100 protein-coding genes, 1 tRNA gene and 7 pseudogenes (2 of these 108 cut by a window edge) are annotated in these 113,134 nt (G+C 70.6%); 51 read left to right on the top strand and 57 right to left on the bottom strand.

All coding sequences use genetic code 11. The features are described 5' to 3' along the window. Both PH203_RS13095 and PH203_RS13090 read right to left on the bottom strand, forming a co-directional pair. A protein-coding gene (locus PH203_RS13095) for a YfjP family GTPase (RefSeq protein WP_289920055.1) crosses the window boundary here: on the bottom strand, positions 1–107 show its start. The gene continues 1,861 nt to the left of window position 1, outside the view; 107 of the gene's 1,968 nt are visible here — the first part of the coding sequence; the start codon lies at positions 105–107; its stop codon lies off the left edge, out of view. A gap of 3 nt (positions 108–110) precedes the next feature. Next, positions 111–1,715, bottom strand: coding sequence for a dynamin family protein (locus PH203_RS13090; RefSeq protein ID WP_289920054.1), 1,605 nt, complete (start codon positions 1,713–1,715; stop codon positions 111–113). A gap of 320 nt (positions 1,716–2,035) precedes the next feature. Here PH203_RS13090 and PH203_RS13085 point away from each other — a divergent pair. After that, positions 2,036–2,108, top strand: a tRNA-Arg gene (locus PH203_RS13085). Positions 2,109–2,156: 48 nt separating this feature from the next. Here the strand turns inward: PH203_RS13085 and PH203_RS13080 are convergent. Continuing rightward, a complete protein-coding gene (locus PH203_RS13080) occupies positions 2,157–2,600 on the bottom strand; it encodes a VOC family protein (protein ID WP_289920053.1) in 444 nt (147 codons plus the stop codon). Positions 2,601–2,884: 284 nt separating this feature from the next. Between PH203_RS13080 and PH203_RS13075 the strand changes: the two genes are divergently transcribed. Beyond that, entirely contained in the window at positions 2,885–3,844 is a 960-nt protein-coding gene (locus tag PH203_RS13075; RefSeq protein ID WP_289920052.1) for a D-2-hydroxyacid dehydrogenase family protein, read from the top strand. Positions 3,845–4,428: 584 nt separating this feature from the next. Here PH203_RS13075 and PH203_RS13070 read toward each other — a convergent pair. After that, entirely contained in the window at positions 4,429–5,280 is an 852-nt protein-coding gene (locus PH203_RS13070; RefSeq protein WP_289920050.1) for a family 16 glycosylhydrolase, read from the bottom strand. A 383-nt stretch (positions 5,281–5,663) separates the two neighbouring features. Here PH203_RS13070 and PH203_RS13065 point away from each other — a divergent pair, with 383 nt between their 5' ends. Continuing rightward, positions 5,664–6,185, top strand: a complete 522-nt coding sequence (locus PH203_RS13065; protein WP_289920049.1) for a hypothetical protein — start codon at positions 5,664–5,666, stop codon at positions 6,183–6,185. Between the two features lie 284 nt (positions 6,186–6,469). On the opposite strand, the pseudogene PH203_RS13060 reads toward PH203_RS13065, so the two are convergent. The 5 genes and pseudogenes from PH203_RS13060 to PH203_RS13040 form a co-directional block, all read right to left on the bottom strand. Then, a pseudogene (locus tag PH203_RS13060) lies at positions 6,470–6,865 on the bottom strand (transposase); the annotation flags it as partial. A gap of 527 nt (positions 6,866–7,392) precedes the next feature. Further along, a pseudogene (locus tag PH203_RS13055) lies at positions 7,393–7,530 on the bottom strand (IS5/IS1182 family transposase); the annotation flags it as partial. A gap of 15 nt (positions 7,531–7,545) precedes the next feature. Next, positions 7,546–7,758 (bottom strand): annotated as a pseudogene (locus tag PH203_RS13050) (IS5/IS1182 family transposase); the annotation flags it as partial. Positions 7,759–7,888: 130 nt separating this feature from the next. After that, positions 7,889–8,170 carry a hypothetical protein gene (locus tag PH203_RS13045; RefSeq protein WP_289920047.1) on the bottom strand — a complete coding sequence of 94 codons (282 nt, stop codon included), beginning with the start codon at positions 8,168–8,170 and terminating at the stop codon, positions 7,889–7,891. Between the two features lie 69 nt (positions 8,171–8,239). After that, entirely contained in the window at positions 8,240–9,328 is a 1,089-nt protein-coding gene (locus PH203_RS13040) for a cobalamin-independent methionine synthase II family protein (protein WP_354671243.1), read from the bottom strand. A 349-nt stretch (positions 9,329–9,677) separates the two neighbouring features. Here PH203_RS13040 and PH203_RS13035 point away from each other — a divergent pair, with 349 nt between their 5' ends. Beyond that, the gene (locus PH203_RS13035) at positions 9,678–9,857 is read left to right on the top strand and encodes a hypothetical protein (protein ID WP_289920042.1); all 180 of its coding nucleotides are present in this window, start codon (positions 9,678–9,680) and stop codon (positions 9,855–9,857) included. Positions 9,858–9,894: 37 nt separating this feature from the next. Here the strand turns inward: PH203_RS13035 and PH203_RS13030 are convergent, their stop codons facing one another. From PH203_RS13030 to PH203_RS13015, 4 genes are all read right to left on the bottom strand, one after another. Next, positions 9,895–10,359 (bottom strand): DUF4334 domain-containing protein, encoded by a 465-nt coding sequence (locus tag PH203_RS13030; RefSeq protein ID WP_289920039.1) that lies wholly within the window; start codon positions 10,357–10,359, stop codon positions 9,895–9,897. 451 nt (positions 10,360–10,810) lie between these two features. Further along, positions 10,811–11,692 carry a hypothetical protein gene (locus PH203_RS13025; protein WP_289920036.1) on the bottom strand — a complete coding sequence of 294 codons (882 nt, stop codon included), beginning with the start codon at positions 11,690–11,692 and terminating at the stop codon, positions 10,811–10,813. 38 nt (positions 11,693–11,730) lie between these two features. Beyond that, positions 11,731–12,921 carry a hypothetical protein gene (locus PH203_RS13020; RefSeq protein ID WP_289920034.1) on the bottom strand — a complete coding sequence of 397 codons (1,191 nt, stop codon included), beginning with the start codon at positions 12,919–12,921 and terminating at the stop codon, positions 11,731–11,733. Positions 12,922–13,100: 179 nt separating this feature from the next. Then, positions 13,101–13,832, bottom strand: coding sequence for a L,D-transpeptidase (locus PH203_RS13015; RefSeq protein ID WP_289920218.1), 732 nt, complete (start codon positions 13,830–13,832; stop codon positions 13,101–13,103). 293 nt (positions 13,833–14,125) lie between these two features. On the opposite strand from PH203_RS13015, the gene PH203_RS13010 reads away from it, so the two are divergent. From PH203_RS13010 to PH203_RS12995, 4 genes are all read left to right on the top strand, one after another. Next, positions 14,126–14,605, top strand: coding sequence for a response regulator (locus PH203_RS13010; protein WP_289920032.1), 480 nt, complete (start codon positions 14,126–14,128; stop codon positions 14,603–14,605). 144 nt (positions 14,606–14,749) lie between these two features. Beyond that, positions 14,750–15,859 (top strand): LCP family protein, encoded by a 1,110-nt coding sequence (locus PH203_RS13005; protein WP_289920031.1) that lies wholly within the window; start codon positions 14,750–14,752, stop codon positions 15,857–15,859. A gap of 359 nt (positions 15,860–16,218) precedes the next feature. Further along, positions 16,219–16,590, top strand: a complete 372-nt coding sequence (locus tag PH203_RS13000) for a hypothetical protein (RefSeq protein WP_289920029.1) — start codon at positions 16,219–16,221, stop codon at positions 16,588–16,590. Positions 16,591–16,835: 245 nt separating this feature from the next. Beyond that, the gene (locus tag PH203_RS12995) at positions 16,836–17,543 is read left to right on the top strand and encodes a L,D-transpeptidase family protein (RefSeq protein ID WP_289920028.1); all 708 of its coding nucleotides are present in this window, start codon (positions 16,836–16,838) and stop codon (positions 17,541–17,543) included. An 84-nt stretch (positions 17,544–17,627) separates the two neighbouring features. Here the strand turns inward: PH203_RS12995 and PH203_RS12990 are convergent, their stop codons facing one another. Next, positions 17,628–18,884: an SdrD B-like domain-containing protein gene (locus tag PH203_RS12990; protein ID WP_289920026.1), complete on the bottom strand. Its 1,257-nt coding sequence runs from the start codon at positions 18,882–18,884 to the stop codon at positions 17,628–17,630. Between the two features lie 243 nt (positions 18,885–19,127). On the opposite strand from PH203_RS12990, the gene PH203_RS12985 reads away from it, so the two are divergent. Then, positions 19,128–21,542 (top strand): S8 family serine peptidase, encoded by a 2,415-nt coding sequence (locus tag PH203_RS12985; RefSeq protein ID WP_289920024.1) that lies wholly within the window; start codon positions 19,128–19,130, stop codon positions 21,540–21,542. Positions 21,543–22,294: 752 nt separating this feature from the next. Beyond that, a complete protein-coding gene (locus PH203_RS12980) occupies positions 22,295–22,534 on the top strand; it encodes a chaplin (protein WP_289920022.1) in 240 nt (79 codons plus the stop codon). A 72-nt stretch (positions 22,535–22,606) separates the two neighbouring features. Here the strand turns inward: PH203_RS12980 and PH203_RS12975 are convergent, their stop codons facing one another. From PH203_RS12975 to PH203_RS12965, 3 genes are all read right to left on the bottom strand, one after another. After that, positions 22,607–22,933, bottom strand: a complete 327-nt coding sequence (locus PH203_RS12975) for a hypothetical protein (protein WP_289920020.1) — start codon at positions 22,931–22,933, stop codon at positions 22,607–22,609. 143 nt (positions 22,934–23,076) lie between these two features. After that, on the bottom strand, positions 23,077–23,433 hold the full coding sequence (locus PH203_RS12970; RefSeq protein ID WP_289920018.1) for a hypothetical protein: 357 nt from the start codon (positions 23,431–23,433) through the stop codon (positions 23,077–23,079). A gap of 362 nt (positions 23,434–23,795) precedes the next feature. Continuing rightward, positions 23,796–24,074, bottom strand: a complete 279-nt coding sequence (locus PH203_RS12965) for a hypothetical protein (protein WP_289920015.1) — start codon at positions 24,072–24,074, stop codon at positions 23,796–23,798. Positions 24,075–24,632: 558 nt separating this feature from the next. Here PH203_RS12965 and PH203_RS12960 point away from each other — a divergent pair. The 8 genes from PH203_RS12960 (at position 24,633) to PH203_RS12925 (ending at position 34,015) form a co-directional block, all read left to right on the top strand. Then, a complete protein-coding gene (locus PH203_RS12960; protein ID WP_289920013.1) occupies positions 24,633–25,787 on the top strand; it encodes a glycosyltransferase in 1,155 nt (384 codons plus the stop codon). After that, positions 25,784–27,244, top strand: coding sequence for an exopolysaccharide biosynthesis polyprenyl glycosylphosphotransferase (locus tag PH203_RS12955; RefSeq protein ID WP_289920011.1), 1,461 nt, complete (start codon positions 25,784–25,786; stop codon positions 27,242–27,244). Before PH203_RS12960 ends, PH203_RS12955 begins: the two co-directional genes overlap by 4 nt. 12 nt (positions 27,245–27,256) lie before the next feature. Next, entirely contained in the window at positions 27,257–28,579 is a 1,323-nt protein-coding gene (locus PH203_RS12950; RefSeq protein ID WP_289920217.1) for an O-antigen ligase family protein, read from the top strand. Next, the gene (locus tag PH203_RS12945) at positions 28,576–30,300 is read left to right on the top strand and encodes a lipid II flippase MurJ (protein ID WP_289920008.1); all 1,725 of its coding nucleotides are present in this window, start codon (positions 28,576–28,578) and stop codon (positions 30,298–30,300) included. Before PH203_RS12950 ends, PH203_RS12945 begins: the two co-directional genes overlap by 4 nt. Before the next feature lie 88 nt (positions 30,301–30,388). After that, on the top strand, positions 30,389–31,081 hold the full coding sequence (locus PH203_RS12940; protein WP_289920006.1) for a polysaccharide deacetylase family protein: 693 nt from the start codon (positions 30,389–30,391) through the stop codon (positions 31,079–31,081). After that, the gene (locus tag PH203_RS12935; RefSeq protein ID WP_289920004.1) at positions 31,078–32,220 is read left to right on the top strand and encodes a glycosyltransferase; all 1,143 of its coding nucleotides are present in this window, start codon (positions 31,078–31,080) and stop codon (positions 32,218–32,220) included. The genes PH203_RS12940 and PH203_RS12935 overlap by 4 nt, the downstream gene beginning before the upstream one ends. Further along, the gene (locus tag PH203_RS12930) at positions 32,217–32,873 is read left to right on the top strand and encodes a lipopolysaccharide biosynthesis protein (RefSeq protein ID WP_289920002.1); all 657 of its coding nucleotides are present in this window, start codon (positions 32,217–32,219) and stop codon (positions 32,871–32,873) included. The genes PH203_RS12935 and PH203_RS12930 overlap by 4 nt, the downstream gene beginning before the upstream one ends. After that, positions 32,873–34,015, top strand: coding sequence for a GNAT family N-acetyltransferase (locus PH203_RS12925; protein WP_289920000.1), 1,143 nt, complete (start codon positions 32,873–32,875; stop codon positions 34,013–34,015). The genes PH203_RS12930 and PH203_RS12925 overlap by 1 nt, the downstream gene beginning before the upstream one ends. Before the next feature lie 28 nt (positions 34,016–34,043). Here PH203_RS12925 and PH203_RS12920 read toward each other — a convergent pair whose 3' ends face one another. After that, entirely contained in the window at positions 34,044–35,246 is a 1,203-nt protein-coding gene (locus PH203_RS12920) for a glycosyl hydrolase (RefSeq protein WP_289919997.1), read from the bottom strand. A gap of 405 nt (positions 35,247–35,651) precedes the next feature. Between PH203_RS12920 and PH203_RS12915 the strand changes: the two genes are divergently transcribed. Both PH203_RS12915 and PH203_RS12910 read left to right on the top strand, forming a co-directional pair. Then, a complete protein-coding gene (locus tag PH203_RS12915) occupies positions 35,652–36,368 on the top strand; it encodes a family 16 glycosylhydrolase (RefSeq protein ID WP_289919995.1) in 717 nt (238 codons plus the stop codon). A gap of 274 nt (positions 36,369–36,642) precedes the next feature. Further along, on the top strand, positions 36,643–37,383 hold the full coding sequence (locus PH203_RS12910) for a hypothetical protein (RefSeq protein WP_289919993.1): 741 nt from the start codon (positions 36,643–36,645) through the stop codon (positions 37,381–37,383). A gap of 182 nt (positions 37,384–37,565) precedes the next feature. Here the strand turns inward: PH203_RS12910 and PH203_RS12905 are convergent, their stop codons facing one another. The 4 genes from PH203_RS12905 to PH203_RS12890 form a co-directional block, all read right to left on the bottom strand. Then, the gene (locus PH203_RS12905) at positions 37,566–38,078 is read right to left on the bottom strand and encodes a hypothetical protein (protein WP_289919991.1); all 513 of its coding nucleotides are present in this window, start codon (positions 38,076–38,078) and stop codon (positions 37,566–37,568) included. Positions 38,079–38,131: 53 nt separating this feature from the next. Next, positions 38,132–39,223, bottom strand: coding sequence for a family 16 glycosylhydrolase (locus PH203_RS12900; RefSeq protein WP_289919988.1), 1,092 nt, complete (start codon positions 39,221–39,223; stop codon positions 38,132–38,134). A gap of 569 nt (positions 39,224–39,792) precedes the next feature. Next, positions 39,793–40,797 (bottom strand): carboxymuconolactone decarboxylase family protein, encoded by a 1,005-nt coding sequence (locus PH203_RS12895; protein ID WP_289919985.1) that lies wholly within the window; start codon positions 40,795–40,797, stop codon positions 39,793–39,795. 131 nt (positions 40,798–40,928) lie between these two features. Beyond that, on the bottom strand, positions 40,929–41,558 hold the full coding sequence (locus tag PH203_RS12890; protein ID WP_289919983.1) for a hypothetical protein: 630 nt from the start codon (positions 41,556–41,558) through the stop codon (positions 40,929–40,931). Between the two features lie 386 nt (positions 41,559–41,944). On the opposite strand from PH203_RS12890, the gene PH203_RS12885 reads away from it, so the two are divergent. Further along, a complete protein-coding gene (locus tag PH203_RS12885) occupies positions 41,945–42,661 on the top strand; it encodes a twin-arginine translocation signal domain-containing protein (RefSeq protein WP_289919981.1) in 717 nt (238 codons plus the stop codon). Between the two features lie 140 nt (positions 42,662–42,801). Beyond that, a complete protein-coding gene (locus PH203_RS12880) occupies positions 42,802–44,406 on the top strand; it encodes an NAD(P)-binding domain-containing protein (protein ID WP_289919980.1) in 1,605 nt (534 codons plus the stop codon). Here the strand turns inward: PH203_RS12880 and PH203_RS12875 are convergent. The 10 genes from PH203_RS12875 to PH203_RS12830 all read right to left on the bottom strand — a co-directional run bounded on the left by PH203_RS12875 (position 44,372) and on the right by PH203_RS12830 (position 59,303). Further along, entirely contained in the window at positions 44,372–45,745 is a 1,374-nt protein-coding gene (locus PH203_RS12875) for an AarF/UbiB family protein (protein WP_289919977.1), read from the bottom strand. The two genes, PH203_RS12880 and PH203_RS12875, sit on opposite strands and share 35 nt — an antisense overlap. Positions 45,746–45,747: 2 nt before the next feature. Further along, positions 45,748–46,581, bottom strand: a complete 834-nt coding sequence (tatC, locus tag PH203_RS12870) for a twin-arginine translocase subunit TatC (RefSeq protein WP_289919974.1) — start codon at positions 46,579–46,581, stop codon at positions 45,748–45,750. 150 nt (positions 46,582–46,731) lie between these two features. Then, positions 46,732–47,292, bottom strand: coding sequence for a twin-arginine translocase TatA/TatE family subunit (locus tag PH203_RS12865; protein WP_289919972.1), 561 nt, complete (start codon positions 47,290–47,292; stop codon positions 46,732–46,734). Positions 47,293–47,473: 181 nt separating this feature from the next. Beyond that, positions 47,474–48,364 (bottom strand): alpha/beta hydrolase, encoded by an 891-nt coding sequence (locus PH203_RS12860; protein WP_289919970.1) that lies wholly within the window; start codon positions 48,362–48,364, stop codon positions 47,474–47,476. Positions 48,365–48,455: 91 nt separating this feature from the next. Beyond that, a complete protein-coding gene (locus PH203_RS12855; RefSeq protein WP_289919969.1) occupies positions 48,456–49,154 on the bottom strand; it encodes an NAD(P)-binding domain-containing protein in 699 nt (232 codons plus the stop codon). Continuing rightward, on the bottom strand, positions 49,147–49,611 hold the full coding sequence (locus tag PH203_RS12850) for an acyl-CoA thioesterase (protein WP_289919967.1): 465 nt from the start codon (positions 49,609–49,611) through the stop codon (positions 49,147–49,149). The genes PH203_RS12855 and PH203_RS12850 overlap by 8 nt, the downstream gene beginning before the upstream one ends. Then, positions 49,526–55,363, bottom strand: a complete 5,838-nt coding sequence (locus PH203_RS12845) for a type I polyketide synthase (protein WP_289920216.1) — start codon at positions 55,361–55,363, stop codon at positions 49,526–49,528. Before PH203_RS12845 ends, PH203_RS12850 begins: the two co-directional genes overlap by 86 nt. A gap of 18 nt (positions 55,364–55,381) precedes the next feature. After that, a complete protein-coding gene (locus PH203_RS12840) occupies positions 55,382–56,374 on the bottom strand; it encodes an enediyne biosynthesis protein (RefSeq protein ID WP_289919964.1) in 993 nt (330 codons plus the stop codon). After that, positions 56,371–58,305 (bottom strand): CRTAC1 family protein, encoded by a 1,935-nt coding sequence (locus PH203_RS12835; RefSeq protein WP_289919963.1) that lies wholly within the window; start codon positions 58,303–58,305, stop codon positions 56,371–56,373. The genes PH203_RS12840 and PH203_RS12835 overlap by 4 nt, the downstream gene beginning before the upstream one ends. Further along, positions 58,302–59,303, bottom strand: a complete 1,002-nt coding sequence (locus PH203_RS12830; protein ID WP_289920215.1) for a DUF1702 family protein — start codon at positions 59,301–59,303, stop codon at positions 58,302–58,304. Before PH203_RS12830 ends, PH203_RS12835 begins: the two co-directional genes overlap by 4 nt. Before the next feature lie 310 nt (positions 59,304–59,613). Here PH203_RS12830 and tatA point away from each other — a divergent pair, with 310 nt between their 5' ends. The 4 genes from tatA to PH203_RS12810 all read left to right on the top strand — a co-directional run bounded on the left by tatA (position 59,614) and on the right by PH203_RS12810 (position 61,240). Then, positions 59,614–59,895 (top strand): Sec-independent protein translocase subunit TatA, encoded by a 282-nt coding sequence (gene tatA, locus PH203_RS12825; protein ID WP_289920214.1) that lies wholly within the window; start codon positions 59,614–59,616, stop codon positions 59,893–59,895. A gap of 253 nt (positions 59,896–60,148) precedes the next feature. After that, entirely contained in the window at positions 60,149–60,502 is a 354-nt protein-coding gene (locus PH203_RS12820; protein ID WP_289919961.1) for a hypothetical protein, read from the top strand. 121 nt (positions 60,503–60,623) lie between these two features. Beyond that, positions 60,624–60,818 carry a hypothetical protein gene (locus PH203_RS12815; RefSeq protein ID WP_289919960.1) on the top strand — a complete coding sequence of 65 codons (195 nt, stop codon included), beginning with the start codon at positions 60,624–60,626 and terminating at the stop codon, positions 60,816–60,818. Further along, positions 60,818–61,240, top strand: a complete 423-nt coding sequence (locus PH203_RS12810) for a hypothetical protein (RefSeq protein WP_289919957.1) — start codon at positions 60,818–60,820, stop codon at positions 61,238–61,240. Before PH203_RS12815 ends, PH203_RS12810 begins: the two co-directional genes overlap by 1 nt. Before the next feature lie 100 nt (positions 61,241–61,340). Here PH203_RS12810 and PH203_RS12805 read toward each other — a convergent pair whose 3' ends face one another. Next, a complete protein-coding gene (locus tag PH203_RS12805) occupies positions 61,341–62,042 on the bottom strand; it encodes a hypothetical protein (RefSeq protein ID WP_289919954.1) in 702 nt (233 codons plus the stop codon). Between the two features lie 138 nt (positions 62,043–62,180). Further along, entirely contained in the window at positions 62,181–62,408 is a 228-nt protein-coding gene (locus PH203_RS12800; RefSeq protein ID WP_289919952.1) for a hypothetical protein, read from the bottom strand. Between PH203_RS12800 and PH203_RS12795 the strand changes: the two genes are divergently transcribed. The 3 genes from PH203_RS12795 (at position 62,407) to PH203_RS12785 (ending at position 64,845) form a co-directional block, all read left to right on the top strand. Continuing rightward, entirely contained in the window at positions 62,407–63,471 is a 1,065-nt protein-coding gene (locus PH203_RS12795; RefSeq protein WP_289919948.1) for a cobalamin-independent methionine synthase II family protein, read from the top strand. The genes PH203_RS12800 and PH203_RS12795 overlap by 2 nt on opposite strands. A 21-nt stretch (positions 63,472–63,492) precedes the next feature. Continuing rightward, on the top strand, positions 63,493–64,053 hold the full coding sequence (locus PH203_RS12790) for a peroxidase-related enzyme (protein ID WP_289919945.1): 561 nt from the start codon (positions 63,493–63,495) through the stop codon (positions 64,051–64,053). A gap of 111 nt (positions 64,054–64,164) precedes the next feature. Further along, on the top strand, positions 64,165–64,845 hold the full coding sequence (locus PH203_RS12785) for a nitroreductase family protein (protein ID WP_289919944.1): 681 nt from the start codon (positions 64,165–64,167) through the stop codon (positions 64,843–64,845). 30 nt (positions 64,846–64,875) lie between these two features. On the opposite strand, the gene PH203_RS12780 is transcribed toward PH203_RS12785, so the two are convergent. Beyond that, the gene (locus tag PH203_RS12780) at positions 64,876–66,057 is read right to left on the bottom strand and encodes a glutamate--cysteine ligase (RefSeq protein WP_289919943.1); all 1,182 of its coding nucleotides are present in this window, start codon (positions 66,055–66,057) and stop codon (positions 64,876–64,878) included. 32 nt (positions 66,058–66,089) lie between these two features. Continuing rightward, the gene (locus PH203_RS12775) at positions 66,090–67,751 is read right to left on the bottom strand and encodes an MFS transporter (protein WP_289919940.1); all 1,662 of its coding nucleotides are present in this window, start codon (positions 67,749–67,751) and stop codon (positions 66,090–66,092) included. A 378-nt stretch (positions 67,752–68,129) separates the two neighbouring features. On the opposite strand from PH203_RS12775, the gene PH203_RS12770 reads away from it, so the two are divergent. The 3 genes from PH203_RS12770 (at position 68,130) to PH203_RS12760 (ending at position 69,331) form a co-directional block, all read left to right on the top strand. After that, a complete protein-coding gene (locus tag PH203_RS12770) occupies positions 68,130–68,540 on the top strand; it encodes a DUF6230 family protein (protein WP_289919937.1) in 411 nt (136 codons plus the stop codon). 101 nt (positions 68,541–68,641) lie between these two features. After that, entirely contained in the window at positions 68,642–68,845 is a 204-nt protein-coding gene (locus PH203_RS12765; protein WP_289919936.1) for a hypothetical protein, read from the top strand. Positions 68,846–68,983: 138 nt separating this feature from the next. Next, positions 68,984–69,331, top strand: a complete 348-nt coding sequence (locus PH203_RS12760; RefSeq protein WP_289919934.1) for a hypothetical protein — start codon at positions 68,984–68,986, stop codon at positions 69,329–69,331. 77 nt (positions 69,332–69,408) lie between these two features. Here the strand turns inward: PH203_RS12760 and PH203_RS12755 are convergent, their stop codons facing one another. The 6 genes and pseudogenes from PH203_RS12755 to PH203_RS12730 all read right to left on the bottom strand — a co-directional run bounded on the left by PH203_RS12755 (position 69,409) and on the right by PH203_RS12730 (position 75,455). Beyond that, the gene (locus PH203_RS12755; RefSeq protein WP_289919930.1) at positions 69,409–70,860 is read right to left on the bottom strand and encodes a M1 family metallopeptidase; all 1,452 of its coding nucleotides are present in this window, start codon (positions 70,858–70,860) and stop codon (positions 69,409–69,411) included. A gap of 294 nt (positions 70,861–71,154) precedes the next feature. Then, positions 71,155–71,817, bottom strand: a pseudogene (locus tag PH203_RS12750) (chaplin); the annotation flags it as partial. Positions 71,818–71,922: 105 nt separating this feature from the next. After that, a pseudogene (locus PH203_RS12745) lies at positions 71,923–72,003 on the bottom strand (chaplin family protein); the annotation flags it as partial. A gap of 9 nt (positions 72,004–72,012) precedes the next feature. Further along, positions 72,013–72,288 (bottom strand): annotated as a pseudogene (locus tag PH203_RS12740) (chaplin family protein); the annotation flags it as partial. 383 nt (positions 72,289–72,671) lie between these two features. Next, on the bottom strand, positions 72,672–74,591 hold the full coding sequence (locus tag PH203_RS12735) for an AMP-dependent synthetase/ligase (RefSeq protein WP_289919928.1): 1,920 nt from the start codon (positions 74,589–74,591) through the stop codon (positions 72,672–72,674). A 99-nt stretch (positions 74,592–74,690) separates the two neighbouring features. Beyond that, positions 74,691–75,455, bottom strand: coding sequence for a serine protease (locus PH203_RS12730; protein WP_289919926.1), 765 nt, complete (start codon positions 75,453–75,455; stop codon positions 74,691–74,693). A gap of 307 nt (positions 75,456–75,762) precedes the next feature. Between PH203_RS12730 and PH203_RS12725 the strand changes: the two genes are divergently transcribed. The 3 genes and pseudogenes from PH203_RS12725 to PH203_RS12715 all read left to right on the top strand — a co-directional run bounded on the left by PH203_RS12725 (position 75,763) and on the right by PH203_RS12715 (position 78,167). Continuing rightward, positions 75,763–76,008, top strand: a complete 246-nt coding sequence (locus tag PH203_RS12725; protein ID WP_289919924.1) for a hypothetical protein — start codon at positions 75,763–75,765, stop codon at positions 76,006–76,008. 342 nt (positions 76,009–76,350) lie between these two features. After that, positions 76,351–76,525 (top strand): annotated as a pseudogene (locus tag PH203_RS12720) (IS5/IS1182 family transposase); the annotation flags it as partial. A 256-nt stretch (positions 76,526–76,781) separates the two neighbouring features. Further along, positions 76,782–78,167: a condensation domain-containing protein gene (locus tag PH203_RS12715; RefSeq protein ID WP_289919922.1), complete on the top strand. Its 1,386-nt coding sequence runs from the start codon at positions 76,782–76,784 to the stop codon at positions 78,165–78,167. Positions 78,168–78,195: 28 nt separating this feature from the next. Here the strand turns inward: PH203_RS12715 and PH203_RS12710 are convergent, their stop codons facing one another. From PH203_RS12710 to PH203_RS12695, 4 genes are all read right to left on the bottom strand, one after another. Then, positions 78,196–79,755, bottom strand: coding sequence for a VWA domain-containing protein (locus PH203_RS12710; protein ID WP_289919919.1), 1,560 nt, complete (start codon positions 79,753–79,755; stop codon positions 78,196–78,198). A 147-nt stretch (positions 79,756–79,902) separates the two neighbouring features. Next, positions 79,903–80,796 carry an ABC transporter permease gene (locus PH203_RS12705; protein WP_289919917.1) on the bottom strand — a complete coding sequence of 298 codons (894 nt, stop codon included), beginning with the start codon at positions 80,794–80,796 and terminating at the stop codon, positions 79,903–79,905. Beyond that, complete coding sequence (locus tag PH203_RS12700; RefSeq protein WP_289919915.1) at positions 80,793–83,462, bottom strand: alpha/beta fold hydrolase; 2,670 nt, start codon at positions 83,460–83,462, stop codon at positions 80,793–80,795. The genes PH203_RS12705 and PH203_RS12700 overlap by 4 nt, the downstream gene beginning before the upstream one ends. A gap of 33 nt (positions 83,463–83,495) precedes the next feature. Continuing rightward, the gene (locus tag PH203_RS12695) at positions 83,496–83,954 is read right to left on the bottom strand and encodes a hypothetical protein (protein WP_289919913.1); all 459 of its coding nucleotides are present in this window, start codon (positions 83,952–83,954) and stop codon (positions 83,496–83,498) included. Between PH203_RS12695 and PH203_RS49665 the strand changes: the two genes are divergently transcribed. Next, complete coding sequence (locus tag PH203_RS49665) at positions 83,838–84,284, top strand: AAC(3) family N-acetyltransferase (protein ID WP_354671240.1); 447 nt, start codon at positions 83,838–83,840, stop codon at positions 84,282–84,284. The two genes, PH203_RS12695 and PH203_RS49665, sit on opposite strands and share 117 nt — an antisense overlap. Continuing rightward, positions 84,233–85,063 carry a hypothetical protein gene (locus PH203_RS12690; RefSeq protein WP_289919911.1) on the top strand — a complete coding sequence of 277 codons (831 nt, stop codon included), beginning with the start codon at positions 84,233–84,235 and terminating at the stop codon, positions 85,061–85,063. The genes PH203_RS49665 and PH203_RS12690 overlap by 52 nt, the downstream gene beginning before the upstream one ends. A 61-nt stretch (positions 85,064–85,124) precedes the next feature. On the opposite strand, the gene mmsA is transcribed toward PH203_RS12690, so the two are convergent. The 5 genes from mmsA to iolC are packed head-to-tail and all read right to left on the bottom strand — an operon-like array spanning position 85,125 to position 91,215. Then, positions 85,125–86,627 carry a CoA-acylating methylmalonate-semialdehyde dehydrogenase gene (gene mmsA / locus PH203_RS12685; protein ID WP_289919909.1) on the bottom strand — a complete coding sequence of 501 codons (1,503 nt, stop codon included), beginning with the start codon at positions 86,625–86,627 and terminating at the stop codon, positions 85,125–85,127. Between the two features lie 14 nt (positions 86,628–86,641). Further along, on the bottom strand, positions 86,642–88,534 hold the full coding sequence (gene iolD / locus PH203_RS12680; RefSeq protein WP_289919906.1) for a 3D-(3,5/4)-trihydroxycyclohexane-1,2-dione acylhydrolase (decyclizing): 1,893 nt from the start codon (positions 88,532–88,534) through the stop codon (positions 86,642–86,644). Next, positions 88,531–89,349, bottom strand: coding sequence for a 5-deoxy-glucuronate isomerase (gene iolB, locus PH203_RS12675; protein WP_289919904.1), 819 nt, complete (start codon positions 89,347–89,349; stop codon positions 88,531–88,533). The genes iolD and iolB overlap by 4 nt, the downstream gene beginning before the upstream one ends. Positions 89,350–89,359: 10 nt before the next feature. Continuing rightward, a complete protein-coding gene (locus tag PH203_RS12670; RefSeq protein ID WP_289919902.1) occupies positions 89,360–90,250 on the bottom strand; it encodes a deoxyribose-phosphate aldolase in 891 nt (296 codons plus the stop codon). After that, a complete protein-coding gene (iolC, locus tag PH203_RS12665; protein WP_289919901.1) occupies positions 90,247–91,215 on the bottom strand; it encodes a 5-dehydro-2-deoxygluconokinase in 969 nt (322 codons plus the stop codon). Before iolC ends, PH203_RS12670 begins: the two co-directional genes overlap by 4 nt. Positions 91,216–91,341: 126 nt before the next feature. Here iolC and PH203_RS12660 point away from each other — a divergent pair, with 126 nt between their 5' ends. The 3 genes from PH203_RS12660 to PH203_RS12650 all read left to right on the top strand — a co-directional run bounded on the left by PH203_RS12660 (position 91,342) and on the right by PH203_RS12650 (position 94,058). Further along, entirely contained in the window at positions 91,342–92,259 is a 918-nt protein-coding gene (locus PH203_RS12660; protein WP_289919898.1) for a sugar phosphate isomerase/epimerase, read from the top strand. A 198-nt stretch (positions 92,260–92,457) separates the two neighbouring features. Next, entirely contained in the window at positions 92,458–93,297 is an 840-nt protein-coding gene (locus PH203_RS12655) for a helix-turn-helix domain-containing protein (RefSeq protein WP_289919897.1), read from the top strand. A gap of 560 nt (positions 93,298–93,857) precedes the next feature. Next, entirely contained in the window at positions 93,858–94,058 is a 201-nt protein-coding gene (locus tag PH203_RS12650; RefSeq protein ID WP_289919895.1) for a MerR family transcriptional regulator, read from the top strand. 189 nt (positions 94,059–94,247) lie between these two features. On the opposite strand, the gene PH203_RS12645 is transcribed toward PH203_RS12650, so the two are convergent. Further along, positions 94,248–95,291 carry a zinc-dependent alcohol dehydrogenase family protein gene (locus PH203_RS12645; RefSeq protein WP_289919894.1) on the bottom strand — a complete coding sequence of 348 codons (1,044 nt, stop codon included), beginning with the start codon at positions 95,289–95,291 and terminating at the stop codon, positions 94,248–94,250. Between the two features lie 113 nt (positions 95,292–95,404). Next, the gene (locus tag PH203_RS12640; RefSeq protein ID WP_289919892.1) at positions 95,405–96,604 is read right to left on the bottom strand and encodes a cation:proton antiporter; all 1,200 of its coding nucleotides are present in this window, start codon (positions 96,602–96,604) and stop codon (positions 95,405–95,407) included. Between the two features lie 64 nt (positions 96,605–96,668). On the opposite strand from PH203_RS12640, the gene PH203_RS12635 reads away from it, so the two are divergent. The 3 genes from PH203_RS12635 to PH203_RS12625 are packed head-to-tail and all read left to right on the top strand — an operon-like array spanning position 96,669 to position 100,258. Further along, positions 96,669–97,619: a PrsW family intramembrane metalloprotease gene (locus tag PH203_RS12635; RefSeq protein ID WP_289919891.1), complete on the top strand. Its 951-nt coding sequence runs from the start codon at positions 96,669–96,671 to the stop codon at positions 97,617–97,619. Positions 97,620–97,670: 51 nt separating this feature from the next. Beyond that, the gene (locus PH203_RS12630; RefSeq protein WP_289919889.1) at positions 97,671–97,910 is read left to right on the top strand and encodes a heavy-metal-associated domain-containing protein; all 240 of its coding nucleotides are present in this window, start codon (positions 97,671–97,673) and stop codon (positions 97,908–97,910) included. A 41-nt stretch (positions 97,911–97,951) separates the two neighbouring features. Further along, a complete protein-coding gene (locus PH203_RS12625; protein WP_289919888.1) occupies positions 97,952–100,258 on the top strand; it encodes a heavy metal translocating P-type ATPase in 2,307 nt (768 codons plus the stop codon). A 637-nt stretch (positions 100,259–100,895) separates the two neighbouring features. Here the strand turns inward: PH203_RS12625 and PH203_RS12620 are convergent. The 3 genes from PH203_RS12620 to PH203_RS12610 all read right to left on the bottom strand — a co-directional run bounded on the left by PH203_RS12620 (position 100,896) and on the right by PH203_RS12610 (position 104,897). Continuing rightward, positions 100,896–102,185 (bottom strand): citrate synthase, encoded by a 1,290-nt coding sequence (locus tag PH203_RS12620; protein WP_289919887.1) that lies wholly within the window; start codon positions 102,183–102,185, stop codon positions 100,896–100,898. Positions 102,186–102,364: 179 nt separating this feature from the next. Further along, complete coding sequence (locus tag PH203_RS12615; protein WP_289919885.1) at positions 102,365–104,665, bottom strand: ATP-dependent RecD-like DNA helicase; 2,301 nt, start codon at positions 104,663–104,665, stop codon at positions 102,365–102,367. An 82-nt stretch (positions 104,666–104,747) separates the two neighbouring features. Continuing rightward, positions 104,748–104,897 (bottom strand): hypothetical protein, encoded by a 150-nt coding sequence (locus tag PH203_RS12610; RefSeq protein WP_289919882.1) that lies wholly within the window; start codon positions 104,895–104,897, stop codon positions 104,748–104,750. A gap of 117 nt (positions 104,898–105,014) precedes the next feature. Between PH203_RS12610 and PH203_RS12605 the strand changes: the two genes are divergently transcribed. After that, the gene (locus PH203_RS12605) at positions 105,015–105,515 is read left to right on the top strand and encodes a hypothetical protein (protein ID WP_289919879.1); all 501 of its coding nucleotides are present in this window, start codon (positions 105,015–105,017) and stop codon (positions 105,513–105,515) included. A 79-nt stretch (positions 105,516–105,594) separates the two neighbouring features. On the opposite strand, the gene PH203_RS12600 is transcribed toward PH203_RS12605, so the two are convergent. Beyond that, positions 105,595–105,960 carry a hypothetical protein gene (locus PH203_RS12600; RefSeq protein WP_289919877.1) on the bottom strand — a complete coding sequence of 122 codons (366 nt, stop codon included), beginning with the start codon at positions 105,958–105,960 and terminating at the stop codon, positions 105,595–105,597. A gap of 186 nt (positions 105,961–106,146) precedes the next feature. Between PH203_RS12600 and PH203_RS12595 the strand changes: the two genes are divergently transcribed. The 7 genes from PH203_RS12595 to PH203_RS12565 all read left to right on the top strand — a co-directional run. Then, the gene (locus tag PH203_RS12595) at positions 106,147–107,184 is read left to right on the top strand and encodes a LacI family DNA-binding transcriptional regulator (protein WP_289919875.1); all 1,038 of its coding nucleotides are present in this window, start codon (positions 106,147–106,149) and stop codon (positions 107,182–107,184) included. Further along, positions 107,181–108,701, top strand: a complete 1,521-nt coding sequence (locus PH203_RS12590) for a sugar ABC transporter ATP-binding protein (protein ID WP_289919874.1) — start codon at positions 107,181–107,183, stop codon at positions 108,699–108,701. Before PH203_RS12595 ends, PH203_RS12590 begins: the two co-directional genes overlap by 4 nt. Further along, on the top strand, positions 108,691–110,640 hold the full coding sequence (locus PH203_RS12585; protein WP_289919871.1) for a substrate-binding domain-containing protein: 1,950 nt from the start codon (positions 108,691–108,693) through the stop codon (positions 110,638–110,640). The genes PH203_RS12590 and PH203_RS12585 overlap by 11 nt, the downstream gene beginning before the upstream one ends. An 85-nt stretch (positions 110,641–110,725) precedes the next feature. Then, complete coding sequence (locus PH203_RS12580; RefSeq protein WP_289919868.1) at positions 110,726–111,628, top strand: ribokinase; 903 nt, start codon at positions 110,726–110,728, stop codon at positions 111,626–111,628. Continuing rightward, complete coding sequence (gene rbsD / locus PH203_RS12575; RefSeq protein ID WP_289919866.1) at positions 111,625–112,020, top strand: D-ribose pyranase; 396 nt, start codon at positions 111,625–111,627, stop codon at positions 112,018–112,020. The genes PH203_RS12580 and rbsD overlap by 4 nt, the downstream gene beginning before the upstream one ends. A gap of 281 nt (positions 112,021–112,301) precedes the next feature. Beyond that, positions 112,302–112,505: a hypothetical protein gene (locus PH203_RS12570; RefSeq protein WP_289919863.1), complete on the top strand. Its 204-nt coding sequence runs from the start codon at positions 112,302–112,304 to the stop codon at positions 112,503–112,505. Further along, a protein-coding gene (locus tag PH203_RS12565) for a sigma-70 family RNA polymerase sigma factor (RefSeq protein ID WP_289919862.1) crosses the window boundary here: on the top strand, positions 112,502–113,134 show its 5' portion. The gene runs 30 nt beyond the window's last position; 633 of the gene's 663 nt are visible here — the first part of the coding sequence; the start codon lies at positions 112,502–112,504; the stop codon falls past the right edge of the window. The genes PH203_RS12570 and PH203_RS12565 overlap by 4 nt, the downstream gene beginning before the upstream one ends.

Genomic DNA, 113,134 nt, shown 5'->3' with positions numbered 1-113,134 from the left:
TCGCCTTCGCCCTCGTCTTCCACCGGCGTACCGTCCGCGTCCTCCGGGGCGTTGTCCTGGGTGTTATCCGTGTGATCCGTGTGGTCCTGGTCAGTGACGGCGGTCACCGGTCACCTCTCCTTCTGCAGTACGGACAGCGCGGCGATGAGTTCGGCCTGGGGCTCCGGGTGCACGTCGAGGGCGTCGAGCGGGGCGAGCCGGCGCTCGCGCTCGCCGTGCACGACCCGGTCCAGGTGCTCGGTGAGCAGCCGTCCGCCCCGGTCGCGCAGCCGCAGCGCCCCGTGCGCCCCGAGCCGCTCGGCGAGCCCCTCGCCGGCGGACCGCGCCCGGCGGCCGCCGAGGAGCGCGGTGGCGACGAGCGCGGCGATCACCTCGGGGTCGGGCGCGACGCTGCGGTCGAGGTCGCGCACCTCCTCCTCGGCGAACTCCTCCAGCTCGCGCCGCCACCGCCGTACGGCCATCCCGATCCGGTGCTCCGCGCTCTCCAGCGTCGGGTCGGGGCCGGCCAGTTGGGGGGCGCCCGCAGCCGGTTCGCGCCGCCAGGCCTCGTCGACGCGCTCGTCGGCGGCGCTGACGGCGCACAGCAGGAGTGCGGCGAGGCTCTCCACGAGCGCGTCGAGCAGTTCCCCGGCGGTGCAGTCGAGCGGGAAGGCCCGCCACCGCTTGAGCGCGTCCCCGGCGAGCACGGCACCGGCCTGCAACCGTCCCCGCACGCGCGCGTGCTCGCTGTCGTACGCCCCGTCGACCGCGGCGGTGAGCCGGAGCGCGGCCGCGTACTGGGCGGCGGCGGCGCTGGCCAGCTCGGGCATCCGGGACTTGAGCGAGTCCAGGACGCCGTGCGCGGTACGGCCCACGGCGTGCTGCCTGGCGCCCGGGTCCTGGGTCTGGTGCACGAGCCACGTCCTGAGCGGCGCCACGGCGGTGGCGGGCAGCAGTCCGCCGCCCCACGCCGACTCGGGCAGTTCGGGCACGGTGAACCGCGGTACGTCGCCGAGCCCGGCCTTGGTGAGCAGCGCCCCGTACTGCCGGGAGACCTCGGAGACCACCTGGTGCGGCACCCGGTCGAGGACGGTCACCAAAGTGACGTCGTACTCCTTGGCGGTGCGCAGGAGATGCCACGGCACGGCGTCGGCGTACCGTGCGGCCGTGGTGACCATGACCCAGATGTCGGCCGCGCAGATGAGTTCGGCGGCCAGCGTGCGGTTGTCGGCGACGAGGGAGTCGACGTCGGGGGCGTCGAGGAGGGCGAGCCCGCGCGGGAGGGTGTCCGCGGTCTCGACGCGCAGCACACGCCCGGGATCCTCGCCGGGCAGCAGAAGGTCGTCGCCCTCCTGCTGGGGTACCCACACACGCGTGAGGTCGGGCAGTACGCGCATCCCGCTGAACCAGTGATGGTCCTCCGGATGGCACACCAGAACGGGGGTCCGCGTGGTCGGCCGCAGCACACCGGCCTCGCTGACCCGCCGTCCCACAAGGGAGTTGACGAGGGTCGACTTCCCGGCGCCGGTGGAACCGCCCACAACGGCCAGCAGGGGCGCTTCGGGTTCCCTCAACCGGGGCACCAAGTAGTCGTCGAGCTGGGCGAGCAGTTCGTCGCGGTTGGCACGCGCGCGTGGAGCACCCGCAAGGGGCAGCGGGAAGCGTGCGGCGGCGACACGGTCGCGCAGGGCGGAGAGTGCGTCGAGCAGCTGAGGCCGTACGTCCAAGGTCACCACATGTGAAGAATGCCCAATTTTAGGGGAATTCTGAAGCATATGAGCACGTCTGCGCGCCGACGGAACACAAGGGATGGAAGGGATGACTGGGACAACGGCATAGTCCAGGCATAACGAGTGCACAACACCCGGGGCGCGAGACGCCAAAAGCGATGCACGATTCGTACCTGCCTGCGATTATCAGGACCGCTTCACCGAACCTCCACATTGAGCCACGGAGGCGAAGCAACAGGGACAAGGATCCGGGAGCCCTATCCTTGTCCCCGGCAACGTCACGGATCAGCCCACACCCGGGCACCAGACACGAGGCCACCACACCGGCCCCCGTAGCTCAGTGGATAGAGCAGGCGCCTTCTAAGCGCTTGGCCGCAGGTTCGAGTCCTGCCGGGGGCGCCTCTTTCCCAGCTCTCCTCCGGGAGGGCTTTTTTGCTGGCCGGAGCCTTACCGGCGCAGCTCCTCCGCCAGCCCCACGATGATGCCCTCCGGCCCGCGGACGTAGCAGAGCAGATAGCTGTCCTCGAAGCGGGCGATCTCGCCGAGGAGTTCGGATCCGTGCGGGCGCAGACGGGCGACGGTGTCCTCGATGTCGTCGACGGCGAACATGACGCGGTGGGTGCCCAGGATGTTGTGGGGCGGGTTGCGCGGTCCGACGCCGGTGGCAGCGGGGCTGCGGTACTTCGCCAGCTCCAGCCGGCCGTGCCCGTCCGGGGTCCGGAGCATCGCGATGGCGCAGCGGACGCCGTCGAGGCCGGTGCACTGGTCGGCGAAGAGGCCCTCGACCTCCGTCCTGCCCTCCAGCTCCATACCGAGCTCCGCGAAGAAGGCGATGGCCGCGTCCAGGTCCTCGACGACGATGCCGACGTTGTCCATCCGCTGAATCGCCATGATGTCTTCTCCCTCGTCCTTGTGCGCTCGTACGCTTCCCTGCGCACTTCCTCGTGCGGCCGGTGCCGGCCGCCGACACCCCTGGGACGGAGCCGACCGCACGTTCTCGACATCCGCGGACCACGAACCGTCTCCGAAGGTCGCCCTCCCCTACCGGTCCGCCCACCCGCCCGTTCGCCCGTCCGTCAGAAATCTGACCGAATCCCGCCGCCGCACTCGGCGTACAGTCGATCTTCCCGGACATCAGGGACAGTTGGACATCAGGCACACGGAGAGGAACCGACGTGCGACTGCGCTGTGCTGTGCTCGACGACTTCCAGCGGGTGGCGACCGAGCTCGCCGACTGGTCACCGATCGCGGACGAGGTCGAAGTCGTCTCCTTCGACACACACTTCGACGACGAGAACGCACTCGCCGAGGCACTGGCCGGGTTCGACATCGTGGTCACCCTGCGGGAGCGCGTGGCTTTCCCCGCGTCCCTCATCTCCCAGCTGCCGCGGCTGAGGCTGCTCATCGCCTCCGGGATGCGCAACAGCGTCATCGACTACGCCGCCGCCGAGGCGCAGGGCGTCACCGTGTGCGGTACGGCCAGCTCCTCCACGCCGCCCGTCGAGCTCACCTGGGCGCTGCTGCTCGGCCTCGCCCGCGGGGTCGTCGAGGAGAGCAACGCCCTGCGCGCGAACGGCCCCTGGCAGTCCACCGTCGGCGCCGATCTGCACGGCCGCCGGCTCGGGCTCCTCGGGCTCGGCAAGATCGGCAGCCGGGTGGCGCGGATCGGGTTGGCCTTCGGCATGGAGGTCACCGCCTGGAGCCAGAACCTCACCAAGGAACGCGCGGACGAGGTAGGCGCCGAGCTCGCGGCGACCAAGGAGGAGCTCCTCGCCGGCAGCGACTACCTCTCCGTCCACCTCGCCCTGAGCGACCGCACCCGAGGCCTGCTCGGCCCGGCCGAACTCGCCCTCCTCAAGCCGACCGCCTACCTGATCAACACCTCACGCGCGGCGATCGTCGACCAGGACGCGCTCCTCGCCGCCCTCCACGAAGGCCGTATCGCGGGCGCGGGTCTCGATGTCTTCGACACCGAGCCCCTCCCAGCCGGCCACCCGGCGCGCACGGCCCCCCGCCTGCTCGCCACCCCGCACCTCGGCTATGTCTCGCGGGCGAACTACTCGACGTACTACGGCCAGGCGGTCGAGAACATCCAGGCGTACCTGGCGGGTTCACCCGTACGCCGTCTCCCCTGAGGCCTGACTGAGGCCTGTCTGAGCTCTGTCTGAGGCCTGGCCCGCAGCGCACCGCCGGCAGACCGGTTCCGTCCGGCGCTCAGTGCAGGATCGTGGCTGATCCGCCAAAGCTGTGCGACGCACGTCGGCGACCCGTGCGTCGGGTGCGGCTGTCCCGGCCGTGACTGCGAAGTCACAGCGGCGGAATCGTCGGGTGTCCTCATCGCACTGACTGGCTTCGGAACTTCCGGCACCTCGAGGACCAGTCGGCGTTCGACGCGAACGCGCCGCAGCTCCGAGCACCGCGGCCGGGCTGGTGCTCGACCGGTCCGCCACCACGTCTGGACCGATGACGACCGAAGTCCACTGCCCTGCGGACGAGTTGGCCGATCCGGACGGCTCAGTCGCCCCCAGCGGGTGCACGCCGGGTACGAGCGGCGGATTGTCGGGGCCGTCGGCCGGCGCCGGGCGGTGCACCGACAGCACAGGCGGTCCGGGGCGGGAGTGGAGCGCGCCGGACAGAACCGTGCCGCGGGCCCGGAGCACCGGCGAGCCCGCGACCCTTGAGCGGGTCGCGGGCTCATCCCTGGCGTGCGGGTGCGGACCTAGCGGTAGACGCGGATGTAGTCGGCCCAGAAGTCGATCGGCTCGGTGGGAGCCGGGTGGTACGTGCCGTCGCTCACGGACATGTTCATCACCACGTGCGACTCCCATTCGGGTCCCGTGACACCCAGGCCGTCGGAGAAGACCTTCTCCCCGTTGACGTACCAGTCGACCGAGTCCACACCGTAGTAGGTGCCGATGGTGATCCACTCGCAGGGCTTGACCACGTCGGAGTTGGTGTAGTTGTCCACGTCGGGCTTGACGTGGTTGGTCAGCTCCAGGTTGTAGGGGCCGTCCGGGTGGTACTCGAAGGTGTCGATCTCGTCGTTGCCGGCGTCCTCGGGGTGGTCGACCGACCACGTCCACAGGGACGGCCACGCGCCGACCCCGTCGGGCAGCTGGACGCGCGTCTCGATGTAGTCACCGGCCCGCACCTGGAAGCCCCGGTCGGTGTACTCGGTGGTGATCAGGCCGGTGTCCCAGGCCTGCTTGCCGTTCTCCAGCGTGTGGGCGGACGGGGTGGCGGTGAACCTGGCCAGACCGCCGTGGACGGTCACCGCGTCCTTGGTGAGCCAGTCGAGGTTGTAGAACTCCGGGTCGTGGTCCACGTGCGAGAAGGCGCTGGTCCTGTCGCCGGTCCACTTGGTGCCCCACTCGATCGGGCCGTCGAACTCCTCTCCGAAGACGAGCGTCTTGCCCTCGACCGGAGGGGCGAGACGGCCCGCGGCCGCGTGTCTGCTCTTGTGAACGCTCTCGGAGGCGTCGGCGGCCTCGGCGCCACCGGCCAGCGGAAGGCTGAGCAGGACGGCGGAGCCGGCGAGCACGCGGAGACGGGTTGCGAGGGATGAGGGCATGACGATTCCTCTCTCTGTGACCTGCAGGTGAGCGGTCGGCCGCGAGTTCCGCGCCGACTCCGCCACGGGAGGGGAGACGACCGGTGAAGGGGCTGTGAGGCCCCGCCCGCGTGTCCGCCCGCGCGGGCGGACACGCTCGCAGCAGATGAAATGCTGCATTCACATTGCCCAAAATTTGCGGATATCTTGCTCAATTAGCCCATATGCATCTTTTGGGGCATCCATCGATATCGCTATCTCCGGGCCCGACGGAGGGCCGGGGTGCGGCCATTCGGCTCCGGTCCGGACGACAGCCACCCGTTTGCCGTGCTCGGCTGGCGGGTTCACCCTCCTCGGCGTGCTACTGAGAGTAAGCAATCAGTAACCGAGACCGGGAGATCGTCATGTCCCTCAGGATGAAGTTGCAGGTCCTGACCGCCGCTGCGGCGGCCGTGTGCGCCACGGTCGGCGCGGCGGCGCCGTCGGGCGCGGCTGCGGAGCCGACCGCCGACTTCACGGCGAACGTGAACGGCAAGGTGGTCGACGGCAAGGTGGTGACCGGGACGCTGTCCGGGAAGCCGCTCGAGGAGTTCACCATGGCCGTGGGCTACTACGCCAACGGCCGCTGGTCGCAGACGGGGCCGTTCAGCGTGACGATCGCCGTGCCGTGGGGCTTCACGCTGAAGCAGCCCACCTTCTCCAACCCGGCGCAGCAGTGCAACGTCGCACCCGGCGGTCGCCAGGTGACCTGCTACTACGCGGGATTCTCGCGGCTGGGCGAGGGCGCGGGCTCCATTTTCGTCCCGGTGGAGGTCTCCTCCGACGCGCTGCCCGGCGTCACGGTCGAGGGGCAGGTGGCGGTGGTGTACGCGGCCGACAACAACCCCACGAACAACACGCAGAACTTCAAGATCAACGTAGTCTGAGCCGGCCGGTCATCGACCGGTGCGGATCTGATCCGCGACGACGGATGACCGGATCCGCCTGCAGAGGGACAGCGCCGCCAAAGAGCAGGACCCACCCGTGTCGGCCATCGCGTATGCCAAGCACTGGTCACTGTGAAGGCGCTGTCCCCTCGATCTGCCTGCAGGGCCCTCAGCGGAGGCCGCAGTCGCCCCGGCGGACGACGTGTGTGCGAGAAGCCGTATTCCTGTCGATCATGAGGGCCGGTTCTGGTCGAACAGGGCGCCTGGGCGAGTGATCTTGGTCGGAGTGAGGCGAAGGCCCCGAGGTAGCCGGCGTGATTGAGCCGGTCGTTCTTCACCCACCTTGGGGTGACCGCCGACTTCCTGCCGGAGGCCCTGGTGATGGGCGAGGAGCCGGCGTATGTCTTGAGGCCGCGGGCGTCGCCGAAGCGGGTGGGGTCGTCCCCGATCTCAGCGAGGATCCGGGCGGCGAGCTGGATGCCGAGCCCGGGTAAGTTCAGCAGGATCTTGGCGTCCGGGTGCTGAGGGAACGCCTCTTCCACCGCCTTCGCCAGCTGGTCGGCGGCGGTGCAGGCGGCTTCCGGCTGGATGAGGAGGGCGAGCATCTGCTTGCCCAGTGCCTCTTCGACCAGCGGCGGCTGATGGGCCCACTCGGCGCGGAAGACGTCGCGGACGCGGTCGGGGCCTCCCCCAAGGCCGGGTAGTTGGCGTTGTCTCAGGTTACGCAAGTGGGGCTGGGGACCAGGGTGTTGCGGCATAGAGGCCGGGGCCCGAGCTTGTGGATGAGGCCGCTGGCGGCCCGCCCACCGATTCAGTTGTCTGTACATGGTTTCCAGGGTGACGTCGCCGAAGCGGCCGGCGATTTCACGGGGTTGCCGGAGGCGCGTGGGGTCTTCCTGGCGGAGTGCCAGGATGCGGTGTCGGCACCGGGCGGCGGGGGCGGTGTGCCGGTCGTCCCGGGAGGCCGGGGCGGCGCGGGTTGATCCACGGGTTCGAGGACGGTGACGCCGAGGCCGGTTACGGTGCGGCTGGTGCCGGGCCGGCCGTCGGGGTGGCGCTCGCTGTAGCGGGACATCGGTGACTTGACCTTGCGGGTGCTGACCCGCTGCCGTCGGGGCGGAAGCAGGCCGGTCAGGATCCGGCGGCCGACAGTCCCGAGGAGAGTGAGCTCTTTCAGCGTTGCCGTTCCAGGGTGAGGACGGCCGCCGCGTTGCCGTTCCAGGGTGAGGACGGCCGCCGCGTCTGGCGTCTTTCGATTCGGGCTGCACCGCGCCTTGCGGAAGATCCGTCATCTCTTGAGCCGGGCTGGGGCACGCTCGACGGCTGCCCGGGCCCGGGACAGCGCCGGCAGGTCCGCGGCGAACTGGGGCACCGACACCAGCGCGAGTCCTCCCGGAGACCAGGCAGGCCGGCCCCGCGCGGGAAACAGGAGGTCCGCGAACTCTTCATCGGTGAACAGCACGCCCAACTGGTCCCGGATCCGGATCGCCAGCCTGCCCTTGGGGAACGAGGCCCTCGCCACTCGTGCCGTCTCTGCCGGCACGTCACCCGTACTCGCTGACCGAAACGACATCGCTGACCTCCCTCCGCCACGACGTCGGCCCCCGAGAACCAGACTCGGGGGCCGACATAATCACGCGCAGAAGACTTCGCCAACAGGGTCACCGACTTGACGGGCCGTCGGTGAAAGGAGGGCGAAGGCTCTAGTCGGTGGGGATCGCGCTGGCCAGGAGGGGGAGTACGGCGGGGACTCCGGCGGCGGTCTGCTTGATCGCGGCGCCGGCCGTCTCGCCCTGCATGTCGACGATGCCGCCGGCCAGGCCGCCGCCTAGCGCGACGGCGCCGAGCGGGCTCGCCAGGGGCGTCTTGGAGTCAGCGGTGCCGGTGAGGAACGAACCGTTGTCGGCCGACGCGGTCGGAACGACGGCGAGAGTCAGCCCGGCCACGATCACGCCGGTGGTGACGATCTTGTGCAGCATGCTCATCAGAACTACCAGTTCTCTTTCCGGTTCTCGGTCTCTGTGGATTCCCGGTCGCCCGGGGTCGCCGGGCGGCTACGCGCTGAGGCGTTCCTCGGCCAGGCGGGTTCCCTCGACGCGCGCCCGGATCTTGGCGAACGCGGTCTCCCGCGGCGTCGACGTGTCGTCGGCGAAGGGGGCGAAGCCGCAGTCGTCGCCGGTGCCGAGCTGGCTCAGCGGGATGAACTCCGCGGCCTCCAGCACCCGTTCGCACACCTCTTGCGGCGTCTCGACCCGGGGGTTGATGGGGTCGGTCACCCCGATGAAGACCCGCTGGTCGGGCTTGATGTGCTCCCGCACCAGGGCCAGCATGCGGCGCCGGTCGGGCTCGCTGGCCATCTGGAGGTAGAAGTTGCCCGCGTGCAGGTCGAAGAACCGCGGCAGGAACTTCGCGTAGTCGATGTCCGCGCTGTGGGTGGAGTCCTGGTCGCCGCCGGGGCAGGTATGAACGCCGATGCGCTGACGCTCTTCGGGGGAGAAACGGTCCAGCACCTCGTTGTTCAGGGCGACGAACCGCCGCAGCATCCCCCCGTCCGGGTCGAGCTTGTAGGAGACCCGGCCCTCGGTGAAGTCCATCTGGACCTTGTGGGCGCCGCCTTCGAGGCAGCCGCGCAGCTCGGCCTCCGCCTCGTTGACGAGGTCGTCGTGGAACTGCTCCCTGGAGTAGCCGCTGATGCCCAGAGGGGGGTAGAACATGCTCAGCATGGACGGTGCGATCACCGCCTGCTTCACCTTCACCGGGAGGTCGGTCACCGACCGGGTCGTCCGCACCATCTCGCGGGTCTTCCTGAGGTAGTCGCCGCCGTGCGCCTGGTACCGGAAGTTCCCCTCCGTCAGCAGCGGCAGCTGGCGGATGTGGCCGTCGGCGAACGGCACGACCTGTCCGCCCGGATTCAGCTTCAGGCCCGCGACCGGATAGGTGGCGAAACTCGGCTTGCTCTGCTCGCCGTCAGTGATGACCTCAGAGCCGGTCGCGATGAACTTCTCAATCGTGTCGCGCAGTGCGCGCTCACGGTACTCGTCGAGTTCCCGCTGACCGATCCGGCCCGCGGCGAAGTCCCGGTTCGCCTGAATCAGGTACGCCGGACGCGGAATGCTGCCGATGGGCTCGGTCGGCAGGGAAATCCTCGCCCCACCCCTTCCCGTTGGCATACGGCGGGAAGCGGCCGCTGCCTCCGCATCGAGCCCGAGCCCGAGCCCGCCGCTGACCGCCATAACTCCTGTTGCCACAGCGGCATATCCGGCGGACTTGAGGAAATCGCGCCGATCGCTTCCGTGATCGGCGGAAGAACCGTGCTCCCCGTTCAACGTACTCACTGGTTGCTCCTTAGCCGGGATACTTAGCAGTCCCGACCCCTGGGGAGGGACCACAGTGGCGGCAACGTACGGGAGCAAGTGCCGGAAACGGCAACCAAGTTATGTTTCACTCGATGGTGTACAGAGGCCTTTATCCTGTCCGGCAATCATATTCATCATGAGTATGGCGATTATGGAGGGGTTCCGCGATTACCTGACCGCGCCGCCCGCGGCGCGGGAGAGGATGCCTGTGGTGCAGCGCCTCATCGCGGTCGACGACTCCGGACCGGCCGGCCATCTGCGTTCCTGGCTCGGTCAGCACCGGACAAGCCCCGGTCTCCACCGCCGGATTCAATGAACTACCGGTGCCACCGAGCGCGCTGCAGCTGTGACGGTCACGACCGGGATTCCGTCCGGTGCACACGCGTGAGATGGAAGAAAAAGTCGGCCGGGCGACCCTTGCAATCCATCAGTCCGAGTACGGTGCCCTCGTCCGCTTTTCGGAAGTGATCGATGATCGGGACCGAGTCGTAGACCATCGCCACCGATGTCTTACCGCGGAAAGCCACTTCCCGCAGTCGCGCCTGTCCGAGTTCCCAGTTCGGAGCGATAGAGCCGTCAGAGCGCTGACACAACAGCGGCTCGGCGTCCTCGGTGTCGTCGAACCGCTTGCCGTACCAGCTCATGGAAACCAGCTTCATCGTGGATTCGCAGGCGGTGTCGAATACCCCACCCCGCCACGTTCCCGTGAGGAATCCGCGCTCGACCGGCTCCAGTGCATCGAAGACCTCGTACAGCAGAGTTCCGCCGCACGCCTCTCCTGTCCGGACAACTTGGAGAAAGTGTTCCTTCAGATGCATTGATTTCCTCTTCCTCAAGCTTTCGGGGCGGATGTGTATGTGGTAAATCAACACCCTCAGGGACAACGTAACGGCGCCGCAGGACGCCTGCACCCGTTGCTGCTCCCTGTCCTGCCCGCTGCGAAGAACGCGAACGTCGGCCACTGCCCCCTTCACTGATCCGTGGACTCGCCCTCTGCCAGATGAGGTCTCAGGACTTCCTTGCCCATGTGCAGTCATGAACCTTGCGCTGCCCGCACGGCCCCGGCCGGCAAAGGCGGAGCAGGCAACGGGGAAGTCGCCAACCGTGCTGATCCGGCCCATATTCACGCCGGGGACTACCGGTTGGACGCCGGACAGCGCAGCAGATCGGAACTCGCCTCGGCGAGGTGATCTTCCGGCCCGGCTCACAAGCCGGAGCACCGTTTCCTCTCCGCATGCCGGCGCCGTCGAACAGCCTCCCGCCACCGGTTCAGACAACACCGACGGAGAAGTGCGTGCCGGAGAACGGGACAGGGTCGTAACGGTTGGTGACGGCGACGAGGCCACAGTCCAGGGTGGTGCCGGGCTTCGCGTCCGCGGCGACCGCCAGCTTCGGGTACAGGAAGGCCGGGCGCCAGACCAGCGGGGCGCCGACACCCTCGCCACCGCACGTCAGCACGGTGCGCTCGGCATCGGCCGTACACGGACGTCCGTAGTGAGGGTAGGGCTCGGCCCAGGTCGTGTGCGCGGGAGCTGTCAGGGTGAACGCCGTAGGCCCCGTGTACTCGTTGGACGGCCCCGCGTTGCGCACTGTCACCGGCACCTCGACCGTCTCCCCCGGCCGTGCCGAGACGTCCGGCACCTCGGCACTCAGATCGACCTCCGGGTCTCCGGTGACCACGTCGTACGCCGCCGTGGCCCGGTCCCCGCCACGAAAGGCGCTGACATCGCAGTGCGAGACGGTGTTCGGGGCGATGTGCGCAAGCAACATGATCGGCACCTGGCGACTGTCACTCGCACCAGGATCGAGCCCAGCCGGCACCTCGTAGGACGCCCCGGTACCGAAGTACTGGAATCCCGGCAGCTCGCCGCCCTCGATGCGGTTGGGCCCCGCGGTGTGCACCACCACCCGTACCGCCTCTTCCGTCGGCCGGTCCCCGGTGTTGGTCACGCGCACGCCCAGAAGCCGCCGAGTGCCCGGAGTGATCGTTTCGTCCGGCCAGTCCAGCGACACGGCGACCGTCTGTCCGTTCCCCGTCCACACGGGCGGGACGCAGGAGTCGACCGTCGCGGCCTGTGCCCTGCCGTTCTGCGGCAGCAACGCCAGAAGCAGCGCCGGGGCGACTCCCATGATGATGCGTTTTCTGATCATGCGTGAAGGATGTGGCTCTGTCTGACGGTCAGCAACCGCTATCGCTGCGCCCGGTAGACGTGCACGTAGTCCACGGCAAAGCTGAACGGATGCTCGGTGGGCGGGGGCGGGTGGTAGACGCCCGACGAGACGGACAGACTCAGCGTCAGGCAGGCGGACCAGCCCCGTCCCACACCGCGACCGTCCTGGTACACGAGAACGTCGTCGACATACCAGTCGACGGAGGAGGCCCCCATGGCCACCCCGATACGCAGCCACACGCCACCACCGCGCGCGGCCTTCCCCGACTCGGCCCCCTTCTTCCCGGGGACCGTCTTCGGAACGACGATCGGGTGATAGTTCGCCGCGTACCGGGTGTGGTTGACCATCTCGAGCAGCTCCGGGGTGTCCGGGTGGTACTCGAACACGTCGACCTCACCCCCGCCGTCCGTCCACGTCCACATGGCCGCCCACGCACCGGGGGCGGTGGGGAGCTGAACGCGCGTCTCGACATAGTCCCCGGTCCTGAGCCGGAAGCGCTCACGGGAGCCCTCGGTCGTGATCAGCCCCGTGTCCCAGGCGCGTCGGCCGTTCTCCAAGGTGTGCTTCGAGGGCCGGGCGGTGAAGACGGCACGGCCGTCGGTCACCTTCACGGCCCGGCGGTCCACCCAGTCCAGCTTGTCGTCGTCCGGGGAGTGCGTGCCGTAGCGGTACGCGGAAGTGCCGGTGTTGATCCAGCGTTTGCCCCAGGCGGGTGCCTTGTCGAACTCCTCCGCCCAGACACGTTTCCTCCCGGTCGCCTGCCGGTTGGATCGATCTCCTGAGACAACGGTGAGTCTCGCCCTGCCGAGCTCGTGCTCGCCGGCCGCGTCCTCGTGGTACCCGGACAGGGTGTAGGTGCCGGCGCGAAAGGCGTGCGGCTCGGCGGTCAGGGTGAGCCCTTCGGGGCAGACCCGCGCTTCCTCGATGACTCCACCGGGAAGTTCCAGCCGTCGTCCCAGTCCGTCCCGCACCATCACCCCGACCCGCCGCACGGCGGTGCACTGCGGCGCCCGCACAGTGAGCCGGACGGTCACCGGCTCCCCGGGCCGTGCCCCGGAGGGCGAGAGAGCGACCTGGACGATCCCGGCGCTCTCCGAACCTCCGGCCTCCAGCACCGGATCGCCCCCCTCCACGCCGGCCACGGCCGGGCCGGCCAGGGCCATCAGCCCGGAAAGGGCCAGCACGACGATGCGCACCCTGCGCTTCATGCGCCCGACCTCCTCGCTGCGCGGCCGATCCGCCGACAGCGGGCCTGTCACGTCATGACCGGCGATCAGAGGTCAGTAGAGCATGAGATATGACGAATCATCATCATTCCCGACATGCACGTGGTGTCGGCCCGAAGTTCAGATATCGAGCGCGATACCGGAGCCGGACTCACTCCGGCTCACGAACCGTCGACGGGTGGCGGAGTGTGCACGGCCGGGGGCGGGGGCGGGTCGCCGGCGAGGGACTCGTCGGGAACCTCGGCGACCGGACGGGGATCCGCGGTACGCCAGGTACCGGGCTTCACGCCCCACACGTACACCGCGTCGTCCAGCCGCAGCGCCTTCCACAGCCGCTTGGCGTCGTCGTACCGCAGGTTCACACAGCCGTGCGAACCCCCCTTGAACAGGTCGCCGTACACCCCGTGGAAGGCCTGTCCCCCGCTGAAGAACTGGGAATACGGCATGGGCGCGTTGTCGTAGAGCGTCGAATGGTGGTCGATGGAGCGCCAGTACACCCGGAACCACCCGGTCCGGGTCTCGTAGCCGTCCCGGCCACTGCGTACGGGCACCGGCTCGTAGAGCACCTTGCTTCCCTGCTGCACCCACACCAACTGCCGGGACAGGTCCACGCAGGCGACCTTGTACGAGCGCACCGGGCACTTCTTCGCCGCGTTGGGGTTCTTACGGGCCTGGGCGACCAGCATCATCCGGTACGTGGCCAGACCCGCATACCCGTCGGCCGGGCGCACCCCGGCGCTCCGCTGAAAGGCAAGGATCGCTACGCAATCGGCGACCGACTGGCGCCCGTCGACCGGTTGCTCCACATACTTCTCCATCTCCCGCTGATACGGCCCCGTACCCGCGGCGCATCCGGGCACCGCCCCGGCCCCGGCAGAGCCGGGCCACACCACCGCCGTCAGCGCCACCGCGCCCACCACGGCCCAGCGCCTCACCTGCGTCCGCCCCAGCCTCGCTGCCGCGTCCCTCACCACAGTCGGCCTCCCGTAACCGTCTCGCATCCCACGCTTGCCTCCAGCAGTACGGCACCGGAGTCCTGACGGAGAGGTTCTGCTGAGCCGATCGTGTCGATCACGCGTCCCAGTCCCAGGTTCCCCCACACGTGGGTACTCGCCCACGATCAATCACTTTCTAGGACAGGCCCGAATAACGGGACATAACCTTTCCGGATCGAGAGGAGAGCCCCGTGCACGAGCCCTCGCCGGTCCTGGTGGTCGACGGCCACAACGACACCCTGTTCGCTCTGGAAAGCACGCTCGAACAGCTCCGCTACCCTCTGCTCCGCGCCTGCGGCACCTCCGAGGCCCTGAAGGTGCTGCTGCACGCCCACCCCGCGGTCATCCTGCTGAACGTAGGCACGGACAGCACCGGTGAGCTCGACCTCGTCCACCGCATGAGACGTCTCGATCCGGTCCGGGACGTCCCCGTCGTACTGCTGTCCAGCACCGGAAGCGAGCGCGACCTGTCGGCCCTCGGCTACCGACTGGCCGTCGCCGATCTGGTCCTCATGCCCGTCGACCCGTGGGTGCTGCGGATCAAGGTCCGCCATCTGTACGAGACACAGGTGGCGCTGCGAGCGTTACGACGCGCTGCAGCCCCCGTCGCCGTTCCCTCCCCCACCGCCGACAGCGACAGCGGCGTGCCCTCCGGCGTCCACAACCCATGAGGCCACTCGGGGCACTCCACTGGCGAGCCGCCGCACGCCCACGGCGGAAAAACATATGTTCACACCGTGACGCGCCCGAAGAAGCCCCCCGCCCCTCATCTTCCCCGGCGACGCCTGCACCGCCTGGCAGTGCAGGCAGCCCTGATGCTCGCCGCAACGGCCACGCTCAGCGGCACCACGGTCACCACCCCGCCCGGTCAGGACACCGGCACGAACATCCTGCTGATGGGCATCGACGACCGTGACACCATCACTCAGCAGGAGAAGCAGCAGTTTCACGCGGGCGGCACCGCCTGCCACTGCACGGACGTCATGATGCTCGTCCATGTCTCCGCCGCCCGCGACCGGGTGAGTGTCGTCAGCCTGCCGCGCGACTCCTACGCCCTCGTCCCCGCCCACCGCGACGACGTCACTGGCGCCCTGCGCCCCGCGCATTCGGCCAAGCTCAACCATGCCTACGCCGAAGGCGGCCCCGCGCTCGCCGTCCGCACGGTCGAGAACATGACCGGCGTGGACATCAAGCACTACCTCCAGGTGGACTTCCGGCGCTTCATGGACGCCGTCGACGAGATCGGCGGCGTCGACGTCTGCACCGCCCGGCCTCTTCAGGACTTCGCCACCCGACTCGACCTCACCCCGGGCACCCACCGGCTCGGGGGCGGCCAGGCTCTCCAGTACGTCCGTTCCCGGCACCTGGACGCCAGCGCCGACATCGGGCGAGTGCAGCGCCAGCAGCGGTTCCTGGTCGCGACGCTGCGCCGACTGTCCACGCAGGGCGTGCTGGCCGACCCGGTAACGATGGTGCGTCTGGCCCGTACGCTGCGTGGCTCCGTCCGGGTCGACCAGGGTATGAGCGTCGGCCGCCTGCTGGACCTGGCCGCCGTGCTGAGCCGGATCCCCCTGTCGGCGACCGAGTTCACGACCGTGCCGGTCGGCGGCTTCCATCCGATCCTGCCGGGTGTCGGATCGACACTGCGCTGGGACACGGCGGCCGAGCGGCGGCTGTTCTCCCGGCTGCGGCAGGACCGCCCGCTCGTCCCAGCGGGCTCCACCCCTGCCGCAGCCGATCCGCCGCCGCTGCTCGGCCGTACACCCCCCGTGCGGGGCACGGCGCTGGCGTGTTCCGGGTTGCCGTCCCAAAACATCGCCGAGGCCGCTGGAAAAGGAGACTCCACCGCCGAACCGAGTCATGCCCGCGCCGGGGCAGGACACCGGCATGACTTCTTCGGATGGGAATTCGGCGAAGGCCGGTAAAAAGCACGCCAGCCACGCGGAAAGAAAAGCCGACAAGGAGGAGAGCAGCCCTCTCGTCCACGACCGTCCGCCCATGGGGAGTAGGTCCCGTTCCAGTCGAAGCAACTGGAGAAAGGTGCCTGCCGTCACTGCACATGACGCGTCCGGCCTAATTGTGGGCCCGTCAGGAAAGACCATCACCCCGCTCCGATCTGCGGGAATGCGAACCGCGCGCTTTTCGGGGACACGGGTGGCGCAACCTGGGCGGGCAGCCCGTCGGATCTTCACATAACGTCGACCGCAGGCGGCTGATTACGCATCGTGCGCGGTTGACCGCAACCCGCGATGGCCGCTCCATCACCCAGTCACAGGAGTCACACATGAACAGCATCCGTCGCGCCATAGCCGGCACCGTCGCGGGCGCCCTTCTCACCATCGGCGCCATCACCGCGGCCGCTCCGGCACAGGCCGCCAACGCGATCTCGAACCCGGAGCGCAACCGGGTCTCCCAGAGCACGTCCGTGCAGCGCGGCGACCTCACCGGAGGCCTTACCGGGGGCGCCGGGGGCGGCCTTCTCGCCGGCCTCGGCCTGGGCGGCATCGCCGACACCGTCTGCGACCTCCTGACGGGCCTTCTCGGCTCCAACAAGATGAGCGGCACCAGTGGTGGCGGCCTGACCGACGGCCTGACCGGTGGCCTGACCGGCGGCCTGACCGACACCACCGGCGGGATCCCGCTACCTGTCGGGTAACCCAGACCGCTGACGCGGACCGGCAGAACATGAGCGGCCGCCCCGGCCAGGGGCGGCCGCTCACGCGTGTTCCGCCGAACGGGGGTTGACGCTCACCCACCCGACCCAACCGGCCGCCGATCGTGTGACCGCCCCGCACCCGCCCGGTACAACTCGGTACGAACACCTGATCCGAATACGGACACACGACAGAGAACGTCCGGTGCCGGGCTTCGGACGCGAGGAAGACGGGGAGACGAGCGACGTTGAGAACGAGAACGCGGAAGGCCCGTCCGATCCGCGCGGCGGTCATCATCGTTCCCGCCCTGGTCATGACGCTGGTGTCAGGCGCCTGCGCGCCCGCGGCGTTCGCCGCGTCGTCCGCGCCGCCGTGCACCGCAGGCACCGGCCCCTACCAGCGGCGGCTGGAGCAACACCTCGGCCTGCGGGCCGACGGACGCCAGTCCCCCTCCGACTGTGCGGCGATCCGCGCCTTCCAGCAGCGCAACGGTGTCCGCCCGGCCGCGGGCTACGCCGGACCGATCACCCACCACGCCGTGCTGGTCGTGGAAGCACGGGCCAACCCCGACCCCGGTCGGAAGTGCCCGGCCCACTCGACACGGATCGCATGCGTGGACCTCGACCGTCGGCTGATGTGGGTGCGAGAAGGGCTGCGCGTCGTCTATCCGGCGGTTCCGGTGCGCACGGGCCGTGACGGCTCAGAGACCCGGACCGGGTGGCACCGGGTCTACCGGCGCAGCATCGACCACCGCTCGACCCTGTACGGCAACGCACCGATGCCGCACGCCCAGTTCTTCAGCCGGGGACAGGCCTTCCACGGCTACTCCGGCGACATCTTCCGGGGCGGCTCGCACGGATGCGTGAACCTTCGGTCCGCCGACGCACGGCGACTGTGGGACACCCTGCGCAAGGGCGACCAGGTGTATGTGTGGGGACGCGCGCCGGGCACATGAACCGACGGGCACAAGTGCGCGGCCCGCACACCCCCGACAGGATGTGCGGGCCGTACGCATCTCAGGCCACTCCGACCGGCCCGATCAGCACTTGCCGCCCTTGCACGGTTCACCGCGCTTGTTGCTGATCTTCACGACCAGGCCGTCACCCTTGCTGCCGTTCGCGAAGGTGAGCTTGTACGGCCCGGTGACCGGGTTCTTCGGCAGGACGTAGCCCTCGGGCACGTCCTTCTCGACCAGGTAGTACGTGCCGACCCGCAGGCTGCCGAAGGAGCAGCGGCCCTTCTTCGTGGTCACGCAGTCCCCGACCAAGGTGTCCTTGTTCGCACCGGTCCGCTGCAGACCGGGCACACCATTGGTGTTCTGCCAGAGCTGGAACACCGCGCCACGCAACGGCTTGTGATGCTTGCTCTCAGTCTTGACGAGGGTCAGCCGCAGCGCCTTGACGAGACCCGCGTCGAGGGTCAGGTCCTCACGGTTGCCGGGGCCGAGCGTGACGACCGGGGTGCAGCCGGTGTTCACATCGACGACCGAGTCATCGCCGACTCCGCCCGCGTTCTGCTTGGTCCACAGATAGCCCTTGGGGGCGATGAAGCAGACCCGGTACTTGCCGTCCTCCAGGTCCGGGAACAGGTAGTTGCCGTTGGCGTCGGTATACGTGGTGCGCAGGACCTCGCCGGTCTCCGGGTCCTTCAGCAGGACCTTGATGGCGGGCGCACCGGGCTCGCCCGGGGCCTTCGCGCGGGACGCACGCTCGTCCGGGTCCTGGATACCGTTGCCGTTGGTGTCGAACCACACGCGGTCGCCCAGCCGGTTGAGCGGTACCAGCCCGGCGTCGATCGTCAGGTCGTCGCAGTTCTCCACCTGCACCGGGTAGCTGCACCCGGTGTCCGGGAACACGGCCGAGTCGTTGTCCGAGCCGCTGGCGTTGTGCTTCGTCCACTTGTAGCCGCTCGGCTTGGTGAAGCAGACCTTGTACCAGCCGTTGGCGAAGTTCTCGAAGGAGTACTTGCCGGCCGCGTCGGTGGTCGTGGTCTGGACGATTCCACCGTTCATGTCGACGAGCTTGGCCTGGACGCCGGGCGCGGGCTTTTCGTCCGCGTCCTGCACGCCGTTGCCGTTCTCGTCGTACCAGACGTAGTCGCCCAGCTTGTTGGCGACCTCCGCCGCCCGTGTGTCCGACGCCGTGGAGTGGTTGGGGCCGTGGTCTCCCGGCAGCGCCGCCGCCGTGCCGGCGAGCGATCCCGTCGCTGCCAGCGCGAGGCTCAGCCCACCGAGCCATACCGGCATCCGCGTGCGCCGCGGCGGGCCCGGCGGGGCATGCCGATGTGTAACGCTCATGTTCGCTTCTCCTCTGTTGAGCACTTGTCCTCGTCTCCCTCGAGAGCCCCCCTTCGATGGCATGTATCGACACACCGGAGATCCACCCAATCGACCCATTAGTAGGAATAACGGGAACTCAAATATCGTGCTCGTTGGCCCAGATGGGGCTCGGTCACCCGGCCGCACGCTCCCTCGCGCGACCGGCCGCCGCGTCCCTGACGATCTGACGAAAGGGTGATGAACGACCGTCAGGGAGCACCGATGTACCCGAGAAGCCGTCAGAACAGGTGCAGAGCCCTGGCCTTGGCCCTCTCCGGTGCACTCGCCGGATACCTCGTCCTGGGCCCCGCCGCCATGCCGGCACCGGCCGCCGGCGTCGGACCGGACGGGCTGAGCGGGGTCTACGTGGTCCAGTTGGCGGACGAACCGGTCGTCACGCACCGGGACCTCCGGCGCACCGCCGGCCGACGGCCGGACCCGGACTCCGATGCCGTACGTGCTTACGTGGCGCGGCTGGACCTGCGGCGGGACGCCCTGCTGGCAGCCGTGTCCGGGCGGGGGCGGGCCGTGGCACCACGACCCGAGGTGCTGCACACCTACGACCATGCGCTCAGCGGGTTTGCCGCACGGCTCACCTCCGGCCAGGCCGCACGGCTCACCGCCGCACCGGGCGTCCGCTCGGTCACCCGCAACGAGACCCTGTACCTCACGGGGTCCAGGACGGAGGCGGCCGCCTCCGCACTCCCCCTCGCCGACACCGCCCGCTTCCTCGGACTGTCCAGCCGGCAGGGACTGTGGTCCCGGTTCGATGGCGGGCCCGGGCGCGCCGGCGAGGGCATGATCATCGGCGTCGTCGACACCGGGATCGACCCGGCCAACCCGATGCTGAGGCCGTCACCGGCACCCCGCCCGGACGCCGAGGCCATCGCCCGCAAGTGGCGAGGCGGCTGCGACGCCGGCACCGGCCCCGGGCAACGGTTCACCTGCACGGGCAAGGTGATCGGCGCCGCCTACTTCGGCAAGAGTGTTCCGGGAGCAACACCGGCCTCACCTCTGGACACGGAAGGACACGGCACTCACACCGCCACCATCGCCGCCGGCAACCACAGGGTCGCCGTGTCCCTGCCCCCGTCCGTCCTGGAGGGCGAGCTGTCGGGTGTCGCGCCGGCCGCTCGGGTGGCCGCCTACAAGGCGTGCTGGGGCGCGGCGGGATGTCCCCTGGCCGATGTCGTCGCCGCCATGGACAGGGCTGTGGCCGACGGCGTCGACGTGATCAACCTGTCGGTCGGCGGCGCTCTGCCCAGCATGGACAACCCCCTGTACGCCGCGCAGCTCAACGCCGCCGCGGCCGGTGTGTTCGTCGCCACCGCGGCCGGGAACAACGGGCCGGGCACCGTGGCGAACACCGCCCCGTGGGTCACCACAGTGGCCGCCGCCCACGGTGACACCGGCTACCGCACGGCCCTGGCACTCGGCGACGGAACCGTCTTCACCGGGGCGGGCGCCGATCGGGCCGTCGCGTCGGCCCCGCTGGTCGACGCCGCCCGGGCGGGGGCACCGGACACCGACCCGGCGCGGCTCTCCCGGTGTTCTCCGGGCACGCTCGACGCGGCAAAGGCACGGGGTGCGGTCGTGATCTGCGAACGGGGATGGATCGACCGCGCCGCGAAGAGCGACGAGGTCCGGCGGGCCGGTGGTATCGGCATGGTGCTGGTCAACACCGACGACGACCAGGACCTCCTCACAGAGGTGGTCTCCGTGCCGACCGTGCACCTGAGCGCGGTGGACGGCGCCGCAGTCCGGGCGTACGCCGCCACCTCGGACGCCGCCGTGCGGCTCGGCACGTCCCGGAGCGTACCCCGGCCGACCCCCGGCATCGCGGGATTCTCGTCCGGCGGCCCGGACACCCTCGCGCACGGCGACGTACTCAAGCCGGACCTGGCCGCACCAGGCGTGGACATCGCGGCGGGGGTGGCGCCGGTCGGCACGACCCCCCGCTTCGGCGTGCTGTCCGGCACGTCGATGGCTGCCCCCCACGTGGCGGGACTGGCCCTGCTCCTGAAGGGCCTGCACCCCGGCTGGTCCCCCATGGCAGTCAAGTCGGCCCTGATGACCACCGCGTCCACCACCGACGGCACGGGCCGGCCGGTTCGCCGCTCCGGAGCGAAGGCCACCCCGTTCGACCTCGGCTCCGGTCATGTCACCCCGGCCGCCGCGGCGGACCCCGGCCTGGTCTACGACTCGGCCTTCGCCGACTGGACCGACTTCCTGTGCGCGGTAAGCCGGCCGGACGTCCCTGGGAACAACCCCCGGTGCGGCGCGGCGCGGCGCATCGACGCCGTCGATCTCAACGGCCCGTCGATCGCCGTCGGACACCTGACCGGGCGGCGGACGGTGACCCGCACGGTCACCAACGTGGGCTCCGTCCGAGCCGTCTACCGGGCGACGGTGAAACCGCCCGCCGGTTTCGAGGCCCGCGTCACGCCCGAAGTGCTGGACCTGGCACCGCGCGCCTCGGCCCGGTTCACCGTCCGCCTCACCCGGCGCGACGCTGTCTACGGCCGGTGGGCCTTCGGCACCCTGACCTGGACCGACGAGCACCGACAGCACCAAGTGCGCAGCCCGGTCGCGCTCCTGGCACACCGACTCGACGCCCCCGGCACCGCAGCGGGCTAGGGCACCGCCGGCTCGGTGACACGGACACCCGGGTGGGCCGGCGGGGTGAGCTGCACACCCGACTGCGCGGCCTGTACTCCGACACCCCCCGCTCCGGAACGCTCACCGGAACCGCACCGCGCTTCGACCCGGACCGTCCGGCCGAGAGCCGGGCGACGGCCAGAATGCGCGTCCCTGTGCCCGACGGCGCCGAACTCGCCAGGGTGGCCGCCCTGGCCGACGACACCGGCACACGGCGGGATCTCGATCTGTATGTCTGCAAGGACGGCGACACCCTGCCCCAGACACCGCTGTCGTTCGTTCTCAGAACCTGGCTGGTAAACCCCGACAGCCGCTGTGGGAGCTTCACCACTCGACGTCCATCGACGCCACTTCGGGATCGTGGAGTACCGCGAGAACACCGTCGGCGACGCGGGCCTGACCTACCTGACCGTGACGCCCTGACACCCACAGCTTGGATGGGGCTCCCCACAATCGGCCAGGGGGAGCCCCGGCCGTGTCCTCGACGCAGGTTTCAAGAACACGGCAGTCATATTCCGGACGGGCCGCCCGTCACGTTAGCGGCGCCTTCCGGCTTGCAACACACGACGCGCCCGACGGCGCCGGCAGAGCGACGCAATCCGTCGTGCCACGTCCGGGGTGATCTCGTACGAGGTCGTAACCCCTCACCAGCTGCGGCGTTGAACGGAACGCAGGGTCGCCCCCAGGCGGCCACGCGAGCCCCAACGCCGACCGTACAAAAGGAGTAAGTGATGTCCCGCATTGCAAAGGTCATGGGTGTCGGAGTCGGTATCGGCACCATGATGCTCGGCGGAGCCGGCCTGGCCGCGGCGGACGCCTGCGCCAACGGCGAGGCCTCCAACTCACCCGGTGTCGCCTCGGGCAACCTGGTCCAGGTCCCGGTGCACATCCCGGTCAATGTCTGCGGCAACACCGTCACCGTGATCGGCGCTCTCAACACCGCCGAGAACAACACCTGCGAGAACAACTGACCGGTTCACAGCGACAGCGCACCGCCTCCCGCGCGCACTGCAGGAGGCGGTGCGCTGTCGTCCGCCTCCGTGTCAGGGGTTGTCGAGGGGGTTGATGCCCTTGATGCCCAGCGTGGAGGCCAGCCAGGCCACCTCGGGCGGAACTCCCATGTTCACCTGGTCCAGCTTGGGCACGATGCCCGCCGACGGCAGTCCGGTTCCCGGAAGTCCCTCAAGGGACTTCGTCACTTCGGGGACCAGCGGCACATCCTCGAGCAGTCCTCCGTCGACCGGCACGGCAGCGCGGTCTTGCAGCTCCGCGTCCGCCGCAGCCGCGCCGGAGCCCGTCACGACGAGGAAAGCGCCAAAGGTGGCGACACCGAATGCCCTGACAGCGCGCTGCTTCATCGTCTTCGTCATGCGTACGTCCTTGTCCGTGGTGTTCTCACCAGAGGAGGCCGGGCTGCGTGGGTCCGGGCGGTGGTGCCGCCCGGACCCCGGTGCACCTCACTCGACTCGGCGGCCGGCCGACGGGCGGTCCCCGGCGGTCCGGCAGCGCGAGGTCACTTCAGGGGCAGCTTCGGCACTCCGCCGCCCGGCAGGTCGACCGTGGCCGTGTCCCGTTCCACACTCGCCACATCCGACCCGACCATGGCCCCATCGGTCTTCGGAACCGGAATCTGGGCCTTGCCGGCAATCTTCTGGACGGCTCCGTCCACTCCGGCCGGCGTCATCGAGCCGAGCACGCTGCGAGTCTCCGGCAGGGAGTTGCCGTGGACAGGAACGACAGCGGTGACCTCCTTCGTGTCCAGAAGCACCGCATGCCCACCCTGGTGCAGCGGAACGCCCACCTTCGCGTCGTGGTCGGCTGCAACAGCAGGCGTCGCAGCCATGGCACCTGCGGCGGCCACGACGGTCACGACGGCGGAGAGGGTTCCCCTGGTGGTCGACTTCATCTCAGTTACGATCCCTTTCATGATGTGCGGCTTCGGCCGCACTCTGACTAACGAGCCCACACGGCCGAACAGTGCAGGGTTGCGGCCACTTTCGCCCGATGACAGCAATTCGCAGGTAATGCGGTTACAGGTAATGCGGTTATTCGAGTGGGCCAGATGCGTGACAGCACAGCGCCGGGGCCGGTTTCCCACAGAGCGAGGAACCGGCCCCGGCGCGCGCGACGGCCAGGGCGGAGGGTGAGTTGACCGACGCCCAAGCCGGGCCCGGCGCGAGGGATGGATCGTCAGGACTGCACTACGACGACGCGTGACGGTGGCGAACGGGGTCAGCCCGCCAGACCGCCCCCGATGCCGCTGAGGATCCCGGTGGCGTTGCCCAGACCGCCGCCACCCGCGACACCGGCGACGCTTCCCAGGTCCGACAGGCCGGACTTACCGGTCAGGCCGCCGCCACTCGCCAGCGACAGCACGGAGAGCGTGTCCCCCACGTTGCCCAGGGCGCTCAGGCCCCCCACTCCGTCCGCGGGCGCCGCCTGCGCGGACGGCGCGGCGCCGGCAACGACAAGGGCACCGGCGAGGACGCCCACAACCTTCAGACGCTTCATAAGAGTTCCTTTCCTCGGTAACACGCGGTCAGCAGTCACCTGAGAGATTCACGGTCCGGACGACATGAGCCCGGTACCTGACTTCGGCATGCGTAACGACGGCCGGAAACGCTGGAAACTCCTGAGCCGAAAAGTTCTCGGAACTCATACGAAAAGATCGCGCTCATCGCGCAATCCCCCGTTCGACTGGCCCGCATAACAGCTGAACACCAGCGCCGCCCATTCGGACTACGACGGGTGACTCCACAGGTCCGACACAGTTGACGGGTTCGCTGATAAATACGGATACGCGACTAGAGTTGCTCACCTCCTGAATCCAGCAAAGACCGGTCGGGTCGCGGCTCTCGACCCAACAGGCGCGGAGACTCCATATCGAAGAAGAAACCCCCACGACGTGCCGCTGGTTCAGATTCTTCTCCCCGGAAGGGCAACGCCGGTCATGTGCAATTCCCTGACCACCGTTCCGCGCCTCGCGACCCCGAAAGCGAGCAACGACCTCCCCCATTCAGCGGTTCACGCTCCGGGCCTCTCGGCCCTCCTCCCCGTCGGAGGCGCGTGATGACAGTGCCGTCCTCAGCGGACCCACATCACGTCCTCCACGTCTCCCAGCCCGTGGAGGGAGGCGTGAGTCGCGTCGTGATCGACCTTGCGACGGCCCAGCTCGAGGCGGGATGGCGGGTCACCGTGGCCTGCCCCGAGGGGGGCATGCTCGCGGACGCGCTGCGCGCCCTGGGCTGCCCCGTGTCCGCCTGGCAAGCCTCCCGATCGCCGGACCACCGACTTCTCGGGGAGACACGCCGACTGGCGGGGCTCATCGCCGACGTACGGCCCGATCTGGTGCACGCGCACAGCGCCAAGGCCGGTCTCGCGGCCCGGCTCGCGGTGCGTGGCCGGATCCCAACCGTCTTTCAGCCGCATGCCTGGTCGTTCGAGGCCGTGGACGGTGCCATGGCCCGTGTCGCGCTGCACTGGGAGCGGTTCGGGGCGCGGTGGGCACAACGCGTGCTCTGTGTCAGTGAGGCGGAGCGGCGCACCGGGGAACTGTCCGGGATCACCGCCGCCTGGCGCGTGACCCCCAATGGGGTCGACACACATCACTATCGGCCGCAGCACGGCCGCGCCCGGTCCGAGACCGACACGCTCGTGGTGTGCGTGGGGCGGTTGTGCCGGCAGAAGGGCCAGGACGTCCTGCTGGACGCCTGGCCCGCGGTCGTGGAGCAGGTGCCCGGGGCCCGTCTTGTCCTGGTCGGTGACGGGCCGGACGCCGAGGCGCTGCGGGAACGCGCCCCCTCCTGTGTCGAATTCGCCGGAGCGACTGCCGACGCCGCCCCCTGGTACCGGGCCGCCGACGTCGTCGTCCTGCCGTCCCGCTGGGAGGGCATGGCTCTCGCCCCGCTGGAGGCAATGGCGTGCGGCCGTGCGGTCGTCGTCACCGATGTGGACGGGGCACGCGAGAGCCTGCCACCGGGCTGCGCGCCGCACTGTCTGGTGCCCCCGGAGAGCCCTCAGGCCCTGGCCCGGGCCCTGACCACGCTGCTGCGTGCCCCTTCGCTGCGCCAGTCGCTCGGCGCCACGGGGCGCGCCCATGTCCTCGCGGCACATGACGTGCGGCACGCCGCTGAGGCGGTGGCCTGCGTGTATCGCGAGCTGCTCGGCGCCGACGCCGAGCCACGCGTCGTACCCACGAAGCACAGGGAGTCCACCGCCACATGACTACGGACAGCACCTTTCCCTCCCCGGCCGGCAGACCCCGGATGGCCGAGCACGGTGTCTCCGTGCTCCCACCGCACACCTCGGTCAACGGTCTGCTGTTGCCCACCGGGCGGGGGCACCGGCTTCGGCACGCCTCCCGAACGCCCCTGCTGGTGGCGGACGTCACGGCCGCCTTGTGTGCCATGTCCCTCGTGCCCGCAGACCAACGGCATCCGCTGCTGGCCCTGGTGCTGCTGTCGTTCGCACTGTGGCCCCACCGGTACGGCACCCAGAGCCACGCTGTCGCCGAACCTGGCGTGCTCGACGACCTGCCCGCACTGTGCGGGCGGATCGCTGTCGGCTGGGCGGTCTACGCGGCCATCGCACCGCTGGAACGGCTCGCTCCACCTGTCCTCGTCCTCTCGGCCACGATCCACTGCGCGATGGCCGTCCTGGCCCTGACTACGGTGCGCGGGCTCCGGCGCAGCGCCCTGCGGAGTCGGCCCCGGCCGACTCTGGTGATCGGATCGGGCCGGCCGACGCGGCGCGTGTGCGCCGCGTTGCTGCGCGATCCGGGCTGCGGCCTGCGACCGGTCGGTATCGTCGCCGACACTCCGGAGGTGCTCCCCGGTCTGGGCGACGGTCCCGCTCTCCCGGTGTTGACGACCGGTGAGGAAGTACAGCGGGCCGTCATCCAGAACGGCGTGGAGGTGGTACTCGCCGTGGGCCCCGCCGCCCGCGCGAGCCACGGCTTGCTGCTGCGCAAGCTCGGCCGGTACGGCTGTGCGGTGAGCGAACTCGACCCCGGCTCGCCCTCGTACGCTCTGGGCAGGCCCGGGACGCCGTACCTGGCGGGTTTCGCCTGCCGACCGCTGGCCGGGTCCGCTCGGCCTTCTCTGCCCGCCGGTGTCGCCAAACGCCTGCTGGACGTCGTCGTGTCGGGAGTTCTGCTGCTCCTGACCAGCCCTGTGCTGGCGTGCTGCGCGATCGTGCTGCGGCTGACCGAGGGGCCGGGGGTGGTTTTCCGGCAGGAGCGAGTCGGCAAGGACGGGCGGCCGTTCACCATGATGAAGTTCCGCACCTACCGGCCGAGCACCGCGAACGAAGCCGCCACCCGCTGGAGCGTGGCCGACGCACGAGGCATGAGCCCCTTCTGCCAGTTCTTGCGGCGGACCTCGCTGGACGAGCTGCTGCAGCTGTGGAACGTCTTCCGTGGCGACATGAGCCTCGTCGGCCCGCGTCCCGAACGCCCCTTCTTCGTCGCCCAGTTCTCGAAGGAGTACCCCGGCTACGCAGAGCGGCACCGAATGCGTGGAGGCATCACCGGCCTCGCCCAGGTCAACGGGCTGCGCGGCGACACATCGATCGAGGACCGGGCGCGTTACGACAACACCTACATCGACAGCTGGTCGTTGTGGCAGGACATGTGCATCCTGCTGCGCACAGCCATGCTGCTCATCCGGCCGACGGGGAGCTGAGCACCCGTGAGCATCCCTTCGGCGGTCGCCGCTTCGGCAGTCTCTCGGCTGCCCGGTCCGCAATGGGCGGTACCCGTGCTGCCCATCGTCGCGGTGGTCGCCCTGCTGGCCGTGCCGACCCCCTCCGCGGGCGGCATGACCCTCGCCGACGCGGCCTGCGGGCTGGTGGTCGTCTGCGCCGCCGTCCAGACCGTGCGCCGCCTGCGGCGTCCACTGACACGGACCGCGGTGGCGGTGCTCGCCCTGCCCGTACTGGGCATCGCGGTTGCCGCCGCGGGGGCGGCCACGCCCGGCGACGCAGTCATGGGGCTGGTCCGCTATCTCCAGGTGTTCGTGCTCGTCCCGGTCGCGGTGGTGCTGCTGCTGCGCGACCGGCGCGACGCCCGGCTGGTGCTGTGGTCCGTGGTGGGCCTGGCGCTGTATCAGGGGGCCGTCGGAATGCACCAGTTCGTCACCGCTACGGGCGCGTCGTACCAGGGCGCCACCATCCGGGCGGTGGGGACGTTCGGCGCCTCCGACGTGATGGGGATGGCCACGGTCGTCTCCTACGGAGTGGTGTGCGCGGTGGGACTCGCGCTCGGCGCGGGCGCGTCGGCGCAGCGGACTGCGGCCGCGCTGTGCGCGCTGGCCCTGCTGGCACCGCTCGCGGTGTCGTTCAGCCGCGGCGCGTGGATCGCCACGGCCGTGGCCTGCGGAGCACAGATGGCGCTCGCCGGGGGGCGACGGGGTCTGAAGGTGGTGGCGACGGTCGTCGCCACCGGCGTGGTACTGGTCGGCGGGTTCGGTGTGGGTGCGGCGGTGGTCCAGGAGCGACTGGACAGCATCACACGGGTCACGGACACGCCGGACCAGTCGGTGGTCGACCGCTACACACTGTGGGCGGCGGCGGTGGACATGTGGCGCGAGCATCCGGTGACGGGCGTCGGACTGAAGGCCTTTCCCGCGTACCGGGACAGCCACGCCTCGGTCGCGCTGTCGTCGGCCAGCGACACGATGGACGCAGGACACAGCTTCAAGAGGCAGGCACTGCTCTCCCCGCACAACATGTACCTGCTCATCCTGAGCGAGCAGGGCCTGATCGGCCTGATCGGCCTGGCGGGCAGCTGGCTCGCCCTACTGGTCCTGGGGCTGCGCCGACTACGGCGCGCCGGACGGACGCGGGACTGCGCGCTCGCGGTGTGCGGCCTGCTGTTGTGGCAACTCGTGGACTTCGGGTACGCCGACATCGGCGGCCCGTCGACCGCCCTCATCCCCGTGGGCCTCGGCGTGGCCGCCTGGTGGGCCCTGGCGCGCGGCGCGACGTCGGTCCCCGCCACGCGTGAGGCCGTGCGATGAGGCCCGCATCGGTCACCCGCCATGTACCGGGCGACGTGGGCGACACCGCCGTCGCACCGCCACCCGAAGCGGAGTCCACTCCGCCGCCCGGTACCGACTTCCCCTCGGGCCGCTTCCTCGCGAGGGCCACCCTGTTGTCAGCGGCGCTGTCCGTCGCCGGATCGGTGCTGGGTCTCGCCCGGGACCAGACACTCGCCCACTTCTTCGGGGCGGGCGCGGAGACGGACGCCTTCCTGATCGCCTGGACGCTGCCCGAGATGGCAGCGACCCTGCTGATCGAGGACGGGATGGCGTTCGTACTCGTACCCGCGTTCAGCGCGGCGCTGGCCCGGCGGGCCCGTGGCACCAACTCCCCCGATCCTGTACGTGCGTTGGTCGCGGCCTCACTGCCCCGGCTGTGCCTGGCCATGGCGGCCACGGCTGTCGTTCTGGTCGCGGGGGCGCCTCTGTTGGTGCGCGTCCTGGCCCCCGGTCTGCCCGACCCTTCCCTCGCCGTGGACTGCACCCGCCTGACCGCAACCTGTGCTCTGAGCTTCGGCCTGGCCGGTTACTGCAGCGCGGCGCTGCGGGCGCACCGGGCCTTCTTCGCGCCCGGGGCGATCTATATCGCCTACAACACCGCGATCATCACCGCCATGTTCACCTTCGGCGGCCGCTGGGGGGTCCGCTCGGCCGCCCTGGGCGTCGCGCTGGGCGGGGTGCTCATGATCGCCGTACAGGCACCCGTCCTGTGGCGCAGGATCACCCGCCATCCCCGCACAGAGGAGGCGGGGTATGACGCAATGCCGCGCCAGTCCGAGGCGCGGACGCCCGTGCCGGACGGCAAGGACGGCGGGCTGCCGCTCGCGCCGGCGCTGGTCGGCACGGTGCTGCTGTTCGCCCTGTGCCGCCAGGCCCAGGTCCTCGTCGAGCGATACCTCGCCTCCGGGCTGCCCGCCGGGGCCATCTCGCACCTGAACTACGCCCAGAAGGTGGCGCAGCTGCCGATGATGATGGCGCTGATGCTGTCCATCGTGACCTTCCCGGTGGTGGCGCGGGCACTCGCCGAAGGCGACATGCGGCAAGCCCGGAACCGCGTCGAGCGGGACCTCGTACTCATGGCCTGCGTCGTCCTGCTGGGCGCCTCCGTGGTCGTGGCCGCGGCACCTCAGATCGTTCAACTGCTCTTTCAGCGAGGTGCGTTCACAGCCGGAGACACAGCCGCGACCTCCGCCGTCATGCGGGTCTACGCGGTGGGCCTGCTCGGGCACACGCTGGTCGGCGCGCTGGTGCGGTCGTACTTCTCGCCGGGGCGCGCGACCTGGTACCCGCTGGGCGCCATGGCCGCCGGTCTGGCCACCACCGTCGGCCTCGGTGCACCGGCTGTGGGCTTCTGGGGCGCGCGCGGTATCGCCGCCGCCAATGCGGTCGGCATCACTCTGACGGCGCTGCTGCTGTTGCGCGGACTGGGCCCGCACAGCGTGCCGGTGCGAGTCCGCCGGATCGCCCTGCACCTCGTCAGGCCCGTGGCCGCCGCGCTGTGCGCCACAGCGGCGGGGTTCGCCGCCACCAGGCCGTTCGCCTCGCCCATGGCCGCCCTTCTGGCCGGCTCCGCCACCGTGACCGGCGTGTTCCTGTTCCTGGCCTGGCTTCTCGATGCGGCGGGCTCCCGGTCCCTCCTGCGCTCCGCCGTGCACCTCGTCCGCCGTCCCGCCACACGAAAGCTCCGCCATGGTCGTTGACGCATCTGCCACCCCTCGTACGACCAGACCGGATCGCGGGCCGGTTGTGCGAGCACGTCCGCATCGTGGCCCCGCGGCCTGGGTCGCCATGTACCACTCCGTCTCGGATTGCCCGGACGACCCGTACAACGTGACCGTGTCCCCCGCCCGCCTCGACCGCCAGCTCGCCTGGCTGCACAGCCGCGGTCTCCGCGGCGTGAGCATGCGGGAGCTGCTGGCAGCCCGTGCCCGAAGAGAGGAGCGCGGCCTGGTCGGGCTCACCTTCGACGACGGATACGCCGACTTCGTCACGGCCGCGCTGCCCGTGCTGCACCGCTGGGGCTGCGGGGCCACGGTGTTCCTGTTGCCGGGACGGCTGGGCGGCGAGAACGTGTGGGAGCCGCTCGGGCCCCGCAAACGGCTGCTGAACGCCGACGAGATCCGTCGCGTCGCGGCCGCCGGTGTCGAGATCGCCTCCCACGGGCTCACCCACATCGACCTCACCGGCGTCCCGGACCCCGTGCTGCGAGCCGAGGCGGCCCAGAGCCGCTCGCTGCTGGCCGGCATCACCGGCGCCGAGATCGACGGCTTCTGCTACCCCTACGGCATGGTCGACGCGCGCGTCCAGGCAGCGGTGCGCCAGGCCGGTTACCGCTACGCCTGCGCCATCGCCCCCGGCCCCGACTTCGCCGGGGACCTGGCCCTGCCGCGTGTCCATGTCGGCCAGGCCGACACCTCGGCGCGCCTGGAGCTGAAGAGGCGCATGGCCCGCGTCTACGGCCGGACCGTGGAGGCGGCATGAGAGTCCTGCATGTGATCACCGGCCTCGGTATGGGCGGAGCCGAGCAGCAGCTGCGCCTGCTGCTGCGTCATCTACCCGCCCGCTGCGACGTGGTGACCCTGACCAATCCGGGCTCGGTCGCCGAAGGGTTGGTCGCGGACGGCATCCGCGTCACCCACCTCGGCATGCGCGGCAACCGCGATCTGGGCGCCCTGCCCCGACTCACCCGGCTGATCCGCGCCGGTGATTACGACGTCGTGCACACCCACTTGTACCGAGCATGCCTGTACGGCCGGCTCGCGGCGCGGCTCGCGGGGGTGCGAGCGGTGGTGGCCACCGAGCACTCGCTGGGCGAGACCCAGCTGGAGGGCCGGCCGCTCACCGCGGGCGTGCGGGCGCTGTACCTGGCCGGTGAGCGCCTGGGCCGGGCCACGGTCGCCGTCTCCGCGACGGCCGCCGAGCGGCTGCGCCAGTGGGGGGTGCCGGCATCCCGCATGCGCGTCATCCCCAACGGCATCGACGCGGAGCTGTACCGCTACGACGAGGTGCGCCGCAAGGAGGCCCGGATGCACTACGGGCTGCCGGAGGACGCCTACGTCGTCGGGGGCGTCGGCCGGCTCGTGCCTGCCAAGCGCTTCGACGTCCTCGTGCACGCCCTGGAACGGATGCCGACCTCGGTACGGCTGCTGCTGGTCGGCGGTGGGCCGGAGAAGGAACCGCTACGCCGCCTCGCGGCGCGGCTGGGGGTGGCCGACCGGGTGGTGCTGACCGGTGAACGGCCCACGCTGCCGAAGCCGGGCGACAAGGCGCCGGGACTGCCCGACCTGCTGTCCGCGATGGACGTGCTCGCCTCTCCGTCCCCGGAGGAGACCTTCGGGCTGGCCGTGCTGGAGGCGCTCGCGGCCGGCCTGCCCGCGCTGTACACGACCTGCCCGGCGGTGCAGGACCTGCCGCCGGAGGCGGCGCCCGCCGCCCAGCAGGTCGTGGGGGACGCTGAGGCGTACTCCCGTCAACTGCTGCGGCTGTACGCGACGGGGCCTCAGGAGCGAACCGTCCCGGACGCCGCGCGGCACTACAGCATCCGGCATGGCGCCCGTCAGTTGATGGATGTGTACCTGGCCGCTCTGTCCGGCTCGACCTTGGAAGTGAGTTCTCGATGACCGACACTCCCGCCCAGTCCGCGCGCCCAGTCCGCGCGACCCTCCACCGTGTCCGCCGGCTGCCCGCCTGGTGGCTGCTGCCGGCCGGCGCCGTGGTCGGCGCCGTGACCGGCGGTGCCTACGGTCTGCTGAAGGCACCCGAGTACACCGCCACCAGCTATGTCGTCGCCGTCCCCACCCAGAAGTCCGATCCCTCCGCCGCGCTCGGCTACGCACAGGCCTACGGCCGGGTGGCCACGCAGTTGGCAGTGCTCGGTGACGCGCAGATCTGGTCCGACGTCTCGCTCGACACCCTGCGCCAGAGCGTGCGCGCCGAGGCCTCGCCCGACGCACCGATGGTCGCGATCTCGGCGACCGCCACGAGCCCCAAGCAGGCGCGGGACATGTCCAACGCCGTGTCCCAGGCCCTGGTGGCCCAGGCCCGCCATTCCCAGGACGACACCCATGTGCGGCTGGTGCGCCTGTCGCGTGCGACGAAACCCGGTGAGCCGTCGTCGGCGTCCCCGTCACTGACCCTGTTGGTCGGCGCGAGCGCGGGCGGCCTGCTGGCCGGGCTCGCCCTGCTGGCCCGGCCTCGCCGGGAACCGGAGTACGACGAGACGAGGCGGGCACCGGTGCCCGCTCCGGCGCTGGCCACCGAAGGGCAGCGCTGATGGGCACTGGCGGCCCGGCCCTGTCGGTCGAGGTGTGCTCCGACGAGCAGGGTTTCGCGGAGCTGGCCGAGGACTGGGGGCGCCTGTACCGGGCCTGTCCGTCGGTGACCCCGTTCCAGAGCCATGCCTGGCTGCACTCGTGGTGGCTGTCGTACGGCGTGCCGGGCAGACTGCGGCTGGTCCTGGTACGGCGACGCGGTGAACTGGTGGCTGTGGCACCACTGATGCGGGTGCACGGCCCGCTGCCGGCCCTGGTGCCGGTCGGCGGTGCCATCTCCGACTTCTGCGATGTACTGATGGACGCGGAGTCGGCCGCTCAGAGCACCCTGGCGCTCGCCGACACACTGGCCGGCCTGGCCCGCACCGCGCTGCTCGACTTCCGTGAGGTCCGCCCGGGCGGCGCGATGGAACGCGTGTTCCGCTGCTGGCGCGGCCCGCGGCTGCGGATGCCGGACTCCGCGTGTCTGGAGCTGCCCGCCGCTCCCATGAGCGATCTCGTGCGGCGACTGCCGTCGACCCGCGCCCAGCGGGTCCGCAACAAGCTCAACAAGCTCGCCCGACTCGGCGTCGAGTCGCGCGTCGTGGAGCACGACAAGACAGAGGCCTCACTGCACCGTCTGATCGAACTGCACCGCCTGCAGTGGGAGGACCGAAAGGTCTCCCCGGAGCATCTGCGGCCGCGGTTCCTCGACCACCTCGTGCGCTCGGCGGTCCCGATGGCCCGCTCCGGCCAGGCTCTGGTGCGGGAGTACCGGCTGGACGGCGAGGTGGTGGCGGCCGATCTGACGCTGCTGTCCCGGCAGCTCGCCGGCGTCTATCTGTATGGCGTCCATCCGACGCTGCGTAAGCACCGGGCCGACGTGGCGACGATGGTGCTGCAGGCGTCCGCCGAGGACCTCGCGCCCGGTCGGCACCAGGTGCTGAGCCTGCTGCGCGGCACCGAGCCCTACAAGTACCGTTGGCGGCCCGAGACAGTCGTGAACCAGCGCTTTCTGCTGGCCCGCCGCCGCACCGCGCCGCTGCTGGCGGCGGCGGCGGGCGAGGCCGCCGCCCGCCGCCGGGCGCGCGAGTTCCGCGACACCCGAGCAGCCTCCCGCGACACGGACGGCACGGAGGACAACCGCCGCGCAGACGCAATGTGACCGGTGAGTGCTCACCGCCGTCAGCGGCTCACGGGCGATGCGGACAGGCCCCTCGCCGCCCGCGGCGCCGGGCCGGGGTGGGTGACGGACCCACGGGCCCTGCGGCGGGCGAGGGTGCCGGAGTCGGTGACCGGTCTGTAGAGGCACCCTGCTGATCGGCCATCACCAGTCGGTACAGCGCTGCCGCTCTGGGATTGGCCGAGCACGCCCATACGCCGTGCGGGCAGTAATCCGTGATCGTCTGGTAGAGAGGCTTGTGCTCGTCGATCCACGCGAGCATGCGCAGCATGTACTTGACGTTGTCGCCGTTGCGGAACAGCCCCCACTCGGGATACGAGATCTCCTTGCCGTGCCGGGCCGCGAAGTCCACCTGGTGCCGCAGACCGTAGGGCTCGGACACCTCCTCGTCGAAGGACTGTCCCTGCGGATTGTCGTAGGAATCCATGCCGATGATGTCCACGACATCGTCACCGGGATAGCACTCCGGCCACGGGATGGCGTCCATGCCGCGGCTGGGCGCGAAGTCGAACTTGAACTGCTGGCCGGGCACCGAGCGCATGGCTGTGACGATCCGTCGCCAGTACACCTTCCACCGTTCCGGGTCCGCGTTGCAGCGGTGGGTGTAGGTGATGCCGTTCATCTCCCAGCCGAGCACGATGATCGTGTCCGGTACTCCGAGGTCGACCAGCCGCTTGGCCAGGGTGTGGAAGTGGCGGTCGAACTCACCGGATGCGGCGCGCGCCATCAGCCGGCGGACCATGGCGTTGGACAGACGCGCGTTGTACTGGTCCATCATCGGCACGTTGAGTACGAAAAGCCGGTCCTTCTTGTCACGGCGCCACTTGGCCCAGGTGTCGAGAAAGCCTGGCGGACCCTCGATGTTGCTCCACAGGTCTCCCGGCAGATAGGTGTGCCCGACGCGCAGTTCAGCTCCTCCCAGCCAGCTGCTCAGATCCTTCATCCGGGCCACGCCGTCCGCCCCGTAGTTGAGGTACGCACCGAACGCCGTGGACGCCGATCCCGACCGGGATGGGGGTCCGGCGACGCCGCCGGGGGCGGAGGCCGAGGGCTCCGGTGCCGCCTCCGCCGCGGCCAGGGGACGGGGCGGAGGAGGCAGCCGTACGGCATCGCTCGCGGCACCCGGACCCGACATCACGGCACCCAGAGCCAGGACTCCGGCAGTGACGACAGCGAGCCTCCGCCTGGCGGGCCGGGAGTACTTCAGCACCATGCTCCACTCCTCGTTCCCTGCTCAACATCTAATACATCATCATATATATGCCTATTACCTTGAATGTGAGCAGTTGGGCATGCTCTGTTCACCCGCATGGCTGTCACCCGCGACCTCGCCGAGATACCGGTGAAGGCGGGTCACTTCTCGCGGCGGCGCAGTCTCCCGAATCGGAGAGCCGGCCCATGGGACAACCGCGCCGGCCGTAGCGCACACGACCACCACTGCGACCGGTCCCGCGCATCCCGTTCCCGTGCATCGCGGGCCGCAGACAGGACCGCCTCACGCAGTCGGAGGCGCCGTCCCACCGCTCACGGCCGCAAAAGCTCCGGCCAACAGTCCGGCAACACCCGGAACGCGGGCGATTCCACGGACACGGCCGACGGCACGACCACCATGTCCGTCATGACCACCGACACCACCACGACCACCGGCGCCGCCTCGGACCGGACGCTGGTCTGGTCGGACGAGTTCGACGCGCCGATCTCCTGGGGCACCAGATGGACCGGCGACAGGTCCAGTGCCTACCGCTACGCCGATCACAACCCGGACGACAGCAAGCTCGATCGGCTCACCACCGACGCGGTGAGCATCCACGACGGGGTCGTCACGTTCACCGCCACACCGTCCGAGCACATCCTGGAGAACGGCGAACGGGCCTGGGACACCGGGCTGCTCACCACCGAGTACTCCAGCGAGGGATTCCAGGTGCAGACGGGCGACTTCGTCGAGGTCCGGGTCAGGATGCCCGCGGCCGAAGGCGCATGGCCGGCCCTGTGGACCTGGAAGGACGGCGGCAACGAGATCGACTCGTTCGAGTACCACCCCGACAACGCAGACGTGCTGGAGCTGTCCAATCATCTCCACCATGTCTGCTCGTACTACAGCGACGACGCGATCGGCACGGGCCGATGGGTGACCATCGGCACCTGGTACCAGGCCTACACGGTCAAGTGGTACGTGAACGGCGGGGAGGTGTTCTCCGACGGCAAGGGCGTCGGAGACGACTGGTCGGCGTATCTGATCCTGAACCTGTCGGTGAGCTCCGGCACGTATCATCCGGCGCCCTCCGGCCCGGGCCCGGTCAGCTTCGATGCCGACTACATCCGCGTCTACCGCTGATCGCCCGGCCCACCACCCGGATGCAACGAACAGGTGAGGTTTCGGCATGTCACCCCCCGGAGGAGCGAATCGCGGCCGCACGGGGAGGAGCATGCGTGCGAGGCAGATGCCCGCGCCCGCCGCCCGGTGTCTCCACGGCGGCGGGCTGCACACAGGTGCCGTGAACGGAAGCGGTCATCAGAGCCACCACGAAGAGCCACAGGAAGAGGGAAGGGCCTCGATGATGACGGAAGTGACCAGGCTCCGGCGGACCGGTATGTGGAGCGCTGCGGCCGTGGCAGCGGGAACCGCGCTGGCCTTGAGTGCCGCCCCCGCCCTGGCCTCGGCCCCGACGGAAACGGGCGCGCCGCCGGCGTACTGGGGTCAGCCCGTCGCCGTGAGCGAGGAGCAGATGCCCTACATCGAGCGGGAGTCGTCGGGCGCGGTGAGATTCGGGCTCGCGGGCACCCAGGACTCCCCCACTCAGGTCAACAGGCTGGAAATGGCGGTCTTCGCACCGGAGCACACCCGGTTCGTGACCGCGACGCTGAACCCCGTGGCAGGCACGCCGGGCGGATGGCAGTGCAAGATGGCGCTCGGAGAGACCCCGATGGAGACCGGCGGCGACCGCATGGTGTGTGCCACCGAGTACCAGGGGGCACTGCCCGCCTCCGGGCAGACCTGGCAGTGGGACACGACGGTCACGGTGCCCAAGGAGTTCCTCTGCGAGTGGGCCAAGAGCACCAACGGCTGGTTCGCCGTACGGGCCCATGCCGCCGACGGCTCGGGGGCGGCATGGTCGAAGTCCGGGACCTTCGGGCTCCGCACCAGCGCCCGCCCTGTCCAGGCAGGGGTGGTCCCCACCCGTGACAACCCCTTCCCCGCCGCACCGTGCGCGCTCTCCGAGTCCGCGGAACCCGTCATCCCCGCGCCGGTTCCGGCCGCCCCCGAGGGACCCCGCGGGCCTGTGGGTCTCGGCGGCATCGGCGGCCTGCTCGGCGGCGGCCTGCTGGGAGGTCTGTCACTGCCGCTGTGATCTCACACCCACACCGTCTCGCGAATCCGCCGTCGCCCCAGGCCCCTTGACGAGACCGGCACACACAAGTGGAGGGGGAGCACCGATTGCGCCCGGTGCTCCCCTTCGTCGTGCCCGGCACAGGTGTCACTCGCTGATCCGGGGCATTCGGCCAACGCCGCCGCGCGTATCGTGCCCCTCGGTCAGCAGTCGACCGCGATCTCGAAGGGGTAACCCGGCCCCGCGCAGTCCACGGTCACCCGGCCTCCGGCGAGCACCACTCCGGGCGGGGCCGCCTCCGACACCTGTACGGGAAGCAGCACGATCGCGCTGTCCAGCGAGGGCAGTCCCGCGGGGAACGAGCAGGCGACATCCTGGGCGGTCTCGCCCGCGGTGCAGTTCGGCGGAAAGACCAGCCGTGTCGTACTGTCCGCGTTCCCGGGCACGAAGACCGAGCTGTCCGGCAGATGGACGTCGATCCGGAACGGCTCGGCGGTGGTGTCAGGGCCCGTGTTGACGATCTGGACACGCAACTGCGTGGTGCTGCCCGCGGGCACCGGATCCGGCAGGGTCGACACGCCCACCACAGTCGGGCTGGCATCGGCCATCCGGCCCTCCCGGGCGTGGGCCGTGGCCGGTACGGCGGCCAGCGCGACTGCGGTCAGAAGTACCGTGAACGCGCACCGGCGGCGGGAACGGCGTGGGTACAGGGGCATGACGTCACCTTCTTTGGTTGCCTGACATGGTTGGTTTCTGGACCGGTTCGCTCTCACCGGTAGACGCGGACATAGTCGGCTGTGAAGGTGATCGGGTCCGCAGATTGCGGGGCGGGGTGGTAGGCGCCCGAGGAGATCGACAGGCTCAGGAGCAGATAGGCGGACCAGTTCTGGCCCACTCCGCGCCTGTCCTGATAGGCGAGGACACCGTCGACGTACCAGTCGACCGAGTCGGTCCCGAGGACCACTCCGATGCGGGTCCAGTCGTCTGTGTACGGCGGGTCGAGCACGTGGTAGTTCGCCGAGTACCGGACGTGGTTGACCATTTCCAGCAGGTCCGGCGTCTCCGGGTGGTACTCGAACTTGTCGATCTCGTTGTCGCCGTCCCGCCACGTCCACATCGACGGCCAGGCCCCCGGGGAGGTGGGCAGCGCCATGAGGGTCTCGACGTAGTCCCCGGTACGGACCTGGAACCCCTGCTGGGATCCCTCTGTAGTGATCAGCCCGGTGTCCCAGGCCCTGAGGCCGTTCTCCAGAACGTGCTCACTGGGGCGGGCAGTGAAGGTCACGGCCCCGTCTGCCACGCTGACGTTGTTGGGGTCGACCCAGTCAAGCTTTCCGCCCTTGGGGTTGTGCGTACCGTACTCGAAGGCCGTACTGCCCGTGTTGGTCCAGCGGGCTCCCCACCGGATCGGGGCATCGAACTCCTCCGCCCAGCCGAGCGACCTCCCGAGGGACGGATCCGTGAACGTGCCCTCGGAGGTGACCGTGAACGTGGTCCGCCGTAGGGCATGGGAGCCGGACTCGTCGTCGTAGTAACCGAACGCGGTGTAGGTGCCGGCCGGGAAGGCGACGGGCTCGGTGACGAAGGTGAAGCCCTCGGGGCAGATCTGCGCGTTCGTGACCGAGCCGGGAAAGTCCAGGTTGTTGCCGAGCACGTCCCGTACAGCCACGCCCAGCCGCTGCACGGTCGTGCACGCGGACGCGTGCACCTTCAGTGTGGCGGTCACCGGAGCGCCGGGCTGCGCGGCCGACGGCACCAACTCGTCCTGCACGATTCCGTCGGCCGCGGCGGCACGGGCCGGGCAGGCCAACAGCACCAGTCCGGCCACACCCAGCGTGGCGATACAACTTCTGACACTCATGCGCAGGCTCCCTGTCTCCGCACGGAGACGGCACGGCGTTTTCCAGGCGGCTGCCCAGAAACGCAGTCTCACCCGCCACGGCAGACACGTCATGCGGAGCTACTGCATTCGGTGAGTCCGGGCCGCGCAGCAGAGATGGCACGAACTTCACGGCACGAGCGGACGAGCGGGCCGACGACAACCTCAGAGCGCCAGGGGCGGTCCACCGCTTCCGGGCTCCCGTGTGTGTCGGGCGACGCCCCCGTCGCCTCCTGGACGAGGCCTCAGCGGTCGGCCCCCTGAAGGTCGGCGCGTCCCAGCAAGGCGGCCCGCGCCGAAGCGGCTGTTACGAGCGCCCGAGGGGAACAAGCGTGAAAGCCACCTTGAGCCGTGTGCTGGAGGACCGCCCCGCTCCGGCTCGTTCCGTTCCCCCGACCGAACGGAACGCAGCTCGGTTTCGCCCGGCCAGACGGCGACCGGGCCACGGCGAGACCAGTCCGGACTTTGCACAGCGCGTCGGATTTCCCCACCAACTCACGGCGATCGACCGCACCCGCACACGACGCCGCGGACAGACTGACCGCCGCTCTCTACTCGGCCGCCATCCAGGCCCCCGCCTCCCGCGCCGCCGCCATACTCGCCCAGGCCACCAGGTCGATCAGACGGGAGTCGGCCGCATCGGCCGCACGGACATCCGCGACCATCTGCCCGTCCACCTGGTAGGGAGCCAGGGCCACCAGCAGGGCCAGCCGGGTGTGTGCCCGGCACTCCGAAGGGACCTCGCGCAGGAGCGGCTCGACCCAGGCCCGGCTGATCCCGGGAGGTCTGCCGTCCCACTCACGCAGCGTGGCGCGGACGAGCGCTCGCACCGGGGCCGGCACGGAACGCTCCCCCGCGGTGTCGATCACCGCCGCCGCCCGCCCGAACGCCTCGGCCAGATGGCTCGGACCGCCTGCCGTCCAGGCCAGGTCCGAGGGGACCCGGGCCGCCGGAAGGAGCCCGACCGACCGACCCGGCGGCGAGGCCGCGGGGCCTGCCGAACGGCGGAGCCAGGACAGCACCGGCATCACCACCCGCAGGCTCTGGTGCGGGATACCTCTCGGCAGCGGGACCGGACCGAGGAAGATCTGGGCCATGCGGTTGAGGTAGTGGAGCAGGACGGCCACTGCGACCAGCTCCGGACGGTGGTCCGGGCCAGGGCCGTCCGTGCGCCCGGACACGCCAGGGCGCGCCGTGTTGGCCCGCGCCCAGTCACGGGCCGCCTGGTGGTCGGCAATCGCCGGGGCAGGATCCGAAGCACCGTGAACCGTCAGCGAGTTGAGCATCGCCGAGTGCACAGTGATACAGAACGGACAGGAGTTGTGCTCGGACACCGCCACCGCCACGGCCTCTTTGGCCGCCAGACCCACCGACCCCGGCGCGATCATCGCCTCGCGCAGCATGACCCAGCTCGCCGCAAGGACGTCCGGGCTCGGCGCATGCAGCGCGATGGGCGGTGCGAGGAGGCCGAACTCGCTCTCCAGTGCCCGGTAGACGCGGGACACCGCGGGCGGAGCCGTCCGGTAGGCGACCGGCGAGACATGCCTGATCTGCACGAGGGACAGCGGACGCATGACGGTCCGCACAACACGAGTTGCCGACACTGGACTTCCCTTGTTCACGCTTCCCCCGTCCGCGGTGCTTCCGTGACCGCACGGCATGGTCGGGGCCGAGCCGCCCGCCTGACTCAGGAGGACCGGGACGAACTGATCTTCAGATCGGTGATCCCCCAGCCGGACCGCTCGTTGCGGGTGTAGATGAGGACGGCCCCGTAGCCGCCCTCACCGGCGTTGGGCAGCACCCTGTCGGCCGGCGCGTCGCCGTACACCTTCATGTTCACCCGCCACCGTGCGATCCCTCCCGCGGGGGCGACCACGCCCTTCTCGGACGACAGGCAGCGCAGGATGGTGCTCTCGTACGGGCGGCCTTCGACGACGCCGTCACCGCTGCAGGTCCACCCGCCCAGTGCCCCGTCGACCGGTGTGAGGGAGACGTCGGTGAACCGCGTCGCCCACGGCGCCCACAGCTCCATGTACAGGCGTCCGTCGTTCACGGCGTTCACCAGGCTGGGGTTCTTGAAGGCCACCGTCACCGGGCCCGAAGTTCCCGGCGCCATGACGGGAATCGACTGCTCGGTCTCACTGGGAGCGGTCAGCATCGGAATCGACGGCCCCGCGGCCGGCGCCGGGCCCGCGCCCAACACCACCGCCGAGCAGGCCAGCAGGACCGCCGCACACCGTCTTCCGGCTCGCCGTACCCGCCTCGCCCGCTGCGCATCCGCTACCGAAGTCCCCACAGCCACCCGCACATCGGTCATGATCCGCGGCTCCTTCCTGTCCGTTTCGTCGCGACCGGCACGCCCGGCGACCCACCGGCAGCGCTCACCGTATACCGCCCTATTTCGGCATGAGTCATCCCACGCCCACCCCGGGAAAAAGTCGTACGGCACAAGGGAGTTCCGACGGCACCCGTCACACGAACGGCACATCCGTGATTCCCGGCCATCCGGCATTCCGCCAGGGGCGGCATTAGAACAAATGGGTCTGACTAATGTCGATTGAAGGGAAAAAGTGAAGGAACGCACCTTTCACTGCGGTATACGTGTTTCCGACGCCGCCGAACGGTCGGGCGTGAACGAGCCGGGCAACGGCTTCGCTGGGCGAGTGCTGCCCAACTCACCGTGGAGAAAGGAAGAACAGTCGCATGACTGAGTCTGAGATGACCGGCAGCGGGAGCGACCGCCGCGGATTCATGAAGGGGGCGGCCGCCACCGCCGCCGCTGTTGGTGCCGGCGCCCTGGCAGCGAGCCCGGCGCAGGCGGCCGACGGTCCCCTGGACCTGGGCACGCTGCTCGGTGACGTCCTCGCCGGCGGCGCGCTGCTGCCGCCGATCGGTGTGGACATCCCGTGCAGCTGCTACGGCGCCAACGTGCCGCTGAAGCTGAACATCCTGGGCGCGCTCACGCTGGACTTCAAGGGCGGCATCAACGTCTGCGTCCGCACGAGCAAGGCCGACGGCCTGGTCCTGGAGATCCAGGGCCACCGCGTGGAGGCGGACACCAGCCCGAGCACCCCCAACTCGGGCACGCTCATCGCCATCACCATGTCCAACGCCACCATCACGCCCCTCAGCGTGCTGCAGGCCGCGGCGGGCAGTGGCGGTCTGGAGATGCTGGTCTACCTGTCCCTCACCATCGAGGTGATCGACAAGGCCACGGGCGAGAGCATCCTGATCCTCTCGACCGACCCGACGAAGTACGCCACCCTCAAGGCGACCGACGTCAAGTCGTTCCCGCCGGTCAACCAGAAGTACACGCTGCAGGAGCCGATGCAGCTCTTCGACAAGGACGGCGTGCTGCAGGGCGAGCTCCAGGGCTTCGACGTCCTGGTCAACCACAGCTCGGTGCCGGCCGCTGCCTGACGGTCACACGGCAACACCAGTGCGGCGCGCCCGCCACCTCCCCGGTGGCGGGCGCGCCGCCGTGTGCGGGGCGGGAGTGACCCGCAAAGCGGATGGGCAGAACTTCTCCGGCATGCCGGACATCCGAGGAGGGGCCGTCGATGGCAGCACGGAACGGGACGGACGGGGAAGAGGAGCACCATCGTCATCTGGTGCTGGGGGCTGGCCCGGCGGGACTCCAACTGGGCTGCTTCCTCCAGGCGGCGGGCGCCGACCACCTCGTACTGGAAAGGGATTCCGCACCCGGTGGATTCTTCCGGCGTTATCCCCGGCACCGGCGTCTGATCTCCCTCAACAAGGTGCACACCGTCGAGGAGGATCCGGAGATCCGGCTGCGCTGGGACTGGAATTCCCTGCTGTCGCCCACCGGGCAGCCGCTGTTCGCCGACTACAGCACGGACTGGTTCCCGCACGCCGACGCGATGGTCGCGTATCTGAGCGACTACCAGCGGGCCCATGTGCCCGCCGTGCGGTTCGGCACGGACATCCGGCGGATCGACCGCGACGGTGCCGGCTTCCGGCTGCGCGCCGCCGACGGGCGCGTGTTCACCTGTGACTGCCTGGTGATGGCGACCGGTTGGAGCGGACCGTACATCCCGCCGATCCCGGGGATCGAGCACGCCCTCGGCTATGAGACCGCCCCGGTGGATCCCGAGGCCTACCGCGGCCGGCGGGTGCTGGTGATCGGCAAGGGCAACTCCGCCTTCGAGACGGCGACTCCCCTGCTCGACCAGGCCGCCCTGGTGCATCTCGCCTCACCGCATCCTGTCCGGCTGGCCTGGCACAGCAAGCATCCCGGGGATGTACGGGGGCAGTACGGCGCGCTGTTGGACGGCTACTGGTTCAAGACCCTGCACGGGGTGCTGGAGTGCACCATCGACGGGATCGAACGGGCGGGCGACGCCTACCGGGTGTCGATCACCTACACGCTGGCGGAGGGCGAACGCGAGGAACTGGAGTACGACACCGTCATCCGGTGCACCGGATTCCGTATGGACGACTCGGTGTTCGCCGAGGAGTGCCGTCCCCGGATGGCACCGCACGGGCGCTTCCCCGCGAGCGGACCCGACTGGCAGTCGGTGGACGTCGACGGACTGTACTTCGCCGGGACGCTGGCCCAGGCCCGGGACAGCAAGCACGCCTCGTCACCGTTCATCGACGGATTCCGCTACAACCTGCGGACCCTGGCCCGGCTGCTGGCCGAGCGCTACGACGGCAAACCGCTGGAGCACCGCACGGTGGACGCGGGGCCGGACGCGCTGGCCGAGGTGATGCTGGAGCGCGTCAACTGGTCGTCGGCACTGTGGAGTCAGTTCGAGTACCTGGTCGACGTGTTCGTGGTGGACCCCGCGGACGGGGTGGTGCGGCATTACGAGGACATGCCCGAGGACTACGCCGTCGAGCGGTTCGGCGACCGGGAGCAGGTGTACACCCTCGGTCTGCGCTGGGGCCGCGAGGAGTACCGGGACGTGTTCGCCATCCGGCGCCACCCGGTACCCGAGCGGGCCCACGAGTCGGCCTTCCTGCATCCGGTGATCCGCCGCTACCGCGCCGGCGAACTCGTAGCGGAGCGGCACCTGTTGGAGGATCTGCTCGCGCAGTGGCGACGGCCCGACCGGCATGTGGAGCCGCTGCGGGTGTTCCTGCGCGAGCAGCACGACGCCGACGCCGCTACGGGGTCCGCTCCTCCTCGGGCAGCGGGGTGAACGCGTCGCCGAACAGGCCCTTCATCAGATAGGGCCCGGCCTCCTTCTGAAAGTCCACCTGCGGGGCGTAAGCGCGCACGGTGCCCTCCAGCACCAGCAGGGACAGCAGCGGGAAGATGAACTCGGGGGCCGCGTACAGGCCGTGACGGCGCTGGATGGCGAACAGCGACGCGGCGAAGGACACCAGGTCGAAGTCGGCCGCGGCGGCCCCCGTGTTCGCCTGCACCAGCTCGGAGAGTTCACGGACGAACCCGTCCGCGTCGGTGCGCGGGCCGGGCGTCGCCGTCGAGAGCACGGTACGGGCGCACGCCGTGCCGTTGCCCCGCGTCATGTGCAGGAAGAAGGTGGCGAACTTCCACCGGGTGTCCTGGTCCAGGCGCACGGTGAAGCCGACGTCGACCAGCACCACCTCCCCGGAGGGCAGGAAGTAGAGGTTGCCGGGGTGCAGATCGCAGTGGACCAGACCGTCGACGAAGAGCATCCGGTAGATCGCCCGCAGAGTCGAGCGCACCGCCCGCTCCCGTACGTCGGCGGGCAGTTCCGCGGCCGTGCCGCGCCGCAGGCCCTCCATGAACTCCATCACCAGGACGCCGTCGCCGCCGAGTTCGGGGTGGACGGCCGGGACACGCAGGCCCGTCTCGCCGGTCAGGTTGTCCCGGATCTCCTGAAGATGGCCGGCCTCCCGGGCGAGGTCGAGCTGACTGTGGATCGCCCACGTCAGCTGGTCGACGACGGCGACGGCCGGAAGGTCGCGCAGCACGGGCAGCCGGGCGGCCAGCCGGGTCGCCCTGCGCATGAGCTCCAGGTCGACCTCCAACTGTCGTACGACACCGGGGCGCAGGACCTTCACAGCGACCCGGCGGCCGTCGGGGGCCATCGCGCGGTGCACGCAGGCGATGCTGCCGGCCGCTACCGGCCGGGCCACGCCGTCCGGTCCCCGGTCCAGGATGAGGCCGGTGGCCGTCGGCTCGTCCGTCGCCGCCAGCGGCACGGGGCGTACCGCGTCGTGGAGGCGGCCGAGCGCGGCGCACACTCGCGGCGGCAGTACGTCCACGCGCGTGGCCAGGAGCTGGGCGGCCTTGACGAAGGCGGGGCCCAGCCGGGTCACGAGGTCCGCGAGCCGGTCCACGGCACGCTCGCGCGCGTCACGACGGAGTAGGCCCACGAGCAGCCGGCCGGCGAGGGAGAACAGCCCGCCGGTGAACAGCAGCAGGAGAGTCGCGGCGCGTGCCAGCAGCACCCGGGCCGGGAAGTCCGCCCGGTCCGGGCACGGCCGGGCGACGCCGACGGCCGACGGGTCGCCCTCGCCCGACGGCTGCCGGGGTACGTCGACCTGCATGGTCACTCCTTCACAGGCTGGGGCACGTCGATCTGCGACGGTGTCAGATCCAGGGACACGGCCTCGTCGGGCGAGGGCTCCTCGGCACGGCGCCGCCGCGCCAGCAGCCGCTCGCGCCACGTGATCACGCCCAGCGCGAGCCCGAACAGCAGGCTCAACGGGAATGCCAGGATCACCATGGTGAGCGGATCACCGGTCGGAGTGGCCAAGGCGGAGAAGACGAAGATCACCATGATGATGGTCCGCCAGCGCTTCGTCAGCGTCTCCGCGGCGAGCACCCCCGTGAAGTTGAGCAGCACCAGGAAGACCGGCACGACGAACGACACCCCGAACACCAGGATCATCCGGATCAGGAAGTCGAGGAACTGGTCGCCCTGGATGGAGCTGCTGAAGGAGTCCGGAGTGAAGCCGAGCAGGATCTCCAGGGCCTGGGGAAACACCCAGTAGGCCAGTCCGGCCCCGGTCAGGAACAGCGGGACGGACGCGACCACGAAACCGATCGCGTACCGCTTCTCGCTGCGGTGCAGGCCCGGTGCGGCGAAGGCCCACAGCTGGTACGACCACACCGGGCTGGACAGCACCAGCCCGGCGGCGAAGGCCACCTTGAAGGTGAAGATGAGCGGGGTCATCACCCCCTGCATCACCATCAGCCCGTTCGGGCACTCCGCGGTGGCCTGCGCGACCGCCGTGATCCCGGAGATACGGCAGCTGGGCCCGGTCAGCCGCTCGATCAGCCAGGGATGCAGGACCCAGCCGACGATCGTGCCCAGGAACGCGCCGAGCATCGCCTTCGCCAGACGGCTGCGCAACTCCCGCAGGTGCTCGCGGAAAGGCATCCGGCCCTTCGGGGAGGGCGTTGTCCGGCCGCCTGCCGGCGGTGTCCGGACCGGGGGTTCTTTCAGTTGGGTGTCCACGGGTGGGGAACTCCTGAAGCGCGAACGACGAGGGCGGCGGGGTCGCCGGCCCTGGGGGCCCGGAGCACCGGGTCAGGCCTGCGAGCGGGCCGTCTCACGCGGCTCGCCGCTCTCCTCCCGCTGCTCCGGGGAGGTCTGTCCGCCCCGGTCCGCGGGCGTACCCCGGCCGACGTGGGGCGTCCGTTCGTCGGAGACGGGGGCGGACGGGTCCGCCGAGGTGCCGGGCGCCGGCGGCGCCGGCGGCTTGTCCAACAACGGGATGGGCGTGGTGATGGGGTCCGCCTCCTCCGGCATGCCCATCTCGACGGCCGACGGATACGGCACGTTGGACGGCCAGCCCTCACGCCGCGGGCCCGGGGGGTAGACCGGCTCCGGACGCTCCCACGTGCGTTCCTCCTCCAGCAGGTGCTTGCGGATGAACGCACGTGGATTGAGATCGCTCAAGTGCAGGTCCTGGTAATCGGGGCCCAGTTCCTTGCGGACTCCCTCCGTCGCGCCGCGCAGCGTCGTGCGCAGTCTGCGCAGTCCGCGGGCCGCGTCGCCGACCGCCTTGGGCAGCTTGTCGGGCCCGTAGAGGAAGAGCGCGATCATGAGGAGAGCGACCAGGGTGAACGGGCTCAGATTGAACACCATCACTCCAAAGGAGACAGCGGAACCGCCGGATTCCGGCGAAATTTCATCATTGCGGCAATCCGCCCGACGTCCGGCCGTCACGGGCCTCTCGGCCGGGTGATTCACCCATTGGGCGGCTCGGACGCGACAGCGGGCGGACACCTGTGCGACATTGCCCCGGCCCCCCTGACCGGGCGGAGCGTCAGACCGCCTCCCAGCGCGCTCGCGGCACCCGTTCGTCGCACTCCTCCCAGAAACCGAGCAGGATCTCCGCCAGGGCACCGGGGTTGTCCTGGTGCGGCAGATGTCCGGCGTCCTCGACAACCCGGTGCCGGGCCCCGAGCTGCCGGGCGACGTCCTCGGTGAGAGCGCGGGACACCACCGTGTCCTCGGCCCCCTGCACCACCAGCATCGGCAGGCCGGCAGCCCTCAGCCGGGCCACCAGGTCCTGCGGCGCGGCCGCCGACGTCAGGCCCCGCAGGCTCTGCGGGTGGCTGCGTGCCAGCCGCTGCCGGATCTCCTCGCCGCGCTCCGGGCTCACCTCCCCGCCGCGGTGCTGGGCGGCCGCACACCGCTCCCAGTCCTCGGACCCCACGCCGTCCACCGCTGCCATGCCCTCCCAGCAGGGGGAGACGAGCGTGAGCGTGGGATATTTCGACGGCGAGGCCACCGTCCGGCCGACGACCTCCGCCACGGCAGTGGCCGCCACCAGCGCTCCGGCGCCGTGGCCGACGAGGTGCACCGGCTTGCGGGCGCAGGACGCCGTGATCGCGACGGCCAGGTCCTCGGCCAGGGAGCGCAGCGTGTACGCGGCGGGGTCGTCGACTCCCGGCGTCTCGTGCTGGCCGCACTGGTCCACCGCGAAGAGCCGGTGGTCCGCCTCCACCAGCCGCCGCATCAGCGGCAGAAAGTCCTCCTTGGCGCCGCAGGCACCGGGCACGAACGCCGCTCGGATCCCCTCCCAGTGCGGGCCGTACAGGCCGCGCCGGCGCAGTTGCACCCCGACGAGGGGTCCGTTCGGAGCGGGCATCCACATGGGGATGGTCCGCACTTCCTCCAGCGTTTCGTCGTCGTGGGCGACGTGAGCGGGCATGTGTTTCTCCGTTCCGGCCGGATCGTGGGTTTCCCGTGCGTGTTCTCGGTGCGTCCGGCGGCCGGCACACGGGTCGGCCGCCGGACGGCTGTTACGGGCGGACGATCCGGCAACCCACCAGGCCGGTACGTCCCGCCTCCATGTCGATGTGGCACAGCAGCTGCGCCAGGTGCTCCAGCGAGCGGGCCTGGGTGAGCGGCCCGGCGGGCACGGAGTCGAAACCGAGCGCCTCCACCCAGGCGCAGACCGTGCGCCTGGCCTCGGGATCGTCGGCCGCGACGGGGACGCTCACCCGGTGATCGTCGGCGGACGGACCGACGGTGCCGATACGGCGGAGGGCCTTCGCGGAGACAGTGTTCAGTGCCTTCGCGATCCGGGCCCGCGGCAGGCGCTGCGCCAGCCGCTCGGCCTCGCTCGGGCCGAAGGGCCCGCGCGGCGCGGGCATGCCCCGCCACCGCATCAGCGGGTTGGACAGTTCCACCACGACCTTGCCCGCGAGGGCCGGTCTCAGGTCTTCCGCGGCCTCCCGCAGCGGCAGTCCCGGCGGCACCGCGAGCACCACCAGTTCGGCTTCCGCCACGGCCTCCCGCGGCTCCATCTGCGCCACTCCCGGCGGCACACCGGGGCGCCGCACCTGGTGCCCGCGCACCCCGGCCACGACCTCAAGGCCCTGGCTCAGCGCGGCCTGGACGAGAGCGGATCCCATCCGCCCGCACCCGACCACGGCGGTGCGGGCGGGAAGCGGCGCCGCGGCCGGAGCGGTCCTGGGCCGGTGCTCGAGTTCAGTCACGCCCGGCCACCACCGGGAGGGGTTCTCGCTCATAAGGACGCAATGCCGTGGCGAGTTCCTCAGGCACCTCGAGCGGTACGACGCCGTCGGCGGTCCGGCGCATGCAGGCGATGGTCTGCTCGCCCTTGGCGACGAGCTGGGCCGTCGTGCCCTGGAGGCGGTAGTAGTCGAAGAGCATGATGACCCGGTTCGCGTCCCGCCCGCCGAGTGCCATGCGCACCTCGACCTCGTCGGTGGCGTACAGCTCGGAGAGGAAGTCACACCGGCTGGAGACCGTCACCATCGCGAAGTCCTCCCGCAGAGCTCTCATCACCCCCGGCGCCCGTTCCATGAGGAACCGCTCCCGGCAGTGGCCCTGCCACAGGAAGTAGTTACTGAAGTACACGTTGCCGACGAGGTTGGTCTCCTCCAGCGTCACCAGATGCCGGTACACGTACGTCGGCTTGCGCTGCCACATGTGTCTCTCCCGCTCCTGCCATCACGGCCACGGCGATCACCGCGCCCGAGTCGTCCCTCGTCCCCGTGCCGGTTCGCGGTGCGCCGTCGGGCGCCAGGCGTGCGGGGATCACCGTGGTCGCGAGCAGCGACCGTCCGCTGCGGAAGCGAACCCAGCCGTCGTCGAAGACGCCGTCCAGGACGACAGGCGCGGTCGGTGCCCGTCCGGCCTTGCCCAGGCACTCGGCGACGGTCCAGAGGCGGGCTGCGAGGGCGTGCTCCGGCTCCTCCAGCGCCGGACGCAGCTGCGTCCACAGGCCTTCGTAGGCCGCGCCGAGCGCCCTGCGCACGGTGTCCTCGTCTCCGGGGGCGGCCTCCTGCCAGTCGACGGCAGTGCCGCCCGGGGCCGAGGCGGTCAGGGTCAGCCGCCCGCAGTGGCTGCGCGACGTGCCGTGCGGCGGCCGCACCGGGGGCACCGTGCGCGCCCGCTCCCCGCCCGGCTCAACGGCGAGGCCGAGGGCGGGGTCCAGGCCCAGCGCGAGCGCGCCCCGCTCCAGGTGCACCGCAAGCAGGGGCCCGCTCCACCGCTCCCGGCGCGGCAGCGGTCCCACATCCTTCAGCCGCAGTCCGCGCCAGCGGGCCACGGAGTGGCCCTCGCCGTCCAGGGCCTCGACGTCCCATACATACGTACCGCCCTCGGCCCAGCGTTCGCGTGCATGGACGGTCACGGTGCCGCCGGTCTCCGGTCCGTGGGACCGGAACTCCTCGCAGCCGACCGGCAGCAGCCTCCGGTGCGGCACGCATGCCTGGAGGGCGTGGATGGTCGCGTCGTTGCGTCCTGGGCTGCCCAGCAGCAGTCCCTGGGGCAGTCCGACGCCGAACCAGCCCGTCTCGACGGCGTGCGGCAGCTCGGCCTGGACCTGCCGGGCCTGCAGCCCGCGCAGCTCACCCACTCGGCGGAAACGGCCGGTGTGGAAGTAGAGCGGGCCGTAGAGGTCCTCGGCGGGGACGACGGGGACGTCGTCGGTCACTCTGGGCAGCACCGGCCCCTCGCCGTCCGTCCCCGGCTCCGTGTCCGCGGCGGCCGGCGCGAAGCGCGCCCGGAAGTGGTCCGCACGGAACGCCGTCTCGTCACTGCGCAGGACGACGGTGACACCGTCCTGCTCGGCGAGCGCGGCGAGCCGCAGGGTACGGGCCGCTCCGGCGGGGAGGGTCACCGGCTGGTCGAACGTGACGTCGTGGGCGCGGCGCAGCTCCCTGCCCGTCAGGGCCGAGGCGACCTGGGCCATCGCCTCCAGGCCGACGACCGCGGGCAGCACCGGCAGCCCGTCGATACGGTGGTCGTCCAGGTACGGATCGGTGCCCTCCGACACCACCGTGTCCACCACCAGCTCCACTCCGGGATAGTGGACGCGAAGGTGTCCCAGGAAACGGTTCGCGTGTCCGTGCGCATCGGTCGGGAGCGGCCGCGGCGGCAGCCCCATGCGGCCGTGCACAGTCACCGCCGTGGGCAGTCCGGGGGAGCCGGCGAGACGGAGCAGCAGCGCGAGGCCCTCGTCCGCGGGGATGGGGGTGACGTCCATGCGGGTCAGCTGATCCACGACGCCGAGCCGTTCGCCCATGCCCACACCGGTCCACACCGACCAGTCGAGCACCAGGGTGCGGCACGCGGGCAGGGTCCGCGCCTCGTCCTCCAGCAGCTGACGCAACTGGCCGTTGGCGAGCCCGTAGTGGGCCTCGCCGGCCAGGCCGTAGCGGCCGATCACCGAGCCGAAGCCGATCAGCAGGCGCAGTCGGCCGCGGTCCACGGCGGCGAGCAGGTTGCCGAGCCCCAGGGTCTTCGGTGCCAGATGAGATCGGAGGTCGGCCTCCGTGAGGTCTGTGAAGCGTCGGGGCTCGTTGATCCCGGAGGCGTGCAGCAGCGCGGTGATGGGTCCCAGGCTGCTCTCCAGAGCGGTGACCGCGTCCGTGACGGCCGCCGGATCGGTGATGTCGGCCTGCCGGTAGGCGGTGCTGACACCGAGGTCGGCGAGTCGCCGCAGGTTGTGCCGCAGTGTCTCGTCGCGCTCGGGGTCGCTGCGGCCGAGCAGGGCGAGGGCCGCTCCCGTAGCGCGGGCGAAGGCCAGGGCCGCCTCGAAGCCGAGCCCCTTGCCGCCGCCGCTGACCAGAAGGACGTCGCCCTCCCCGAGCACGGGGTCCTCGGCCCGGAGCTCGGGAAGAGGTACGGCGACGGGCTCGGCGCAGGCGCCGTCCTCGCCCACGACCAGTTCCCGCAGCACACCGGGCATGGCCCCGGCGACGTCTGCGGCGGCCTTCAGGCCCGCCTCGCTCGTCGGCGCCCGCAGCAGGGTGATGCCCAGCTCCGGATGCTCCTGGTGCAGACTGCCCGCGAATCCGGACAGGCCCGAGCCGTGTGTGAGCAGGACGAGCCGATGCCCGTCCGCCAGCGCCGCGCGGACGGTGTCGACCATCCCGGCGAGCGCGCCGGGAGCGCCCGCGTCAGGGACGTACAGCAGTTGCGCCGTGCCGCCCGGCTCGCCGGACAGCAACTCCCGGGCCGCGGCACCGAGCGGGTCGGTGTCCGCGGTGGCGACGACGACCCGGCCGGGGCGGTCCACGGGCTCGGGCACGGGTGCCGCGGTGGGCCGCAGCTCCTCCGCGAAGCAACGCACCCAGGGCGCGACTCCCGGCACGGCGGCACTCGCCATGGCGTCACCGCCGGCCTCCGGCAGCCCGCGCAGCACCTCGGTGACCTCGGCGAGGGAAGCATCGGCCATGGTCAGCGGGGCGGCGGGAGGTTCCCGGCCGGCGAGGACGGCCGCCTCGGCGACCAGCTGGGTCACCTTCAGTGACGACAGGTGGAGGTCGCTCAGGAGCCGCTGGTCCGTGGTGAGCGCCGCCGGGTCCAGTTCCGTGGCGCGAGCGACCAGCCGTACGACGAGGTCGGCGAGGTCCTCCACGGGCTGCCCGGCGTCGGCCGGCTCGGCGGGCGGGGCGGCCGGCTGGAAGGCGGGCTGGGAAACGGGGGCTCTGCCGGGGCTGAGGTCGGGACGGGCACAGGGGTTGGGGATGAACACCCGCTCCCGCCACGGGTCGACGGGCCGGGACTCCCGGCCCTCAAAGAGGGCACCCGGGTCGGCCAGCGCCCCGCAGGCGAAGAGCGCGCCGGCCGTGTGCGCACGGGCCCGGGGGCCGGGCGCCCCCACGTCCAGGGATACGGCGGCCACCCCGCTGTGGGCGGCCAGCGGGGCCAGGCCGCGGCCGGGGCCGATCTCACAGAACAGGTCGGTGCGGGGCGCGGCCTCGCACACCGCGTCCCAGAACCGCACGGGTTCGGTCATCTGCAGGCACAGCAGGTCCCGCAGGTGCGCACCGCCGGAACTGCAGACGCCGCCGCTCACGCTGGACAGCAGCGTGCCACGCGGTGCGGCGAAGTCGGTGGCACCGACCAGCGGGGCGAACAGGGCGGCGGCGGCGGCGACGGCGGGCGAGTGGAAGGCGTGCGCCACGGGCAGCGGCAGCGTGTCGATACCGCGCTCGGCGGCCCGGCGGGCCAGCTCGTCCAGGGCGGCGCGCGGCCCGGCGGCCACCTGAGTCTGCGGCCCATTGTGGGCGGCGACCACCGCGCCGGTGCCCGCGCACAGGTCGCGGGCGGTGTGCAGGCCGGCGGCCACCACGAGCATGCCCGTCCCGGGAGCACAGTGGTCGGCCATGACACGGCCGCGCCGGGCGACCAGTTCGGCGCTGGCCGCCGCGTCCAGGCATCCGGCCCACACCAGTGCGGCGTACTCGCCCAGGCTGTGCCCCAGCGCCGCTTCGGCGCGCACACCGAGCTTCTCCAGCCAGCGCAGCCCGGTGAGCGAGGCCCGGTGGATGACCGTCTGGGCGGTGGCGGTGTCGGCGGCGTGGCGGTCCGGAGTCGGGCCCGCATCGTCGTCGCCCAGGTCGCCCAGGTCGGCACCCACCGTGCCGAGGCCGGCGGGCAGCGGCGCCCCCTGGCCCGGGAACAGCAGGGTGACACGGCCGGCCGAGGTGTGCCCGACCCAGACGCCGGGGCGTCCGGTCAGCGTGCCGGGGGCGGCGTCGGCGAGAAGGGTGGCCGCGGTCGTGGCTCGCTCGGCGAGCTGCTCGGGCGAGTCGGCGACGAGAGCCGCGCGGACCGGGCCGAGATGTGGTTCGCGACCCCAGGCACAGGCCAGATCGTGCAGTTCGGCCTCGGACAGGCGGGGTGCCTGTCGGGCGAGCCGCTGGAGGTGCTCCGCCAGTGCGGCGGGGGTGTCGGCGCTGAGCAGGAGCAGTTCCTCGGCCGGCTCGGCGCGGCGGCTGCGCGGCAGGACGACGCCGGAAACCGGCGGGCGCGCCGCGGTGGGCCGGGGGGAGGTCAGCACCAGATGGGTGTTGATGCCGCCGAAGCCGAAGGCGCTGACTCCGGCAACGCGCGGCCCCTCGGGCCACTGCTGCGGCTCGTCGAGGACCCGCAGCACCGCGTCCGGGCCGTCGAGGGCGTCCTGTGGCTGTTCGCATCCGGTGGTCGGCGGCAGGACGCCGCTGTGCACGCTCAGGCATGCCTTGATCAGCCCGGCGACTCCGGCCGCGGCCTTGGTGTGTCCGATGTTGGCCTTGATCGAGCCGAGCACCGCCGCCCGTGGCGCGCCCGCGCGGAGGGCGCCGAGCGCGCTCAGCTCGACCGCGTCGCCGACCGCGGTGCCGGTGCCGTGGCCTTCCAGCAGGCCGAGGTCGTGCGGGTCGATGGCCGCGTGCTGGTACGCCCTGCGCAGGGCGAGCAGCTGACCCGCGTACTCGGGGCGGGTGATGCCTCCCGCTCCGTCCGAGGACATGCCCCAGCCACGGAGTTCGGCGTAGACGGGCATCCCCGCGGCCGCCGCATCACGGGCGCGCATCAGGGCCACGACTCCGCATCCCTCGCCGGGCAGGAAACCGGTCGCGTCCTTGTCGTAGATCCGCATGCGGTCCTCGGCGAGTGCGCCCAGCCGGGCGAAGCCCACGAGTTCGAACGGGTCGAGGCTGATGTCCACGCCTCCGGCGAGCACCAGGTCGGCGCTGCCGTCCGTGAGCAGCCCGCAGGCGTTGATCACGGCGAGCAGCGAGGACGAGCAGGCGCCGTCGACGATGAACCCGCCGCCGTGAAAGTCGAACTGGTTGCAGATCCGGCCCGCGATGGTGTTGGCGAGGCCGCCGGCCAGGAAGTCGTCGTCGGGCTCGGGGAAGGGCTCCAGATAGCGCCGCGCGGTGCGGGCCAGCACCTGCTCGCGCTGTTCCTCGGCGAGCCCTTCCTCGACGAGTGCGGCCTCCATCACGGCGCGCACGTACGGCCAGCGCAGCCGCATGCTGCGGGCGCGAGTGACCTCACCGGTGAGCGTGTTGCCGATGACGACGGCGACTCTGTCCCGGTCCAGGCCTCTGCCGCCGGGGACACCGGCGTCCTCGAGCGCGCGGGCCGCCGTCTCCAGGGCGAGCCAGTGCGCCGGGTCTGTGGCCCGGTGCACCGGGCCGGGCACCCGGAAGGCCCCCCGGTCGAAGTGCCAGCCCTCCAGCAGAGCGGCCCGGGTACCGTAGAGGCCGTCGGGGTTGCGGCGGGTCGGGTCGAGGTAGTCCTCCACGATGAGGCGTTCCGCGGGCAGCCGCCGGAACGCTCGACGCTGGCGCAGGACCAGGTCCCACAGCTGGGCGGGATCGTCTGCATCGGGGTAACGGCAGGCGAGCCCCACGACGGCGATGCCGTCGTGGGGGGCCGGGCCGTCCGTCTCGTACACGGACAACGACAGTCTCCTCTACGACACTTCGCGCGTGGCGCCGGAACCGGCCGTGGCCAGCGGCGGCAGGACCTCGGCCCGCGAGGTCTCCTGCCGGGGGGCCGGGACACTGCCCGCGTCCCGCCGGGCCAGCACGGCCAGCAGCGCCGCCCGCAGCACACAGGCCAGGACCAGGGCGAAGAACAGGCCAAAGACGACGTGCAGTTGTACGAGCACCCCGTACAGCGCAGCGACGGTCGCGCCGAAGACGACCTGGTTGCGCTTGCGCCAGGGCGACGTACCCGGATCGGTGATCATGTAGTTGGTGAACAGAATGAAGGCGGGTCCGGTCATCACCAGCAGGGCGCTGGGGATGGCGGTTCCGGTGAGGAAGCCGCGCACCAGGGCCTGCACCGCGAAGCCGCCCACCCAGCCGAGAATGAGCGGCAGCTTGCCGGTCAGCTTGCCGTTGAGCAGGGTGCCGAGGACCAGGACGACCAGTGGCGGAAGCACGTCGGCCCAGCCGACGAGCCACTCACTGAACTGGTACGGCGGCGCGATGCCGACCCAGGGGAACAGCAGCAGGACGACAACGATGCCGAAGTTGCTGGGGTTGAGCACATGCCGTGCGACCCCTTTGACCTTCACCCGGAACAGGTACTTGCTGGAGACTCCGACCACGGCGGCCAGCACAGTCGGCCAGAGGTTGCTGTTCGCGTACAACAGCATCGCGCAGGCCAGACCGCCGATGTACGCCGGCAGCAGGAAGTCGACCGTCTGCCCGACGGGCCGCATGTAACGCGGCGCCCGGCGCTGGCTCCACGCCTCGATGGTCTCCAGCAGCGACTCGGTCAGCAGCGCGGCCAGGACGGAGAACAGCGGGGTGGCATAGGCCTGTTCGAAGCCGAGGACGGTGTGGCCGAGCACCGTCGCCGCGGTGATGGACATCGCGAAGCGGCGCAGGGCCTTGCTGCGGCGGCAGGCGCCGCAGGGCTTGCCGTCGCCCGCCGAGCAGGTGTGATCGGTTGTCATGCGGGGACCTCCGCCAGGTTTCCGTCGTCGGTAAGCAGCAGTTCGTGCCAGCCCGGCCGCAGAGTGGTGGTGCTCCGGTGCGTACGCCCGTCGGTACCGCGCCAGCTGAGGTCGACCTTCACCGGGCGGTCGGCGCGCTGGTCGCCGAGACCGAACAGCAGGTCGGGTGCGGCGACACCGCCGTGGCCGTTGGCGGGGTAGAGCTGCTGCTCGGTCACGCGTCCGTCGGACCACCGCAGCCGGGCGACGGCGCCGGTGGCCGGCGTGTTCGCGCCGGAGACGCCCGCGGGACGGCGCAGGCGCAGCCCCAGGAAGGGCGCGGCCTCGGAGTGGTTCCGGTACAGCACCGACTGTCCCCACTGGTTGGCGGCGACGAAGTCGAGCCGTCCGTCGGTGTCGACGTCGCCGATCGCGAATCCGCGGGTGACCGCTGCGGAGCCGACTCCGGCGTCCTCGGCGACATCGACGTAGCGGCCCTGCGGCGTACGGACGAAGAAGGTGTTGGTGTCGTGGCCGGACAGGTCGTCGCCCGGCTCGACGTGGGGCCACAGTTCGGGGTGGCGCAGGATCAGGTCGTTGCCCATCGCCGCTTCCTGGAGCTGGGCCCAGCGGTCGGTCTCACCTTTGACGAAGCCGGTCGCGTGCATGACCTGCGGGTAGCCCGAGTTGTCGAAGTCCGCGGCGGCCACGTCCCAGGTCCAGCCGGAGCGGGACAGGCCCATGCTCTCGCTGTGGTCGTCGTAGGGCGCCTCACCGCGGTGCAGCAGCGGGCCCAGGCGCTTGCGGTCGACGGTGGGCCGGAAGACGAAGTTGCTCTCGTGCAGCGCGTAGTCCTCGGTGATGTTGCCCACCACGATCGAGGGGTTCCCGCTGCGGTCGAGGTCGGCGAAGGTGACGCCCATGCCCTTGAAGGAGTCCTTGCCGACGACCTTGGACTTCGGGGTGGTGAAGTGGCGGCTGCCGGTGGCGAGGCGGAACTTCGGGGCGCCCGGCTTCGACTCGTTGACCAGCAGCCGGTCGGGGGCGAAGTCGTTGGCCTCGTACACCTCCGGCAGTCCGTCGCCGTCCAGGTCCTGGGAGGCGAGGGCGAGGGTCCAGCCCAGCGGCCGCTTCTCTCCGAAGGCGTCCGGGACCTCGGTGAAGCGGGCCTCGGGCGCCGCACCCGAGCGACCGCCGGTGAAGCGGAACAGCCGCAGCGTGCCGCCGTTGTGCGCGCTGGACATCGACGACGGCATCTGCAGCTCGCGCTGGCGCGCGGTGGGGTCGAGCACGCGGGCCCCGTCGAGGAAGTAGTTGCCCACCACCAGGTCGGTGTGGCCGTCTCCGTCGTAGTCGCCCACGGTCATCGCGTTGGTGCTCCACACGGGGTGGCCGGGCACCAGCTCGCGTGCCACGAAGGCCGCACGGGACGGGACGGCACCGGGGATCCGCATGAACGTCACGGGCGAGCGGCCCCAGTAGTAGACCGTCACGTCCTGCCAGCCGTCCTCGTTGAGGTCGGCCGGCAGACAGCCCATCGGGGCCGAGTAGGACGGCATCGGCAGCTCGGCCGCCTCCAGGGTGAACGACCGGTAGCGGTCGCCGGTACCGGGCGCCGGACGGACAGTGACGGTGTCCGTGCGGGTGTCGACCAGACACACATCGTGGGAGACGGTCCCTCCGTCCACCGCGAAGAGGCCGGCACCCGCGCCGACCGAGGAGATCCACGACCGGATGGGGCGGAACGCCGGGGCCACCGAGCGCACCGACCGGTCCTCCGGGCGGTCGGCCGCGTTCAGTGCCTGTGCAGTGAACCGGAAGGGCGCGGCCGCTTCGTCGCGGTCGGCGGCGGAGACATGCTCCGGCAGGGCGAAGGCGAAGGCCGTGACACAGCAGCCCAGCGCCACGAACTTGGCGGCGTGGTCACGCAGTCGGCGGCTGAGCGAGGTCATCGGCGGCTCCGGGTGCGGGGAGCGGCGGTGCCGTCTCCGGGGTTCTTCTGCAGCGGCTGGGTGGGAAGGCTGGGCGGATCGGTCTCGTTGTACGCCGCCCAGAGCCGTCGGATTCCGGCCCGCCAGGCCATGTACTCCCGCTCCGTGCCCGCGGGCGCACCGAGGTCCGCCATCGAGGTGTCGGTCCAGGCCGCCGCGGTCTCGACGGTCGCACCGGTCAGCACTGCGGCCGCGTCGCGGCTGTGTGCGGGAACGGGCGTACGGGCCCTCAGCCGGGCGGCGCAGGCGAACGCGGCTCCCTGGGCGAGATGGTCCCGGTAGCCGTCCGCCTCCCGAGCCAGCGTGTGCAGTTCGTCCAGGGTCGCGCCGCCCGCGTAGACGGCCGCGAGGCCGACCCCGCTCCACAGATCCGCCCGCCGCCACTCCGGGAACTCCGCGACCCGCAGGCCCAGTGCCTCGGGGTCGGCGCACTCGTGGAACCACAGACAGCGGCCGAGCCCCTGGTCGCGGAACGCGCGCTGGTGCGGTCCGAGACCGCTCTCCAGTCGCCGCCCGGCAACGACCCGGTCCGAGTGGAAGAAGCCTTGATAGAAACCGAATCCGTCCCAGGCGAGCCAGCGCAGCATCGGGTCCGCGCCACGCAGCCCGCGCCAAGGCCGCATCCGCAGTTTCGCGGAGCCCCAGCCGGCCCCCACATGGATCAGATGCGGATAGTCGACGCCGGGCCCGTCGAGGAGAGCGCGCAGTCTGCGCCCGCGAGAGAAAGTGAGCAAGTCGAGCAGAGCGCAGCCCATGCCCGCTCCCTCATAGGCGAACCCACGGAAATCCTCGGGAATCTCATCGAGCGCGGTCCCCAGGGCTTCTGGCCCCCGCACGCTCACGGCGCGGTTGAAACCTTCCAGAAAGGACCGAGCAGATGTTTCCAACTGCTCCCGTGCGGGCCCGGATCGGAGCCGGAACCGGCGCACTCCGAAGTCGGCCAGACCCATGTCCTGCATCAGCAGCCGTGGCGGATGGATTCCCCTCCCGCTACGGGCCGCGCCCCGCACATCCTCGCCCGGAACGTGGAACGGCACTGTCGCCTCCCCTCCTGTTATTTCATCCGTTGCGACTAGTACTCTCGGGGCAATCCGGGGAATCCTTGATCCGCCAAAAGAGTGCATCGACCAGGTTTACTTCTACCGAGTGAATCCCCGCTCCCTGCACGCCGATTAACGGCAAACATCTGCGAGAAAGGTGACGATGGCGGCGGCGCGCGTGTCCGCCGCACCGGGAAACACTCCTCCGTACCAGCCGAAGAAGGTCGTCATGCTGGAAAACCGACTGCTTGAGATCATCATCATCGCCCTCGTCGTCTTGGTTCTGTTCGGGGCGAAGCGGCTCCCGGACACCGCGCGTTCGCTCGGGAAATCCCTGCGCATCCTGAAGGCGGAGTCGCGCGCCGGCCGAGAAGAGGCGGCCCAGAAGGCGCAGGACGGAGAGACGGATCAGCCGCCGGTCCTCATCAAGGGCACGACCGTCCCCACATATGGCACGCACACCGGCAACGCGGGAGCCCCCGAGCGCGAGCACGCCACGGCGCGCGACTGATCCGGCGGGCCGGGGCCGTGCGGCGCTGGAGCCGCACGGCCCTCTTTTTTTGCGGGACCTTTCCGCTTCACCCGGTCCGGAAAACGGGCACCGTATTCCAGTCGACCTCGGTAATCCCACCTCTCTTACTCCAAGAGGGGCAGGAAAACTCCGCCATCCGGATTACCCACGGCGATGTCAATGTTGCGCCCCTCCATTTCGTCGGGGAGCGTGATCTCGTCGCGGTCAGCGCGAACCTGCCGAAAGGACAAAAATGTCGCAACGTACACGCAAGCCGGCCCGGGCACGGGTGGCGGCGGCGCTCGCCGCTTCGGTGCTCTCCTTGGGGGTCATGGGACTGACGGCTTCGTCGGCTTCCGCAGCCACCATGGCTGACGACCCGCGGGCGGCCGGCCCCTTCGGCAACAACGGTTGCCACACCGACCCCTACGACGGGGGCTTCTACTGCACGATCTTCGACATCTCCCCCGTCGCCAAGCCCGCCCTCGACGTCGCCGTCGGCCTGACGTGCCTGAACAAGCAGACGAACGACTTCATCATCTGCATGGTGGACCAGGACAAGCCGGCCGACCCGAACTACGCCCCGGGCGGTGCGGCCCCCCAGTGACCGTTCCGGTCCCTTCCGGTCCCTGAGCTTTCGGGGGCGGCACGCTCCGGTGTGACATCCGGACGGGCCGCCCCCGACGGCGTTTGCGCACGTCCCGGTCCTCGTTCGATTGGCTCTGCCCATGGCAACTGAACACCGTCAGCGCCCGACCACCCAGATCGGTTCGCGGCCCCTCGACCTCCTCGCACAGCATGGTTGCCGCCCGCAGCTCCGTGCGGCGAGCCCGACCCACGACGCGTTCGTCTCCCGTTTGGTCGACGACATGAACACACTCCTGAAGGAGTTCGAGGAGACCTTCGAGACGGGCCGTCGCTGATGCTCCGGCAGATCGACGCCCACTGGATCGAGGACTCCCTTCAGCGGTTCGAGCGGGACACCGGCCGGGAGATCGGCATCGACGACTGGGGTGCCCTCGCCGCGGCAGTCAGCCGCCACTCCTACCAACTGGCCAACGGCCGTCCGTACTACGTCGAAGCGCCCGTGCGCGCCGCGGTCCTGCTCCAGATGTTCGTCGCCATCCGCCCCCTGCGTGACTACAACGGCCTGGTCGGCGCCGCCCTCGCCCTGCGCTATCTGCACGAGTGCGGTCAGCCGGCCAAACCTCCGCCAGGCGGCATGGCACGTCTCGTCGACGGCCTGCGCACGGGCTCGCTCACCCTGCGGACGACCTCCGCCCTGCTGCGCTCGTGGATCCAGCCCGCCCTCCCCCGTGTACCCGATCCGCGAGAGCAGGCCTGAGTTCGGACAGCCGGCCATGCGAAACGCCCGGCCATCCGATCTGGCCGGGCGTTTCGCACTCGCCTCCGAAGACCGCCGCCTTCCCGGCGGCGCCTTGGTCTCAGGACCGTACGTGTTCCGCGTCCACCTCGAAGGGCTCGACGAAGGCCACCGGTACTCCGGGAACCCCCGCGAGGGCCAGCGGCACACCGCGTGTCGCCAGCCTGTGGTGGTGCAACCGCCAGTCGTCCAGATTCCGGCCCTCCAGAACCAGCGGTTCGGTCGCCACGAAGCGGAGCGGTTCCCCTGAGGAGAGCGCCCGCCCGATGTCCACCGGAACCCCAGCCCGGCGAAGGTCCAAGGGCAGCCGCTGCACGGTCACCTCCAGGCCGTGGCACTCCAGACGCAGGTCGTAGCGTGCCGGTGACACGTCGGACAGGCGGATGACACTGGGTGGCACGGCCACCGCGCCGGACAACTCCGCGGCCTGGGTGAGGCTGATCTCACCGAACTCGGGGCTCCGGCCCCTCATCTGGTGCTTCAGCACCCGCAATCGCCGTGCCCTCGCATCGTCCGGGTCGGCCTCGACCTTCAGACGGATGTCACAGGTGACATCGGCCTCCCCGGTCCAGAGGAGACTCCTGAACACCACGCTCCTGGCCTTGCTCACACACCGGATCTCCTCGCCGGGTCCCGGCAGCGGAAGCGCGTCCGCATGCGCCGTGCCCGGCTCCATCCACCAGCTGCCGATCATGACGGCTGCTCCTGCGGCCGCGGTCAGGAAGCCACGGCGGTCCACACTCGGGTGATCACTTGCGGTCATACGGCCGAACGTAGGCGAGGCTACGACGGTTCCTCGGCCGACGTGACGGCCGCGGAAGTCTTTACCACCCGGCCGGACGAGTGACAGAGCGTGCCGGGCAGACGCTTGCGGTCGTACGACACACCACTCCCCGGTGCGTCAACCCGCCGCCCGCTCCGGTACCGAACCGGTGAACCGTCCGGTGTTCCGCTCCGGACCGACGGCTCCTGGAAGGTGCGCCGTAGCGCACGCCGGCGCCCACCCTCGACCTGCGGCGATCCGGATCACCGCGCGCCGTCCTGGCGCCCGGGCGGCGGCGTCCGGCGTCTTCCACGTCTTCTTGGTCTTCTTGTCGCACCACATGCCACCCCCTATCGTCCGGTTCATGAGTATTCCTACCGAGTCGATCGGCAGCATCCCGCGCCCCCGCGCCCTCCGGGCGGCGCTGACCGAGCATGCCGAAGGACGGCTGGCGGAAGCAGAACTGACGAAGCTTCAGGAGCAGGCCACGGCGGACACCCTGGCCAGGCTCGAAGAGCTGGGCTGTCCCGTCCTGGTCGACGGAGAGCAGTCCAAGCCCAGCTTCGCCACGTATCCGCTGGCGGGCCTCGCCACCCTGGCCCCGGACGGCGCCGTCATCCCCTTCGCGGACGGCCACACCCGGCAGCTGCCCCGGCTGACCGCTGGCCCCTTCCGCTATCAGGTCCATGCCGAAACGTATGTGCGCGAGGCTCGGCGCCACACCGACCGTCCGGTGAAGCAGGCGGTCATCGCACCCTCGGCGCTCAGCCTGCTCTACCCGGCCGAGCCCATCGACGGCTATCCCCGCGATGTGTTTCTGCGCGACCTCGCCGACGAGGCCGAGGCCGACATCCGCGGCTGCCTGCAGGCCGGCGCGCACAGTGTTCAACTCGACTTCACCGAAGGTCGGCTGTCCCTCAAGCTGGATCCGTCCGGGACGCTGCTCGACGACTTCGTCGCCCTGAACAACGAGGTGCTCGGCAGGTTCGGGGAGGACGAGCGGAACCGTCTGGGGGTGCACACCTGTCCCGGCGGGGACCACGACTCCACCCACAGCCTGGACGTCGACTACGCCGAGTTGCTGCCCCGACTCTTCCGGCTGAAGGTCGGCTCCTTCTACATCCAGCTGGCCAGCGAGCCCGACCCCGAGCGCGTCCTGCGCATCATCGCCGAGCACCTGCGCCCGCAGGTGCGGGTGTTCGTCGGCGTGACCGATCCGATCAGCACCACCGCCGAGACTCCCGAGGAGGTACGCGACCGGGTGCTGCTGGCGGCCCGGCACATCCCGGTCGACCAGCTGGGCACCTGCGACGACTGCGGCTTCTCGCCGTTCGCCGACGACACCTCCACCTCCCGCGACCTCGCGTTCGCCAAGATCGAGGCCCGGGTCCGGGGAACCGAGCTGGCCGCCCGGGCCCTCGGCTTCTGAGAGTTCCGGAAAGGATTCCCAATGCCCCACATCCGTCTGCCTGAAGGCCGCGCCGGTATCCGGTCACTGCTGGACTACCGTCCCGAGACGGCCGGGCCGCTGACCGAGCTGGCCGAGATCCTGCTGCGCGGGCCCAGCACGCTGAGCCGGGGCGAGCGTGAGCTGATCGCCACCCGCGTCTCCCACCTCAACGGCTGCCGTTACTGCACCGACTCCCACGCGGCGTTCGCCGCCGCCCAGCTGCCCGAGGGCGCGGCCCTGGTGGACCAGGTCCGGGAGGACCCCACCACCTCCCCCGTCCCGGAGAAGCTCAAAGCACTGCTGGCGATCGCCGACGCTGTCCAGATCGGCGGGAAGGAGGTTCAGGACAAGCATGTCGACATGGCGCGCGCCGCCGGGGCCACCGACGCCGAGATCCACGACTGCGTACTGATCGCTGCGGCCTTCTGCATGTACAACCGCTACGTCGACGGCCTGGCCACCGTCCTGCCCGACAGCCCCGACGCGTACACGGCCATGGCCGACCGCATCCTCACCAATGGGTACCAGGACAGCGTGCCGGGGCAGCGCACCGAGGGCTGACGCCCCCCCCCACGAACTGACCCCGTCCGCTTCACCGGGGTCAGGAGGCGGCCGCGGCAGCCGACGGCGTGCCGCGGTCGCGGTGTGCTGCGGCAGTGCTTTGCTGAACACATGAGCGCCCGATACGCCCCATTCACCCACGAAGAATCAGGAACGGGAGCTACGCCTCCACGTCACCCCACCACGGAGGAATCGATCCTGCGCGCCCATGAGTTCGCCGCGTCGATCACACGACGCCGGTCCATCCGGGACTTCAGCGACGAACCGATCCCCGGCGAGGTGATCGACTCCGCGATCCGGGCCGCGTCGAGCGCGCCGAGCGGCGCCAACCTTCAGCCGTGGCGATTCGTCGTCCTCACGGACCCCGCGCGCAAGCGGGCCCTGCGTGAACAGGCCGAGGCGGCCGAGCGGGAGTTCTACGAACAACGCGCCCCCCAGGAGTGGCTGGACGCCTTGTCCCCTCTCGGCACCGACTGGCGCAAACCCTTCCTGGAGAAGGCCCCGGCGGTCATCGTCGTCTTTGAGGTCCACCGCGGCCCGGACACCCCCCGTCCCTATTACGTGAAGGAATCGGTCGGCATCGCGGTCGGGCTGCTGCTCGCCTGCCTGCACCAGGCGGGCCTGGCCACGCTGACCCACACACCGAGCCCGATGCGTTTCCTGAACACCGTGTGCGAACGGCCCGCCCACGAACGCCCGTTCCTGGTGATCCCGGTCGGGCATCCCGCTCCGGACGCCCAGGTCCCGGACATCGTGCGCAAACCGCTCGACGCCGTCCTCGTACGGATCTGACACGGATCTGACACCGGGCATCCACGCCGTTCAACGACGTGGGGAGGGCAGCAGCGGCGCGGTCCGTCCGAGCACCGTCTCCGTCAGTTGCCGCCGCACCACCGCGGCGAGTCCGCCGGGACCGGCGGCCGCCTCCCGCTGACGCGCCGCCCCACTCCCCTCCCGCACGAGTTGCCGCACCCCGGACAGGACCAGAGCGCTGTCTCCGTACTGCTCCAGGGCGGGCAGCGCGTGGGCCGTCATGCGCTCGACCAGGTCCGCCGCCGGAAGCAGCTGTCCGGAGACGACATCGAGCCCGCTGCCTTCGAGCCCGTCGCGGGCGGCGCGCCAATGGGCTGCCCGCAGGATCTCGGCGGACGGGACGGGCACGGGTTCGCCGCGTTCCTCCTCGCGCAGGGACACGGCGACAAGGGCCCGGACGAGCGCGGCGAGGACCGCGGACTCAGCGGCCGTGCTTGTCATGTCGGCCACCCGCACTTCCAGCGTGGGCAGCCGCGGAGCCGGGCGTACGTCCCAGAAGGCGGTGGCCGGGTCCACCAGCGCCCCCGACTCGGTCAGCGTGCCGAGCACATCCTCGTAGTGCGTCACGGAGTGGAAGAACGGAGGCGGCCCGGCCACCGGCCAGCGGCCCCAGGCGAGCGTGCGCCAGCCGGCATACCCGGTGTCCCGGCCGGCGAAGAACGGCGAGTTCACCGTCATCGCCAGCAGTACCGGCAGCCAGGGGCGCAGGCGATTGCACACCTTGAGCGCGGTGGCCAGGTCCGGAACGTCGACGTGCACCTGGCAGGCGCACATGGACTGCTCGTCGTGCAGGGCCCGATACGTGTCCACCCCCTGGGCGTAACGGTCGCCCGGCGTGATGGGCGGGGGCACCACCGCGCCGAGGACGGGCAGGCCCGACGCCACCACCCCCATGCTCTCGCGCTCGGCGCCGCGGGCGGCCAGACGGCGCAGGGACAGCAGTTCCGCCCGCAGGTCCTCCGCCGCCGTGTGCGGGACGCTCTTGACCTCCACCTGGAGGGTGGTGATCTCGGCCGATACCTGGCCCGGGGCCTCGGCGGCGCAGTGCTCCAGTACGGCCGGGGCGCCGGGTGCGGCCTCCAGAGTCGCGGGGTCGACCAGGAGCAGTTCCTCCTCCACGCCCATGGCGAGGGTGCCGGGCGCAGGGTGAACCCACCTGGGGGAGGCGGAGGTGGTGCGGGGGTGAGCCATCGGCTTGTTCTTCCTGCTTCTCTCTGTTTCGGTCAGGCGGAGGCCGGTTCGTCCTGCCGCGCCGTCTCGGCCGTGATCTCCTCCAGTGCCCGTGCGCGGGTCTCCACCCCCGCCAGAACGATCACGGCCGTGGCGACGGCGAGCGGCACGGCACCGAGCAGTGCCGTGGTGCGCAGCGAGGGCACGGTCACCGCGGCCGCGATCGCCGCGGTCATGAGCAACCCACCGGCCTTGGTGACCCCGGCGGTGAGCCCAGAGGCTCGCGACCGCACCGCGGTCGGATACACCTCGGCGGTGTAGGCACTTAGCACGGCGACGGCCGAACTGGCGGCGCAGATGGGTACGGCAAGCAGCACCCGCAGCAGGCCGGGGTGGTCCACGACCCGCTCACCCACCACGGACAGCGCCGCCATCGCACAGGCCGTGCAGGTGCCCAGGCCGACGAGGGTGCCCTTGCTGCTCCAGCGGCCGTAGAGCCAGGCGATCGCGAGGTTGAACGGCAGTCCGAGCAGCGAGGAGTCCCGCAGGATGGTGTCGGCGCTCACGTCGGTGAAGCCGAGGCGCCGCAGGTCGGAGGGGATCCACAGCTGGAAGCCGTATGTCACGAGACCGATCCCGAGGGCGAACACCACCAGGGGCAGTCCGGTCCAGGCGTACGGGGCGCGCAGCAGGCTCAGACCACCGCCCGACGGAGCCGGCCCCCCGGACGAGGCACCAGGACGCCTGGGGTCCGGGATCAGCCGGGCGCCGTAGCGGGTCAGGACCGCCTCGGCCTCGGTCTCGCGCCCCTGGGCGGCGAGGAAGCGCGGGGACTCGGGCACCCAGCGGTTGAGCAGCAGCAGGACGATGCCCGTGGGAAGCCCGAGCAGCCACAGCACCCGCCAGCCGTACTCCGGCACCAGCAGTGAGGCCGCCCAACTGGTGAGGACGTACCCGAGGGCGATTCCCGTGCCGATGAGCACCACGAGCGTGCCCCGGTGACGGGCCGGCACGGTCTCCGTCAGGAGGGTGAAAGTGAGCGGCAGCATGCCGCCGGCGCTCAGTCCCATCACGAAGCACATGACCAAGTTGAGGGAGAACTGCGGCATGGCCCCGCAGACGGAGGTGGCGACGAAGACCACTCCGGCCAGCAGGATGGCGGGCCGACGCCCCAGGCGGTCGCCGAAACGGCCCCACAGGAAGGAACCCACTACGGTGCCGCCCAGCCCGAACAAGGGCAGCAGTGCGACGGGCACGGCGCCCTGCGGATGGGCCGGCGACCTGAGCCCGTACTCCTCGGCGACTCCGGGGGCGACGAAGCTCAGCGTCAGGGGCTTCATCATGTCGATCGCCACGGCGAGGGTCATCACCAGGGTCAGCGCCCAGTGCGCGGGTTTGAGCGGCGCGTCCTCGGCGAAGGCGACCTGAGGCGTCCCGCCCGATCCGGAGGGGCGGTGCGGGCTCACGAGACCGCGGACGCAGGCTGCCAGCCCTGCGAGGATCAGTGCCATACCGACCGTCATGAACGGGTCCCAGCCCGTGGCCTTCATGCCTGCCATGCCGCCCATGGCGGCGTGGTGGCCCGTCGGTTCTGTGAGCGTCCGGTACATCGGCAGATGGGCCACGACCCCCGCGACGCACAGCGCCGTGCCGGTCCAGAACCATCCCGGTCGCGCGAAGCCGATCCGCCCGTCCGTCCGCCGCGCGCCGCTCATCGGACCGTCCGACACTGCTTGTTCACAGGCACTCCTCCGTCCCCCGACACCGATCTTCTCGGACCGAGCCGTCGTTCACCCTGACAGCTCGACAGCGGAGCGTCAACGAATGGCAACTCTGTGCGACCACTCATCGATCCAGAGGTCTTACTGCCCGGCCGACAGAGTGAGGAACCGTTACGGCGCGACCCGCCGGCCCGTTCACATCGTGTGCGTCACGAGCGGGGACAAGGCAGGGATGCGGGGCCCCCTGAAAGCGCGGGATCCCACACAACCGCGATCCGTCGCCCGGCGAAGCGCCGGCTCGCCCTGGCGGCGTGCGCCGCGGCATCCGCCTCTGCGGGGCTGCTGTCGGCCGTTGCCACCGGGCTGCTGCCGATGTCCGTCGCGATGACCGGGCCCGCGTTCCGTATGACGGCGGACGAGATGCGGCTGCGGGATGTCACCCTGCTTCCGGTCGAAAACGGCTCCACCGGCGGCTGGCGGACGGTGGCGGTGGCACGCGAGGGCACACTGTCCGGCCTGTGCCAGTCCCTGCTCGTGTCGACACCTGCGGGAGCTCTGACCATTCGGCTGACGGCCCACAGGCCGGTGGATGCCTCCTCCGTGGTGGTAACCCTCGAAGGTCGGGACACAGTGCTGGAGTTGACCGACACCGGCTCCCTGCCGACAGCCGGGGAGCTGCGGGTGCGGGGCCTGCGGACGAGCGCCCGGGCGATCAGCGCCGGAGACTTCCGCATGACCGGCGCGCACCTCTCTGTGACACGGGGGCACCATGCGTGCACCTGAAGCCAGGGTGCCGGTTCATGGATCTGCCATTCCGATCACCTTTCAGTCAACGCCCCGGACGGACGCGACACCGCTTTCCTTTGCGCATCGTTGAGGATTTCATGAGTGACGACCCGCCATCCGGACCATACGCCCAATTGCTCGACGCCTATTGGCAGAACTCTCCCTATCTGCACTCCGAGCACGGCATGTGCCCCGCGAAGAAAAGCCGCACCCCAGGAGCCGACACCCGACTGCGCACCACGATGATGGTTCTGGCCTGCGTGACGATTTTCGCGGCATTCGCCGTGGCAGCCTCCGGGTAGGGAAACCGGAAAGAATGAAATTCGCTCTTTGGGGCTTATCTGACGCGGTCTCCACATAAAGCGCGGCCGTGTTCGCAATGCATGGTGACAGCCGAGCCTCACAACCGAAGAGGTCGGTTCGACTAGAAGGAGACATGCATGCGAGGCAAGCGAGCTGTCAGCGCGGCCATGCTCGGGCTGGCCCTGGCGGCCACGATCGGCGGGGCGGCCCAGGCCTCCACCGGCCCGGTCCCGTCCGGCAAAGCCGCGGCAGCGGTCCGGGATCTATCGGGTCTGGTGACCGCGACGGAGAGCGGTACCGCCAACGGCCAGCCGACGGTGGCCTGTTGTCCAGCCGGCAAGATGGCCACCGGGGGCGGCGTCCAGACCAACGGCAAGGCCAACGTCGTCGACTCTTACCCCGACGCCGACGGAAACGGCTGGATCGGTACCGCCGTGGGCTCCGACCCCAGCACGCCGGTGACGGTGTACGTCATCTGCGGCTGAGGCCCGGCCTGTCGTTCCCCGTTGCAGGGAGGGCCCGTCCCCCACGGGACGGGCCCTCCCTGCATCCGCCGGCCGGGTCAGTCGACCGGCTCGGACCGCCAGTCCGGGTGACCCGGCATCGGCGGGGTCTTCGCACCGTACAGCCAGCCTTCGAAGAAGTCCGTCAGATCCCGCCCGGCCACCTCGGACGCCAGCCGGGTGAAGTCGGTGGTGGTGGCGACACCGTCGCGATGCTCACTCACCCAGCGCCGCTCCACCTGCGCGAAGGCCTCCTCGCCGACCTCCTGCCGCAGCGCGTAGAGGACCAGGGCGCTGCCGTCGTAGACCACCGGCCGGAAGATGCCGATCTGGCCCGTTGCGGACTGGGGTGCGGCAGGCGGGCCGCCCTGGACGCGCCACCGGTCGGAGTCGGCGTACGCCGCCCGCATCCGCTGTTCCAGGGGCTGGCCGCCGAACTCCTGGGCGAACAGCGACTCGTACCAGGTGGCATGCCCCTCGTTGAGCCACAGATCGGCCCACCGGTGCGGAGAGACGCTGTTGCCGAACCACTGGTGCGCCAGCTCGTGCACCATGATCGACTCGACGTACCAGTCCGGCTGGTCCCGCCGTGCGAACAGGGAGCGCTCGAAGAGGGACAGGGTCTGGGTCTCCAGCTCGAAGCCCGTCTCCGCATCCGCGACCAGCACGCCGTACGCTTCGAACGGATACGAACCGACCTGCTTCTCCATCCAGGCGATGTGCCCAGGCGTCCTGCTCAGCAGACGTTCCAGACCGCGCGCGTCCCGCGTCGGGACCACATCGCGCACGGGCAGGCCGCCCGGCCCCTCCCGGCGCAGCACAGCGGAACGGCCGATCGACACCTGCGCCAGTTCAGGAGCCATCGGATGGCTGGTGGAGAAGACGGACAGCGCCTGGCCGCCGCGCCGTTCGCGCACGCCGCCCAGCCCGTTGGCCACGACGGTCAGTTCCTGCGGCGCGACCACCTGGAAGGTGAAGTTCGCCTTGTCGGCCGGATGGTCGTTGCACGGGAACACCCGGTGAGCGGCGTCGGCCTGATTGGCCATCACCAGACCGTCCCTGGTACGCACCCAGCCGCCGACCTGGGGACCGCTCGGATCACTGGTGTGCCGTACGACGACGTGGAACGGCCGCCCCAGCGGGACAGCCTGCCGAGGTGTGACCACCACGTCCTCACCGGCGACGGCGAACTCGGCGTCCGCGCCGTCCACCACCACACTGCGGACGGTCCCGTTGGCGAAATCGAGATTGAACCGGTCGAGTGCGCCGGTGGCCACCGCGTCGATCGCGGTGACAGCCTCCATCGGCTTGGTGTTGTTGCCGGTGTACGTGAATCCGACGGTGTATGACGACACGTCGTATCCCGGGTTCCCCAGGTACGGGAAGAGCGGGTCACCGATGCCGAGCGGCTCGGGGGGCGAAGCGGCCCCGGTGAGGGCGAGGCACGCGGCGGCCGCCAGCACGGCGGTACGCGCGCGGCGGGCGCGAGATCGAGGAATGGGAGGCTGCATGGGCTACGGCTATCAGCGCGCCCCAGAGTGGACGGCGCCGACACGCACCCGGGCGTCCGAACGGGGGCGACGTACACCCGCGCGGCTCCATCGGCGGAGGGGCACCGTACGACATGGGGGTGTCCGCCCGTCAGAGGACGGACACCCCGTACACACGCACGGCACGGGTCCGTCCGCGTGCGGCGCCCGCGGACGCCCAGGAAACGTCTCAGGCGCGATCACCGTTGCGCACGGTGGTCCCACTAAACCAGCAGCACTTCTCTCCCGGGACGCGACGCGCGGAGGGAACCGGTGCTAGCGGACGGCAGCGGCCCGGCGGCCGCGGCGGTACAGGATGGCGCCACCGAGCAGGAAGCCGGCACTGGCGGCCGAGGCCGCAAGGATCTGGCCACTGCCGGTGTGGGGCAGCTCACCCGCCGGGACCGGGGGGAGACTGTCTGCAGGCACCGACGGAGACGCGGGCGGCTCGTGCCTCGGCGTCGTCGGCTCCGACGGCGTGGCGGGCGGAGTGGTCACCGGCGGTTCGGTGGTCGGACAGCTGGGCACGGGAGGCTGCTCTCCGGATCCTGGCTCGGGCGTGGTGGAAGGGATCCCGGGGGTCGTCGGCGTGCCGTCGCCGGGGCAAGGGTTGTCCACAGGGGGCTGGGACACCGGAGGCTCCACGACCGGCGGAACCACAACAGGCGGCTCCACAACCGGCGGAACCACAACGGGCGGCTCCACAACCGGAGGCTCCACAACGGGCGGCTCCACGACCGGAGGCTCCACGACGGGCGGCTCCACGACCGGCGGAACCACTACCGGAGGCTCCACAACCGGCGGCTCCACAACCGGCGGAGTCTGTTCGTTGATGCACTCTCCCGACGCCGGGCTGTCCGACGTGACCACACCGACGGTGAGACCGCACCCGTTGACGGGGACCCCCACGGGTACGTCGACATGGTTGCCGGATCCGGCGCCCGGAGCGTCCCCTGGCGTGTCGCCCGGCCCGGCCGGGGGCAGGCCGGTGCCAGGAGTGCCCGTTTCGTTGACGCAGAAATTGTCGGACGCAGCGTTCCCGCTGCCGATGACGGTGATGTTGTTGCCGCACAGATTCACCGGAACATTCACCGGAACCTGCACCACATTGCCCGACAACAACCCCCCGGACGAACCCGGCGCCTCCGCCTGCGCAGACGCTCCGCCCTGGTCGGAACCGCCGGAATCCGCTCCGGTCGCGGGCCCCGAAACTGCCGACGCGCCAGAGGTGTTCACGCAGGTGTTGCCGCTCGACACGTTGCCGCTGCCGATGACGGTGATGTTGTTGCCGCACAGATTCACCGGAACATTCACCGGAACCTGCACCAGGTTGCCCGACAACAACCCCCCGGACGGGCCTTCCCCGTCCGCCTGCGCAGCGGAATGGGCCGACACGGGGACGCTGTACATGGACAGTACGCCGGTCGCGGCAGCCGCCACGACCAATCCCCTACTCAGGGTTTGTCGCACTCTCGTTGCCTTCCTGTTCGAAGAAGCGGGCACCGGCCGAGGACCGCGAAAGAACAGCCCGGGCGGGCGCGGTGCCGTGCGGCCGATGCGCGGCGACATCAGTCGCCCGTGCAGACGCCGTCCGGGATCACGGACCCGGTCCCGGTGGGCCGGCCGCGGTGAACGCCGTACGCCATGACCCGTGACGACCTGCAGGCTGTCAACGACAGATGGACGACCGAAGAAACCCCGGTCGTCCGGTCCCTCGTAAGATTCACTCGATCGCTGCCCGGACATCACGGGCATGGGCCGGAGCGCAGAAACCGTTCAGCCCGACCTGTGTGTCACCTTCGGTACAGCGTCTCGATCTCCTCCGCGTACGCGGCCAGCACCGCGTGCCTCTTGACCTTCAGGGATGGGGTCAACAGTCCGTTGTCCTCGGTGAAATCGCCCTCGACCAAGGTGAACCCACGGATCGACTCGGCACGCGAGACCGCCTTGTTGGCGTGGTCCACGGCCCTTTGGACGTCGGCGCGCATCCGTGGGTCTCGTACGACCTCGGACATCGGGGTGTCGGCCGGCAGCCCGCGAACCGACAGCCAGTGGGCGACCGCCTCGGGATCGAGGGTGATCAGGGCGGCGACAAAGGGACGGTTGTCGCCGATGACGACGCACTGGCCGACCGGCGGGCGACTGCGCACACGGTCCTCCAGAACGGCCGGGGCGACGTTCTTGCCGCCGGAGGTGACGAGGATGTCCTTCTTGCGGCCGGTGATGGTGAGATAGCCGTCCTCGTCGAGAAAGCCGAGGTCACCGGTGGCGAACCAGCCGTCCTGAAGCACGGCGTCGGTGGCGCCCGGGTTGTTCCAGTACGACGCGAAGACGATCCCACCCTTGACGAACACCTCCCCGTCGTCGGCGATGCGGACCGCGGTGCCGGGGACGGGGAGGCCCACGGTGCCGGGACGAGGCTTGAGAGGCGGGACGATGGTGGCGGCTGCGGACGTCTCGGTCAGGCCGTAGCCCTCGTAGACGATGATTCCGGCTGCGTAGAAGAACAGGTTGAGGTCGCGGTCGAGTGGAGAGCCGCCGCTGATGGCGTAACGCATCCGACCGCCGAGCTCCTTGCGGATACGGCGGTAGACCAGCAGGTCGTACAGGGCCCAGGCGGCGTAGAGGGCGGGGCCAGGGCCCTTCCCGGTGCCGAGGAACCTGTTCAGGTACGCCCGGCCGAAGCGCACCCCGATGCGGTCCGCGCGGTCGAAGGACGCCCCGCGGCCGATCTTCTCGGCGGTCGCCCGGCCCGTGTCGTGGATCTTCTCGAAGAGGTACGGCACGCCGACCAGGAAGGTCGGGCGGAACTCCTTGAGGGCGGGGCGGAGTTCGTCGGGCTTGATGCTCGGGCAGTGGCCGATCTCGATCCGGGCCATCAGGCAGGCGATCTGGAGGGTGCGGCCGAGGATGTGGGCGAGCGGGAGGAAAAGGAGGGTGGAGGCGACCTGGCGGGTGACCTCCTTGAAGACGGGGTGCAGCAGCTCGACCGTGGCCGCGGCCTCGGCGTGCAGGTTGGCGTGGGTGAGGACGCAGCCCTTCGGTCTGCCGGTGGTACCGGAGGTGTAGCAGATGGTCGCGATCGTGTCGGGGGTCAGGTCGGTGCGGCGCTTGGTGACCTCCTCGTCGGGGACGCCGTGCCCGAGAGTGCTGAGCTCGTCAAGGGCGCCTGTGTCCAACTCCCATATGCGGGGCGCATGTTGGAAGCGTGCCGTGCCCGTCCGTACCGTCTCCGTATGGTCTGCCGTCTCGGTGATGACGAAACGGGTGCCGGAGTCCTGGACGATCCACTCCACCTGCTCGGCGGAGGCGGTGGCGTAGACGGGGACGGTCTGGCCGCCGGCCGCCCAGATCGCGAAGTCCAGGACCGTCCACTCATAGCGGGTGCGCGACATCACGGCGACCCGGTCGCCCGTTTCCAGGCCGGCCGCGATCAGTCCCTTGGCCACGACGGTGACCTCTCGGGCGAAGGCCGCCGCGGTGACGGGCTGCCAGGTGTGGTGCTGTGCGCGGCGCAGGATCACGGCATCGGGGGCCTCGGCCGCGTTGATGAAGGGGAGGTCGGCGGTGGTGCCGGTGGTGGGGATCGCGGTCATCGGCGCGGTGCGGGCCTCTCGGACCGCACCGCCCTCGTCCCTGACGATCTCGACCCGGGTTCGGGCCATCAGATCGGCGTGCCGCCGGGCCCGTTTCAGATCCTTGCGTACGCCCATGACGGCTCCCGTCGGCTCTGACCGGGAGGCAAACCTATCCGGAAGTGAGGAGACGTCAAGAGGGGGCGGCTCCTCGTGGTGTCACCCGGAGCCGGACCTTCAGAGCTGCTGGGTGAGCCAGCCGTTGAACCGGGCGACACTGGTGTAAATGTCGTAGCCGCGTCCGCAGTCGACGTTCCGGGAGACGATCCCGACCACGACGCCGTCGACCACCGCGGGCCCGCCGCTGTCCCCGCTGCAGAAGCCCGTGCCGGCGGTGACGGAGCCCGCACACAGCGCACCGTCGGCGCCACGGCCCATGAGGGAGCCGAGGCCCGTCCCGCCGGCCGCCGCCCGGCAGGCACCCGGCGAGATGACCCGTTCCCGCGCCGCCTGGAGCATGGTCGCCGGGGTCCTCGCACCCGCCTGGGTGACTCCCCAGCCCGTCACGGTCAGCTCGGCGCCCGGGGCAGGGTCGGCGGTGGCCAGCCGGGCGTACTTGACCGTGTCGCTCTCGGCGACCGGGGCTGCGAGTTCGAGGAGCGCCGCGTCATCGGCACCGGTCTTCCACTCGAAGCCGGGGTGCTGCACGACGGCCGCGACATCGCGCGACTGGGCCAGGCGGGTGCGGTCCACACCGTCGAGCCGCACGGTGAGAGCGTCGGCCGGGGTGGCCTCGACGCAGTGGGCGGCGGTGACGACCGTGGTGGCGTCCCGCAGAAAACCTCCGCAGACGAACTGGCCCCGCTCGATGAGGGCCACCTGGAAGGGCGCGGTGTCCGGGCCGGCGTCACGGCCCCCGACGACGGCGCCGGCCGGCGGAGCACCGGCCAGGGCCAGGCCGACCGCGGTGGTCACGGACACGATGATTCTGCGCAGCGGCACGGGGCTCCCTCGGACCGGCGAGGCGGCTCGCCCGCCCCGCGTACGGAACTGCGACGGCACGCTAACCGACCGCCCGTCAGGAAGCGCGCACTGACGCGCTCCGGAGCGGGAAAGGGCACCTCGTCCGACGGAACGGCCGACACATGCAGGTACGCCGTCCGCATCCGTCGATGCATTCCCCGCCTCGGGCATTTTCATCCGATTGGAGTAGTTCCGGAGGGCATGGCTCCATCGGGGCTCATAGCGTCTTTCGTGTGCGATGCGTCGCGCGACTCCGAATACCCTCGACATCAGTCAGGAGCCGATCATGCGCAGTATCCGCCGCTATATAGCGTGCACCGCGGCAAGTGCCATCCTCACCGTAGGCGCGGTCGCGCTGGCCGCCCCGGCCCAGGCGCAGGCCCAGACCGGCGCCGTCCATCAGAGCACGGCCTCAGTCGTCCTCGCCGATGACGGCACCGACGACAGCTCCGGCGGCGGCCTCCTCGGCGGCCTCCTGAAGCTGGTCAACGATCTTCTCGGCGGCCTCCTCGGCGGGAACTCCTCCTCCTGACGGGCAAGGGCGTGAGTTCCCCGCCCGCGGAGCGCGCAGTGGGTGCACGACTGGGTGATCACCACTGATGAGTGGCTCTGTCCGACGCCGGTGACCGGCCGGGAAGTCCGTGGCCGGTCACCGAGTGATGTGCAGTCGTCGCCCTACGTCCTGGGACGTGACCACGAGCAGGCCGTGGATGCCGTGCTCACCGGTGTCGGTGACTGCCGGGAAACGCCGAACGTGACGCCGGTTCACCGCCCTCGCCTCGATCAGCCGTCTGCCCCGTGCGCGGTCCGCGTCCGCGCAGGCGGTCGGTGTTGTGTGCGCCGCACCTTCAGCACCCACTCCTCATGGGCGTTCGCCGAGCGCGCTGCGGGATTGCTGAAGGTCCTGCGTGCGAGCGGCCCGCAGTACGTCCTGCTCGACACCCACGACCTGACGGCCGCCCGCACCCACAGATCATCGGATCTGTGAACGCCAGGGAGTCCCGGTCCTGGCCGACTACGCCCGCACCGGCGCGGGGCCGTGGGTGACCATGCCACGAAGACGGCAACGCTGAAAGAGCTCGACGGCGCCTTTCCCCCGCCCACTCACGCGCGGACGCCTTCGAACGAACCGCCTTCGACCTGGTATGCCCCATAGCATCGAGACCGGCCACGGTCTGGGCGTTTTTGTTCGAACCATCACTCGATGCATTGAAAAACGCGGGACCTCGCACGTGTCGCTGCACATCCGTGGCAGCAGAGGCATTCCCCTGATCGGATCTGCCCCGTCCGTGAATGGAGAGCCCCATGCGAATCACTGACATCCAGCGCTGCGAGATCAAGCCTGGGCGGCTCTTCGAGTGGTCGCTGAGTCCCGCGGCCCTCGCGGTGGCGGAGGGCTTGGAGGAGGATTCCCGACCGGCAGCGTACATCCAGGAATCTCACATCAGGACGGCTCGCTCCCTGCGTGCGGACGGGTTGTCCGTGCCCACCTGGCTGGCCGCGGCGTTCGACATCCCGGGCAGCGTCGACCTCGACGTACTGGAGAGCGCGCTGCGCGACTGGATGCTCCGGCACGAAACGCTGCGCAGCGGATTCCGCCTCGTCGGCGACGAGATCCGCAGATTCACGCTCCTGCCCGAGGACGTGTCCCTGCGCCGAGAGGCGATCGGTGACTTCTCCGACGCCACGGAGCTGACCCAGTACCTCCAGGATCGTTTCGACTCCACCGCCGACGCGCTCCGCTGGCCGAACTTCCTGTACACGGCGGTCGTCCGGGACGACTGCACCAGTGTGTACATGGCCTTCGACCACAGCAACGTCGACGCCTACTCCCTCCAGCGCATCCCCGCCGAGATCCACGAGCTGTACACGGCGGGCGTCGAGGGCGGTGCCGTGGTGCGGTCCGAGGCCAGCAGTTATGTCGACTTCTGCGAGATCGAGCGGACCAACGCCGACCAGATCGACGCAGACCACGAAGTCGTCGCCCGCTGGCGGGAGTTCATCCGCCGCTGTGACGGCAGGCTGCCGAGTTTCCCGGTCGATCTCGGCGTGGCACCCGGTGCCGGGCTCCCCACCCAGAAACTCATGCAGGGGATGCTGGTCGGCGCTGACGACGCCGCGGCCTTCGAAGCGTACTGCCGGCCTTACGGCGGCACACTGGTGGGCATTCTGGCCGCCACGAGCCTCATCGTCCGGGAGATCGGCGGACAGTCCGTGTACCGCACAGTCGCGCCGTTCCACACTCGGGTGAAGTCCCAATGGTCGGACTCCGTGGGCTGGTACGTCGGGGGCGCCCCGATCGAGGTGCCCGCGGCGAAGGCGCCCGATTTCGACAGCGCCCTGAAGACCGTACGCGCCGAACTGCACGCCAACAGGTCGCTGGCACGCATCCCCCTCGCCCGAGTCCTGGGTCTGCTCGGTTCGGACTTCCGGCCGACCTCCCCCGACCTGTACTCGATCGTCTCGTACGTCGACACCCGGGGCCTGCCCGGATCCGAGCGCTGGGCCGAACTGAACGCCTACGGACTGATCCGGGTCTCCTACGGCGACCAGGTGTGCGTGTGGGTCAACCGGCTTCACGAGGGCCTGTGGTTCGCGAGCCGGTATCCGGAGACGGACATCGCGTACAAGAACATGCGACTGTACTCCGAGTGGCTGCGGGACCTGATCGTGTCGGTCGCTCGGGGCTGACCGCCCGCCGGATGCCGGTGGGTTCCGCTCAGGCCATGGACCTCGCCTCGCCGATCATGTCCGCGAGCTGGTCCACGGCCCTGTCCTCGGTCCTGTCTGCCAGCCGCTGAGCGCGTGCGCCGAGTTCGTCGAGGCCCGGGTTGCCCGGGAGGGTACCGGTGCTGTCGTGGCGGGAGCGGAGGTGGTCGGCGAAGTAGGCGGCCACGGCGGCGACCTGGAGGCGGGGCTTCGCGTCCCAGAGGTCGCTGTCGAGGTCCTCGGACTCCAGCCGGCCGGACTCCTCGTGCGGGGTGCGGGAGGCGGGGTCGAGCCAGCGGACGCTCGCGGTGGCCAAGTGGCCGTCGGCGCCGGGCCTGTGGCGGACGGCGTAGAGGGCGGTGACGGTGTGGCCGGGGCCGATCTCGCCGCCGTCGACGCTGTCGTCGCGGAAGTCCTCGTCGTCGACGCGGCGGTTGTCGTAGCCGATCAGACGGAACTCCTTGACCGTCTCGGGGTCGAAGGCGACCTGGGCCTTGGCGTCGCGGGCGGTGAGGTCGATGTTCTGCGGGAGCTGTTCGACGAAGACCTTGCGGGCGCCCTCCTCGTCGGAGACGTAGGCGGTGTGGCCGTCGCCCTTGTCGGCGAGTTCCTCCATGAGTTCGTCGCCGTAGTCGCTGCCGACGCCCACGCCGAAGAGGGTGATGCCGTGTTCGCGGCGTTCGCTCGCGATGCTTTCGAGGATGGTCTCGGAGTCGGTGTCGCCGGTGTTGGCGAGGGCGTCGGAGATGAGGACGACGCGGTTGGTGGCGCCCTCGCGCAGGCCGTCCTCGGCGGTCTCGTAGCCGGTCTCGACGCCCGCGCCGAGGTTGGTGGAGTCGGCGGGCTCCAGGCTGTCGATGGCGTCGTGGATCTCGTCGCGGTTGCCGTCGAGGCGGGTCATCGGCAGGACCCGCTCGGCCTCGTCGCTGAAGGTGACGATCGCGACCGAGTCGTCGTCGCGCAGCTGGTCCGTCATCGTGCCGAGGGAGTCCTTGGCGAGGTCCAGGCGGCCGGGCTCGGCCATGGAGCCGGAGATGTCGATGACGAAGGTCAGCGCGGCCGGCGGGCGGTCGTCGGAGTCCTCGGCGGCGCGGGTGGCGAGGCCCACGCGGACCAGGGACCAGTCGTCCTCGTCGGTGCGGGCGCCGTCGACGGTGACCGAGAAGCCGTTGCCGTCGGGGCGGTCGTAGTCCTGGCGGAAGCTGTTGACGAACTCCTCGGGGCGGACCGTCGAGGGGTCCGGGAGCCGGCCCTCGGCGAGGGTGCGGCGGGCGTAGCCGTAGGAGGCGGTGTCGACGTCGAGGGCGAAGGTGGAGAGGTAGTCGGGGTCGGGGGCGACCTCGCGGGAGTCGCCGTCGGAGCTGTCGGAGCTGTCCGCGCCGTCCGGGCCGGTCTGCTGTTCGCCGTCGGGGGCGGGTGCGTAGCCGCCGCCCGCCTTGCTGCCGTCGGCGGAGGAGTCGCTCAGGCTGCTGCCGTCGTCGGTCCCGCTGCAGCCCGTCAGCAGCAGGCCGCCCGCCGCGGTGAGTGCGAGCAGGGCCGCGCGCACGCGTCGTATTCGGTACTGCTCCATCTTCCGTGCCCCCTTGGTCCGTTGACGTCGACTTCTGTGACTGTGACGGGCCAGGGGGCCGGAACGTGCGCTACGAAGCGTTGCGGAAGGGTCTCGAAGAGGGCACGGAGGGCGGGTGTCGAGACCGGTGGGTGATCTTCCGTTGACCTAGGAGACCACGTCCTTGCGGGCGAAACCGCGGAAGGCCAGCGCGAACAGGACGAGGGCGTACGTTACCGACAGGGAGGCGCCCTGGATCATGTCGGACCACTCCAGGCTGGGCCGTACGGCGTCGAGCCAGGCGTACTGCCAGTGTGCGGGCAGGAAGTCGCGCCAGTCGCCGAGGGCCGTCACCTCGTCCAGGACGCTGCCGATGATGGTCAGGCCGACCGCGCCGCCGACCGCGCCCAGGGGGGCGTCGGTGCGGGTGGAGAGCCAGAACGCCAGGGCGGCGGTGACGAGTTGGGACACGAAGATGTACGCCACCGTGATCAGCAGGCGCTGGGCGGCGGTGCCGGCCGGCATCGAGCCGCCGGTGGGCAGCTCCAGCGGGCCCCAGCCGTAGGCGGCCGTGCCGACGGCGAGGGCGACGACCGGGAGCAGCACCATCGCGGCGAAGCTCAGGGTCAGCGCGACGACCAGCTTGGACCACAGCAGCCGGGCCCGGGGCACGGGCGCGGCCAGCAGATAGCGCAGGGACGACCAGCCGGCCTCCGAGGCGACGGTGTCCCCGAAGAACAGCGCCACCGGGATGACCAGGAGGAAGCCCGCCGAGGCGAAGAGGTTCACCGCGGCGAAGTTGGCCCCGGACAGGGTGGCGGTGTCCATCAGGTTGACCCGGTCGTTGCCCGAGCCGGGTTCGCCGCCCACCTGGAAGGCGATCAGCAGGATGAAGGGCAGGGCGAACAGGATCCCGCCCATCACCAGGGTGCGGCGGCGCTTCAGCTGCCGGACCAGTTCGACCCGGAAGGGCAGCGTGCGGCCGGCGCGGTAGCCGTCGGCGACCTCCGCGCGGGCGGCGGTCAGCGTGCTGCTCACGCCTGCTCCTTCTGCCGAGCTCATGCGTGGTCTCCGATCAGGGTGAGGAAGGCGTCCTCCAGGCGGCGGTGGGGGCCCACCGAGGTCACGGGGACTTCCAGCCGGACGAGTTCGGCGACCAGGCGGGCGGCGCTGCCGTCGGCGTCGAGCCGGACCAGCAGCCCGTCGTCGGTGACGGCGGCCGAGGCGATGCCCGGGAGGGCGGCGACCTTCTCGGCGACCGGTTCCGTCACGGGTTCGGCGGTGCCGACCAGGAGGGTGTCGCCGGAGCCGACGATCTCGCCGACCGGGCCCGCCTGCACGAGCTGCCCGTGGTCCATCACCACGAGGTGGGTGCAGGTCTGCTCGACCTCCGACAGGAGATGGCTGGAGACGATGACGGTACGGCCGGCCGCCGCGTAGCGGATCATCACCTCGCGCATCTCGCGGATCTGCGGCGGGTCGAGGCCGTTGGTCGGTTCGTCGAGGATCAGCAGGTCCGGCAGGCCGAGCATGGCCTGGGCGATGGCGAGGCGCTGGCGCATGCCCTGGGAGTAGGTGCGGACCGCGCGGGCGAGCGCGTCGCCGAGGCCCGCGATCTCCAGGGCCTCCTCCAGGTGGGCGTCCTCGGGCGGGCGGCCGGTGGCCTGCCAGTACAGCTCCAGGTTCTCGCGCCCCGACAGGTGCGGGAGGAAGCCCGCGCCCTCGACGAAGGCGCCGACCCGGGACAGGACCGGGGCGCCGGGCGCGATGGCATGGCCGAAGACGCGGATCTCGCCGCCGTCCGGCTTGATCAGGCCCATCAGCATGCGCAGGGTCGTGGTCTTGCCCGCGCCGTTCGGGCCGAGGAGTCCGAGGACCTGGCCCTTCTCGACGCGGAAGGAGAGGTCCTTGACCGCGTACCGGTCCGTCGACTTGGCGTAGCGCTTGCTCAAGTCGGTGATCTGGAGCGGGACTTCGGCCAGCGCGGGCTCGGGGGCGGCGGGCGCGGCCGTACGGCGGCGGCCGGTGAGGATCAGGAGCAGGGCGATCAGCGCGCCGGTCAGCGGCAGCCACCACACCCAGGAGGGCAGCGGCGTCTGGGCCCGGTCCTCGCTGAGCGCGGTGGGCACCTTCAGGCCGTCGCCCTTGAGGGAGACGGTGTACGTCGCCGGGGTCGCCGGGGAGGCGTAGCCGAGGTCGGTGGAGGCGAGGACCAGGCGCAGGCGGTGGTCGTCGTCGATCTCGTGGTAGATCGCGGGCAGGGTGATGTCGACGTCCTTGCCCGCCTTGGCGCCCTCGACGCGGATGGGGGCGACCAGCTGGGAGGGCAGGGTCTGCTGGCGGCCGTCGGGGCCGACGTCGTACAGCTTGGCGAAGAGGACGGCGTCGTCGGTGGTCGACTTCACGTGGACGGTGACCGTGGACGAACCGGTGATCTGGAGGTCGTCCTCGACGGGCGCCGACTCGAAGGAGGCGTACTGGCCGGGGAAGTCCAGGGAGACCGAGACGCCGAGCGAGGAGAGCTGGGCGAGGCCGCCGGCGGCGCTGCCGAGGCCGGGGAGGGCCGATACGGCGGGCGGGTTGGCGCCGGCCGGGTTGGCGAAGCTCTGTTCGCGGCGGCCGGTGAGGGCGACGGTGCGCTGCTCGCTCTCCAGGCCGGGGTAGGTGTCCTCGGTCACGCCCCTGGTCCGCTGCTCGGTCTCGCCGGAGCTGGAGGTGGTGGCGCCGAGGGTGCGGGTGACGCGGAAGGCGGAGCCGGTGTCGGCGCTCTTGTCGTCCTTGAGGTAGCGGTCGAACCAGGAGGTGACGCGGGACTGGACGCGGTCGGTCTCCAGGTTGCCGCCGTCGTGGCCGCCCGCGATCCAGTCGACGTCCACGGGGGCGCCGTTGGCCTTGATCGCCTTCGCGGCGGCGTCGGACTGGTCGAGGGTGAAGAGGGAGTCGGTCTGGCCCTGGAACAGGAGGGTGGGGACCTTGATCCGGTCGCCCACCGCGGCGGGCGAGCGCTCCTCGAGCATCTTCTCGGCCGCGGCGTCCGGGATGCCGGACTCGGCGACGCGCTCGTACATCGCGCAGATCGCCGGTTCGAACTTGTCGCAGCCGCCCGCGGTGTTGACGAAGATGCCGGCCCACAGCTTCTTGAAGACGCCGTTCGGGAAGAGGGCGTCCGAGAGGTTCCAGTAGGTGATCGCGGGCGCGATGGCGTCGACGCGGCTGTCGTGTCCGGCGGTGAGGAGGGCGATCGCGCCGCCGTAGGAGGCACCCGCCATGCCCACGCGGGGGTCGCCGGGCTTGTCGAGCTGGACCGTGGGCTGGGTCGCCAGCCAGTCGATCAGCTTCCGGACGTCGGCCACTTCGGCGTCCGGATCGTTGAGGCCCACCTTGCCCGTCGATCTGCCGAAGCCCCGGGCGGACCAGGTGAGGACCGCGTAGCCGTCCCGGGCGAGGGACTCCGCCTGGTCGCGCACGTCGTCCTTGCTGCCGCCGAAGCCGTGGCCCAGCAGGACCGCGGGGTGTCTGCCGGGGGTGTCGGGGGTGAAGTACGAGGTGTCCACCCGTACGCCGTCGAGCGACATGACCCGGTCCGCTCGGTGCACCGGTGGCGCGTCGTCGTCCGCGACGGCCGTCCATGTACCGGCACCGGCGAGCACTACGACGGAGGCCGCGGCGGCGATCCACCGTCGCGGCCTCCGGAGGCGTCCTCGCAGTCCGGGGGGTCGAAGATCCATGGTTCAACGGTACGGGCTCAACCTGTCGGCAACTTATCGACCGGAGACCGAACTCGGCGCCCTCCCGCGGGCGTACACGGCCCTCCCCTCGTACACCAGGCGCGGTACGCGGGCCTGTGCCGTCCCCACCCCGACGGACTCGATTCCCGCGGCCACCGCTCCGCCGTCGGCGGGGAACGGCCGGCCGAGGAGTTCCGCGCGCTCGGTGTGCGCGCTGGCGGAGTGCTTCTGGCGCACGCCTGCCTGCGCGGCCCGGGGCCGGTGCGGGGCGGCGGCAGCGGGGGCCGTGGTCCGGGCGCTGAGAGCCGCACTCGGCCGCGACGGCACCCTCTCCCGCTGTACCGGCGGCGCGTCGAAGGGCTGACGTCCGCGCAGGTGGGGGGAGGTACGCCGGTGGATGCCGCCGTTCGATCCGCCCGGGCCCCGGCCCGGTCGACGGGGTGGCCGGCCGAGCGGGTGCGCGTCCAGCCCGGCGCCCTGCGCGGCGCGCATCCGCAGACCTCCTTCGCCGCCGCCGGTCCCCTGGCCGAGTACCGGGTGTCGGTCCCGGCCGGGCGGGTGGGCGGGGTGACGGCCCGGCTGTTCTGCCTGCGGGCCGCCGTTGCCCCTGCATCGCGCGGGGGCGGCCGGACCGCCGTCAGACGGATCGCGCGGCTGAGCTTGCGGGGCTGCCGGACGGCGGGGAAATCCGGTCGCGGGGGTGTCGGTGGTGGCGGCTACAGTCACTTCTCACAGAATTCTCATACGAATCACAGCAATGGGTGGGGAACATGCAGCACAAGCACACCGCTGCCTGGGTGGGGTTCACGGCGGCGGCGCTGATGGCGACGTCCGCGTGCGGGGCGGACTCCGTGAAGCAGGCGGCCGAGGCGGTCGACAAGACCGACGCGATCATGGCGGCGCTCACGCGGGCCACCGACCGGACCGAGCAGCTCGGGTCGGCCGAGGTGAAGATGTCGACCGACATAGGCACCGGCACCCCGATCGCCATGGACGGCACGTACTCGTGGGGTGACGGATACGCCTACGACGTCGAGATGGACACCAAGGCCGCGCAGATGGACACGCTGACGGACGACCCGTCGATCCGTGTGCTGTTCGTGGACGGCGCCTACTACTACGACGTCGACCCGCAGCCCTCCGGCCCGCTGGCGGGCAAGGAGTGGATGAAGATCGACGGCTCGGCCGTCTTCGGCGAGTCCGGCGCCGAGGCCCTCAGCGGCAGCAACGGCAGCCCGTCGGCGTCCATGAAGGGCCTCAAGTACGCCAAGGACGTCGAGGACCTCGGCAAGGAGACCGTCAACGGGCAGAGCACCACCCACTACCGGGCCGTGCTCGACCAGAAGCAGCTGGGCAAGTTCGCGGAGGCCTACGGCGACGAGAACAGCCTCATGGGCGACGTCACCGGCGGTGCGACCTCGATCTCCATGGACGTCTGGGTCGGCGCCAAGGACCTGCCGGTCCGGCTGACGCAGGAGATCGGCGCCATGAAGGTCACCATGGACTTCGAGAAGTTCGGCAAGACGGCCGTGGTCAAGGCTCCCCCGGCTTCGGAGACCGCCGACATGACCGAGGCGATCAAGGAATCCCAGGGCCAGTAGGCATGACGGGGCCCGGGCACCTGTACGAGGTGCCCGGGCCCGGTCGGTCAGTGCCGGTCGGTCAGTGGTTGCGCGGGAAGCCCAGGTCGACGCCCGCCGGGGCCTCGGACGGGTCCGGCCAGCGGGTCGTGACGACCTTGCCGCGGGTGTAGAAGTGGGTGCCGTCGTTGCCGTAGATGTGGTGGTCGCCGAAGAGCGAGTCCTTCCAGCCGCCGAAGCTGTGGTAGCCGACGGGGACCGGGATCGGGACGTTCACGCCGACCATGCCGGCCTCGATCTCCAGCTGGAAGCGGCGGGCGGCGCCGCCGTCGCGGGTGAAGATCGCGGTGCCGTTGCCGAAGGGCGAGCTGTTGATGAGGGCCACGCCCTCCTCGTACGTGTCCACGCGCAGCACGCACAGCACCGGGCCGAAGATCTCGTCCTGGTAGGCCTTGGCGGAGGTCGGGACCTTGTCAAGGAGCGAGATGCCGATCCAGTGGCCGTCCTCGAAACCCTCGACCGTGTAGCCGGTGCCGTCCAGGACGACCTCGGCGCCTTCTGCCGCCGCGCCCTCGACGTAGGACGCCACCTTGTCGCGGTGGACCTTGGTGATGAGCGGGCCCATCTCGGAGGTCGGGTCGTTGCCGGGGCCGATCTTGATCTTCTCGGCGCGCTCGCGGATCTTGTCCACCAGCTCGTCGCCGATCGAACCCACCGCCACGACGGCCGAGATGGCCATGCAGCGCTCGCCCGCGGAGCCGTAGGCCGCCGAGACGGCCGCGTCCGCCGCCGCGTCGAGGTCGGCGTCCGGCAGGACCAGCATGTGGTTCTTGGCGCCGCCGAGCGCCTGGACCCGCTTGCCGTTCGCCGAGGCGGTGGTGTGGATGTAGCGGGCGATCGGGGTCGAGCCGACGAACGACACCGCCTTGACGTCGGGGTGCTCCAGGAGGCGGTCCACCGCCACCTTGTCGCCGTGGACGACGTTGAAGACGCCGTCCGGGAGACCGGCTTCCGCCAGCAGCTCGGCGAGCTTGAGCGACGCCGACGGGTCCTTCTCCGACGGCTTCAGGACGAAGGTGTTGCCGGTCGCGATGGCGATCGGGAACATCCACATCGGGACCATCGCCGGGAAGTTGAACGGCGTGATGCCGGCGACGACACCGAGCGGCTGGCGGATGGACGCCACGTCGACACGGCTGGCGACCTGCGTCGACAGCTCGCCCTTCAGCTGCACGTTGATACCGCAGGCGAGGTCCACGATCTCCAGCCCGCGGGCCACCTCACCGAGGGCGTCGGAGTGCACCTTGCCGTGCTCGGCGGTGATCAGCTCGGCGATCGCGTCGCGGTTGGCGTCCAGCAGCGCGCGGAACTTGAAGAGGATCTCCGTGCGCTTGGCCAGCGAGGACTGGCCCCAGGACACGAACGCGTCCTTGGCCGCCTGCACCGCCTGGTCGACCTCGTCGACGGACGCGAACGCGACCTTCGTGGTGACCGCGCCGGTCGCCGGGTCGGTGACCGGCCCGTAGTTGCCCGACGCGCCTTCGACGGTCTTGCCGCCGATCCAGTGGTTGACGATCTTCGTCATGCCCAGTTGCTCCTTCACAGATGGCGGCGTCGGGTAGAGACGTGCCGGTCGTACTCCTCGCGGGCCTTCACCGCCGACGGTCGGGTCGCGGTCTCGGCCACAGGTACATCCCACCAGGCTTGCGCCGGAGGCGCGCCCGACACTGTGTCTGCCGTTTCGGTCTCGACGTAGACACATGTGGGAGTGTCCGCCGCGCGTGCCTGGGCGAGGGCCTCGCGCAGGTCACTGACGGTCTTCGCGCGCAGAACGCGCATCCCCAGACTGGCCGCGTTGGCGGCCAGGTCCACCGGGAGCGGGGCCCCGGTGTAGGTGCCGTCGTCCGACTGGTAGCGGTACGCGGTACCGAACCGCTCGCCGCCCACCGACTCGGACAGTCCGCCGATCGACGCGTACCCGTGGTTCTGGATGAGCAGCATCTTGATCGCGACGCCCTCCTGGACGGCGGTCACGATCTCGGTCGGCATCATCAGGTAGGTGCCGTCGCCGACCAGCGCCCAGACGTTCCGCTCGGGGGCGGCCATCTTCACGCCGATCGCGGCCGGGATCTCGTAGCCCATGCAGGAGTAGCCGTACTCCAGGTGGTACTGGTCCCGGGAGCGGGCCCGCCACAGTTTGTGCAGGTCGCCGGGGAGGGAGCCGGCCGCGTTGATGACGACGTCCGACTCGTCGACGATCGCGTCCAGGGCGCCGAGGACCTGCGGCTGCGTCGGGCGTACGTCGGGTTCGTCGGCCTCGTAGCAGGCGTCGACGCGGTGTTCCCAGCGGTCCTTGTCGAGGGTGTACTCGGCGATGTACGCCTCCTCGACCCGGTGCTCGTGCATCCGCAGGGCCGCGGTCAGTTCGGCCAGACCGCTGCTCGCGTCCGCGATGAGCGGAGTGCCGGCGAGCTTGTGGCCGTCGAAGGGCGCGATGTTGAGGTTGAGGAAGCGGACGCCGTCGCCTGCGAACAGGGTGTGGGAGGCGGTGGTGAAGTCGGTGTAGCGGGTGCCGACGCCGATCACCAGGTCTGCCTGGCGGGCGAGTTCGTTGGCGGTGGCGGTGCCGGTGTGGCCGACGCCGCCGACGTCCTGGGGGTGGTCCCAGCGCAGCGAGCCCTTGCCGGCCTGGGTCGAGGCGACGGGGATCCCCGTCGTCTCCGCGAACTCGGCGAGCGCCTCCTCCGCGCGGCTGTGGTGGACACCGCCGCCCGCGACGACCAGCGGCCGGCGTGCGGACCTGATCACCCTGATGGCTTCGGCGAGTTCGGTGGGATCGGCGCCCGGACGCCGTACGACCCAGGTGCGCTCGGCGAAGAACTCCTCGGGCCAGTCGTAGGCCTCGGCCTGGACGTCCTGCGGGAGGGCGAGGGTCACGGCGCCGGTCTCCACCGGGTCCGTCAGCACGCGCATCGCCTGGAGGGCCGCCGGGATCAGGGCCTCGGGGCGGGTGATCCGGTCGAAGTACCTCGACACCGGGCGCAGGCTGTCGTTGACGCTGATGTCGCCCGCGTAGGGGACTTCGAGCTGCTGGAGGACCGGGTCGGCGACGCGGGTGGCGAAGATGTCGCCGGGGAGGAGCAGGACCGGGAGGTGGTTGATGGTGGCGAGGGCGGCGCCGGTGACCAGGTTGGTGGCGCCCGGGCCGATCGACGTCGTCACGGCGTGTGTGGCCAGGCGGTTCGACTGACGGGCGTAGCCGATGGCCGCGTGGACCATCGACTGCTCGTTGCGGCCCTGGTGGTACGGCATGTCCTCGCCGTACTCGACGAGTGCCTGCCCGAGGCCGGCCACGTTGCCGTGGCCGAAGATGCCCCAGGTGGCGCCGATCAGCCGCTGCCGTACGCCGTCGCGTTCCGTGTACTGGGCGGCGAGGAAGCGGACGAGTGCCTGGGCAACCGTGAGCCTCGTCGTTGAGGTCTGCACCGTCATCGGTAACCCTCCGTGTGGTCCGGGTGGAAGCAGATCCGCCACTCCCGTGTCCCGCCGGGGCCCGCCATGACGTTCAGGTAGTACATGTCGTGGTCGGGCTGGGCGATCGACGGGCCGTGCCATCCGTCGGGGACGAGGACGGCGTCGCCGGAGCGGACCTCCGTGAGGACGTCCGATCCGCCCTCACGGGAGGGAGATACGCGCTGATAGCCGAAACCGTTCGGGCCGTCGATCTCGAAGTAGTAGATCTCCTCCAGCTCCGCTTCCTCGCCCGGCCGGTTCTCGTCGTGCTTGTGGGGCGGGTACGAGGACCAGTTGCCGCCGGGGGTGACGACCTCGACGGCGATCAGCTTGTCGCAGTCGAAGGCGTCGGCGGAGGCGAAGTTGCGGACGTGGCGCAGCCGGTTGCCGCTGCCGCGTTCCTCGGTGGGGACCTCCGGCGCGGGGCCGTAGCGGGCGGGGAGTCGTCGCTCGCACTTCGCTCCTGCCAGGGCGAAGCGGCCTCCCGCGCCGGAGGCGATCGTTGCCCGGGCGTCACGGGGCACGTACGCGAAGTCGGAGACCGACGCGAACACGCTTTCCCTGCCCAGGAGTTGGAACTCGTTTTCTTCTGTTTGTACGGTACATCCGCCTTCCAGCGGAAGCACGATCCACTCGCTGTCACCGGTGGTGAAGGTGTGCGTGCCACCCGCTTCCAGCGTGACGACGCGCAGACTGCAGTACGTCCAGCCGGCCCTCTTGGGGTCGATGTCCACGGTGTACTGGGCGTTGCTGGAGGCGCCCTTGGGCACGTACAGAGCGTTGTCGTTCGTCATGCGGCGGCCCTCACAGCAGTCCTACGGCGGTGTCCACGGCGGCGGTCACGTCCCCGTCCGCCGGGTAGAGCAGCGAACGGCCGACCACCAGGCCCCGGACGGTGGGGAGTTGCAGCGCGCCGCGCCACTTCTCGTACGCCCCGGCTTGTTCTTCCATGGACCCCCCGACCTCGCCGCCCAGCAGGACCGCGGGGAGCGTGGAGGTGGCCATGACCTCGGCCATGTCGTCGGGGTTCTCGGTGACGGGGACCTTCAGCCAGGTGTAGGCCGAACTGCCGCCCAGGCCCGAGGCGATGGCGATGGACTTGGTGACGGCCTCGGCCGAGAGGTCGTTCTTGACCTTGCCCTCCGCGTTGCGGCCGCTGATGAACGGCTCGACGAAGACCGGGAGTCGGCGGGCCGCCATGTCGTCGATCGCGCGGGCCGTGGACTCCATGGTGGTCAGCGAGCCCGGGTCGTCGTAGTCGATCCGCAGGAGCAGCTTGCCGGCGTCGAAGCCGAGCCGCTGGATGTCCTCGGCGCGGTGGCCGGTGAAGCGGTCGTCGAGCTCGAAGCTGGCGCCCTGGAGGCCGCCGCGGTTCATCGAGCCCATGACGACCTTGCCGTCGAGGGCGCCGAGCAGGAGCAGGTCGTCGAGGATGTCGGCGGTCGCGAGGACGCCGTCCACGCCGGGGCGCGACAGGGCGAGGACCAGGCGTTCCAGCAGGTCGGCGCGGTTGGCCATGGCCAACTTGCGGTCGCCGACGCCGAGGGCGCCGCGGGCCGGGTGGTCGGCGGCGACGATCATCAGCCGGCCGGCCTCGTTGAGCAGCGGCCTGCGCCGGCGGCGGGCGGCGGCCTCCGCGACGGCCTCGGGGTGACGGGTGCGCAGGCGGACGATCTCGGAGACGTCGACGGTCACTTGACGGCTCCAGCGGCGAGGGCGGACTCGATCTCGTCGGGCGTGGGCATGGCCGAGCTGCACTCCAGACGGGAGGCGACGATGGCACCCGCCGCGTTGGCGTGGCGCATGATCTTCTCCAGGTCCCAGCCTTCGAGGAGGCCGTGGCAGAGGGAGCCGCCGAAGGCGTCACCGGCACCGAGGCCGTTGAGGACGGTCACGGGGAGGGGCGGGACCTCGGCGGTCTGTCCGTCGCGGCCGACGGCCAGGACCCCCTTGGGGCCCTGCTTGACGACGGCGATCTCGACACCGGCGTCGAGGAGGGCCTGGGCGGCGGCCCGCGGCTCGCGCACTCCGGTGGCGACCTCGACCTCGTCCAGGTTTCCGACGGCGACGGTGGTGTGGCGGAGGGCTTCCTCGTAGAAGGGGCGGGCCTTGGCCGCCGGGTCCTTCCAGGCTGTGTCATTCCAAAACATGGGTCGCCAGTCGAGGTCGAAGACCGTCGTACCGGCCTTGGCCCGGTGGGCGAGGGCCGCCAGGGTCGCCGTACGGCTGGGCTCCTCGCTCAGGCCGGTGCCGGTGACCCAGAAGATGCGGGCCTCGCGGATGGCGTCGAGGTCGAGCTCGTGGGCGTCGATCTGCAGGTCCGGGGCCTTGGGCTCGCGGTAGAAGTACAGCGGGAAGTCGTCCGGCGGGAAGATCTCGCAGAAGACGACCGGGGTGGGCAGGCCGGGGACCGGGGTGACCCAGCGGTCGTCGACGCCGAAGCCCTTGAGCTCCTCGTGGAGGTACGTGCCGAACGGGTCGTCGCCGGTGCGGGTGATCACCGCGGTCTGGCGTCCCAGTCTGGCCGCGGCGACCGCGACGTTCGTGGCCGAGCCGCCGAGGAACTTGCCGAAGGTCTCCACCTGCGGCAGCGGGACGCCCGTCTGCAGCGGATAGAGATCCACTCCGATCCGCCCCATGGTGATCAGGTCGTACGCCATCGAGTTCCCTTCGTATCGGCTCTCCCCCGGTTTTGTAGTCCCCGACAAGGAGCCCTGTCAATGTTTTGTCCAGACATTCGGACGAGACCTTGACAGCGCTTACCGCTCGCGCGGAAGCTGACCGGCATGACGTCGTTGTCACCCTCTTCCTCACTGTCCCGCATCCGGATCGGCTCGGCTCCCGACTCCTGGGGTGTGTGGTTCCCCGACGATCCCCAGCAGGTCCCCTGGCAGCGCTTCCTCGACGAGGTCGCCGACTCCGGGTACGAGTGGATCGAGCTTGGCCCTTACGGGTATCTGCCGACGGATCCCGCCGTACTGACCGAGGAGGTCGCGCGGCGGGGGCTCAAGGTGTCCGCCGGGACCGTCTTCACCGGGCTGCACCACGGCGAGGGGGTCTGGGAGAAGACCTGGGCCCATGTCGCCGACAACGCGGTGCTGGCGCAGGCGATGGGGGCGAAGCACCTCGTGGTCATCCCGTCCTTCTGGCGGGACGACAAGACCGGTGAGGTGCTGGAGCCGGACACGCTGACGCCGGAACAGTGGCGGAATCTCACCTCGCTGACCGAGCGGCTCGGGGAGCGGGTGCGGGAGGAGTACGGGCTGCAGATCGTCGTGCATCCGCACGCCGACACGCACATCGACTCCGAGGAGAACGTGGTGCGGTTCCTGGACGGGACCGACTCCTCGCTCGTGTCGCTGTGCCTCGACACCGGGCACTACGCGTACTGCGGCGGGGACAGCGTCAAGCTGATCGAGACGTACGGGTCGCGGATCGGGTATCTGCACCTCAAGCAGGTGGACCCGGAGATCCTCGCGGACGTGCGGGCCAAGGGGACGCCGTTCGGGCCCGCTGTGGCTCAGGGTGTGATGTGTGAGCCGCCTTCGGGTGTGCCGGCTCTCGGGCCTGTGCTGGAGGCTGCGCAGGCTTTGGATGTCGATCTGTTCGCGATTGTCGAGCAGGACATGTATCCGTGTCCGCCGGATAAGCCGTTGCCCATTGCTCAGCGGACTCGGGCGTTTTTGAGGTCCTGCGGGGCGTAGGTGGTTTGTTGACTGCGGGTGCGTGGGGGTTGTTCGCGCCCACGCGGCGGAGCCGCAAATTGACACTGTCCCGCGCCCCTAGGGGTGTTGCAGCATGGCCGGATGACTCGTGCCGTACGTGTTCTGAACGGACATGGACCCTCTGGGTTCTGGGAGGTCGCCGTTGGTGTGCCTCATCCTCGGGTTCGGCCCGGTGTGATGAGCTACCGCGGGGTTCGGATCGCCATTGACAGGCCCCGGCGGCGGCTGGAGGCGCCCATCGGGGCCGCTACTTTGCTGTTGGGGTTCGAGGAGCCCGTACGGATCACCCGTGGCGGCCTGGAACCTGACACCCTCGTCTCCGTGTACTGCGGGCCCACGACCACCCCCGCCGTCGGTGAGCACGGTGGGCGGCTCTCGGGGATCGAGGTGCTGCTGGCGCCCTGGGCCGCCTTCACGCTCTTCGGTACTCCGCAGCACGAGCTCGCCAATCGGACCGTCGATCCGGACGAATTGCCGCACGCGCTGCCGGGCCGGGTCTGTGAACTCGCCGCCGCGTTGGCCTCGTTGCCGTCGTGGGAGGCGCGGTTCGGGCTGCTGGACGATGTGTTCGCGCGGTGGGCGGATGCCGGTACGCCGTGTTCGGCTCGGGTCGTGCGGGCCTGGGCGGAGCTGGTGCGGACGGGTGGGGCCGTGCCGGTGCCGGTACTCGCCGACCAGGTCGGATGGAGTGTGCGGCAGCTGGAGAGCCGGTTCCGGGAACAGATCGGGCTGGGGCCGAAGGCGGCCGGGCGGGTGCTGCGGTTGCAGCGGGCTCGGCGGTTGCTGGCCGCGGGACACGGACAGGCGGAGACGGCCGCGGTGTGCGGGTATTACGACCAGGCCCATCTCAGCGGCGAGTTCAAGGCGATGACGGGGTGTACGCCGCGGGAGTTCACGCTGGCGCGGCGGGGGCCCGGTGGGGTGCCCGGGGGTGACCGGATGTCGGGCGAGGCGACGAGTCTGGTGCTCGCGTCCGGTGGCGGTGCGGATTTTTCCAAGACCGGCCGTGTTGGCTGAATGCAGTCTGTGACCTCCGGTGTTGAGCCGCTCCGGCCCACGGGGGGCGGGGGAGCCGGCGGGCCGGGCCCGGCGCAGCGGGTCCGGCCCGCCCTGTGGGTACGGCCGCCCTGTGGGTACGGGTGGAGGCCCTGGGTCTCGTTGTCAGTGACGGTGGATAGCGTGCGGCCATGCCCGACACGTACACCACCCTGTGGACCAACGACCTCTGCGCCGGGTGACCGGCCGGCTGTGTCAGCGAGGTGCTCGTCGGGCCACCCGGTACACCGCTCGGCTTCCGAGTCCGCGCGGGAGTTGGAGGCCCTCGTCGGCCCCGGTGTCAACGCGCCTCGCCCGTAGGCCCGCGTACGCCTTTGCTGCACTCGCGTCACAAACGCCCCCTCCGTGTCACACATGTCGCGTGTACGCGGGTCTTGCGTCACACACGGTGCACAGGGCCTGACCCGCGGTCACTCAGCGTCGTTCACCGGGCACAGGCTTTGTGATCGCCAGCGCAGCGCCCGGTACCCCCGACGGCCGTTCCCGGTCGCCGCCGTGGTGCGCGCAGGGAGGTGCAACTCATGACCGACCGAAGGCTCTGGTCGTACAAGGAGATCGCCGCACACATCCGGGTGCAGCCGGACACCGTGCGGTCGTACCGCAAGCACGGGCTGCTGCCGCCGCCGGACCATGTGGAGGGCGGCAAGCCGTTCTGGTACGCGGACACCGTGCGGAAGTGGGTCGCCTCGCGGCCGGGCAACCGGGGGCGGAGAGAGGACTGAGCGCTCCGCCGGACGTACGGCGAGGGGTGGCGAGGGGCTGTCGGCCGGCTGCGGCGCCGTCGTGGCCGACCGGGGCATGGAAAGGGTGCCTGTGAGGTTTTCACGGGCAGTGTGGTGCCTCACGGGCAGTGTGGTGCCTCACGGGCAATGTGGTGCCGGTGATCCGCGGTGCCCCTCCCCCGGAGCGCCTCACCGCCACGGTTCGATGACCGTCACCCCCGCCCCCGGCGCCGTCCCCGTCGCGGCCAGCGCCGCAGGTGTCGCGGCCAGGTCGATCGAGGAGGTGACCAGCAGGTCGGGGCGGAGTACGCCCGCCCTGACCAGCTCCAGCATCGGCGGGTAGGTGTGCGCCGCCATGCCGTGGCTGCCGAGGAGTTCGAGTTCCAGGGCGATCGCGCGGGCCATCGGGACGGGCGTCGTGCCGTCCGCCGAGGGCAGCAGGCCGACCTGGAGGTGACGGCCGCGGCGGCGCAGGGAGCCGACCGAGGCGGCGCAGGTGACGGGGGAGCCGAGGGCGTCGAGGGACAAGTGGGCGCCGCCGCCCGTCAGTTCACGGACCGCTTCCGCCGTGTCCCCGGTCTCGGACGCGTTCACGCACTCCGCCGCGCCGAACTTCCTCGCCAGGTCCAGTGCCCGCGGGGACACGTCCACCGCCACCACCCTCGCGCCGGACGCCGCCGCGATCATCACCGCGGACAGGCCCACTCCGCCGCAGCCGTGCACGGCGACCCACTCCCCCGCGGCGAGCCTTCCCTGCTGCACGACCGCGCGGAACGCCGTGGCGAAGCGGCAGCCGAGCGCCGCGGCGGTGGCGTGGGAGAGGTCGTCCGGGATCGCCACGAGGTTCACGTCGGCGTGCTCCAGGGCCACGTACTCGGCGAAGGAACCCCAGTGGGTGAACCCGGGCTGGGTCTGGTGCGGGCAGATCTGGTGGTCGCCGGCCGCGCAGGTGGGGCAGGTGCCGCAGGCGCAGACGAAGGGGACGGTGACGCGGGCGCCGGGGCGCCAGCGGGTCACCTGGGCGCCGACCGCCTCGATCACGCCGGCGAGTTCATGGCCGGGGACGTGCGGGAGGGTGATGTCGGGGTCGTGGCCCTGCCAGCCGTGCCAGTCGCTTCTGCACAGGCCGGTGGCCTCCACCCGTACGACGACGCCGTGCGCGGAAGGCGCCGGGTCGGGGACCTCACGCACCTCGGCCGGTTCGCCGTACCGCTCGAATACCACCGCTCGCATCTGCCGTCCCCTCGTCGCTCTCGTGTGCGGGACCATGGTGGCCGGTCGCGCCCCGCGGCGCCCCTACCGGGTGTTCCGGATCGCTCTCGCCGTCGGGCTCATCACCGCCGGCGTCACCACGACTCCGAACCCCTGACCGCCCCCTCCGCTCCCGCGCGCTCTCCCCGCAACCGCAGCGCCGCCAGCGGGAACAGCAGCACCGACAGCATCCCGGCGCCCACCAGTGCCGCCGCCTCATCCGTCTTCAGGACCTTGTCCTCCACTCCGATCGTCGTGATGGCCACGACCAACGGCAGCGCGGTGGAGGCGAAGAGGGTGAGGGCGCGCCGGTCGCGTCGCAGGAGGTCGCGCGGGGCCAGGACGTACACCGGGAGACCGCGTACGGCGAGGAACAGCAGCAGGAAGACCGGCAGGAGCAGCAGGGCGCGGCCGCCGGACAGCAGGGCGTGCAGGTCGAACTCGATGCCGGTGACCACGAAGAACACCGGCACCAGGAAGCCGAAGCCCATCGCCTCGACCTTCTCAAGGACCGGCCCGGCGCTCTCCGGTGCCGCCCCGTGCAGCACCAGGCGGGTGATCACCCCGGCGGCGAAGGCGCCGAGGAGGGTGTCGAGGCCGAGGGCCTGGGAGACGCCGAGCATCACCATCAGCAGCAGCACGACCAGGCGTACGGCGAACTGGCCGCTGCTGTGCAGGGTCTTCGCCACCACCCGGGAGAACCACGGCGGGCGGGGCCGCGTCGCCCACCACACCGCGCCGGCCGTCAGCAGCGCGAACACCGCGAGGACCGCCGTCGACTGCCCCGGCGAACGACCGCTCAGCAGCAGCGCCATGGCGATGACCGGCCCGAACTCCCCCACCGCGCCGACCGCCAGCATCACCGAGCCGAAGCGGGAGTGCAGATCCCCCGCGTCCCGCAGCACCGGCAGGACCGTGCCGAGGGCGGTGCTGGTGAGGGCCGTGCCGATGTAGACGCCCCTGGACCAGCCGGACAGCGCCGAGGCGATCGCGAGTCCCGCCGCGAGCGAGATCCCCCATGCCCACAGCGAGCGCTTGAGGGTGTCGCCGCGGACCTTGTCGAACTCGATCTCGTAGCCGGCGAGGAAGATCAGCATCGTCAGGCCGAGGTCGGACAGGGTGTCGATGACCTGTCCGTCGCCCGCCCAGCCCAGTGCGTCGGGGCCGACCACGATGCCCAGCACGATCTCGAAGATGACGAGCGGCACGGGCAGCCACCGGCTGACCCCGTACGCGAGCAGCGGCGCCAGCACCGCGATGGACATGATCAGTACGAGCGTCCCGGCCTGCGACATAGGGCGTACTTACCATAAGGTTCGGACAAATCCGTCCAACTAGTTATAACTAGAGGGATTTGCCGTGACCTACTCCCCGCCGCCCGGCGCCCCGCAGGCCCACATCCCCGGTCCGCAGCAGCCGCCCCCGACGTACCCCCGGATCCGGCCCGGACTGTGGAAACGCTGTTTGTGGGGCGGGCTCGCGCTGTGGGTGCTGACCGCGCTCGTCACGTACGCCACGAAGAACACCACTCTGTTGCCGACGCTGATCCTGCTCGGCAGCTTTCTGGTGCCGGTGACCTTCGTACTGTGGGCGTACGAGCAGCACGGGCGGGATCTCGGGGTCGGTGTGATCCTCGGCTGCTTCCTGACCGGCGGGACGCTGGGGGTGCTCGGCGCCTCGGTGATGGAGTACTACCTGCTGCACCCCTCCCTGTGGATGTTCGTCGGCGTCGGGCTCATCGAGGAGGCGGTGAAGCTGGGCGCGCTGATGTTCGTGCTGCGCAAGCAGCCGCGGCTGCGCGGCATGCGGGCCGGGCTGGTGCTCGGTGCGACCGTCGGCTTCGGTTTCGCGGCCCTGGAGAGCGCGGGGTACGCCTTCAACGCCGCCGTCTCGACCGAGGGCATCGATCTGCGGGCCCTGCTGCAGACCGAGATCCTGCGCGGGGTGCTGGCCCCCTTCGGGCACGGGCTGTGGACGGCGATCGTGGGTGGTGTGCTGCTGTCGTACCGCCGGCCGAGCGGGCACTTCCGCTTCGCCGGGCCCGTGATCGGGACGTATGCCGGGGTCGCGCTGCTGCACGCCCTGTGGGACTCGACGCACGGGATCGCGCTGTGGCTGGTGGCGCACCTGGCGAGCACCGGTCTCGACAAGGAGCTGTTCGCGCAGGGGTACATGCCGCACCCCACCGACCAGCAGCAACACCTCTTCACCGTGTTCTCGGTCGGACTCATGGTGCTCGTGTCGTTGTTCGGTGTCGGGTGGGTGCGGTCGCTGGCGCGGCGGGACCCCTCTTGGAGAAATACCCCCTAGGGGTATAGGGTGTCGGATACGAACGTCACACACCTCGATGAGGAGAACGACATGAGCACCCAGACCGACACCCAGGGCTCCGTCACCACCGTCTACAAGGTGACCGGCATGAGCTGCGGGCACTGCGAGGGCTCCGTGTCCGGCGAGATCTCCGAGATCCCCGGGGTCACCTCGGTGAAGGCCGTCGCCTCCACCGGTGAGGTCACGGTCGTGTCCGAGGCGCCCCTGGACGAGGAGGCCGTGCGCGCGGCCGTGGACGAGGCCGGGTTCGAGCTCGCCGGCCAGGCCTGAGCCACAGCCCTTCCCGGAGTACGGACCTCGGAGTACGGACCATGACCACCACCGACACCCCGATAACGCCGGCCGCCTCCGAGGTCGAGCTCCTCATCGGCGGGATGACCTGCGCCTCCTGCGCGGCCCGCGTCGAGAAGAAGCTCAACCGGATGGACGGGGTCAGCGCCACGGTGAACTACGCCACCGAGAAGGCGAAGGTCACCTACGGCGAGGGTGTCGGGGTCGCCGATCTGATCGCGACGGTGGTGAGGACCGGGTACACGGCGGAGGAGCCGGCGCCGCCCCGGGAGGAGACCGAGGGTCCGGACGGGAAAACCGAGGACCCGGACCCCGAGCTGACGTCGCTGCGGCAGCGTCTCGTCGTGGCCGCCCTCCTCGCCGTCCCTGTCGTCCTGCTCTCGATGGTCCCGGCCCTGCAGTTCGACAACTGGCAGTGGCTGGCCCTCACCCTCGCCTCCCCCGTCGTCGTCTGGGGCGGGCTGCCCTTCCACAAGGCCGCCTGGACCAACGCCCGGCATGCCGCGGCCACCATGGACACGCTGGTCTCGGTGGGCACGCTGGCCGCGTTCGGCTGGTCCCTGTGGGCGCTGTTCTTCGGTGACGCCGGCATGGCGGGCATGAAGGACGAGTTCAGGTTCACCGTCTCGCGCGCGGACGGCGCTTCGACCATCTACCTCGAAGTCGCCGCCGGGGTCACCGTCTTCATCCTGCTCGGCCGCTATCTGGAGGCCCGTTCCAAGCGTCGCGCGGGAGCCGCGCTCCGGGCGCTGATGGAGCTGGGCGCCAAGGACGTGGCCGTGCTGCGATACGAGGAGGGCGAGCCCGGAGCGCTCTCGGTCGAGGGTGGTGGCGGGAGACGGGCGGGCGGGCGCGAGGTGCGGATCCCGGTGGGCCGGCTGGCCGTCGGGGACCGGTTCGTCGTACGGCCCGGGGAGAAGATCGCCACCGACGGCACCGTCGTCGAAGGGGCCTCCGCCGTGGACGCCGCCATGCTGACCGGGGAGTCGGTGCCGGTGGACGTGGGCGTGGGCGACCAGGTCGCCGGGGCCACGGTCAACGCCGGCGGGCGGCTCGTCGTACAGGCCACGCGCGTGGGCGCCGACACACAGCTCGCGCGGATGGCGCGGCTGGTCGAGGAGGCGCAGAACGGCAAGGCCGAGGTGCAGCGGCTCGCCGACCGGATCTCGGCCGTGTTCGTGCCGGCGGTCATCCTCGTCGCCGTCGCCACCTTCGGGGCCTGGCTGGGCGTCACCGGGGACACGGTCGCCGCGTTCACCGCGGCCGTCGCCGTGCTGATCATCGCCTGCCCGTGCGCGCTGGGGCTGGCCACGCCGACCGCGCTGATGGTCGGCACGGGGCGCGGGGCGCAGCTCGGCATCCTCATCAAGGGGCCCGAGGTGCTGGAGTCCACGCGACGGGTCGACACCGTCGTACTCGACAAGACCGGAACCGTCACCACCGGCCGTATGACCCTTCATGAGGTGTACGCCGTCGAGGGCACCGACGAGAAGCAGGTGCTGCGGCTCGCGGGCGCCCTGGAGCACGCCTCCGAGCATCCCGTCGCCCGGGCGGTCGCCTCCGGTGCGGAGGAGCAGTTCGGGGCGCTGCCGGAGGTCGAGGGGTTCGAGAACGTGCCCGGGCGGGGCGTGCGCGGGCGCGTGGAGGGCCATGACGTGGCCGTGGGGCGACTCTCCGAGAACGCAGCCGAACTGCCGCCCGATCTGGCCCGCGCCAAGGAAGCGGCCGAGAGGGGCGGGCGTACGGCCGTCGTGGTCGCCTGGGACGGGGTGGCACGGGGTGTCGTGACCGTCGCCGACGCGGTGAAGGAGACCAGTGCCGAGGCGGTGCGGGAGCTGCGGGCGCTCGGACTGACGCCGGTGCTGCTGACCGGGGACAACCGGACCGTCGCCGAGGCGGTGGCCGAGCGGGTCGGGATCGAGCGGGTGGTCGCCGAGGTGCTGCCCGAGGAGAAGGTCGACGTCGTACGGCGGCTGCAGGGCGAGGGGCGGGTCGTGGCGATGGTCGGGGACGGGGTCAACGACGCCGCCGCGCTGGCCACCGCCGATCTGGGGCTCGCCATGGGGACCGGGACCGACGCGGCGATCGAGGCGGGCGATCTGACGCTGGTGCGCGGGGATCTGCGGGTGGCCGCGGACGCCATCCGGCTGTCACGGCGGACCCTGGCCACGATCAAGGGGAACCTGGTGTGGGCCTTCGGCTACAACGTGGCCGCGCTGCCACTGGCCGCCGCGGGGCTGCTGAACCCGATGATCGCGGGCGCCGCCATGGCGTTCTCCTCCGTGTTCGTCGTGACGAACAGCCTGCGGCTGCGCGCATTCCGTTGAGAAGCCCCTCTGGAGTCCGGCGCGCCACTCACATAAGCTCTTCACAAGGCTCGCGCATCATCCTTACGCTTGGGCTCCGATCGACGTTTCGGGCCCCTTGCGCATCAAACGGACAAATGCAAGAGACGCAGATCACAGTGATGCGAACGTAACCATCGAAGGGGTTCGAAGGTCTAAGTTGGCGATGTCAGGCCGCGTCTTGGGGGGCGCATCCTGGCGTCTGAGGATGTCTTGGGGGACTTCCTCAGAGATGCGTTGCCGGGGCACGTACTTCGGGAAGCTTTGAGCGGCCCTCCCGACCGTGCGCTGTCCCGGCAGATCGCACACCAGAGCACCACCTGGCAGTACCGAAAAACGCAGTACCGAACAACTGCAGTACCGAAAGACAGCGAATTCAGGCGCTGGTCTCTCAAACGCCCGGCCGGATCCCGTGGGGGGAATCCGCACCGGGACATGGGAAGGCGCCCTGGTCGTCGGCCCGTGGGGGGACTGACGCCGGGGCGCCTTCTGCTGTCCTGTCATGCCCTGCGCCCACCCTTGAGTACGTACGAAGGCCCCGTACACGTTCACCGTGTACGGGGCCTTGTCGTTCCGGGAGCGAATCAGCGCTCTGCGGCTCGGAGTTCTGCGGTTCGGCTCAGCGCTCTTCGACCGGGACGAAGTCGCGCTCGACGACGCCGGTGTAGATCTGGCGCGGGCGGCCGATGCGGGAGCCCGGCTCCTTGATCATCTCGTGCCACTGGGCGATCCAGCCCGGAAGGCGGCCGAGGGCGAACAGGACCGTGAACATCTCGGTCGGGAAGCCCATGGCCCGGTAGATCAGGCCGGTGTAGAAGTCGACGTTGGGGTAGAGGTTGCGCGAGACGAAGTAGTCGTCCGAGAGCGCGTGCTCCTCCAGCTTCAGGGCGATGTCCAGCAGCTCGTCGGACTTGCCGAGGGCCGAGAGGACGTCGTGCGCGGCGGCCTTGATGATCTTCGCGCGCGGGTCGAAGGACTTGTACACCCGGTGGCCGAAGCCCATCAGGCGGACGCCGTCCTCCTTGTTCTTCACCTTGCGGATGAAGGAGTCGACATCGCCGCCGTTGGCCTGGATGCCCTCGAGCATCTCCAGGACGGACTGGTTGGCGCCGCCGTGCAGCGGGCCCCACAGGGCGGAGATGCCAGCGGAGATCGAGGCGAACATGTTCGCCTGGGACGAGCCCACGAGGCGGACCGTCGACGTCGAACAGTTCTGCTCGTGGTCCGCGTGCAGGATCAGCAGCTTGTCGAGCGCGGAGACGACGACCGGGTCGAGCTCGTACTCCTGCGCCGGGACCGAGAAGGTCATCCGGAGGAAGTTCTCGACGTAACCGAGGTCGTTGCGCGGGTAGACGAACGGGTGGCCGATCGACTTCTTGTACGCGTACGCCGCGATCGTCGGAAGCTTGGCGAGCAGGCGGATCGTCGAGAGGTTGCGCTGGTTCTCGTCGAACGGGTTGTGGCTGTCCTGGTAGAAGCTGGAGAGCGCGGAGACGACCGACGACAGCATCGCCATCGGGTGGGCGTCGCGCGGGAAGCCACGGTAGAAGTTCTTGACGTCCTCGTGCAGCAGGGTGTGCTGCGTGATCTCGTTCTTGAACGAGGTGAGCTCGTCGACGGTCGGCAGCTCACCGTTGATCAGCAGGTAGGCGACCTCCAGGAAAGTGGCGCGCTCGGCCAGCTGCTCGATCGGGTAGCCGCGGTAGCGGAGGATGCCCGCCTCACCGTCGAGGTAGGTGATGGCGGATTTATAGGCCGCGGTGTTGCCGTAGCCGCTGTCCAGCGTCACCAGACCGGTCTGGGCGCGGAGCTTGCCGATGTCGAAGCCCTTGTCGCCGACGGTGCTGTCGATCACCGGGTAGGTGTACTCGCCGTCGCCGTACCGCAGTACTACTGAGTTGTCGCTCACGTCTTCCCTCACCGACGTTGTGCCTCATCTTCGAGGTTGCCCTGACTGTCTCTACCATCCCCCATTTGGCGCAGGTGAGTGCACTCGGGGTCGAGCATTGGGCTGATTGGCGGCACTCAGTGCCGCCAGCTTGCCCATCCTGCCCCTCCTCGCCCGGTTCCGGAAGGGTTCTGTGACCTTCATGACTCATTTGATCGATCATTTTTTCCACTGAGTCCGAATCCACTGAGCCCGAGTCCACTGAGCCTGAAATCGAGGGCCGTGCACCGCCGCCCCGCCGACACCGTGCGTACCGCCTGACCGATCGCCTTGCGTGAACCGACGAGGACGACCAGCTTCTTGGCCCGGGTCACCGCCGTGTACAGCAGGTTCCGCTGGAGCATCATCCATGCTCCGGTGGTGACGGGGATCACGACGGCGGGATATTCACTGCCCTGCGAGCGGTGGATGGTCACCGCGTACGCATGGGCCAGTTCGTCCAGTTCGTCGAATTCGTACGGAACCTCCTCGTCCTCGTCCGTCAGCACCGTGAGTCGCTGGTCGACCGGGTCGAGTGAGGTGACGACGCCCACGGTGCCGTTGAAGACACCGTTCTTCCCTTTCTCGTAATTGTTGCGAATCTGGGTGACCTTGTCGCCGACGCGGAAGACCCGGCCGCCGAACCGCTTCTCCGCCAGATCGGGGCGGCCCGGCGTGATGGCCTGCTGCAACAGGCCGTTGAGGTTGCCGGCACCGGCGGGACCTCGGTGCATGGGGGCGAGCACCTGGACGTCCCGGCGGGGGTCGAGCCCGAATTTGGCCGGAATTCGACGGGCCGCGACATCGACCGTGAGCCGCCCCGCCTCCTCGGTGTCGTCCTCGACGAAGAGGAAGAAGTCCTTCATGCCGTCGGTGACGGGGTGCTGCCCGGAGTTGATCCGGTGCGCGTTGGTGACGACACCGGACTGCTGGGCCTGCCGGAACACGCGTGTGAGGCGGACGGCGGGGATGGGGCTGCCCTCGGCGAGCAGATCCCGCAGGACCTCCCCCGCTCCGACACTGGGGAGCTGGTCGACGTCTCCCACGAAGAGCAGATGCGCGCCCGGCGGTACGGCCTTCACCAGCTTGTTGGCGAGCAGCAGGTCCAGCATCGACGCCTCGTCGACCACCACCAGGTCGGCCTCCAGCGGACGGTCCTTGTCGTACGCCGCGTCGCCGCCGGGCTTCAGCTCCAGCAGGCGGTGGACGGTGGACGCCTCGGCGCCGGTGAGCTCGGCGAGCCGCTTGGCGGCACGCCCCGTGGGGGCGGCGAGCACGACCCTGGCCTTCTTCGCGCGGGCCAGCTCCACGATCGAGCGGACCGTGAAGGACTTGCCGCAGCCCGGGCCTCCGGTGAGGACCGCGACCTTCTCGGTGAGCGCGAGCCGGACCGCGGCCTCCTGCTCGGGGGCGAGATCGGCGCCGGTACGGCCCTTGAGCCAGCCGAGCGCCTTGTCCCAAGCCACGTCGTGGAAGCCGGGCATGCGGTCCTCTTCGGTGCGCAGGAGGCGCAACAGCTGGGCGGAGAGGGAGAGTTCGGCGCGGTGGAAGGGGACGAGGTAGATGGCGGTGACGGGTTCGCCGTGCTCCCCGGGCACTTTTTCCCGTACGACACCGGATTCGCCGGTGTCCTCGTCGGGCTCGGCGAGTTCGGCGAGGCACTCGATGACCAGGCCGGTGTCGACCTGGAGGAGCTTGACCGCGTCGGCGATCAGCCGCTCCTCGGGGAGATAGCAGTGGCCCTGGTCGGTGGACTGCGAAAGGGCGTACTGGAGACCGGCCTTGACCCGCTCCGGGCTGTCGTGCGGGATGCCGACGGACTGGGCGATCTTGTCGGCGGTGAGGAAGCCGATGCCCCAGACGTCAGAGGCGAGGCGGTAGGGCTGGTTCTTGACGACGGAGATCGAGGCGTCGCCGTACTTCTTGTAGATCCGGACCGCGATGGACGTCGACACCTCGACGGTCTGGAGGAAGAGCATGACCTCCTTGATCGCCTTCTGCTCCTCCCAGGCGTCGGCGATCTTCTTCGTCCGCTTCGGGCCGAGCCCGGGGACCTCGATGAGCCGCTTCGGCTCCTCCTCGATGATCTGCAGGGTGTCCAGGCCGAAGTGCTGGGTGATGCGGTCGGCGAAGACCGGGCCGATGCCCTTGACCAGCCCGGAGCCCAGATAGCGGCGGATGCCCTGGACGGTGGCCGGCAGGACCGTCGTGTAGTTCTCCACGGTGAACTGCTTGCCGTACTGGGGGTGGGAGCCCCAACGGCCTTCCATCCGGAGGGACTCCCCCACCTGGGCGCCGAGCAGCGCACCGACGACCGTGAGGAGGTCACCGCCGCCTCTGCCGGTGTCGACGCGGGCGACGGTGTAGCCGTTGTCCTCGTTGGCGTACGTGATCCGTTCCAGGACGCCTTCGAGGACGGCGAGTCGTCGTTCGCCCGTGGAGTTCCCCGCCTGTTGAGCCATGATCCGACGGTACCGGCGGGGTGTGACAACGGGCGGGGGTATCCACAGGCGGGGCCGACGGATACGGGGGCAGTGGTGCGGCTCAGCGGATACGGGGGCAGTGGTGCGGGGAGCGGATCACGTTCCGTATGCGGTCCCCGTCGGGCGGGGTGCACGGGGGCCGACGGGCGAGCCGGATCGCCGTCACGATCGCGGCGGTCAGGAGACTCGCCGCCAGTGCCAGGCTCGCCATGGATCAGGCCGGACCGTGCCGTCGGGCGGACCGTGCCGTCGGGCGGACCGCGCGAGCTCGCGGAACCGGTCCCACTCCGCCTTCGGGCGTGGCAGACCTCGGCGTTGCAGATACGCCATGCCGACCACGGTCGCCGGGCGGTTCGAGGAGGCGGAGGCCCGGTGTGCCGAGGCGGACGGGCCGTTCCAGCGGGTCGGGGCGCACCATGCCACCGCCCCGCGCACGCTCGGCCTGTGGACGATCCGGCTCACCCAGGGCCGGGAGGCGGAGATCGAGGCCGACGTCCGCGCGGTGCACCGGGCCGTCGGGGCCCCGGTGACGGTGGCGCCGGCGCTCGTCCTGGCCCGGTTGGGGCGGGTGGAGGAGATGCGGGCCATGGGCTTCCCCACGCGGCCGGTGGCCGACCACCTCTACGGCATGGAGCTCGACCACCGCGCCGGACTCTCCGTCCTGCTCGACGGCCGGAGCACCGCACGCCTGCTGGTCGGACACCTGCTGCCGCCGCGGGAGCAGTTCGCGGGGACGGCCGGCGGGGCCTGTGCCAGGCGTCCGCTCGCCCAGGCCCTCGGGGATCTGTACCGGTTCCTCGGCGAGGAGCGGCGCGCGGTGGAGGTGTAGGCCCCGGCCGAGCGCGTCGCCCGCGCCTGGGGTGCGCCCCACCATGCGGCGGCCGCGCGCCGGGCGGCCGGCCTGCCGCTCAACCCGTCTGCGCCTTCACGTAGTTGATCACCGTCTCGAACTCCTCCGTCGGGGAGAACTCCACGAAATCGCTGTCCTCCAGTGCCTCCGGGACATGGCCGGGGCCCCAGTAGTAGGCCTGGCCGGCCTCGTAGATCTCCGAGCCCGAGGCCGTGCGCATCCGCACCTTGCCCTTGAGCAGATAGCCCCAGTGCGGGCACTGGCAGGCGTCGTCGGGCATGCCCTTGAGGGCCGGGCCCAGATCGGCGCCCTGGGGCAGGTGGATGTAACCGACCGACATACCGCCGCCGATGGGCGCCATGCGCAGTTCGACCCCGTCGCCTTCCATCGCGACGGGGACGTCGCTTCGAGTCGCCGACGTCATGACTCCTCCGTCTCCGGCCCGCCGGGGCCTGGACGCGACACGCTGTGCTCCTTCCAGCCTGATCCGAGCCGCCGCGGAGCGCGACATCACGATCCGGTCTCGGGGTCTTGTCAACCGCCGTGTAATCGATTCCAATCCTCGGTACACGAAGTCGTGTAATCGATTCCACGAGGAGGTGGAGCGGCGATGGCGAGCATCAAGGACGTCGCTGCCGAGGCGGGGGTCTCCGTCGCCACGGTGTCACGCGTCCTGAACGACCATCCGTCGGTCAGCGAGGACGCACGCACGCGCGTGCTGGCCGCTGTCGAGGCGCTGGGCTACCGCCCGAACGCCGTCGCCCGTTCGCTGCGCACCGACCAGACCCGCACCCTCGGCCTGGTCATCAGCGACGTCATGAACCCGTACTTCACCGAGCTGGCCCGCTCCGTCGAGGAGGAGGCCCGCGCGCTGGGGTACAGCGTCATCATCGGCAACGCCGACGAGCGGCCGGACCTCCAGGACCACCACGTACGGACCCTCCTCGACCGCCGTATCGACGGCCTCCTCGTCTCCCCCACCGACGGCGGCTCCCCGCTGATGCTGGACGCCGCGCGCGCGGGGACGCCGATGGTCTTCGTCGACCGGTGGATCCCGGGCGTGGACGTGCCGGTCGTCCGGTCCGACGGGCGGGACGCCGTGCGTGACCTCGTCGCGCATCTGCACGCGCTCGGGCACCGGCGGCTCGCCATCATCGCGGGACCGGCGGCGACCACGACGGGCCGTGAGCGTGTGGAGGCCTTCAGGGAGGCCCTGCACGCGTTCGGTCTCGAACTCCCCGACGCCTACACGGGGCAGGGCGACTTCCAGGCCGAGAGCGGGCGCCGGGTCACCGAGGGCTTCCTCGATCTGCCCGAGCCGCCCGAGGTCGTCTTCGCGGCCGACAACCTGATGGCGCTCGGCGCCCTGGACGCCGTACGCGCGCGTGGGCTGCGGGTCCCGGAGGACATCGGGCTCGCCGCGTTCGACGACATCCCGTGGTTCGTGCACACCGATCCGCCGATCACCGCGGTCGCCCAGCCGACGGGCGAGCTGGGCCGGGCCGCAGTGAGGGCCCTGGTCGACCGCATCGAGGGACGGCCCCCGCAGTCCGTCACTCTTCCCGCCCGTCTCGTCGTACGCCGCTCGTGCGGCGAGCAGCCGGCTTCCCCCGAGTCGGCACCCGCACAGAACAGGAGCCAGTCGTGAGCAACCAGGACGAGTTGCTGCGCATCGAGGGCATGAGGAAGGCCTTCCCCGGCGTGGTCGCGCTCGACGGCGTCGACTTCGATCTGCGCCGCGGCGAGGTGCATGTGCTCCTCGGTGAGAACGGCGCGGGCAAGAGCACCCTCATCAAGATGCTCTCCGGCGCCTACACGCCCGACGAGGGCCGCATCCTGGCCGCCGGCGAGGAGGTGCGCATCCATGGTGCGCAGGACTCCGAGCGCCTCGGGATCGCCACCATCTACCAGGAGTTCAACCTCGTCCCCGATCTCACGGTCGCCGAGAACATCTTCCTGGGCCGCCAGCCGCGCCGCCTCGGCATGATCGACCGCAAGCGGATGGAGGCCGACGCCGAGGTGCTCCTCGCGCGCGTGGGCGTCGACGTCTCGCCCCGCACGCGGGTCCGTGAACTCGGTATCGCCCGCCTCCAGATGGTCGAGATCGCCAAGGCGCTGAGCCTGAACGCACGCGTCCTGATCATGGACGAGCCGACCGCCGTGCTCACCTCGGAGGAGGTCGAGAAGCTCTTCGCCATCGTGCGGAAGCTGCGCGAGGACGGCGTCGGGATCGTCTTCATCACCCATCACCTGGAGGAGATCGCCGCCCTCGGCGACCGGGTCACGGTCATCCGCGACGGCAGGTCCGTCGGGCAGGTGCCCGCTTCCACGCCCGAGGACGAGCTCGTACGGCTCATGGTGGGACGGTCGATCGAGCAGCAGTACCCGCGTGAAGTGCCCGAGAAGGGCGCCGCGTTGCTGTCGGTCGAGGGGCTCACCCGGGACGGTGTCTTCCACGACGTGACCTTCGAGGTGCACGCCGGTGAGGTCGTCGGGATCGCCGGTCTGGTCGGGGCGGGCCGTACCGAGGTCGTACGGGCGGTCTTCGGGGCCGACCCCTACGACAAGGGGACCGTGAAGGTCGCCGGCTCGCCCGTCGGCAAGCACGACGTCAACGCGGCCATGACCGCCGGGATCGGGCTCGTCCCCGAGGACCGCAAGGGCCAGGGGCTCGTGCTGGACGCGTCCGTCGAGGAGAACCTCGGTCTGGTGACGCTGCGTTCGGCCACGCGCGCGGGGCTCGTCGACCTCAAGGGGCAGCGGGAGGCCGCCGCCCGGATCGCCGGGCAGCTGGGCGTGCGGATGGCGGGACTCGGCCAGCACGTGAGGACGTTGTCCGGCGGCAACCAGCAGAAGGTCGTCATCGGCAAGTGGCTGCTGGCCGACACCAGGGTGCTGATCCTCGACGAGCCGACGCGCGGCATCGACGTCGGCGCGAAGGTCGAGATCTACCAGCTGATCAACGAACTCACCGCGCAGGGCGCGGCCGTGCTCATGATCTCCAGCGATCTGCCCGAGGTCCTCGGCATGAGCGACCGGGTCCTGGTCATGGCCCAGGGCCGGATCGCGGGCGAACTCCCCGCCGACGAGGCCACCCAGGACGCCGTCATGGCGCTCGCCGTCTCCACCCCCACCAGCAAGAAGGAGGCCCCCCGTGGCCACTGACACGCTCAAGAGCACGCCGGGCGCGAGTGGCGCCTCGGGGCTTCGCAGACTGCTCCTCGACAACGGCGCGCTGACCGCGCTGATCGTCCTCGTCATCGCGATGTCGGCGCTGTCCGGCGACTTCCTGACGACGGACAACCTCCTCAACGTCGGCGTCCAGGCGGCCGTGACGGCCATCCTCGCCTTCGGTGTGACCTTCGTGATCGTCTCGGCGGGCATCGACCTGTCGGTCGGCTCGGTCGCCGCCCTGTCGGCCACCGTCCTCGCCTGGAGCGCAACTTCGGAGGGCGTGCCGGTCTTCCTGGCCGTACTGCTCGCGATCGCGACCGGCATAGCGTGCGGTCTGGTCAACGGCTTCCTGATCTCGTACGGCAAACTGCCGCCGTTCATCGCGACGCTCGCCATGCTGTCGGTGGCGCGCGGTCTGTCGCTGGTGATCTCGCAGGGCTCCCCGATCGCCTTCCCGTCCTCGGTCTCGCACCTCGGTGACACGCTCGGCGGCTGGCTGCCGGTGCCCGTGCTGGTGATGGTCGGCATGGGGCTCATCACGGCGTTCGTGCTGGGGCGGACGTACATCGGGCGTTCGATGTACGCGATCGGCGGCAACGAGGAGGCGGCCCGCCTCTCCGGTCTGCGGGTGAAGAAGCAGAAGCTCGCGATCTACGCCTTCTCGGGCCTGTTCGCGGCCGCCGCGGGCATCGTGCTCGCCGCCCGTCTCTCCTCCGCGCAGCCGCAGGCCGCGCAGGGTTACGAGCTGGACGCGATCGCGGCCGTCGTCATCGGCGGCGCGTCGCTGGCGGGCGGCACGGGCAAGGCGTCGGGCACGCTCATCGGCGCGCTGATCCTCGCGGTGCTGCGGAACGGCCTCAACCTCCTGTCCGTGTCCGCGTTCTGGCAGCAGGTCGTCATCGGTGTCGTCATCGCGCTGGCGGTGCTGCTCGACACGGTCCGCCGCAAGGCGGGGGCGACCCCGGTCGCGGCCGGTACGGGCGGCAACAAGGGCAAGCAGGCGGCGACCTACGTGCTGGCGGCCGTGGTCGCGGCGGCGATCGTCGGCGCCACGTCTCTGCTGCACAGCGGTTCCTCGGACGCGGGGAAGTCGCAGCGGATCGGTCTGTCGCTGTCGACCCTCAACAACCCGTTCTTCGTGTCGATCCGTTCCGGCGCGCAGGCCGAGGCGAAGAAGCTGGGCGTGGACCTGACGGTCACCGACGCGCAGAACGACGCCTCGCAGCAGGCCAACCAGCTGGAGAACTTCACCAGTTCGGGGCTCGGCACGATCATCGTCAACCCGGTGGACTCCGACGCGGTGACCCCGGCGGCGAAGGCCGTCAACAAGGCGGACATCCCGCTGGTGGCCGTCGACCGCGCGGTCAACAACGCCTCCACCGCCGCCCTGGTCGCCTCCGACAACACCACCGGCGGCAAGCTCGCCGCCAAGGCGCTCGCCGAGAAGCTGGGCGGCAAGGGCCGGATCGTGATCCTCCAGGGCATGGCCGGCACCTCCGCCAGCCGGGAGCGCGGCGCCGGTTTCGCCGAGGGGCTCAAGGCCTACCCGGGCATCGAGGTCGTCGCCAAGCAGCCCGCCGACTGGGACCGCACCAAGGGCCTGGACGTCATGACCAACCTGCTCCAGGCCAACCCCGGCATCTCCGGTGTCTTCGCGGAGAACGACGAGATGGCGCTCGGCGCGATCAAGGCGCTGGGTTCCAAGGCCGGGAAGTCGGTCCAGGTCATCGGTTTCGACGGAACCGATGACGGTCTGAAGGCCGTCAAGGCAGGCACGCTGTACGCGTCCGTGGCGCAGCAGCCGTCCGAACTCGGCAGGATCGCCGTGCAGAACGCGGTGAAGGCCGCGAAGGGCGAGAAGGTCGCGAAGTCGGTCATGGTGCCGGTGAAGGTGGTCACGGCGCAGAACGTGGCCGGGTTCACGGGCTGAGGCCGGCGGGCCGAGACCGCAAGGCGGGCGGGTCCTCCTCACGGGGACCCGCCCGCCTCAAGTCACTTCACAGGGGAGCATTTTCATGTACGACTACGACCTGCTGGTCGTGGGATCCGCCAACGCCGACCTGGTGATCGGCGTCGAGCGCCGGCCGGGCGCCGGGGAGACCGTGCTCGGCACCGACCTCGCCGTCCACCCGGGCGGCAAGGGCGCCAACCAGGCCGTCGCGGCCGCCCGCCTCGGCGCCCGTACGGCCCTGCTGGCCCGCGTCGGCGACGACGCGTACGGCCGGCTGCTGCTGGACTCGCAGCGCTCGGCCGGGGTCGACACGGTGGGCGTGCTGGTGGGCGGGGCGCCGACGGGGGTCGCGCTGATCACCGTGGACCCGTCCGGCGACAACAGCATCGTGGTGTCGCCGGGTGCGAACGGCCGGCTGACGCCGGAGGACGTCCGTGCCGCGGGCAGCCTGTTCCACGCCTCCCACGTCGTCTCCGTCCAGCTGGAGATCCCGCTGGAGACGGTCCTGGAGGTCGTACGGAGTCTCGCCCCCGACAGCCGTTTCGTACTGAACCCGTCGCCGCCGCGGCCGCTGCCGACCGAGGTGCTGGCCGCGTGCGATCCGCTGATCGTCAACGAGCACGAGGCGAAGGTGATCCTCGGTGACGCGGCGGTGGGTGACTCGCCCGAGGACTGGGCGCGGATCCTGCTCGCGAAGGGACCGCGCTCGGTGGTCGTGACGCTCGGGTCGGAGGGTGCGCTGGTGGCCTCTTCCGCGGGGGTCGCGCGCGTCCCGTCCGTGAAGGTGGACGCCGTGGACACGACCGGCGCGGGCGATGCCTTCACGGCGGCGCTGGCGTACCGGCTCGGTGCCGGGGCGTCCCTGGCCGACGCGGCGGCGTACGCGGCGCGGGTCGGGGCGGCCGCGGTGACGAAGGAGGGCGCGCAGGTGTCGTTCCCGACGGCGGCGGAGGTCGACGCGCTGTGAAGAAGGCGGGAATCCTCAACCGTCATCTGTCGGGCGCGCTCGCGGAGTTGGGGCACGGGGACGGGGTGCTGGTGTGCGACGCCGGTATGCCGATACCCGTGGGCCCTCGGGTCGTCGACCTCGCCTTCCGGGCGGGGGTGCCGTCCTTCGCCGAGGTGGTGGAGGGGCTGCTGGCCGAGCTGGTGGTCGAGGGGGCGACGGCCGCGGCGGAGGTGCGGGACGCGAATCCGGGGGCGGCGGAGCTGCTGGACGGTCACTTCGGCGAGGGCGACCTGGAGTTCGTGTCGCACGAGCGGCTCAAGGAGCTGTCGGCGGGCGCCCGGCTGGTCGTGAGGACGGGTGAAGCACGTCCGTACGCGAATGTGCTGCTGAGGTGCGGGGTGTTCTTCTGACCCGGGAATGATCCGGAATGCTTCGAGGGGGCCTGGTCCGTCGACCAGGCCCCCTCGGGTTTCCCCTCCGTATCAGAACCCCCGCGATCCCCCCAGATCCCCTCCCCAGAAGTCCTGATGCCAAGTACGACCCGCGAGGTGGAGGAAGGGTTGCACGGGTTCGCGAAGATTTTTTCGGTGTCGGTACGGCGCACACGACTCACTCGCGCCCCTCGGTAAACATCTCGGCCGCCACGTGCTGTTACCCGGTGTCAGAACAACCACCGGGAGAGGTGAGCAGCGTGGAGCACTGGGTGCTCGACCCGGCCGTGATCGCGGCTGTGGGGGCGAGCTGGGAGGCGGTCGTGCGGATTGTGCGATCGGGGTCCGGTCGCCGAACCCGCCGCCGTATCGTGGCGCGCACATTTCGCTTCCACCGCGCGGGCACCGTCGTCGAGTACCGGTACCGGGCCGCGCGCGAGGACGTGTGGGAGGACGAGCGGTGACGCACACCGTCGAGGGGGGCAGCGAGATCTCCGGGGCGCGCGAGGACTTCGACGTGTTCTTCCAGCGAACGTATCCACGGATGCGGGCGCGGGCGCTGCTGCTGTGGCGCCACCGCGAGGAGGCGGAGGACGCGGTGCAGGAGGCGTACGCCGAGCTGTTCCGCTACTGGGACCGGGTGTCGCACTACGAGGCACCCGAGGCGTGGGCGTACAAGGTCATGACCCAGCGGCTCAACCGGGCCCGCCGGACGTGGTTCCGCCAGCACACGCTGGAGATCGAACCGGCGCCGACGGCGAGTGTGGAGGAGACCTCCGAGGCCCGCCAAGTGCTGGCCGCCCTCAAGGGGTTGCCGGACCGGCAGCGCCAAGTCCTGGTGCTGCACTGCCTCCAGGGGATGCCACAGCAGGAGATCGCGGAGTTGCTGGACATCAAACGCAGCAGTGTCGCGGGGAGTCTGCGTAAGGCACGCGGGCGGCTGGGGCGGGAGTTGGGGCTGCCGGTGGGTGAACTTCCCGGTGGTGGCGATGCGTTGATGTCCTCGACCGGTGATGTGCGGGTGGAGAGCACGGCACTGTCCCGTGACCCGTTGAGCAGTCTGCTGCGGCAGGCGGAGAACTGGCTGACGGCC

This window comes from Streptomyces sp. S.PB5 (assembly GCF_030403745.1).
GTDB lineage: Bacteria > Actinomycetota > Actinomycetes > Streptomycetales > Streptomycetaceae > Streptomyces.
The sequence above is the reverse complement of the archived record's forward strand: the minus strand, read 5'-3'. Positions and strand labels throughout refer to the sequence as shown.

Bases quoted from the DNA above. Each gene is read 5' to 3' on its own strand.
- PH203_RS12645 (WP_289919894.1), bottom strand. From the start codon at position 95,291: ATGCGAGCGGTGGTATTCGAGCGGTACGGCGAACCGGCCGAGGTGCGT.
- tatC (WP_289919974.1), bottom strand. From the start codon at position 46,581: ATGCCTTTCCGCGAGCACCTGCGGGAGTTGCGCAGCCGTCTGGCGAAG.
- PH203_RS12655 (WP_289919897.1), top strand. From the start codon at position 92,458: ATGAGCTACCGCGGGGTTCGGATCGCCATTGACAGGCCCCGGCGGCGG.
- PH203_RS12710 (WP_289919919.1), bottom strand. From the start codon at position 79,755: ATGGAGCAGTACCGAATACGACGCGTGCGCGCGGCCCTGCTCGCACTC.
- tatA (WP_289920214.1), top strand. From the start codon at position 59,614: ATGCTGGAAAACCGACTGCTTGAGATCATCATCATCGCCCTCGTCGTC.
- PH203_RS12795 (WP_289919948.1), top strand. From the start codon at position 62,407: ATGAGTATTCCTACCGAGTCGATCGGCAGCATCCCGCGCCCCCGCGCC.
- PH203_RS13070 (WP_289920050.1), bottom strand. From the start codon at position 5,280: ATGCCCTCATCCCTCGCAACCCGTCTCCGCGTGCTCGCCGGCTCCGCC.
- PH203_RS12755 (WP_289919930.1), bottom strand. From the start codon at position 70,860: ATGCAGCCTCCCATTCCTCGATCTCGCGCCCGCCGCGCGCGTACCGCC.
- PH203_RS12640 (WP_289919892.1), bottom strand. From the start codon at position 96,604: ATGTCGCAGGCCGGGACGCTCGTACTGATCATGTCCATCGCGGTGCTG.
- PH203_RS12735 (WP_289919928.1), bottom strand. From the start codon at position 74,591: ATGGGCGTACGCAAGGATCTGAAACGGGCCCGGCGGCACGCCGATCTG.
- PH203_RS12900 (WP_289919988.1), bottom strand. From the start codon at position 39,223: ATGAGTGTCAGAAGTTGTATCGCCACGCTGGGTGTGGCCGGACTGGTG.
- PH203_RS12880 (WP_289919980.1), top strand. From the start codon at position 42,802: ATGGCAGCACGGAACGGGACGGACGGGGAAGAGGAGCACCATCGTCAT.
- PH203_RS12955 (WP_289920011.1), top strand. From the start codon at position 25,784: ATGACTACGGACAGCACCTTTCCCTCCCCGGCCGGCAGACCCCGGATG.
- PH203_RS13030 (WP_289920039.1), bottom strand. From the start codon at position 10,359: ATGCATCTGAAGGAACACTTTCTCCAAGTTGTCCGGACAGGAGAGGCG.
- PH203_RS12785 (WP_289919944.1), top strand. From the start codon at position 64,165: ATGAGCGCCCGATACGCCCCATTCACCCACGAAGAATCAGGAACGGGA.
- PH203_RS12695 (WP_289919913.1), bottom strand. From the start codon at position 83,954: ATGCGCGCCGCGCAGGGCGCCGGGCTGGACGCGCACCCGCTCGGCCGG.
- PH203_RS12930 (WP_289920002.1), top strand. From the start codon at position 32,217: ATGACCGACACTCCCGCCCAGTCCGCGCGCCCAGTCCGCGCGACCCTC.
- PH203_RS12760 (WP_289919934.1), top strand. From the start codon at position 68,984: ATGCGAGGCAAGCGAGCTGTCAGCGCGGCCATGCTCGGGCTGGCCCTG.
- PH203_RS12690 (WP_289919911.1), top strand. From the start codon at position 84,233: ATGCAGCACAAGCACACCGCTGCCTGGGTGGGGTTCACGGCGGCGGCG.
- PH203_RS12595 (WP_289919875.1), top strand. From the start codon at position 106,147: ATGGCGAGCATCAAGGACGTCGCTGCCGAGGCGGGGGTCTCCGTCGCC.
- PH203_RS12945 (WP_289920008.1), top strand. From the start codon at position 28,576: ATGAGGCCCGCATCGGTCACCCGCCATGTACCGGGCGACGTGGGCGAC.
- PH203_RS13045 (WP_289920047.1), bottom strand. From the start codon at position 8,170: ATGAGCATGCTGCACAAGATCGTCACCACCGGCGTGATCGTGGCCGGG.
- mmsA (WP_289919909.1), bottom strand. From the start codon at position 86,627: ATGACGAAGATCGTCAACCACTGGATCGGCGGCAAGACCGTCGAAGGC.
- PH203_RS12865 (WP_289919972.1), bottom strand. From the start codon at position 47,292: ATGGTGTTCAATCTGAGCCCGTTCACCCTGGTCGCTCTCCTCATGATC.
- iolD (WP_289919906.1), bottom strand. From the start codon at position 88,534: ATGACGGTGCAGACCTCAACGACGAGGCTCACGGTTGCCCAGGCACTC.
- PH203_RS12935 (WP_289920004.1), top strand. From the start codon at position 31,078: ATGAGAGTCCTGCATGTGATCACCGGCCTCGGTATGGGCGGAGCCGAG.
- PH203_RS12820 (WP_289919961.1), top strand. From the start codon at position 60,149: ATGTCGCAACGTACACGCAAGCCGGCCCGGGCACGGGTGGCGGCGGCG.
- PH203_RS13020 (WP_289920034.1), bottom strand. From the start codon at position 12,921: ATGAAGCGCAGGGTGCGCATCGTCGTGCTGGCCCTTTCCGGGCTGATG.
- PH203_RS12915 (WP_289919995.1), top strand. From the start codon at position 35,652: ATGACCACCGACACCACCACGACCACCGGCGCCGCCTCGGACCGGACG.
- PH203_RS12580 (WP_289919868.1), top strand. From the start codon at position 110,726: ATGTACGACTACGACCTGCTGGTCGTGGGATCCGCCAACGCCGACCTG.
- PH203_RS12605 (WP_289919879.1), top strand. From the start codon at position 105,015: ATGCCGACCACGGTCGCCGGGCGGTTCGAGGAGGCGGAGGCCCGGTGT.
- PH203_RS12780 (WP_289919943.1), bottom strand. From the start codon at position 66,057: ATGGCTCACCCCCGCACCACCTCCGCCTCCCCCAGGTGGGTTCACCCT.
- PH203_RS12885 (WP_289919981.1), top strand. From the start codon at position 41,945: ATGACTGAGTCTGAGATGACCGGCAGCGGGAGCGACCGCCGCGGATTC.
- PH203_RS12875 (WP_289919977.1), bottom strand. From the start codon at position 45,745: ATGCAGGTCGACGTACCCCGGCAGCCGTCGGGCGAGGGCGACCCGTCG.
- PH203_RS12650 (WP_289919895.1), top strand. From the start codon at position 93,858: ATGACCGACCGAAGGCTCTGGTCGTACAAGGAGATCGCCGCACACATC.
- PH203_RS12860 (WP_289919970.1), bottom strand. From the start codon at position 48,364: ATGCCCGCTCACGTCGCCCACGACGACGAAACGCTGGAGGAAGTGCGG.
- iolC (WP_289919901.1), bottom strand. From the start codon at position 91,215: ATGGCGTACGACCTGATCACCATGGGGCGGATCGGAGTGGATCTCTAT.
- PH203_RS12715 (WP_289919922.1), top strand. From the start codon at position 76,782: ATGCGAATCACTGACATCCAGCGCTGCGAGATCAAGCCTGGGCGGCTC.
- PH203_RS13035 (WP_289920042.1), top strand. From the start codon at position 9,678: ATGAGTATGGCGATTATGGAGGGGTTCCGCGATTACCTGACCGCGCCG.
- PH203_RS12830 (WP_289920215.1), bottom strand. From the start codon at position 59,303: ATGCAGGACATGGGTCTGGCCGACTTCGGAGTGCGCCGGTTCCGGCTC.
- PH203_RS12965 (WP_289920015.1), bottom strand. From the start codon at position 24,074: ATGAAGCGTCTGAAGGTTGTGGGCGTCCTCGCCGGTGCCCTTGTCGTT.
- PH203_RS12990 (WP_289920026.1), bottom strand. From the start codon at position 18,884: ATGAGCGTTACACATCGGCATGCCCCGCCGGGCCCGCCGCGGCGCACG.
- PH203_RS13025 (WP_289920036.1), bottom strand. From the start codon at position 11,692: ATGATCAGAAAACGCATCATCATGGGAGTCGCCCCGGCGCTGCTTCTG.
- PH203_RS12985 (WP_289920024.1), top strand. From the start codon at position 19,128: ATGTACCCGAGAAGCCGTCAGAACAGGTGCAGAGCCCTGGCCTTGGCC.
- PH203_RS12905 (WP_289919991.1), bottom strand. From the start codon at position 38,078: ATGCCCCTGTACCCACGCCGTTCCCGCCGCCGGTGCGCGTTCACGGTA.
- PH203_RS13000 (WP_289920029.1), top strand. From the start codon at position 16,219: ATGAACAGCATCCGTCGCGCCATAGCCGGCACCGTCGCGGGCGCCCTT.
- PH203_RS12725 (WP_289919924.1), top strand. From the start codon at position 75,763: ATGCGCAGTATCCGCCGCTATATAGCGTGCACCGCGGCAAGTGCCATC.
- PH203_RS12800 (WP_289919952.1), bottom strand. From the start codon at position 62,408: ATGAACCGGACGATAGGGGGTGGCATGTGGTGCGACAAGAAGACCAAG.
- PH203_RS12600 (WP_289919877.1), bottom strand. From the start codon at position 105,960: ATGACGTCGGCGACTCGAAGCGACGTCCCCGTCGCGATGGAAGGCGAC.
- PH203_RS12625 (WP_289919888.1), top strand. From the start codon at position 97,952: ATGACCACCACCGACACCCCGATAACGCCGGCCGCCTCCGAGGTCGAG.
- PH203_RS12890 (WP_289919983.1), bottom strand. From the start codon at position 41,558: ATGACCGATGTGCGGGTGGCTGTGGGGACTTCGGTAGCGGATGCGCAG.
- PH203_RS12615 (WP_289919885.1), bottom strand. From the start codon at position 104,665: ATGGCTCAACAGGCGGGGAACTCCACGGGCGAACGACGACTCGCCGTC.
- PH203_RS12940 (WP_289920006.1), top strand. From the start codon at position 30,389: ATGTACCACTCCGTCTCGGATTGCCCGGACGACCCGTACAACGTGACC.
- PH203_RS12775 (WP_289919940.1), bottom strand. From the start codon at position 67,751: ATGAGCGGCGCGCGGCGGACGGACGGGCGGATCGGCTTCGCGCGACCG.
- PH203_RS12840 (WP_289919964.1), bottom strand. From the start codon at position 56,374: ATGACAACCGATCACACCTGCTCGGCGGGCGACGGCAAGCCCTGCGGC.
- PH203_RS12815 (WP_289919960.1), top strand. From the start codon at position 60,624: ATGGCAACTGAACACCGTCAGCGCCCGACCACCCAGATCGGTTCGCGG.
- PH203_RS12610 (WP_289919882.1), bottom strand. From the start codon at position 104,897: ATGGCGAGCCTGGCACTGGCGGCGAGTCTCCTGACCGCCGCGATCGTG.
- PH203_RS12770 (WP_289919937.1), top strand. From the start codon at position 68,130: ATGTCCGTCGCGATGACCGGGCCCGCGTTCCGTATGACGGCGGACGAG.
- PH203_RS12630 (WP_289919889.1), top strand. From the start codon at position 97,671: ATGAGCACCCAGACCGACACCCAGGGCTCCGTCACCACCGTCTACAAG.
- PH203_RS13065 (WP_289920049.1), top strand. From the start codon at position 5,664: ATGTCCCTCAGGATGAAGTTGCAGGTCCTGACCGCCGCTGCGGCGGCC.
- PH203_RS12835 (WP_289919963.1), bottom strand. From the start codon at position 58,305: ATGACCTCGCTCAGCCGCCGACTGCGTGACCACGCCGCCAAGTTCGTG.
- PH203_RS12925 (WP_289920000.1), top strand. From the start codon at position 32,873: ATGGGCACTGGCGGCCCGGCCCTGTCGGTCGAGGTGTGCTCCGACGAG.
- PH203_RS12980 (WP_289920022.1), top strand. From the start codon at position 22,295: ATGTCCCGCATTGCAAAGGTCATGGGTGTCGGAGTCGGTATCGGCACC.
- PH203_RS12960 (WP_289920013.1), top strand. From the start codon at position 24,633: ATGACAGTGCCGTCCTCAGCGGACCCACATCACGTCCTCCACGTCTCC.
- PH203_RS12975 (WP_289920020.1), bottom strand. From the start codon at position 22,933: ATGACGAAGACGATGAAGCAGCGCGCTGTCAGGGCATTCGGTGTCGCC.
- PH203_RS12850 (WP_289919967.1), bottom strand. From the start codon at position 49,611: ATGTGGCAGCGCAAGCCGACGTACGTGTACCGGCATCTGGTGACGCTG.
- PH203_RS12790 (WP_289919945.1), top strand. From the start codon at position 63,493: ATGCCCCACATCCGTCTGCCTGAAGGCCGCGCCGGTATCCGGTCACTG.
- PH203_RS13005 (WP_289920031.1), top strand. From the start codon at position 14,750: ATGCTCGCCGCAACGGCCACGCTCAGCGGCACCACGGTCACCACCCCG.
- PH203_RS12805 (WP_289919954.1), bottom strand. From the start codon at position 62,042: ATGACCGCAAGTGATCACCCGAGTGTGGACCGCCGTGGCTTCCTGACC.
- iolB (WP_289919904.1), bottom strand. From the start codon at position 89,349: ATGACGAACGACAACGCTCTGTACGTGCCCAAGGGCGCCTCCAGCAAC.
- PH203_RS12660 (WP_289919898.1), top strand. From the start codon at position 91,342: ATGACGTCGTTGTCACCCTCTTCCTCACTGTCCCGCATCCGGATCGGC.
- PH203_RS12810 (WP_289919957.1), top strand. From the start codon at position 60,818: ATGCTCCGGCAGATCGACGCCCACTGGATCGAGGACTCCCTTCAGCGG.
- PH203_RS12920 (WP_289919997.1), bottom strand. From the start codon at position 35,246: ATGGTGCTGAAGTACTCCCGGCCCGCCAGGCGGAGGCTCGCTGTCGTC.
- PH203_RS12765 (WP_289919936.1), top strand. From the start codon at position 68,642: ATGAGTGACGACCCGCCATCCGGACCATACGCCCAATTGCTCGACGCC.
- PH203_RS12700 (WP_289919915.1), bottom strand. From the start codon at position 83,462: ATGGATCTTCGACCCCCCGGACTGCGAGGACGCCTCCGGAGGCCGCGA.
- PH203_RS12705 (WP_289919917.1), bottom strand. From the start codon at position 80,796: ATGAGCTCGGCAGAAGGAGCAGGCGTGAGCAGCACGCTGACCGCCGCC.
- PH203_RS13080 (WP_289920053.1), bottom strand. From the start codon at position 2,600: ATGGCGATTCAGCGGATGGACAACGTCGGCATCGTCGTCGAGGACCTG.